At 67.9% G+C, this 113,438-nt stretch carries 104 protein-coding genes, 1 other RNA gene and 2 pseudogenes (2 of these 107 cut by a window edge); 52 read left to right on the top strand and 55 right to left on the bottom strand.

Translation table 11 applies throughout. From position 1 onward, the window contains the following. From ACW173_RS10165 to ACW173_RS10125, 9 genes are all read right to left on the bottom strand, one after another. On the bottom strand, window positions 1–2,631 hold the 5' portion of the coding sequence (locus tag ACW173_RS10165) for a 2-oxoglutarate dehydrogenase E1 component (protein WP_492085074.1). Its footprint begins 333 nt before the window's first position; the window shows 2,631 of its 2,964 coding nt (coding positions 1–2,631); the start codon lies at window positions 2,629–2,631; the stop codon falls past the left edge of the window. A gap of 177 nt (window positions 2,632–2,808) precedes the next feature. Further along, window positions 2,809–3,693: a succinate--CoA ligase subunit alpha gene (sucD, locus tag ACW173_RS10160; RefSeq protein ID WP_492085073.1), complete on the bottom strand. Its 885-nt coding sequence runs from the start codon at window positions 3,691–3,693 to the stop codon at window positions 2,809–2,811. Next, window positions 3,694–4,893 carry an ADP-forming succinate--CoA ligase subunit beta gene (sucC, locus tag ACW173_RS10155; protein WP_492085071.1) on the bottom strand — a complete coding sequence of 400 codons (1,200 nt, stop codon included), beginning with the start codon at window positions 4,891–4,893 and terminating at the stop codon, window positions 3,694–3,696. A gap of 258 nt (window positions 4,894–5,151) precedes the next feature. Further along, complete coding sequence (locus tag ACW173_RS10150) at window positions 5,152–5,838, bottom strand: hypothetical protein (protein WP_492085069.1); 687 nt, start codon at window positions 5,836–5,838, stop codon at window positions 5,152–5,154. A 57-nt stretch (window positions 5,839–5,895) separates the two neighbouring features. Next, window positions 5,896–9,264, bottom strand: coding sequence for a glycosyltransferase (locus ACW173_RS10145; protein WP_492085067.1), 3,369 nt, complete (start codon window positions 9,262–9,264; stop codon window positions 5,896–5,898). 75 nt (window positions 9,265–9,339) lie between these two features. Continuing rightward, complete coding sequence (locus ACW173_RS10140) at window positions 9,340–10,632, bottom strand: spinster family MFS transporter (protein WP_492085065.1); 1,293 nt, start codon at window positions 10,630–10,632, stop codon at window positions 9,340–9,342. Between the two features lie 84 nt (window positions 10,633–10,716). After that, window positions 10,717–12,957 carry a TonB-dependent receptor gene (locus ACW173_RS10135; protein ID WP_492085064.1) on the bottom strand — a complete coding sequence of 747 codons (2,241 nt, stop codon included), beginning with the start codon at window positions 12,955–12,957 and terminating at the stop codon, window positions 10,717–10,719. 201 nt (window positions 12,958–13,158) lie between these two features. After that, window positions 13,159–13,866, bottom strand: coding sequence for a TetR/AcrR family transcriptional regulator (locus tag ACW173_RS10130; RefSeq protein WP_492085062.1), 708 nt, complete (start codon window positions 13,864–13,866; stop codon window positions 13,159–13,161). Between the two features lie 76 nt (window positions 13,867–13,942). Then, window positions 13,943–14,446 carry a DUF2306 domain-containing protein gene (locus ACW173_RS10125; RefSeq protein ID WP_492085060.1) on the bottom strand — a complete coding sequence of 168 codons (504 nt, stop codon included), beginning with the start codon at window positions 14,444–14,446 and terminating at the stop codon, window positions 13,943–13,945. Between the two features lie 59 nt (window positions 14,447–14,505). Here ACW173_RS10125 and ACW173_RS10120 point away from each other — a divergent pair, with 59 nt between their 5' ends. Continuing rightward, window positions 14,506–15,333 (top strand): LytTR family DNA-binding domain-containing protein, encoded by an 828-nt coding sequence (locus ACW173_RS10120; protein WP_492085059.1) that lies wholly within the window; start codon window positions 14,506–14,508, stop codon window positions 15,331–15,333. Here the strand turns inward: ACW173_RS10120 and ACW173_RS10115 are convergent, their stop codons facing one another. The 5 genes from ACW173_RS10115 to ACW173_RS10095 form a co-directional block, all read right to left on the bottom strand. Further along, complete coding sequence (locus tag ACW173_RS10115; protein ID WP_492085058.1) at window positions 15,334–17,505, bottom strand: hypothetical protein; 2,172 nt, start codon at window positions 17,503–17,505, stop codon at window positions 15,334–15,336. Between the two features lie 113 nt (window positions 17,506–17,618). Continuing rightward, window positions 17,619–19,028 carry an efflux transporter outer membrane subunit gene (locus tag ACW173_RS10110; RefSeq protein WP_492085056.1) on the bottom strand — a complete coding sequence of 470 codons (1,410 nt, stop codon included), beginning with the start codon at window positions 19,026–19,028 and terminating at the stop codon, window positions 17,619–17,621. Beyond that, complete coding sequence (locus ACW173_RS10105) at window positions 19,028–22,213, bottom strand: efflux RND transporter permease subunit (RefSeq protein WP_492085054.1); 3,186 nt, start codon at window positions 22,211–22,213, stop codon at window positions 19,028–19,030. Before ACW173_RS10105 ends, ACW173_RS10110 begins: the two co-directional genes overlap by 1 nt. Before the next feature lie 150 nt (window positions 22,214–22,363). After that, window positions 22,364–23,536, bottom strand: a complete 1,173-nt coding sequence (locus ACW173_RS10100; RefSeq protein WP_492085052.1) for an efflux RND transporter periplasmic adaptor subunit — start codon at window positions 23,534–23,536, stop codon at window positions 22,364–22,366. A gap of 53 nt (window positions 23,537–23,589) precedes the next feature. Then, window positions 23,590–23,766, bottom strand: a complete 177-nt coding sequence (locus ACW173_RS10095; RefSeq protein ID WP_492085050.1) for a hypothetical protein — start codon at window positions 23,764–23,766, stop codon at window positions 23,590–23,592. 168 nt (window positions 23,767–23,934) lie between these two features. Between ACW173_RS10095 and ACW173_RS10090 the strand changes: the two genes are divergently transcribed. After that, window positions 23,935–24,579, top strand: a complete 645-nt coding sequence (locus tag ACW173_RS10090; protein ID WP_492085049.1) for a TetR/AcrR family transcriptional regulator — start codon at window positions 23,935–23,937, stop codon at window positions 24,577–24,579. A gap of 4 nt (window positions 24,580–24,583) precedes the next feature. Here ACW173_RS10090 and ACW173_RS10085 read toward each other — a convergent pair whose 3' ends face one another. After that, window positions 24,584–25,321 carry a helix-turn-helix transcriptional regulator gene (locus tag ACW173_RS10085; RefSeq protein ID WP_492085047.1) on the bottom strand — a complete coding sequence of 246 codons (738 nt, stop codon included), beginning with the start codon at window positions 25,319–25,321 and terminating at the stop codon, window positions 24,584–24,586. A 107-nt stretch (window positions 25,322–25,428) separates the two neighbouring features. Here ACW173_RS10085 and ACW173_RS10080 point away from each other — a divergent pair, with 107 nt between their 5' ends. Both ACW173_RS10080 and ACW173_RS10075 read left to right on the top strand, forming a co-directional pair. Then, window positions 25,429–26,613 (top strand): acyl-CoA dehydrogenase family protein, encoded by a 1,185-nt coding sequence (locus ACW173_RS10080; RefSeq protein WP_492085046.1) that lies wholly within the window; start codon window positions 25,429–25,431, stop codon window positions 26,611–26,613. Between the two features lie 122 nt (window positions 26,614–26,735). Further along, complete coding sequence (locus tag ACW173_RS10075; RefSeq protein ID WP_492085044.1) at window positions 26,736–29,180, top strand: TonB-dependent receptor; 2,445 nt, start codon at window positions 26,736–26,738, stop codon at window positions 29,178–29,180. A 56-nt stretch (window positions 29,181–29,236) separates the two neighbouring features. Here the strand turns inward: ACW173_RS10075 and modB are convergent, their stop codons facing one another. Continuing rightward, window positions 29,237–29,911 carry a molybdate ABC transporter permease subunit gene (gene modB, locus ACW173_RS10070; protein WP_492085042.1) on the bottom strand — a complete coding sequence of 225 codons (675 nt, stop codon included), beginning with the start codon at window positions 29,909–29,911 and terminating at the stop codon, window positions 29,237–29,239. Window positions 29,912–29,913: 2 nt separating this feature from the next. After that, a pseudogene (modA, locus tag ACW173_RS10065) lies at window positions 29,914–30,676 on the bottom strand (molybdate ABC transporter substrate-binding protein). 63 nt (window positions 30,677–30,739) lie between these two features. Here modA and ACW173_RS10060 point away from each other — a divergent pair. Continuing rightward, a complete protein-coding gene (locus ACW173_RS10060; protein ID WP_492085040.1) occupies window positions 30,740–31,510 on the top strand; it encodes a TOBE domain-containing protein in 771 nt (256 codons plus the stop codon). Here the strand turns inward: ACW173_RS10060 and ACW173_RS10055 are convergent. Next, window positions 31,507–31,956, bottom strand: a complete 450-nt coding sequence (locus tag ACW173_RS10055) for a MarR family winged helix-turn-helix transcriptional regulator (RefSeq protein WP_492085039.1) — start codon at window positions 31,954–31,956, stop codon at window positions 31,507–31,509. The two genes, ACW173_RS10060 and ACW173_RS10055, sit on opposite strands and share 4 nt — an antisense overlap. Window positions 31,957–32,055: 99 nt before the next feature. Here ACW173_RS10055 and ACW173_RS10050 point away from each other — a divergent pair, with 99 nt between their 5' ends. Beyond that, window positions 32,056–33,516 (top strand): FAD-dependent oxidoreductase, encoded by a 1,461-nt coding sequence (locus ACW173_RS10050; protein ID WP_492085037.1) that lies wholly within the window; start codon window positions 32,056–32,058, stop codon window positions 33,514–33,516. Between the two features lie 76 nt (window positions 33,517–33,592). Here the strand turns inward: ACW173_RS10050 and ACW173_RS10045 are convergent, their stop codons facing one another. Continuing rightward, complete coding sequence (locus ACW173_RS10045; protein WP_492085035.1) at window positions 33,593–34,021, bottom strand: MarR family winged helix-turn-helix transcriptional regulator; 429 nt, start codon at window positions 34,019–34,021, stop codon at window positions 33,593–33,595. An 80-nt stretch (window positions 34,022–34,101) separates the two neighbouring features. Between ACW173_RS10045 and ACW173_RS10040 the strand changes: the two genes are divergently transcribed. Beyond that, window positions 34,102–34,848, top strand: a complete 747-nt coding sequence (locus ACW173_RS10040) for a DUF899 domain-containing protein (protein WP_492085034.1) — start codon at window positions 34,102–34,104, stop codon at window positions 34,846–34,848. Continuing rightward, window positions 34,848–35,663 (top strand): VOC family protein, encoded by an 816-nt coding sequence (locus ACW173_RS10035; protein WP_492085033.1) that lies wholly within the window; start codon window positions 34,848–34,850, stop codon window positions 35,661–35,663. Before ACW173_RS10040 ends, ACW173_RS10035 begins: the two co-directional genes overlap by 1 nt. Here the strand turns inward: ACW173_RS10035 and ACW173_RS10030 are convergent. Beyond that, on the bottom strand, window positions 35,660–36,205 hold the full coding sequence (locus ACW173_RS10030) for a GNAT family N-acetyltransferase (RefSeq protein ID WP_492085032.1): 546 nt from the start codon (window positions 36,203–36,205) through the stop codon (window positions 35,660–35,662). The genes ACW173_RS10035 and ACW173_RS10030 overlap by 4 nt on opposite strands. 12 nt (window positions 36,206–36,217) lie before the next feature. Continuing rightward, on the bottom strand, window positions 36,218–36,895 hold the full coding sequence (gene mtgA, locus ACW173_RS10025; protein ID WP_492085030.1) for a monofunctional biosynthetic peptidoglycan transglycosylase: 678 nt from the start codon (window positions 36,893–36,895) through the stop codon (window positions 36,218–36,220). 107 nt (window positions 36,896–37,002) lie between these two features. Here mtgA and ACW173_RS10020 point away from each other — a divergent pair, with 107 nt between their 5' ends. Next, window positions 37,003–37,665 (top strand): nitroreductase, encoded by a 663-nt coding sequence (locus ACW173_RS10020; RefSeq protein ID WP_492085028.1) that lies wholly within the window; start codon window positions 37,003–37,005, stop codon window positions 37,663–37,665. On the opposite strand, the gene ACW173_RS10015 is transcribed toward ACW173_RS10020, so the two are convergent. Beyond that, window positions 37,662–38,681 carry a WD40 repeat domain-containing protein gene (locus ACW173_RS10015; protein WP_492085026.1) on the bottom strand — a complete coding sequence of 340 codons (1,020 nt, stop codon included), beginning with the start codon at window positions 38,679–38,681 and terminating at the stop codon, window positions 37,662–37,664. The genes ACW173_RS10020 and ACW173_RS10015 overlap by 4 nt on opposite strands. A 262-nt stretch (window positions 38,682–38,943) precedes the next feature. Between ACW173_RS10015 and ACW173_RS10010 the strand changes: the two genes are divergently transcribed. Beyond that, window positions 38,944–39,393 carry a biopolymer transporter ExbD gene (locus tag ACW173_RS10010; protein WP_492085025.1) on the top strand — a complete coding sequence of 150 codons (450 nt, stop codon included), beginning with the start codon at window positions 38,944–38,946 and terminating at the stop codon, window positions 39,391–39,393. Window positions 39,394–39,639: 246 nt separating this feature from the next. Here the strand turns inward: ACW173_RS10010 and ACW173_RS10005 are convergent, their stop codons facing one another. Then, a complete protein-coding gene (locus tag ACW173_RS10005) occupies window positions 39,640–40,767 on the bottom strand; it encodes a CobW family GTP-binding protein (protein WP_492085024.1) in 1,128 nt (375 codons plus the stop codon). A gap of 41 nt (window positions 40,768–40,808) precedes the next feature. Continuing rightward, window positions 40,809–41,438, bottom strand: a complete 630-nt coding sequence (locus ACW173_RS10000) for a hypothetical protein (RefSeq protein ID WP_492085022.1) — start codon at window positions 41,436–41,438, stop codon at window positions 40,809–40,811. 203 nt (window positions 41,439–41,641) lie between these two features. Here ACW173_RS10000 and rplU point away from each other — a divergent pair, with 203 nt between their 5' ends. From rplU to ACW173_RS09985, 3 genes are all read left to right on the top strand, one after another. Next, window positions 41,642–42,211, top strand: a complete 570-nt coding sequence (rplU, locus tag ACW173_RS09995) for a 50S ribosomal protein L21 (RefSeq protein WP_492085020.1) — start codon at window positions 41,642–41,644, stop codon at window positions 42,209–42,211. A 31-nt stretch (window positions 42,212–42,242) separates the two neighbouring features. Beyond that, window positions 42,243–42,512, top strand: coding sequence for a 50S ribosomal protein L27 (rpmA, locus tag ACW173_RS09990; RefSeq protein ID WP_096052697.1), 270 nt, complete (start codon window positions 42,243–42,245; stop codon window positions 42,510–42,512). A 206-nt stretch (window positions 42,513–42,718) separates the two neighbouring features. Further along, window positions 42,719–43,252, top strand: a complete 534-nt coding sequence (locus ACW173_RS09985) for a GNAT family N-acetyltransferase (RefSeq protein WP_492085018.1) — start codon at window positions 42,719–42,721, stop codon at window positions 43,250–43,252. 14 nt (window positions 43,253–43,266) lie between these two features. Here the strand turns inward: ACW173_RS09985 and ACW173_RS09980 are convergent, their stop codons facing one another. Beyond that, window positions 43,267–44,193 carry a hypothetical protein gene (locus ACW173_RS09980; protein WP_492085970.1) on the bottom strand — a complete coding sequence of 309 codons (927 nt, stop codon included), beginning with the start codon at window positions 44,191–44,193 and terminating at the stop codon, window positions 43,267–43,269. 249 nt (window positions 44,194–44,442) lie between these two features. Between ACW173_RS09980 and obgE the strand changes: the two genes are divergently transcribed. From obgE to ACW173_RS09935, 9 genes are all read left to right on the top strand, one after another. Then, window positions 44,443–45,507: a GTPase ObgE gene (gene obgE, locus ACW173_RS09975; protein WP_492085016.1), complete on the top strand. Its 1,065-nt coding sequence runs from the start codon at window positions 44,443–44,445 to the stop codon at window positions 45,505–45,507. Beyond that, window positions 45,504–46,634: a glutamate 5-kinase gene (proB, locus tag ACW173_RS09970; RefSeq protein WP_492085015.1), complete on the top strand. Its 1,131-nt coding sequence runs from the start codon at window positions 45,504–45,506 to the stop codon at window positions 46,632–46,634. Before obgE ends, proB begins: the two co-directional genes overlap by 4 nt. Window positions 46,635–46,649: 15 nt before the next feature. Further along, window positions 46,650–48,179 (top strand): UbiD family decarboxylase, encoded by a 1,530-nt coding sequence (locus ACW173_RS09965; protein WP_492085013.1) that lies wholly within the window; start codon window positions 46,650–46,652, stop codon window positions 48,177–48,179. Between the two features lie 27 nt (window positions 48,180–48,206). Further along, complete coding sequence (locus tag ACW173_RS09960; protein ID WP_492085011.1) at window positions 48,207–48,773, top strand: hypothetical protein; 567 nt, start codon at window positions 48,207–48,209, stop codon at window positions 48,771–48,773. A gap of 39 nt (window positions 48,774–48,812) precedes the next feature. Beyond that, complete coding sequence (locus ACW173_RS09955; RefSeq protein ID WP_492085009.1) at window positions 48,813–50,660, top strand: M14 family metallopeptidase; 1,848 nt, start codon at window positions 48,813–48,815, stop codon at window positions 50,658–50,660. Window positions 50,661–50,749: 89 nt separating this feature from the next. Next, complete coding sequence (locus tag ACW173_RS09950; RefSeq protein WP_492085008.1) at window positions 50,750–51,151, top strand: MAPEG family protein; 402 nt, start codon at window positions 50,750–50,752, stop codon at window positions 51,149–51,151. Window positions 51,152–51,189: 38 nt separating this feature from the next. Next, a complete protein-coding gene (locus ACW173_RS09945; RefSeq protein ID WP_492085007.1) occupies window positions 51,190–52,521 on the top strand; it encodes a TldD/PmbA family protein in 1,332 nt (443 codons plus the stop codon). Then, a complete protein-coding gene (locus ACW173_RS09940; RefSeq protein WP_492085005.1) occupies window positions 52,518–53,297 on the top strand; it encodes a 3'(2'),5'-bisphosphate nucleotidase CysQ in 780 nt (259 codons plus the stop codon). The genes ACW173_RS09945 and ACW173_RS09940 overlap by 4 nt, the downstream gene beginning before the upstream one ends. A 20-nt stretch (window positions 53,298–53,317) precedes the next feature. Continuing rightward, window positions 53,318–53,554 (top strand): DUF4170 domain-containing protein, encoded by a 237-nt coding sequence (locus ACW173_RS09935; RefSeq protein ID WP_492085003.1) that lies wholly within the window; start codon window positions 53,318–53,320, stop codon window positions 53,552–53,554. 124 nt (window positions 53,555–53,678) lie between these two features. Here the strand turns inward: ACW173_RS09935 and ACW173_RS09930 are convergent, their stop codons facing one another. Continuing rightward, a complete protein-coding gene (locus tag ACW173_RS09930) occupies window positions 53,679–54,344 on the bottom strand; it encodes a fused DSP-PTPase phosphatase/NAD kinase-like protein (protein ID WP_492085002.1) in 666 nt (221 codons plus the stop codon). 143 nt (window positions 54,345–54,487) lie between these two features. Here ACW173_RS09930 and ACW173_RS09925 point away from each other — a divergent pair, with 143 nt between their 5' ends. Genes ACW173_RS09925 through lpxK form a run of 5 tightly spaced genes read left to right on the top strand, consistent with a single transcriptional unit; the run spans window position 54,488 to window position 60,304 of the window. Further along, window positions 54,488–56,308, top strand: coding sequence for an ABC transporter ATP-binding protein (locus ACW173_RS09925; RefSeq protein ID WP_492085000.1), 1,821 nt, complete (start codon window positions 54,488–54,490; stop codon window positions 56,306–56,308). Continuing rightward, entirely contained in the window at window positions 56,305–57,006 is a 702-nt protein-coding gene (locus tag ACW173_RS09920) for a lysophospholipid acyltransferase family protein (RefSeq protein ID WP_492084998.1), read from the top strand. Before ACW173_RS09925 ends, ACW173_RS09920 begins: the two co-directional genes overlap by 4 nt. A gap of 30 nt (window positions 57,007–57,036) precedes the next feature. Further along, entirely contained in the window at window positions 57,037–58,056 is a 1,020-nt protein-coding gene (locus tag ACW173_RS09915) for a cation diffusion facilitator family transporter (protein ID WP_492084997.1), read from the top strand. Beyond that, window positions 58,026–59,300, top strand: a complete 1,275-nt coding sequence (locus ACW173_RS09910) for a 3-deoxy-D-manno-octulosonic acid transferase (RefSeq protein WP_492085969.1) — start codon at window positions 58,026–58,028, stop codon at window positions 59,298–59,300. Before ACW173_RS09915 ends, ACW173_RS09910 begins: the two co-directional genes overlap by 31 nt. Continuing rightward, entirely contained in the window at window positions 59,297–60,304 is a 1,008-nt protein-coding gene (gene lpxK / locus ACW173_RS09905) for a tetraacyldisaccharide 4'-kinase (protein WP_492084996.1), read from the top strand. Before ACW173_RS09910 ends, lpxK begins: the two co-directional genes overlap by 4 nt. Before the next feature lie 134 nt (window positions 60,305–60,438). On the opposite strand, the gene ACW173_RS09900 is transcribed toward lpxK, so the two are convergent. The 3 genes from ACW173_RS09900 to purD all read right to left on the bottom strand — a co-directional run bounded on the left by ACW173_RS09900 (window position 60,439) and on the right by purD (window position 64,160). Beyond that, entirely contained in the window at window positions 60,439–61,725 is a 1,287-nt protein-coding gene (locus ACW173_RS09900) for a metal-dependent hydrolase family protein (RefSeq protein WP_492084995.1), read from the bottom strand. 5 nt (window positions 61,726–61,730) lie between these two features. Next, window positions 61,731–62,813, bottom strand: a complete 1,083-nt coding sequence (locus ACW173_RS09895) for a phosphotransferase family protein (protein ID WP_492084993.1) — start codon at window positions 62,811–62,813, stop codon at window positions 61,731–61,733. Window positions 62,814–62,879: 66 nt separating this feature from the next. Next, window positions 62,880–64,160, bottom strand: a complete 1,281-nt coding sequence (gene purD, locus ACW173_RS09890) for a phosphoribosylamine--glycine ligase (protein ID WP_492084991.1) — start codon at window positions 64,158–64,160, stop codon at window positions 62,880–62,882. Window positions 64,161–64,272: 112 nt separating this feature from the next. On the opposite strand from purD, the gene ACW173_RS09885 reads away from it, so the two are divergent. Continuing rightward, window positions 64,273–64,944 carry a DUF2306 domain-containing protein gene (locus ACW173_RS09885; RefSeq protein ID WP_492084990.1) on the top strand — a complete coding sequence of 224 codons (672 nt, stop codon included), beginning with the start codon at window positions 64,273–64,275 and terminating at the stop codon, window positions 64,942–64,944. Continuing rightward, window positions 64,941–65,768 carry a LytTR family DNA-binding domain-containing protein gene (locus ACW173_RS09880; RefSeq protein WP_492084988.1) on the top strand — a complete coding sequence of 276 codons (828 nt, stop codon included), beginning with the start codon at window positions 64,941–64,943 and terminating at the stop codon, window positions 65,766–65,768. Before ACW173_RS09885 ends, ACW173_RS09880 begins: the two co-directional genes overlap by 4 nt. Window positions 65,769–66,022: 254 nt before the next feature. Here ACW173_RS09880 and phoB read toward each other — a convergent pair whose 3' ends face one another. Genes phoB through pstC form a run of 5 tightly spaced genes read right to left on the bottom strand, consistent with a single transcriptional unit; the run spans window position 66,023 to window position 71,065 of the window. Further along, window positions 66,023–66,715 carry a phosphate regulon transcriptional regulator PhoB gene (gene phoB / locus ACW173_RS09875; protein WP_492084986.1) on the bottom strand — a complete coding sequence of 231 codons (693 nt, stop codon included), beginning with the start codon at window positions 66,713–66,715 and terminating at the stop codon, window positions 66,023–66,025. 19 nt (window positions 66,716–66,734) lie between these two features. Further along, on the bottom strand, window positions 66,735–67,427 hold the full coding sequence (gene phoU, locus ACW173_RS09870) for a phosphate signaling complex protein PhoU (RefSeq protein WP_492084984.1): 693 nt from the start codon (window positions 67,425–67,427) through the stop codon (window positions 66,735–66,737). Between the two features lie 15 nt (window positions 67,428–67,442). Further along, window positions 67,443–68,285 (bottom strand): phosphate ABC transporter ATP-binding protein PstB, encoded by an 843-nt coding sequence (gene pstB, locus ACW173_RS09865; RefSeq protein WP_492084982.1) that lies wholly within the window; start codon window positions 68,283–68,285, stop codon window positions 67,443–67,445. Between the two features lie 58 nt (window positions 68,286–68,343). After that, complete coding sequence (gene pstA, locus ACW173_RS09860; protein WP_492084980.1) at window positions 68,344–69,639, bottom strand: phosphate ABC transporter permease PstA; 1,296 nt, start codon at window positions 69,637–69,639, stop codon at window positions 68,344–68,346. Beyond that, window positions 69,632–71,065: a phosphate ABC transporter permease subunit PstC gene (gene pstC, locus ACW173_RS09855; RefSeq protein WP_492084978.1), complete on the bottom strand. Its 1,434-nt coding sequence runs from the start codon at window positions 71,063–71,065 to the stop codon at window positions 69,632–69,634. Before pstC ends, pstA begins: the two co-directional genes overlap by 8 nt. A gap of 415 nt (window positions 71,066–71,480) precedes the next feature. On the opposite strand from pstC, the gene ACW173_RS09850 reads away from it, so the two are divergent. Then, window positions 71,481–73,241 (top strand): methyl-accepting chemotaxis protein, encoded by a 1,761-nt coding sequence (locus ACW173_RS09850; protein WP_492084976.1) that lies wholly within the window; start codon window positions 71,481–71,483, stop codon window positions 73,239–73,241. 4 nt (window positions 73,242–73,245) lie between these two features. Here the strand turns inward: ACW173_RS09850 and ACW173_RS09845 are convergent, their stop codons facing one another. Continuing rightward, window positions 73,246–74,658 (bottom strand): sensor histidine kinase, encoded by a 1,413-nt coding sequence (locus tag ACW173_RS09845; protein ID WP_492084975.1) that lies wholly within the window; start codon window positions 74,656–74,658, stop codon window positions 73,246–73,248. A 163-nt stretch (window positions 74,659–74,821) separates the two neighbouring features. Between ACW173_RS09845 and ACW173_RS09840 the strand changes: the two genes are divergently transcribed. From ACW173_RS09840 to ACW173_RS09795, 10 genes are all read left to right on the top strand, one after another. Continuing rightward, entirely contained in the window at window positions 74,822–78,079 is a 3,258-nt protein-coding gene (locus tag ACW173_RS09840; protein WP_492084973.1) for an autotransporter outer membrane beta-barrel domain-containing protein, read from the top strand. Between the two features lie 274 nt (window positions 78,080–78,353). Continuing rightward, complete coding sequence (locus ACW173_RS09835; RefSeq protein WP_492084971.1) at window positions 78,354–79,814, top strand: OprO/OprP family phosphate-selective porin; 1,461 nt, start codon at window positions 78,354–78,356, stop codon at window positions 79,812–79,814. Between the two features lie 117 nt (window positions 79,815–79,931). Continuing rightward, window positions 79,932–80,993: a sulfate ABC transporter substrate-binding protein gene (locus ACW173_RS09830; RefSeq protein WP_492084969.1), complete on the top strand. Its 1,062-nt coding sequence runs from the start codon at window positions 79,932–79,934 to the stop codon at window positions 80,991–80,993. A gap of 170 nt (window positions 80,994–81,163) precedes the next feature. After that, on the top strand, window positions 81,164–82,270 hold the full coding sequence (gene lovK / locus ACW173_RS09825) for a photosensory histidine protein kinase LovK (protein WP_492084968.1): 1,107 nt from the start codon (window positions 81,164–81,166) through the stop codon (window positions 82,268–82,270). Between the two features lie 18 nt (window positions 82,271–82,288). Further along, complete coding sequence (locus ACW173_RS09820; protein WP_492084966.1) at window positions 82,289–82,756, top strand: response regulator; 468 nt, start codon at window positions 82,289–82,291, stop codon at window positions 82,754–82,756. Beyond that, window positions 82,757–83,029, top strand: coding sequence for a SemiSWEET family sugar transporter (locus ACW173_RS09815; RefSeq protein ID WP_492084965.1), 273 nt, complete (start codon window positions 82,757–82,759; stop codon window positions 83,027–83,029). An 86-nt stretch (window positions 83,030–83,115) separates the two neighbouring features. Beyond that, on the top strand, window positions 83,116–84,030 hold the full coding sequence (argB, locus tag ACW173_RS09810; protein WP_492084963.1) for an acetylglutamate kinase: 915 nt from the start codon (window positions 83,116–83,118) through the stop codon (window positions 84,028–84,030). Beyond that, on the top strand, window positions 84,027–84,692 hold the full coding sequence (locus ACW173_RS09805) for a pyrimidine 5'-nucleotidase (RefSeq protein ID WP_492084961.1): 666 nt from the start codon (window positions 84,027–84,029) through the stop codon (window positions 84,690–84,692). The genes argB and ACW173_RS09805 overlap by 4 nt, the downstream gene beginning before the upstream one ends. Continuing rightward, on the top strand, window positions 84,689–85,534 hold the full coding sequence (gene dapD, locus ACW173_RS09800; protein ID WP_492084960.1) for a 2,3,4,5-tetrahydropyridine-2,6-dicarboxylate N-succinyltransferase: 846 nt from the start codon (window positions 84,689–84,691) through the stop codon (window positions 85,532–85,534). The genes ACW173_RS09805 and dapD overlap by 4 nt, the downstream gene beginning before the upstream one ends. Window positions 85,535–85,585: 51 nt before the next feature. Then, window positions 85,586–86,026 (top strand): DUF805 domain-containing protein, encoded by a 441-nt coding sequence (locus ACW173_RS09795; RefSeq protein WP_492084958.1) that lies wholly within the window; start codon window positions 85,586–85,588, stop codon window positions 86,024–86,026. Here the strand turns inward: ACW173_RS09795 and ACW173_RS09790 are convergent. Then, a complete protein-coding gene (locus ACW173_RS09790) occupies window positions 86,023–86,379 on the bottom strand; it encodes a cell surface protein (RefSeq protein ID WP_492084956.1) in 357 nt (118 codons plus the stop codon). The genes ACW173_RS09795 and ACW173_RS09790 overlap by 4 nt on opposite strands. Before the next feature lie 101 nt (window positions 86,380–86,480). Between ACW173_RS09790 and fmt the strand changes: the two genes are divergently transcribed. Then, window positions 86,481–87,407: a methionyl-tRNA formyltransferase gene (gene fmt, locus ACW173_RS09785; RefSeq protein WP_492084955.1), complete on the top strand. Its 927-nt coding sequence runs from the start codon at window positions 86,481–86,483 to the stop codon at window positions 87,405–87,407. After that, window positions 87,407–88,150, top strand: coding sequence for a tRNA pseudouridine(38-40) synthase TruA (gene truA, locus ACW173_RS09780; protein WP_492084953.1), 744 nt, complete (start codon window positions 87,407–87,409; stop codon window positions 88,148–88,150). Before fmt ends, truA begins: the two co-directional genes overlap by 1 nt. On the opposite strand, the gene ACW173_RS09775 is transcribed toward truA, so the two are convergent. Genes ACW173_RS09775 through dapE form a run of 3 tightly spaced genes read right to left on the bottom strand, consistent with a single transcriptional unit; the run spans window position 88,147 to window position 90,862 of the window. Further along, on the bottom strand, window positions 88,147–88,725 hold the full coding sequence (locus ACW173_RS09775; RefSeq protein WP_492084951.1) for an NAD(P)H-dependent oxidoreductase: 579 nt from the start codon (window positions 88,723–88,725) through the stop codon (window positions 88,147–88,149). The two genes, truA and ACW173_RS09775, sit on opposite strands and share 4 nt — an antisense overlap. A 51-nt stretch (window positions 88,726–88,776) precedes the next feature. Then, complete coding sequence (locus ACW173_RS09770) at window positions 88,777–89,697, bottom strand: glutaminase (RefSeq protein WP_492084950.1); 921 nt, start codon at window positions 89,695–89,697, stop codon at window positions 88,777–88,779. Window positions 89,698–89,713: 16 nt separating this feature from the next. Then, the gene (gene dapE, locus ACW173_RS09765) at window positions 89,714–90,862 is read right to left on the bottom strand and encodes a succinyl-diaminopimelate desuccinylase (protein WP_492084948.1); all 1,149 of its coding nucleotides are present in this window, start codon (window positions 90,860–90,862) and stop codon (window positions 89,714–89,716) included. 107 nt (window positions 90,863–90,969) lie between these two features. Between dapE and ACW173_RS09760 the strand changes: the two genes are divergently transcribed. Together ACW173_RS09760 and ACW173_RS09755 are read left to right on the top strand one after the other, a co-directional pair. Then, window positions 90,970–92,595: a peroxidase family protein gene (locus ACW173_RS09760; protein ID WP_492084947.1), complete on the top strand. Its 1,626-nt coding sequence runs from the start codon at window positions 90,970–90,972 to the stop codon at window positions 92,593–92,595. A 55-nt stretch (window positions 92,596–92,650) separates the two neighbouring features. Then, window positions 92,651–93,130 carry a cupin domain-containing protein gene (locus ACW173_RS09755; protein WP_492084945.1) on the top strand — a complete coding sequence of 160 codons (480 nt, stop codon included), beginning with the start codon at window positions 92,651–92,653 and terminating at the stop codon, window positions 93,128–93,130. Between the two features lie 80 nt (window positions 93,131–93,210). Here the strand turns inward: ACW173_RS09755 and ACW173_RS09750 are convergent, their stop codons facing one another. From ACW173_RS09750 to ffs, 8 genes are all read right to left on the bottom strand, one after another. Further along, window positions 93,211–94,095: an AraC family transcriptional regulator gene (locus ACW173_RS09750; protein ID WP_492084944.1), complete on the bottom strand. Its 885-nt coding sequence runs from the start codon at window positions 94,093–94,095 to the stop codon at window positions 93,211–93,213. A 97-nt stretch (window positions 94,096–94,192) separates the two neighbouring features. Further along, a complete protein-coding gene (def, locus tag ACW173_RS09745; protein ID WP_492084942.1) occupies window positions 94,193–94,714 on the bottom strand; it encodes a peptide deformylase in 522 nt (173 codons plus the stop codon). Between the two features lie 8 nt (window positions 94,715–94,722). Then, on the bottom strand, window positions 94,723–96,021 hold the full coding sequence (locus ACW173_RS09740) for a DNA recombination protein RmuC (RefSeq protein WP_492084940.1): 1,299 nt from the start codon (window positions 96,019–96,021) through the stop codon (window positions 94,723–94,725). A gap of 67 nt (window positions 96,022–96,088) precedes the next feature. After that, a complete protein-coding gene (locus tag ACW173_RS09735; RefSeq protein WP_492084938.1) occupies window positions 96,089–96,241 on the bottom strand; it encodes a hypothetical protein in 153 nt (50 codons plus the stop codon). 112 nt (window positions 96,242–96,353) lie between these two features. Next, window positions 96,354–96,956, bottom strand: coding sequence for a recombination mediator RecR (gene recR, locus ACW173_RS09730; RefSeq protein WP_492084936.1), 603 nt, complete (start codon window positions 96,954–96,956; stop codon window positions 96,354–96,356). A 36-nt stretch (window positions 96,957–96,992) separates the two neighbouring features. Further along, on the bottom strand, window positions 96,993–97,322 hold the full coding sequence (locus ACW173_RS09725) for a YbaB/EbfC family nucleoid-associated protein (RefSeq protein WP_492084935.1): 330 nt from the start codon (window positions 97,320–97,322) through the stop codon (window positions 96,993–96,995). A gap of 30 nt (window positions 97,323–97,352) precedes the next feature. Beyond that, on the bottom strand, window positions 97,353–99,182 hold the full coding sequence (locus ACW173_RS09720; RefSeq protein WP_492084933.1) for a DNA polymerase III subunit gamma/tau: 1,830 nt from the start codon (window positions 99,180–99,182) through the stop codon (window positions 97,353–97,355). A gap of 88 nt (window positions 99,183–99,270) precedes the next feature. Continuing rightward, window positions 99,271–99,368, bottom strand: an RNA gene (gene ffs, locus ACW173_RS09715) — signal recognition particle sRNA small type. 93 nt (window positions 99,369–99,461) lie between these two features. Between ffs and nudC the strand changes: the two genes are divergently transcribed. Continuing rightward, window positions 99,462–100,400 carry an NAD(+) diphosphatase gene (nudC, locus tag ACW173_RS09710; protein WP_492084931.1) on the top strand — a complete coding sequence of 313 codons (939 nt, stop codon included), beginning with the start codon at window positions 99,462–99,464 and terminating at the stop codon, window positions 100,398–100,400. A 127-nt stretch (window positions 100,401–100,527) separates the two neighbouring features. On the opposite strand, the gene ACW173_RS09705 is transcribed toward nudC, so the two are convergent. Further along, complete coding sequence (locus ACW173_RS09705; RefSeq protein WP_492084930.1) at window positions 100,528–101,982, bottom strand: AMP nucleosidase; 1,455 nt, start codon at window positions 101,980–101,982, stop codon at window positions 100,528–100,530. 324 nt (window positions 101,983–102,306) lie between these two features. On the opposite strand from ACW173_RS09705, the gene ACW173_RS09700 reads away from it, so the two are divergent. Both ACW173_RS09700 and ACW173_RS09695 read left to right on the top strand, forming a co-directional pair. Next, window positions 102,307–103,566 (top strand): dicarboxylate/amino acid:cation symporter, encoded by a 1,260-nt coding sequence (locus ACW173_RS09700; protein ID WP_492084928.1) that lies wholly within the window; start codon window positions 102,307–102,309, stop codon window positions 103,564–103,566. A 149-nt stretch (window positions 103,567–103,715) separates the two neighbouring features. Then, the gene (locus ACW173_RS09695) at window positions 103,716–104,132 is read left to right on the top strand and encodes a DUF6491 family protein (protein ID WP_492084926.1); all 417 of its coding nucleotides are present in this window, start codon (window positions 103,716–103,718) and stop codon (window positions 104,130–104,132) included. Window positions 104,133–104,192: 60 nt separating this feature from the next. Here the strand turns inward: ACW173_RS09695 and ACW173_RS09690 are convergent, their stop codons facing one another. From ACW173_RS09690 to ACW173_RS09680, 3 genes are all read right to left on the bottom strand, one after another. Then, the gene (locus tag ACW173_RS09690) at window positions 104,193–105,065 is read right to left on the bottom strand and encodes a 2-dehydropantoate 2-reductase (RefSeq protein WP_492084924.1); all 873 of its coding nucleotides are present in this window, start codon (window positions 105,063–105,065) and stop codon (window positions 104,193–104,195) included. 52 nt (window positions 105,066–105,117) lie between these two features. Beyond that, window positions 105,118–105,780, bottom strand: coding sequence for a hypothetical protein (locus ACW173_RS09685; RefSeq protein WP_492084923.1), 663 nt, complete (start codon window positions 105,778–105,780; stop codon window positions 105,118–105,120). A gap of 173 nt (window positions 105,781–105,953) precedes the next feature. Next, window positions 105,954–106,994 carry a ribonucleotide-diphosphate reductase subunit beta gene (locus tag ACW173_RS09680; RefSeq protein ID WP_492084921.1) on the bottom strand — a complete coding sequence of 347 codons (1,041 nt, stop codon included), beginning with the start codon at window positions 106,992–106,994 and terminating at the stop codon, window positions 105,954–105,956. A 138-nt stretch (window positions 106,995–107,132) separates the two neighbouring features. On the opposite strand from ACW173_RS09680, the gene ACW173_RS09675 reads away from it, so the two are divergent. Next, a complete protein-coding gene (locus tag ACW173_RS09675; protein WP_492084919.1) occupies window positions 107,133–107,801 on the top strand; it encodes a glutathione S-transferase family protein in 669 nt (222 codons plus the stop codon). Between the two features lie 102 nt (window positions 107,802–107,903). Continuing rightward, a complete protein-coding gene (locus tag ACW173_RS09670; protein ID WP_492084918.1) occupies window positions 107,904–108,389 on the top strand; it encodes a hypothetical protein in 486 nt (161 codons plus the stop codon). 128 nt (window positions 108,390–108,517) lie between these two features. On the opposite strand, the gene ACW173_RS09665 is transcribed toward ACW173_RS09670, so the two are convergent. Next, on the bottom strand, window positions 108,518–108,619 hold the full coding sequence (locus ACW173_RS09665; RefSeq protein ID WP_492085967.1) for a hypothetical protein: 102 nt from the start codon (window positions 108,617–108,619) through the stop codon (window positions 108,518–108,520). 53 nt (window positions 108,620–108,672) lie between these two features. Beyond that, window positions 108,673–108,759: pseudogene (locus ACW173_RS09660) on the bottom strand (hypothetical protein); the annotation flags it as partial. Window positions 108,760–109,073: 314 nt separating this feature from the next. Between ACW173_RS09660 and ACW173_RS09655 the strand changes: the two are divergent. Next, window positions 109,074–110,120 carry an aspartate-semialdehyde dehydrogenase gene (locus tag ACW173_RS09655; protein ID WP_492084916.1) on the top strand — a complete coding sequence of 349 codons (1,047 nt, stop codon included), beginning with the start codon at window positions 109,074–109,076 and terminating at the stop codon, window positions 110,118–110,120. A gap of 20 nt (window positions 110,121–110,140) precedes the next feature. Here ACW173_RS09655 and ACW173_RS09650 read toward each other — a convergent pair whose 3' ends face one another. Next, the gene (locus tag ACW173_RS09650) at window positions 110,141–111,067 is read right to left on the bottom strand and encodes a LysR family transcriptional regulator (protein ID WP_492084914.1); all 927 of its coding nucleotides are present in this window, start codon (window positions 111,065–111,067) and stop codon (window positions 110,141–110,143) included. 98 nt (window positions 111,068–111,165) lie between these two features. Between ACW173_RS09650 and ACW173_RS09645 the strand changes: the two genes are divergently transcribed. Together ACW173_RS09645 and ACW173_RS09640 are read left to right on the top strand one after the other, a co-directional pair. Then, the gene (locus ACW173_RS09645; RefSeq protein WP_492084912.1) at window positions 111,166–112,329 is read left to right on the top strand and encodes an MFS transporter; all 1,164 of its coding nucleotides are present in this window, start codon (window positions 111,166–111,168) and stop codon (window positions 112,327–112,329) included. A gap of 11 nt (window positions 112,330–112,340) precedes the next feature. After that, a complete protein-coding gene (locus tag ACW173_RS09640; protein ID WP_492084910.1) occupies window positions 112,341–113,354 on the top strand; it encodes an aldo/keto reductase in 1,014 nt (337 codons plus the stop codon). Here ACW173_RS09640 and ACW173_RS09635 read toward each other — a convergent pair. Next, on the bottom strand, window positions 113,351–113,438 hold the 3' end of the coding sequence (locus tag ACW173_RS09635) for a cupin-like domain-containing protein (RefSeq protein WP_492084909.1). It continues 941 nt past the right edge of the window; the window shows 88 of its 1,029 coding nt (coding positions 942–1,029); its start codon lies beyond the right edge, outside the window; the stop codon is at window positions 113,351–113,353. The genes ACW173_RS09640 and ACW173_RS09635 overlap by 4 nt on opposite strands.

Genomic DNA, 113,438 nt, shown 5'->3' with positions numbered 1-113,438 from the left:
GACCTTGCCCGAGCAGACGATGACGCGCTTGATCTGGTCGTCGCTCTTCAGCGTGACGCCGCCGACGTCGCAACCAGCCTCGGCGCCGTCCACCATCACGCGGTGGAAGGTCGAGCCTTCGGTGAAGTCGGCCAGGTTCGAGACGGCGCGCTTGTGGCGCAGCAGGCTCTTGGGGGCCATCACGATCAGCGGCTTGCGGAACTCGCGGTTCATCTGGCGACGCAGGGCGTGGAAGTAGTTGGCCGGCGTCGTGCAGTTGACGACCTGCATGTTGTCTTCGGCGCACGACTGCAGGAAGCGCTCGAGGCGCGCCGAGCTGTGCTCGGGACCCTGGCCTTCGTAGCCGTGCGGCAGCAGCATCACCAGGCCGCTCATCCGCAGCCACTTGCGCTCGCCCGAGCTGATGAACTGGTCGATCACCACCTGGGCGCCGTTCACGAAGTCGCCGAACTGGCCTTCCCACAGGGTCAGGGTGTTCGGGTCGGCCAGCGAGAAGCCGTATTCGAAGCCCAGCACCGCCTCTTCCGACAGGGCCGAGTCGATCACTTCATAGTGGGCCTGGCCGGGACGGATGTTGTTCAGCGGCGTGTAGTGCTCTTCGGTCGTCTGGTCGATGACGTCCGAGTGGCGCTGGGTGAAGGTGCCGCGCACCGAGTCCTGGCCCGACAGACGGACCGGATAGCCCTCGTCGAGCAGGGTGGCGAACGCCAGGTGCTCGCCGGTGCCCCAGTCGATGCCCTCGCCCTTCTCGATCGCTTCACGGCGATTGTCGATGGCGCGCTTGACGGTCTTGTGGGCGTTGATGCGGTCCGGGATCGTGGTGATCTGGCGGCCGATCTCCAGCAGGCGGGTCTTGGGGAAGGCGGTCTTGCCGCGACGCTCTTCGTCGCCCGGCAGGGTCAGGCCGGCCCACTTGCCGTCCAGCCAATCGGCCTTGTTGGCCTTGTAGCTCTTGCCGGCGTCGAATTCCTTGTCGAGGAAGGTCTCGAACTCGGTGACCCAGCCGTCGGACTCGGCCTGGGTGATCACGCCCTCGCCGATCAGGCGGTTGGCGTACAGTTCGCGGGTCGGCGGATGACCCTTGATCTTCGCGTACATCAGCGGCGACGTCATGGTCGGATCGTCGCCTTCGTTGTGACCGAAGCGACGGTAGCAGACCATGTCGATGACCACGTCCTTGCCGAACTTCTGGCGGTACTCGGTCGAGACCTTGGCGGCGAAGACAACGGCTTCCGGATCGTCGCCGTTCACGTGGAAGATCGGGGCCTCGACCATCAGGGCCATGTCGCTGGGGTACGGCGACGAGCGCGAGTAGCGCGGGCTGGTCGTGAAGCCGATCTGGTTGTTGACGATGAAGTGGATGGTGCCGCCCGTGCGGTAGCCCTTCAGGCCCGACAGGGTGAAGCACTCGGCCACCACGCCCTGGCCGGCGAAGGCCGCGTCGCCGTGCAGCAGCAGCGGCAGCACGTGGCCGCGACCGGCGTCCGGCGTCTCGCGCAGCAGGAAGGCCTGCTTGGCGCGGGCCTTGCCGATCACGACCGGGTTGACGATTTCCAGGTGCGACGGGTTGGCGGTCAGCGACAGGTGGACCTTGTTGTCGTCGAACTCACGGTCCGACGAAGCGCCCATGTGATACTTCACGTCGCCCGAACCCTCGACGTCCGAGGGGACCGACGAGCCGCCTTGGAACTCGTGGAAGATCACGTGGTAGGGCTTGCCCATCACGGCGGCCAGCACGTTCAGGCGACCGCGGTGCGGCATGCCCAGGACGATGTCCTTCACGCCCAGCGCGCCGCCGCGCTTGATGATCTGCTCCATGGCCGGGACCATGGCCTCGCCGCCGTCCAGGCCGAAACGCTTGGTGCCGGGGAAACGCTTGTGCAGGAAGCGTTCGAAGCCCTCGGCCTCGATCAGCTTCTTCAGGATGGCGACCTTGCCCTCCTTGGAGAACACGATCTCCTTGTCGCGCCCCTCGATGCGTTCCTGCAGCCAGGCCTTCTCGGCCGGGTCGGAGATGTGCATGTACTGGATGCCGACGTTGTCGCAGTAGGTGCGGCGCACGATCGACAGGATCTCGCGGATCGACGCGGTTTCCAGGCCCAGCACGAAGTCCAGGAAAATGGGACGGTCGTAATCGGCGTCCGAGAAGCCGTAGGTGGCCGGGTCCAGTTCCGGGGCCGGCTTCGGCGGCTCCAGGCCCAGCGGGTCGAGGTTGGCGGCCAGGTGGCCACGCATCCGGTAGGCCCGGATCATCATGATGGCGCGCAGACTGTCCAGCGTGGCGGCGCGGACGGCTTCGGCGGAAGCGCCGGGGGCCTTGCCCTCGACGGCCTTGGCGATCTTGGCCTCGACGGCGGGGGCGACGCTGGCCCACTGGCCATCCAGAGCCGACAGCCAGTCGGGACGGACCGACGGCACTTTCTTGGGCGTCCAGGCCGGATCCCGCGCGGCGCGCTTAACCTGGTCGGCCTGTTCCTGCAGGCTGGCGAAGAAGGCATTCCACGAAGGATCGACCGATCCAGGGCTCTCCGCCCACTGGGCGTAGAGGTCTTCCACGAACGCCGCGTTGGCGCCGTAGAGGAAGCTGGTCTCGGTCAAGACCTGATTGATGATGCCTGCGTCGTCCGCCATCTTCTTCGCCTTAGATCCGCTGCCTTTACGGGAGCGCTACCGCAAGCCCGTAAATATAGTCTCTCAATCACCCGGGCGCCCGTCGTGTTGGCGGGGCCCAGGTGATTTTTTCGGATCGTCGACTGGCGGTCGCAAAAAACCTGGGCCCCGCGCGAGGCGGGGTTTCGGTATCTTCTTCTAGCCCTTCAGGACTTCAAGCAGGGTCTCGCCCAGCTTGGCCGGCGACGGCGAGACGCGGATGCCCGCCTCTTCCATCGCCGCGATCTTGTCCTCGGCGCCGCCCTTGCCGCCCGACACGATGGCGCCGGCGTGGCCCATGTGACGACCGGGAGGAGCCGTGCGGCCGGCGATGAAGCCGACCATGGGCTTCTTGCGGCCACGCTTGGCTTCGTCCTTCAGGAACTGCGCGGCTTCTTCTTCGGCCGAGCCGCCGATTTCACCGATCATGACGATCGACTTGGTGGCTTCGTCGGCCAGGAACAGTTCCAGCACGTCGATGAACTCGGTGCCCTTGACCGGGTCGCCGCCGATGCCGACGGCCGTGGTCTGGCCCAGACCAGCGTTCGTGGTTTGGAACACCGCTTCATAGGTCAGGGTGCCCGAACGCGACACGACGCCGACCGAGCCTTCCGAGAAGATGCCGCCCGGCATGATGCCGATCTTGCACTGGTTGGGCGTCAGGACGCCCGGGCAGTTCGGGCCGATCAGGCGCGAACGCGAACCGGCCAGGGCCTTCTTCACCTTGACCATGTCCAGCACCGGAATGCCTTCGGTGATGCAGATGATCAGCGGGATCTCGGCTTCGATGGCTTCCAGGATCGAGTCGGCCGCGAAGGGCGGCGGGACGTAGATCACCGAGGCGTCGGCGCCGGTGTGGTCCTTGGCTTCGGCGACGGTGTCGAACACCGGCAGGCCGATGTGGGTTTGACCGCCCTTGCCGGGCGTGACGCCGCCGACCATCCGCGTGCCGTACGCGATGGCTTGTTCGGTGTGGAAAGTGCCCTGAGCGCCGGTGATGCCCTGGCAGATGACCTTGGTTTGCGAACCGATCAGAACCGACATTTAGCGGGCGCCCTTCACAGCGGCGACGATCTTCTCGGCGCCGTCAGACAGATCGTTGGCGGCGATGACGTTCAGGCCGCTTTCCGAGATGATTTTCTTGCCGAGTTCGACGTTGGTGCCTTCCAGACGGACGACCAGCGGAACCTGGAGACCGACTTCCTTCACGGCGGCGATGACGCCTTCCGCGATGATGTCGCAGCGCATGATGCCGCCGAAGATGTTGACCAGGATGCCCTTCACGGCCGGATCGGCGGTGATGATCTTGAAGGCCGCGGTGACCTTCTCCTTCGAAGCGCCGCCGCCGACATCCAGGAAGTTGGCCGGCTCGGCGCCGTACAGCTTGATGATGTCCATGGTCGCCATGGCCAGGCCGGCGCCGTTGACCATGCAGCCGATTTCGCCGTCCAGGGCGATATAGGCCAGGTCGTACTTCGAGGCTTCGATTTCCTTGGGGTCTTCTTCGCTCTCGTCGCGCAGTTCCTTGATGTCCGGATGACGGAACAGCGAGTTGCCGTCGAACGACAGCTTGGCGTCCAGGACCTTCAGGTGATCGTCAGCGGTGACGATCAGCGGGTTGATCTCCAGCATGGCCATGTCCTTGGCCATGAACGCCGTATAGAGCTGGTTCAGCAGCGAGGCGGCTTCCTTGGCGAGACCGCCGGTCAGGCCCAGAGCCTTGGCCAGGGCGCGCGCGTGGGTCGGCCACACGCCGGTCGCCGGGTCGATGGTGAAGGTGTGGATCTTCTCGGGCGTCGAGTGGGCGACGTCCTCGATGTCCATGCCGCCTTCGGTCGAAGCGACCACCGAGACCTTGCTCGAGGCGCGGTCAACGAGAAGCGACAGGTAGAATTCCTTGGCGATCGCAGCGCCTTCCTCGATGTAGAGGCGGTTGACCTGCTTGCCCTTGGGGCCCGTCTGGTGGGTCACCAGCACGCGGCCGAGCATTTCCTCGGCGTTGGCGCGGACCTCTTCGACCGACTTGACGACGCGGACGCCGCCCTTGGCGTCGGGGCCAAGGCCCTCGAACTTGCCCTTGCCACGGCCACCGGCGTGGATCTGGCTCTTCACGACGAAGACCGGCGTGCCCAGCTTTTCGGCGGCGGCGGCGGCTTCATCCGGCGTGAAGGCGGCGAAGCCGCGCGGCACGGGAGCGCCGAACTCGGCGAGTACGGCTTTGGCTTGATGTTCGTGGATGTTCATGTGGGCCCGGTCTCGACGACGGCTTTCTGAAATGTGGCCGGGTTATAGGAGCGCTATTTCGCAGGCGCAACCGCGTGACGACGATAAGGTGAAGGCTTGCGCGCTTATCTTATCGGATAGGACAGCGTCGCCACCGGTTTGGGCGGCCCTGGCAAGGGAAGCCCTTGACCCGACGAAACTGTTACCGGTCACAATTTTATGTCGAACAACAACTGTCCACCGGTGTCAGAGCGACTGTTCCAGTTGTCGGCCGCTATGTCAGCGTTGTCGGCCCGGGTCCTTGAAGAAGATCAGGATCAGTGACAGCACCGCGACCGCGTCACGATCCTTCGAACCCTTGGGCGGCAGGTAGGCGGTCGGCTGCATGGCGGCCAGGTCCACGCCGCCGATGTCGACCCCGTCGCGGCTGAACATGTAGCCGATCGTCGCCCCGCCGCCGATCGGCATGCCGCCGACCTGCTCGGTGCGGGCCCGTACGCTGACGCCCCCGAAGCGCAGCTCCGCCGCGCGCTGGGGCTGCTGCAGGTTTTTTAGCAAGCCGCCGCCCTTGGACTGGGCCAGGGCGAAGGAGGCGTCCGAGCCCGCGCCGGGACCGCTGATCGTGCAGAAGAACCGCAGTTTGTCGCGATCGAAGGTGATCCAGCCCAGGCCCAGGCGGCTCTGGCCGCCGCCGCAGACGACCTCGACCGGACCCAGGCCCGGCCCGTTGACCGTCATCTCGACGCTGGCCTTGCCGCCCTCGAAGACGCCGGTGACCGAGCTCTTGCTGCTCTTGACCGTGGCGTTGCCGTCGTACTCGCCCAGCTGGAAGCCGGGCCGAAACAGGCTCGGCCCCTTCTTGCCCGACAGCTTGACCTTCTCGGTCCCGGCGGGCGCGGCGGCCTGGGCCGGGACGGTCGCCACAAGACCGATGGCCAGAGACAGCGCGATGGTGACGGATTTCATGACAGGCCCCACGTCGACTAGGCGACACGGCGCAGCTTGCCACAGACCGGCGTTATCTCAACCCTTCGACGATACGGAGGCCGACCCCCGACGCTCCAGACGGCCCCAGCCGACCCGGCCGCCCCGGATGGCGGTGACCACCGACTTGACCACGACATAGTACATCAGCTGGCGATAGCCGAACCGCTGGACGGGCAGGAACGGCAGGTCGGCCCACGGCGCGCGCCTCTCCAGGACCATGCCCAGGGCGCCGGCCGACAGGTCCACGGCGATGAAGATCGCCCAATAGGCCAGGCCCAGCAGCATATCGTCGGGCCGCCACTCCACCGGGTGCGCCACCGCGCCATAGAGGCCCGCGACCAGGCTCCAGACCACCGCCAGGTCGACCAGCGGCGCGGCCACCGCCAGGATGATCTGGAACAGCCAGATCTGCGGCAGGGCGACAAAGCCCAGCACCGGGGTCTTGACGCTGAACATCGCCTCGCGGTGCTTCCACACGCACTGCAGCGTCCCGAACGACCAGCGGAAGCGCTGCTTCAGCAGACCGCCGACCGTGTCGGGGGCCTCGGTATAGGCGCGGGCCTCGGGGTCGAAAGCCACCTTCCAGCCGGCGCGCTGGCAGGCGATGGTCAGATCCTGGTCCTCGGCCAGGGTGTCGGCCGGATAGCCGCCCAGCGCGTCCAGCACGCTCTTGCGCCACGCGCCCACCGCGCCCGGCACCACGGTGACCGCGCCCAGGGCCGACAGCGCCCGACGCTCCAGGTTCTGGGCGGTGACGTACTCAAGCGCCTGCCAGCGGGTGACGATGTTCAGGCGGTTGCCGACGATGGCGTTGCCGGCCACGGCCCCGACGTCCGGATCCTGGAACCAGCGGGCCAGGCGGCCGATGGTCTCGGGCGGGAACAGGGTGTCGGCGTCCAGGGCCACCACGAACTCGCCCTTGGCCACGGCCAGGCCGCGATTGACCGCCCTAGCCTTGCCGCCGTTCTCGAAGCTCAGCAGCGTCACGCGCGGATCATCGGCGAAATGATCACGCACCTCGTCGGCCGTGCGATCCTTCGAGCCGTCGTCCAGGACCAGCACTTCGAGGTTCTTCCAGTCGCTCTCCAGGATCCGCGCGATCGAGGCGGCGATCACCTTCTCCTCGTTGAAGCAGGGGATCAGCACCGAGACGAGCGGACCGTTGTCGCTGTCCAGGTCGGCGGGCTCCTCATGGGTCCAGAAGCGGTGGACCAAGGCCAGGCTGGCCAGGAACACCAGCCGCGCGACGCCCAGGAAGATCGCCGTCACGAACAGGAAGGTCATCGCGGCTTGCGTCCAGCGGAAGAAGTCGAAGCCGATCCGGTCGACGGCCAGGTCGACGGCGTCGCGCGAGGTCGGCGGCATCACCTGTTGCGGGGTCATGCCGGTCAGCTCGCCGACCGTGACCAGCCGATAGCCCCGCGCCCGGATCTGGTCGATCAGCTCGGGCAGGGCCGCGACGGTGCGGCCGCGGTCGCCGCCGGCGTCGTGAAGCAGCACCACCTGGCCGGGATTGTTGCCCGGGTTGTCCAGACGATCCAGGACCCGGTCGATGATCTGTTGCTTGGTCGGCTTCTGCCAGTCGTCGGGATCGATGCGCAGGCCCACGGTCATGTAGCCCAGCGTCTGGGCGATCACGAGCGGCGCCACCTCGTGCGGGGTCGAGGGCTCGGCGTCGCCGAAGAACGGCGGGCGGAACAGGCGCATCGAGCGGCCGGTGATCACCTCGAACAGGCGCTGGGTCGCGTTCAGTTCGACCTGCACCTGGGCCAGGGGCGTCTCGGCGATGTTGGGGTGGGTCCAGCTGTGGCCGCCGACATCGTGGCCCTCGTCCACCTCGCGCCGCACCAGGTCGGGGCGGCGCTGCATGTTCTGGCCGATGACGAAGAAGGTGGCCGAGGCTTTCTTCTCTTTCAGGATGTCCAGGATCTTCGGCGTCCAGCGGCCGTCGGGGCCGTCGTCGAAGGTCAGGGCGACCAGGCCCTTCTTCTGGCCGTAGCGCTCGATCACGTAGCCGCTGGGAATGACGTCATAGGTCTCGCCCGAAACGAGGCCGGTGTCGGGATCGAACTCCAGCGAACGCTTGCCGGGCGTCGGCAGCTGGGCGATGCGCAGCACCTCGCCGCCGCCGTCGAAGTCGACGCCCTGCCCGTTGGCCAGAGTCGTAAGCCCGGCCGCCGAAGCCTGGCCGTACGACTTGCCCAGCACCGACCAGACGCCCGGATCCTCCATGCCCATCCGCCATAGGCCATAGCCGCGCGGCTTCCAGGGGTCGGAGACCTTGACCTCGTTGAACAGGGTGACCGCGTCCATGAACCAGACGATGTGGTCGTCGCCATTGTCGTCCGTGTACTGAAATGTTGGGTTCAGGGCGTCGTCGTCCATGCGGATGGTCGCGCCGGCGTCCTGGGCGTTGCGCATGGCCTCGTGGAAGGTGGTGGGGGCGCCGGACGCCCGCGAGCCGTCCTTGTTCAGCGTCCAGTCATAGCCATAGCCGCCCAGGGCCAGCACCGCGCGGTTCGGATCCAGATGGGCGAGGCGCTTTTCCAGCTCGGTCTCGTACCAGTCCTGGCCGGCGTTGGGCCCCGGATCGCCCAGGGCGTAGTGCTGGTCGTAGGCCATCAGCACCAGGGTGTCGGACGCCTGCTGCAGGCGCGCCAGCGGCCAGCCCTCGCCGTCGAACGGGGCGGTGACCCAGACCTCGCGGCCGGCGTCCTTCAGGGCCGCGCGGGCCTCGTCCAGGAACTTCGGATAGGCCGCCAGGCCCTTGGCCGACAGCGCCTCGAAGTCGAAGACATAACCGCCATAGCCGCGCTGGGCGGCCAGGGCCACGAGGTTGGAGATCAGCTTGGCGCGGGCCAGCGGATTGGCCAGCAGGGCGTCGGCCAGCGGCCCGTCGAACGCGGCGTTGGCCGAGTTGTGGACCAGCGGCAGCACGGCCGGATGGTTGGCGGCGGCGGCGATCCGCGCCACGCCTTCCGGATCGTCGGTGACGTCGATGTCGCCCCGCGAGCCGTTGATCGCCACCCACTGCGGCGAGACCACGTCCAGCTTGTCGATGTTGCGGCGCAGCGACTCGCGGCTGTCCTCGTCCCACGACACATAGAAACCGACCGACAGCGGCCGCGCCGCGGCGTCGTTGGCGGCCCCGCCCTTGGGCCTGGGGACACGGCGCCAGGCCTTGGCCGAGGCCTTGAGCTTGTGCGCCGTCTCCTGGTGCAGCGACGTCAGGACGCGCGGGTCCTTCAGCGGCGCGTCGGGCAGATGCGGGGCGAAGGCCAGGGTGGCGGCGAAGCCGGCCACGATCGCGGCGATGGCCGAGATGACGATCCCGAGCGCCAGCTTGGCCCGCCGCTCACGCTTGCCCGTGGGGTCGTGAAAGATGGGGCGGTCGTCGGGGGTCATGGCGGCGCTCACGATTTGCGCGGCAGATGATCCCCGATCTTGGCCGAAGCGTGGCGGCGGAAACCCGCTTCGCCGCTACTCCACCCAGTCCTTCTTAAGCCGCGTCGAGGCCAGGATCAGCAAGGCCGCCGCGCCGATATAGAAGGCCAGGCCCCAGTAGATGGCGTAGCGCATCGACTCCGCGCCATGGATCGGGGCCAGCTTGTCGGAGACGAAGCCGAAGAACCAGTAGCCGACGGCGATGCCCAGCAGGTTGTTGATCAGCAGGAACAGGGCCGAGGTCGTGCTGCGCATGGCGGCCGGCGCCAGGTGCTGGACGGCGGTGACCACCGGACCCAGCCACGCCAGGTTCAGGCCCGTCGGGATCAGGAACAGCACGAAGGCCACCGGCAGGGCCTTGGCGTTCATGGCCGCGAAGAAGCACGGCAGGGCGATCAGGAAGCAGATGGCCGGGGCCAGGGCGTAGGCGCCCTTCGACTTGCCGCCGAACCGGTCGCCCAGCCAGCCGCCCAGCCAGATGCCGGCCACCCCGCCGAAGAAGGCGATGGCGCTGTAGTAGATCGAGGTCTCGACCAGGGTCAGGTGCAGGCTGCGGATGAAGAACGACGGCAGCCAGAAGGCCACGCCATAGCCGCAGACCGACGAGCAGGCCGCGCCGAAGGCCAGCAGCCAGAACGACGGCTTGGGCAGGACGGTCGCCAGCACGGCGCCGAAAGCCGGAGGCTTTCCAGCATCAGAAGAAACGACATCGAAGCCGCCGCGCGGCGGGTCCTTGACCACCAGCTTGAACAGCGGGGCCAGCAGCACGCCGGCCAAGCCCACGGCGATGAAGGCCATGCGCCAGTCGATATAGGCCGCGATCAGCCCACCGAAGAGCACACCCAGGGCCGAGCCCAGCGGGATGCCGAACGAATAGGCCGCCAGGGCGCGGGCCCGCTGGCTCTTAGGGAAATAGTCCGAGATCAGGGAATAGGCGGGCGGCACCCCGCCGGCCTCGCCGACGCCCACGCCCATCCGGCACAGGAACAGCGACCAGAAGCCCCCGGCGAAACCGCAGGCGACGGTGAAGCCGCTCCACACGGTCAGGGCGGCGGTCATGATCCAGGTGCGGCTGAAGCGGTCGGCCAGCCAGGCGATCGGCACGCCCAGGGTCGTGTACAGCGCCGCGAACGCCAGGCCGCCCATCAGACCCAGCTGGGTGTCGGTGAGATGCAGCTCGTTCTTGATCGGCTCCTTGAGGATGCCGAGGATCTGCCGGTCCAGGAAGTTGAAGGTGTAGGCCAGGATCAACATGGCCAGGACCACGTAGCGATAACTGGCGGGCCTCTCCGCCCCTTGGGCCGTCGCCTGGTTCGCGTTCTCGCTCATCACCTGCCCCGTACGCTACAGCTACATAAAGAAAGGGCGGGGCCTGTTGCAGCAAGCCCCGCCCTAGACCTTCGTCCAGATTATTTAGAACGCCACCTCGAGCGAGGCGGCCACGGTGCGCGGCGGGCCGTAGAAGCCGATCACCGAGTTGTTGTAGGTGGCCCCGGCGAAGTTGTAGCCGCCGGTGCGGTACTTCTCGTTCGTCAGGTTCTTGCCGGTCAGGGCCAGCTTGTAGCGGCCGCCCGGGGCGGTCCAGATCGCCGTCAGGTCCACCAGGGTGAAGGCCTTCTGGTCCAGGGCCGGCAGGGGCTGTTCGAACTGCTGGTAGGCGTCGCGATAGCTGACCATCGGTGTGATGGCCAGGTCGCCGCCCGCCAGCTCGCCGCGCCAGGTCAGGCTGACATTGCCCGTCCATTCCGGCGTGTTCTGGAAGCCGTACAGGTCGGCGACGTTGATCACCTGGCCCGTCGTCAGCACCGTCGACGGATTCAGCGGGTCGGGCGCGCCGGCCGGCACGAAGCGGCTGAAGGTGTCGTACTTGGCGTGGATGTAGCCCAGGGCGACATTGGCCGAGAGGTTGCGGGTCAGCTTGCCGTTGGCCTCGAACTCGAAGCCGTACAGGGTCGAGGCGCCGGCGTTGTCGACCGAGCTGGCGATGCCCGAGGGCACGACAACCTGCGTGGTGACCTGCTGGTCGGTATATTTCGACAGGAAGGCCGCCGACGAGAACGAGACCCGGCGTTCGAACAGATAGCCCTTCAGGCCGGCCTCGTAGGTCTTCACGACCTCGGGCTTGTAGCCGTTGACCGTCTGCGGGGTGATGGCCGCGTCACCGCGCATGTCCCAGCCGCCCGACTTGTAGCCCTTCGAGAACGAGGCATAGGTCGTCAGGTCGTCGTTCAGGTCATACGAGACCGAAATCCGCGGGGTGAACTGCGAGAAGGTCTTCTCGGCGTTGTAGTTGGTGCGCGTCTGCAGGATCGGACGCGGGGTTCCGCCCTGGAACGGCGACGGCGTCGCGCCCAGATAGAACAGGCGGAAGACATTGGCGCGCTTGTGGTCGCGGGTGGCGCGGGCGCCCAGCGAGACCTTGAGGCGATCGGTCAGGTTGGCGCTGAAGTCGAAGAACGCCGCGAAGCTCTGGGTGCTGACCTTGCCGCCGTCGGCGATCGACAGGTTGAGGTTGCCGGCGATGGTGTCGAACTCGCCCGAGGCCTGGCTATTCATGTAGTACAGGCCAAAGACGCCCTGGACGTTCTCGTCCGAATAGACGGCCTGCAGCTCCTGCGAGAACGAGCGATCGTCATAGGTGGCCGGAATGTCCAGCGTCGGCAGCGGCGTGCCGTCGAAGTCGATCAGCGTATCGGTGTGGCCCTTGCGATTGGCGGTGATCGACTTCAGCGTGACCGCGTCGGTGACGTTATACTCGGCCGTCAGCGACAGGCCCTCGGTCTCGACATGGTTCTTGTCGCCCAGGCCGGCCTGGGTGTCATAGGTGTCGAGGATCGGATAGGCGCCAACGGTCGGCAGGGTCTCGCGGTGACCGTGGCGCGGGTTGGAGTCGTCCTCGACCTTGTCGTAGGCCAGGCGGAAGAACAGGTCTTCGGTCGGCTTCCACTCGGCGCTCAGGCGATAGGCCTCGACATCCTTGTCGTAGTGCTCGGCGCCGGTGGTCAGGTTCTTGCCGTAGCCGTCGCGCTTGTAGAGGGCGTAGGCGCCACCCACCGACAGCCCGCCGCCGACCGGCGTCTGGCCCGTGACCATCAGGTCGGTCTGGTTGTAGCTGCCGTACGTCCCGCGGATCTTGCCGCCGGCCTCGTCGCCCAGGCGCCGGGTCACGTACTTGATGGCGCCGCCGATGGTGTTGCGGCCATACAGCGTGCCTTGCGGGCCGCGCAGCACTTCGATGCGCTCGATGTCGAAGATGTCCAGCACCGCGCCTTGCGGGCGATAGATGTAGACGTCGTCGACATACAGGCCGACGCCGGGCTCGAAGCCCCACAACGGATCCTGCTGACCCACGCCGCGGATATAGCTGATCAGGGTCGAGTTCGAGCCGCGGGCGGTCTGAACCGTGATGTTCGGGGTGGTCTGGGACAGGACGGTGATGTCCGTGCCGCCCGAGCGCTCCAGCTTCTCGGCCGAGAAGGCCGAGACGGCGACCGGGACGTCCTTCAGGCTTTCCTCGCGACGACGGGCGGTGACGACCACCTCCTCGACGCTCGCGGTATTGTCACCCGCCGGCGCTTCCTGCGCCGACGCGACACCAGCGATCGTGCTCCACGCCGCGCCAGCCAGCAGCGCGGCTTTCCACATCGAAGTCATGGGTTTCCCCTCCCTTGCGTTCCACCCGTCCCGGGCCGGATCCGTCTGTCGCGGACGCGTGCTGGGACTTTCGCCAATTCATCGAACAGCGAATTGCGGACACAATCACCCGAACCGGCGCTGGACGCCAGAACTTTTTCATCAGGTGGTGAAAAAGGATCGGGGACGGATGAAGCTCCCCCGCCGGCGGAGGGGATCTTATTATCGCGCCTTGGCGATCACCGCCTCGAAGCCCGCCGCGCAGTACGAGAACAGCCGCTGGCGGACCGCTTCCAGGTCGCTGGAATGGCACTCGCCTTCGGACAGCGAGTCGATCCGTCCAGTCTCGGACAGCGACAACATCATCGATCCCGTCAGGAACTGATAGCACCAGTAGAGGTCGCGGTACTCGGCGTGGGGACGCAGGCTCTTCAGGGTCTCGACCAGTTGATGGACCACGGGATCGAAGAACCGGGTCATGGTCTCGCCGCCCCAGGCGGGCGTGTTGTTCACCTGGGCGACCAGGGCGAAGTAGCTCTTCCAGCCCGCGCCCCCGTCCTGGGAGATGCGCAGCAACGGGTCGATGAAGGCCTCGATCACGCCCTCGACCGTCATGCTGGCGGCGTCGTGCGCCTTCACATAGGCGTTCATCGAAGCCTCGCGGGCCTGGTTCAGGATCTCGGCCCGGCGCAGGAACACCGCGTCGAACAGCTCGCGCTTGGCGCCGAAATAGTAGTGGATCAGGGCGGTGTCGACGCCGGCCTCGGCCGCCACCTGGCGGGTCGTGACCCCGTGGAAGCCGTGGCGCGCGAACAGGCCCTCGGCCGCGTCGAGGATGGTTTCCTTCAGGTCCAGGCCCTTGGCCTTGGACGGACGGCCCCGCCCGCCCGCGCGGGCCCCGGACTTGGGTGAGGGCTTGGCTGCGGTCATGAAGTGGGGTCCGCCCTGATTGCGCTCCGTCCTCGGATAGGCGCAACGCGGCGGCGCTGGCAAGACCGCTGTTCGCTCAGCCCATGAACACGGTCCACATCAGGCGGCCAGGGATGAAGGTGAAGAGGCCCGCCAGAAGCAGCCCGCCGACGAACATGCCGGTCATGGCGCGGCGATGGGCGGCGACCTTGCCGCGTCGGATGGCGTAGACCGCGCCAGGCAGGGCCACGATCGTCCAGCCGGACAGCAAGTGGATGAAGCTGAAGTGGCCGTGGTTCATGCCGCGAATGAACAATGAGCTGACCGCCGTGATTCCCATCGCGATCACCCAGGTCCAGCCCAGGGCCTTGTGCAGGCCCGTGCCCTTGACCCTCGTCATCAGCACGATCCCGATGGCCAAGGCCGTCAGAGCCGCGGTCAGGTGGACCTGGACGATCGTCGGCGCCGCGGCGATGCGCGAGACGTCCGGCGCGTGCGGCTTCAGCGAGACCACGGCGGCGATGATCACCACGGCGCCCACGCCCAGAAGGGCGTTGCGGACGCCGCCCGCCCGCGAATTTGACTTGCCGTACGCGGCCATCTGCCTTCACTCCGGTTCGTGGCGGGCCAGAGCGCCTCGCCGTCGGGAACCTGAGTGGAGTGGGCGGGTCCGTGCCTCAATCGTCGTTGCGCCAGTCGCCGACTTCGTTTCGCGAACGGCTGGCCGACGCCGTTCACGCTTCGCGAACGGTCATGACCGCCCGGGAGAGCCTGAGGGGCTTCGCGGTGTCGGCGGTGGCCGGGGTTTTCCTGGCGCTGCTAGGCGCGTTCGGCACCGACGCCGTGCCGTTCGGGACCCGGGTCGCCTACTGGACCGGGCTGTGCTTGGCGGGCGCGATCGTCGGCACGGCGGTCAGCCAGCTGATCGGCCGCGAGGGCCGGGCCGACGAGAGGCCCTGGCTGTACGGCGCCCTGACCGTCGTGGGCGTCACCCTGCCCTTCACCCTGGTGGTCTGGCTGGTCAGCGACCTGACCTTCTATGGCCAGTTGAAGCCGGGCGGTTTCCTGAACTACCTGCTGCCGGTGTTCATCGTCACCATGGCGATGACGGGCTTGAACTTCCTGGTCCAGCGCACGCCGCCCGAGACCCACGCCGCCCCCGCCGGGGGGCCGCCGTCCCGCTTCCTGGACCGCCTGCCGCCCAAGCTGCGCGGCGGCGAGCTATGGGCCGTGGAGGCGCAGGACCACTATCTGCGCCTGCACACCTCGCGCGGCCAGGACCTGATCCTGATGCGACTGTCCGACGCCGTGGCGGAACTCGAGGGCATCGAAGGCGCCCAGACCCACCGCTCGTGGTGGGTGGCCAAGGCGGCTGTCGAGGACGCCCGGCGCGGCGACGGCCGGGCGACCCTGACGCTGAAGAACGGCGTCGAGGTCCCCGTCAGCCGCGCCTATGCCAAGGCCTTGCGCGAGACCGGCTGGTACTGATCACCCGTAGTGGATGTCGAAGCTCCCCGCGCCGGTCCCGACGGTCAGGCCGGTGACGCCGGTCAGCTTGATCAGGCCATCGCCGTTGTTCACGGCCACGGTGGCGTCCTGGTGGTAGATGTAGGTGTCGCCGTTGAACTCGAAGACCCCCGTGGCGTTGGCCGCCACCTGGCCCGAGATATTGACCAGCGCCTGTTCCAGCGTGTTCGCCGAACCGGCGCTGAGGCCCGTGATCACGGCCGGGATCTCGACGCCCAGGTTCACGTGGTCCACGCCCTTGGCGAAGTCGGTGACCGTCGAAAAAGTCGTGACCTTGCTGTTTTCGATGCCCAGGTTCGCGAAACGCGGCGCGGCCGAACCATCCTGGTACAGCTTGAAGACGTCGGACCCGCCGCCGAGGGTGATGGTCGACGTGGCCTGACCGCGCAGGTCGACGGCGACGCTGTCATTGGCGCCCGACAGCACCACGGTGGTCGCGCGGCTGTCGGCGCCGACCGAACCGATCCCGGTGACGTCGATGCCCGCAGAGCCGGAGGCGTCCAGATTATAGGTCCTGAAGTTGGCGTCGGCCAGATTGCTGACGAAGCCGGCGGTCAGACGGCCCGCGCCGGTGACGACGACTGCGCCTTGGGCGCCGAGTGCTGTCTGCGAGTTGATCGTGCCCAGCACGCTGTCGCTCTGGACGTGCAGCGTCAGCGCGCCGTCATTGTTCGAAACCAGCAGGTTGGTGGGCGTGGCGTTGTTGCTTGTAACGCTGTTCAGATAGGCGTGGACGCCCTTCACCCCGACGTGGGTGGAAGACATGCCGGTGATCACGAGCTCGTCGTGATAGGCCGCCGTCAGCGTCCCGCCGGTGACCCCATCCATCTTGAGCGCCACGCCCTCGGCGATGTCGGCGATCTTCACCGCGTTAGACGATGACCGCAGGGTGATGTCCTGCAGGCCGGTATAACCGGTCACCGCCAGCGGCACTATCGTCGTGCCCGTGGTCGGGACAGTGAACGACAGCTTGAAGTTCTGGAGCACCAGGTGCTCGACATTGGTGATCTTGGTCTTGTCGAAGAAGTCGGTGTCGGCGCCCATCACCAGGGTGTCGTCGCCCGCGCCGCCGTCGACGATCGCGCCGTTGATCATCTTGCCGACCGTGATGATGTCGTTGCCCGCGCCGCCGCTGATCTTGCCGTTTGGCGCGCCGCCCAGGACCTCGACCGCCGCGTTCAGCTGACCGACCGAGATCGTGTCATTGCCGTCGCCGCCGTCGACATAGCCGCCGACCGCCCCCGAGAACGTGATGGTGTCGTGGCCGCCGCCGGTGGCGATGGTCTGCGAGGCGTTGCTGTCGGTCCCGGTGACCGTGTCGTTATTGGCCGTCGACCGCAGGCCGGCGGTCGCCGCGTCGGGCGTGACGCTCTGGCTGGTGGTCACCGCGATGGTCGCGCCGGTCACATAGGTCGGCTGCTGGCCGTAGGTCCCCAGCAGGTCGGTGAAGAACACCGCCTGGCCGTCATTGGCCAGATCGGCCAGGAAGGCGTCGTTGGCCTTGGCGTACGAGCCGATGTCTTCCTTCGCCGCCGCCGAGAGCAACCAGCCGACCATGGCGGCCTTGGCGCCGATGCCGCCGGCGCCGTCACCGCCGTACGCGGCGAAGTACTCGGCGCGGGTGTAGGTCCCGCCAAGACCGTTGGGCACCTGGCTGTTCAGCAGTTCGTCGACCTTGGCCGCGCTCGGCGTGAAGCCGAAGATCTCGGCATAGGCCTTGGTCGTGGCGTCGGTCAGGCTGAGACCGCCATAGGCCGCCCCGAACCGCGCCGCGCCCTCACCGTTCTTGCCGAGGTTGACCGCGAAGTTGATGTAGCGGTTGTCGGAATTGAAGCTCTGGTAGTAGGCCGAGTTGAGGTTGTTGGCGTTGCCGCCGGTCGGCGAGACCAGGTAGTCCAGCCCGCCCTGCTTGGGCGTGTAGCCGGCGAAGAAGGCGTAGGACAGCGTCGCCACCGAGGTCGAGGTCGCGACCATCTTGCCGATCTCGGCCCGCGCGTCGGTCAGGCTGATCGTCGCGGCGTCGACTTGGTCGGCCAGGGTCTGCAGCGTGGCGAGATCCGGCGTCGAGATGTTGGAGAACTTGACGCGCGAGACGTCCGCATAGGCGGTCTGGAGAACTTGAAGCGTGGCCATAACTCAACCTCCGGCATGTTCGCGCCATAGGTATAGAATTTGCTGTATAGCGCAAGCTCGGCCGTAAAGTTTTTTCGACACCCGGCCGCCGAAGCGGCCGGGTTCGAGACGGATCAGGCTTTCCAGCCGCCGCCAAGGGCCTTGTAGATGGCCACGACGTCGGTGTTGACGCCGGTCTCGGCGACGCTGAGGGCGTCTTCCGCCGCGAGCAGGGTGCGCTCGGCGTCCAGCAGGACGAGGAAGTCGATACCGCCTTCCTTGTACTGGATCCGGGCCAGCTCGGCCGCGCGGCGCGAGGCGCCCGCCTGGTCGGTCAGGCTCTTTAGCTGGGCCTGCTGCTGGCTGTAGGACACGAGAGCGTTCTCCAGGTCCTCCAGCGCGCGCAGCACGGTCTGATCGTAATTGGCCAGAGCCCCCTCGTCGCGGGCCTTGGCCGCCCGCAGGCGAGCATGGGCGCTGCCCAGATCAAGAGCCGGCCAGCTGACGCTGGGGGCCACCGACCAGGCTTGGCTGGCGGCGTTGCCGAAGCCCGTCGAGGTCCCCGACAGGAAGCCGACGAAGCCGGTCACCGACACGCGCGGGAAAAGATCGGCCGTCGCCACCCCCACCCGAGCGGTCGAGGCCGCCAGGCGACGCTCGGCCGCCTGCACGTCCGGACGGCGGCGCAGCAGGTCGCCGGCCTGGCCGATCGGCAGGGCTGTGACCAGCGGCCGGGTGTCCTCCGCCCGCGGGACCAGCAAGGCGTCCAGCGCGCCGGGGCGTTGGCCGGTCAGCACGGCCAGACGATAGTTGGCGCGTTTCTCGGCCGTGATCAGGCCCGGGATCGCCGCCTCGGTGGCGTTGAGACGCGCCTGGGCCGAGGCCACGTCGATCGGGCTGCCCGCCCCGGCGTCGAACCGCACCTTGGTCAGGCGGACGGTCTCGCGCTGGGTCTCGAGGTTGCGGTTGGCGACCTTCAGGCGAGCCTGGGCGCCGCGCAGTTCGAGATAATTTCGAGCAACCTCGGCCGCGACCGTGACCTGAGCGTCGCGCAGTTCGGCCTGGGCCGCGCCGGCTTCGGCGCCAGCCGCTTCCACGCCGCGCCGCACGCGGCCGAACAGGTCGATCTCCCAGCCGGCGTCGAAGCCGGCCTGGTAGCTCTGGTTCTCGACCCGCTCGGAGCTGAAGCCCGGCTGCTGTTGCTTGCTCTTGGCGTAGGTCCCGTCGGCCGTGACGTGCGGCAGCAGGTCCAGCTTCTGTTCGGAGAACAGGGCCCGGGCCTCGCCGACGCGGGCGACGGCGATCTTCAGGTCGAGGTTGGCGGCCAAGGCCTGGCCGACCAGTTGGTCCAGCACCGGATCGCCAAAGGCCTTCCACCATTCGGCTTCGGGATTGGCGGCGGTGAAGACGGCCGGGTCGGCGTTCTGGAAGGCCGCCGGCGGGGTCGCCGGCGCCTTGTAGTTCGGGCCCACCGCGCAGGCGGCGGCCGTCAGGGAGACGCCGGCGATCAGCGCGGCGCGCAGGGTGTTAGCGAGGACGGACATCAGTGAGCCTCCACGGCCGGAGCCGTCGAATTGGCCAGCGCCGCCTTGGCCGCGGCCCGGCGGGCCGTGTTGCGACGGATGACGTAGTAGAAGATCGGGGTCAGGATCAGGCCGAAGACCGTGACGCCAAGCATGCCGGAGAACACCGCCACGCCCATCGCCTTGCGCATCTCCGAACCGGCGCCGTGCGAGACGACCAGCGGCCACACGCCCATGATGAAGGCGATCGAGGTCATCAGGATCGGCCGCAGGCGCAGGCGACAGGCTTCCAGCACCGCTTGCAGCGGCGTGTCGCCATGTTCCTCGCGCTCCTTGGCGAATTCGACGATCAGGATGGCGTTCTTACAGGCCAGCCCCACCAGCACGATCAGCCCGATCTGGGTGAAGATGTTGTTGTCGCCATGGGTCAGCAGGACGCCGGCCAGGGCGGACAGCAGGGTCATCGGCACGATCAGGATGACGACCAGCGGCAGGCTCCAGCTTTCGTACTGGGCGACCAGCACGAGGAAGGCCAGCAGCACGCACAGCGGGAAGATGTAGACCGCCGAATTGCCGGCCAGGATCTGCTGGTAGGTCAGCTCGGTCCACTCGTAGCCCATGCCGTTGGGCAGTTCCTTCTTGGCCAGGTCTTCCAGCGCCTTCTGGGCCTGACCCGAGGAGTAGCCAGGCGCGGGGCCGCCATTGATCTCGGCCGTGAGCACGCCGTTGTAGTGGCTCTCGCGATCGGGACCGGTGGCCTCCTTGAAGCTGACGAAGCTGCCCAGCGGGATCATCTGGCCAGAGCCATTGCGGGTCTGCAGGCGCAGCATCTGCTCGGGCTGCAGGCGGAAGCTCTGATCGGCCTGGACATTGACCTCGTAGGTGCGGCCAAAGCGGTTGAAGTCGTTGACGTACAGCGAGCCCAGATAGACCTGCATGGTCTCGAAAAGATCGGTCAGCGACACGCCCGAGGCCCGGGCCTTTTCGCGGTCGATATTGGCCTCGATCTTCGGAACGCTGACCTGGTAGGTCGAGAACACCCCGACCAGGGCCGGATCCTTGCGCGCCTTGTCGATCAGGTTCTGGGTCTGCTTGTTCAGCTCGTCAGGACCCAGGCCCGCCTTGTCGACGATCTGCATGCGGAAGCCGCCGATCGTGCCCAGGCCCTGCACCGAAGGCGGCGGGAAGACCGCGATCTGGGCGTCGGGGATGGCGCCGAACTTGGCGTTCAGCTCGCCGACGATGGCGTTGGCCGACATCGTCTTGCCGGTGCGCTCCTTGAAGTCGGCCAGCGGGAAGAACACCGCGCCGGAGTTGGGGCTGTTGATGAAGCCGTTGGCCGACAAGCCGGGGAAGGCCACCGAGTGTTTGATGCCCGGCACCTTCATGGCGATGTCGCCCATCTGACGGATGACGGCTTCGGTGCGGTCCAGCGAGGCGGCGTCGGGCAGTTGCACGACGGCGACGACATAGGCCTTGTCCTGTTGCGGCACGAAGCCGCCCGGGGTCTTGGCGAAGGCGCCGAAGGTCAGCAGCAGCAGCACGCCATAGACGATCAGGCCGGCGGTCGACTTGCCCAGGCTCTTGGCCACGCCGTTGACGTAGCCGTTCGAAGCCTTGGCGAAGAAGCGGTTGAACGGGTTGAACACCCAGCCCAGCGCGGCGTCGATCAGCTTCTGGAAGCGGTCCTTGGGGGCGTCGTGGCTCTTGAGGAGCACGGCGGCCAGGGCCGGCGACAGGGTCAGCGAGTTGAAGGCCGAGATCACCGTCGAGATGGCGATGGTCAGGGCGAACTGACGGTAGAACTGGCCCGACAGGCCGGTGATGAAGGCGGTCGGGATGAACACCGCGCACAGCACCAGGGCCGTGGAGATGATCGGTCCGGTGACCTCGCTCATGGCCTTGCGGGTGGCCGCGGCCGGTTCGAGGCCGTTGGAGATGTTCCGCTCGACGTTCTCGACCACGACGATGGCGTCATCGACGACGATGCCGATGGCCAGGACGAGGCCGAACAGCGTCAGGGCGTTGAGGCCGAAGCCCAGCATCAGCAGGACGGCGAAGGTGCCGACCAGCGAGACGGGCACGGCGATCAGCGGAATGACCGAGGCGCGCCAGCCCTGCAGGAACAGCACCACCACCAGCACGACCAGGATGATGGCCTCGATCAGGGTGTGGACCACCGAGTCGATGCTCTCCTGCACGAAGGCGGTCGTGTCGTAGATGATCTCGTAGTCGACGCCTTCGGGGAAATCCTTCTTCAGCTCCTTCATCGTCTTCTTGATGTCGGCGGCCATCTGCAGGGCGTTCGAACCGGGACGCTGGAAGATCGGCATGGCGACGGCCGACTTGTTGTCTAGCAAGCTGCGCAGGGCGTAGTTGTTGGCGCCCAGCTCAACGCGGGCCACCTCGCCCAGGCGGGTGATCTCGCCATTCTCACCCGAGCGGATGATCACGTCGCGGAACTGTTCCTCGTCGGTCAGACGGCCAGGCGCGTTGATCGACAGCTGGAAGTCGGCGCCCGTGTTGGTGGGCGGCGCGCCGAGCTGGCCGGCGGCCACCTGGACGTTCTGCTCGCGCAGCGCCTTGACCACGTCGCCGGCCGTCATGTTCAGCGAGGCCAGCTTTTCCGGATCCAGCCACACGCGCATCGAGTAGCTGCCCGCGCCGAAGATCTGCACGTCGCCCACGCCGTCGACACGCTTCAGGCGGTCGCGAACGTTCAGCTGCGCGTAGTTGCTCAGATAGAGCATGTCGTAGCGGTTGTTGGGCGAGATCATGTGCACGACCAGGGTCAGGTCGGGCGAGGCCTTGTCGGTGGTCACGCCGATGCGCTGCACCTCCTGGGGCAGCTTCGGCAGAGCCTGGGCGACGCGGTTCTGCACCTGCACCTGGGCCTTATCGAGATCGGTCCCGAGGGCGAAGGTGACGGTCAGGATCATCGCGCCGTCGGAGGCCGATTGCGATGACTGGTAGATCATGCCCTCGACGCCGTTGATCGCCTGCTCCAGCGGAGCGGCGACGGTCTGGCCGATGACGGAAGGGTTGGCGCCCGGATAGGCCGCGCGCACGACCACGGTCGGCGGCACCACTTCGGGATATTCGCTGATCGGCAGCTGGGGCAGGGCCACCAAGCCGGCGATGAAGATGATGATGGAGAGCACGGCCGCGAAGCGCGGTCGGCTCACGAAGAATTTCGAGAAGTTCATGACGGTCGATCCGGGGGAGGAGCCGATGGGGTACGCGTCGGGCGCGAACGGCCCCTCCCCGCCATCCAGCGAGTGACAGGAACCGCGAAAACCCTGGAAAAAGACGCCCGACTCGTCATGCGAGCCGGGCGTTACGCTTCAGGTACGAACTTAGTTCTGGCCGGCGGCGCGGACCGCGAGCTGGCCGCCGCCGACTTCCAGCTGCGACAGGTCGGCGAGGTCGGTCTTGACCTTGACCGGAGCGACGGTGTCGCCCGGCTTGACCTTCTGCAGGCCGCCGACGACCACGCGATCGCCAGGCTTCAAGCCCGAGCGGATGATGCGCAGGTTGCCGGCCAGAGGACCGACCTCGACCGGGCGGTATTCGGCCTTGTTGGCGCCGTTCACGACCACGACGAAGCGCTTGCCCAGGTCGGTCGCGATGGCGCGATCGGGGGCGAGGGCGACGGTCTGGCTCTCGGCGCTGACCAGGCGGATCCGCGCGAACAGACCCGGGGTGAAGCGACCATCGGCGTTCGCGAAGATCGCCCGGCCGTTGATGGTGCCGCTCTTGGCGTCCAGGGCGTTGTCGATGAACGAAAGCTTGCCGACGTGCGGATAACCGTCCTCGGTGATCAGGCCCATATAGACTGGGCTGCCCTTGCCGCGTTCGGCCGAGGCGTATTTCAGGAAGGTCTGCTCGTCGGCGTTGAACTCGGCGTAGATCGGGGTGTCGGACACCACGGTCGTGAGCAAGGACGCCTGGGTGACCAGGTTGCCGCGGGTGATGATGGTCTTGGAGATCCGGCCGTCGATCGGCGAGGTCACCCGGGTCCATTCCAGGTTCAGGCGGGCGGTTTGGAAGGCGGCTTGCGCGGCCGACAGATTGGCTTGCGCCGCCTTTTCCTCGGCCGAGAGGCGATCGAATTCGCTCTGGGCCAGGGCGTTCTGCTCGATCAGGCGACGGCCGCGTTCGCGGTTGACGACGGCCAGATCCAGCTGGGCCTTGGCGCGGGCCACCTCGGCCTGGGCGCGATTGGCCTCGGCCTGGTACGGGCGCGGGTCGATCTGGAAGAGCACCTGGCCCTTGGAGACCCGCGCGCCCTCGGCGAACTGGGCGCCGTCGATATAGCCCGAGACGCGCGGACGGATCTCGACGGTGTCGACCGGCTCGAGGCGGCCGGTGAAGTCGTCCCATTGGCGCAGGGACTTGAAGGCGACGTCGGCGACGGTGACTTGGACCGGCGGCGGAGCGGCCTCCTGCTTGGCTTGAGCCGAGCAGGCGGCCAGCACGGCCACGGCGGCGAGGCCGGCGAAGGACGTGATGACGGGTTGAATAAGCATGGGGGAAAGCCCTGTCGGACAGTGAAGCGGGGAGGTGGAAACGGTGTTTTCTGTCATTCCCAGACGGGCCGCCGAGCGGAGCGTCGGGTGTCGTGGCCAAGGGTCCGGACGGTGGACCAGCCCTGGGCGGGCTCGGACTTGGACTTGAAGAGCCCCATCAAACCCTGGCCAAAAACGGGGGCCCGCTTGGCCTGGGCGGCGGCGTCGTAAACGTTTGTTTGCGGTGGCATTGGCGCACGCTCCTTTTTTGGGGTTTAAGGGAGGAAATGTCGCAAGGGCTGTTACTTGACCCGGGCGACCGGAAGGACGATTTAGTGATGTGACGAGACCGTTCGGTATCATCGACAAGCCGAGAGATACTGACCGGTAACTCGCACGTCAAGGAGAGGTCTGCCAAAATGGCGACAAGAAATTCTGGGGACGCTGTCGGGGGCGACACGGAAACGGCCGAGGGGATCTCCCCTGGCGCGCCCGTGTCCAAGCGTCCCGCGCGGGACCGGATCTTCGAGACCGCCCGCGAGCTGTTCTATCAGCACGGCATCCGCGCCGTCGGCGTCGAGACGATCGCGTCCGAGGCCGACGCCACCAAGATGACGCTCTATCGGAACTTCCCGTCCAAGGACGAGCTGGTCGCCGAGGTCCTGCGCGAGCAGGAGCGCGAGTACTGGGCCTGGTGGGAAAGCGTGACGGCCTGCTGCTGCGCCGAACCCCGCGCCCAGCTGGAGGCGATCTTCGACGCCTTCGAGACCAAGGCCTGCAACGCCGACGTCCTGGGCTGCCCGCTGTCGAACGCCGCCATCGAGCTGCACGAGGAGAACCACCCGGCCCAGGTGGTCTCGGTCAACTACAAGAAAGAGCTGTACCGCCGGATCAACGCCCTGACCCGCGCCGCCGGCGCCAAGGACGACGACTTGGCCGACTCCCTGATGTTGCTGATGGAAGGCGCCTCGGGGGCCCGCGTGACGCTCGGCGCCGGCGGTCCGGTGAAGGCGGTGGCGCGCTCGGCCAAGGCGTTGATCAAGTTCCATCTGGACGGCTGCTAGCCGCCTACGGAGCCGCCCCGATATAGCCCAGGCCCGCCGCGCGGTGGATGGCCTGGGCTCTGCCGGCCACCCGCAGCTTCAGCGCCGCGTTCTGGACGTGGAACCGCACGGTCGGTCCCGAGATCCCGATGATCTGGGCGATATCGGCGTCGGTCTTGCCGGCCGCCGCCCACTTCAGGCACTGGATCTCGCGCTTGGTCAGCCGCACGGGCGGGGCGTCGTCGCCCAGGCCGTCGCGATAGGCGCAGACCAGCCGCAGCGCCGCGCCATGCAGTTCGTCGGTCCGCGCCTCGTATAGCGCCGGCAGGTCCGCGACGGGCTCCGACGAAGCCCACACCACCGCCCCGATGACGCCGCCGGTCAGATAGGTTGGGGCGATGATCGCCGCCTGGACGCCGAACGCCAGGGCGGCCTCGGCCACCTCGATCGCCTCCAGCCGGGGCAGCGGTCGCCAGCTGGAAAACCGGCCCTCGTGGAAAAAGAACGGCTCGGCCGTGTAGCGCGCGGCCAGGATGAACGGCGCCCGCAGGGCGAAGGCCCGGTCGCGCCAGTAGCGCAGCGAGCTGTCCAGCCACTCGAAAGTCGTCTCGGCCAGCGGCTTGCCGTCGGCGCCCAGCATCGGCTCGGGACTGGAGATGTCGGCGCTGGCGGCGACGTAGGGCAGGCCGATCTCGCGGCCCAGGTCGCGGACTCGCTCGGCCAGGGCCGTGACCCGCCCGAGACGCTCGCCGTCGTCCACCATCTGGTCGGCCTTCCCTATCGGTTCCGATAGCTTGCGCGCCGCCCTCCCCGTTTCGCAAGTTTCCCTGACGACGCCCAGCGAGGCGATGCCGACGGAAGGATGCGCGGGTGGATCTGGAGCTGTCGACCGACGACCTGGCCTTTCGTGACGAGGTCCGCGCGTTCCTCGACGCCAAGCTGACGCCCGAACTTCGGGAAGCGGGCCGGCGGATGACGTCGGTCTTCTGCGACAAGGTCCACAGCCTGGCCTGGCAACGCATCCTGCACGCTCGGGGCTGGGCCGCGCCCAGCTGGCCGGTGGAGTATGGCGGTCCCGGCTGGAGCGAGATCCAGCGCCACGTCTTCCAGGCCGAGTGCGCCCGCGCCGGGGCGCCGAACCTGGCGCCGATGGGCCCGCGGATGGTCGCGCCAGCGATCATGGCGTTCGGTACGCCCGTGCAGAAGGCCCGCTACCTGCCGCGTATCCTGTCGGGCGAGGACTACTGGTGCCAGGGCTATTCCGAGCCGGGCTCGGGCTCGGACCTCGCCAGTCTCCAGATGCGCGCCACGCCAGATGGCGACGATTACGTCCTGAACGGCTCCAAGATCTGGACCACCCACGCCCACTGGGCGACCCACATGTTCTGCCTGGTCCGCACCTCGACCGAGGGCAAGCCGCAGGCCGGCATCACCTTCCTGCTGGTCGAGATGGACCGCCCGGGCGTCCGCGTCGACCCGATCGTCACCCTGGCCGGCGAGCACGAGGTCAACCAGGTGTTCTTCGACGATGTCCGCACGCCCCGGGCCGACCGGTTGGGCGCGGAGAACCAGGGCTGGACCGTCGCCAAGCACCTGCTGGAATTCGAGCGCGGCGGCGGCTATGCGGCCGGCCTGCACGCGGGCCTCGAACGCCTGCGGAGCCTGGCCGACGCCGAAGACCTGCTGGACGACCCGCACTACCGCCGCCGCCTGGCCGCGGCCGAGATCGACGCCCTGGCCATCGACATGACCGAGCGCCGCGTGCTGAGCGCCCTGGCCACCGGCGGCAAACCGGGTCCCGCCTCCTCGATCCTGAAGACCCAAGGCTCGGAGCTATTGCAGCGTGTGGACGAACTGGGCGTCGACGCCCTCGCGACCTATATCGCCCCACACCAGCCCAGGGCCCGCGAGGCCGGCTCCAACGAGACCCCTGTCGGTCCCGAGCACGGCCTGACGACCATGGCCCGCTACCTAAACAATCGCGCCGCCTCGATCTATGGCGGCTCCAACGAGATTCAGCGCGACATCATCGCCAAGTTGGTCCTGGGCCTATAGCCGAGGGTTGTAACGGCGCCTCACCTATCGATTCCGATAGCTTGTTACGCGAGAGGCCCAACCGCACGCTCCCGTTCAGAGCCACGCCCAATGCAGGCATGGCCGCAAGGGAGGTAAGACGGATGCCAGGACCCACGCGCCTGACCATGAGCGTGTCGGCGCTCGCCCTGCTGATGGCGGTCCCCGCCATGGCCCAGAATACTGGGGCCCAGACCACGCCGCGGAAGCCGGAAGAGAGCCTGACGATCGACACCCTGGTGGTCACGGCCCAGCGCCGCGAGGAGACCGCCAACAGCGTCGGCATGCCGATCCAGGCCTTCAGCGGCGAGGCCCTGCAGCAGTTGCGGGTCACCGATCCCAAGGACCTGACCACCGTCGCCCCCAGCTTCACGGTCAGCCAAAGCTACCAGGGCGTGCCGACCTATACGCTGCGCGGCATCGGCTTCAACACCATCAACCTGTCGGCCACCTCGACCGTCGGCACCTATTGGGACGAGGTCGCCTACGCCTATCCGTTCATGAACACCGGACCGGTGTTCGACCTGGAGCGGGTCGAGGTGCTCAAAGGGCCGCAAGGCACCCTCTACGGCCGCAACACCACGGCCGGCCTGATCGACTTCGTGACCAACAAGCCCACCGAAGAGTTCGAGGGTTCGCTGACCGCCGAGGCCGGCAACTACAAGACCTACAATCTCGAGGGCTATGTCAGCGGCGCCTTCGGTCCGCGCGTCCAAGGCCGCGCGGCCTTCCGCAGCGAGACCAGCGACAAGGGCTGGCAGGTCAGCAACAGCCGTGGGGAACGCCTGGGCAAGGTCCGCCGCGACGGCTGGCGCCTGTCCCTGGCCATGCAGCCGACCGATACGGTCGAGGTCGAGGCCTCGTACTCCGGTTGGCGCAACACGTCCGACACGGTGGCCGCCCAGGGCGTCGGATTCACGCCGGCGACCGCCGCCAGCCCGTTCAACGCGCCGGGCCTGGTCAGCTACATCGCCGCGAACAAGCCGACCAAGGCCAGCCAGGCCGACTGGGCGCCGCTCAGCACCCGCGGCGCCGATATCGGCGTCGGCCTGGGCATCAAGGATCCCCTGCGCGAGAACGACCAGTTCCACGCCGGCAAGCTCAAGGTCTCGTGGGACGTGGCCGACAAGGCTCGCCTGGTCTCGCTGACCAGCTTCAACCGCCTGGAGCGAAAGGCGGTCTTCGACTGGAGCGGCGCACCCTATGAGATCCTCATCCAGAAGGCCCACGGCGACATCAAGTCGTTCGCCGAGGAGCTGCACCTGGAGGGCGTCACCGACCAGGGCTCGTGGCTGGTCGGCGGCTACATCGCCCGCGACAAAATCTATGACAGCAACCGCACCCTGCTGGGCCAGAACGCCAATGTCGGCACGATCCGCTATGTCGGCTCGACCCTCTTGGCCACGCCGTTCAACAGCTTCGGCTACACGCCCCTGCAGATGAGCCAGGCGTTCCGCACCTATGAGGACGTCGGCAATATCGAGACCAAGACCTGGAGCCTCTTCGCCAACGCCGACCACCGCCTGACCGACACGCTGAAGCTGACGCTGGGCGTCCGCTACAGCCAGGACCGCCAAGACTATGTCGGCTGTTCGCGAGACGCCGGCGGCTCGATGCTGGTCAATGTCAACGTCGTCAACCGGGCGCTGTTCGCCGCCGCCTACGGCCTGGTCGCCCCGATCACCCAGGGCGGCTGCAACACCTTCGACCCGGCCACCAAGAGCTTCGGCTTCGTGAAGTCCAAGCTGGACGAGGACAACATCGCCTGGCGCGCGGCGCTGGACTGGCAGGCCGCCGAGGACGTGCTGGTCTACGGCTCGATCTCGCGCGGGGCCAAGGCCGGGGCGACGCCGATCAACGCCGCCAACATCTCGACCCAGAATGCGCCGGCGACGCAGGAACTGCTGACCGCCTACGAGGTGGGGGTGAAGGCCGGACTGTTGGACCGCCGGGTCCAGGCCAATCTCAGCGCCTTCTATTACGACTACACCGACAAGCAGCTGTCGGTGTACTTCGCCGACCCGATCTATACGGCCCTGTCGCGCTTGGCCAATGTCCCGAACGGCGAAGCCTATGGCGTCGACGGCGACATCACCTGGCGCGCCAGCCGCTCGCTGACCCTGATCGCCTCGGCGACGCTGCTGCATACCGAGGTGAAGGGCTATACCGGCATCAACGCCGCCGGGCGGTCGCAGAGCTTCGATGGTCGGCCGTTCCTGTACAGCCCCAAGTTCCAGGGCGGGCTGACGGCGTTGTTCAAGCAGCCGGTCGGCGACAGCCTGGAGCTGAACGCGGCTCTGAACGGCCGCTGGCAGGACAAGTCCTATGCCGACCTGGAGGGCAATCCGCTGTTCGTGATCGACGGCTACGGCATGCTGAACGCCAGCATCGGCATCGGCGCGCCGGACAAGGGCTGGGACCTGTCGATCTGGGGCCGCAACATCACCAACGAGTATTATTGGAGCGCCGTCAGCAGCAACGCCAATGTGGTGGTCCGTTTCCCCGGCAAACCCACGACCTATGGCGCGTCGCTCACCTGGAAGTTCTGAGCACCTTCCTATCTCGGTTACCTGTGGAGCGCGGCGGTCCCCGTCGCGCTCCTTCTTTACGTCCGAGTCCGCGGCAGGATCTTCGAGCGGGCCTCCAGGCCCAGCAGCGCGAACAGCACCACGAAGGCGAAGACCAGCAGCAGCAGCGACAGGCGATGCGCCTCGCCCCACTCCAGCCCCTCGACCAGGCGGTAGATCTCGGTCGACAACACCGTGGTCTCGCCCGGGATATTGCCGCCCAGCATCATCACCACCCCGAACTCGCCGACCGTGTGGGCGAAGGTCAGGATGGCGGCGGCGACATATCCTGGCAGGGCCAGAGGCAGGGCCACCCGCCAGAAGCTCTGCCAGCGCGAGGCGCCCAGGCAGGACGCCGCCTCCAGCGGCTCGTCGCCGATGGCCAGGAAGGCGTTGCGCAGCGGCTGCACGGCGAACGGCAGGGAGTAGATCAGCGAGCCGATGACGAGGCCCTCGAACGTGAAGGCCAGGGTCCGGACACCAAACGGCTGCAAGAGCGCCATCAGCGGGCTGTTTGGCCCCAGGGCGATCAGCAGATAGAAGCCCAGCACCGTCGGCGGCAACACGATCGGCAGGGCGACCAGGGCCGTCACCGGCGTACGCAGGCTCGAGCGGCCCCGCGCCAGCCACCAGGACAGAGGCGTGGCCAGGACCAGCAGCAAGATCGTCGTGACCCCCGCCAGCTTGCCCGTCAGCCACAGAACCTCGGCCATGCCTAGCGGACCTCGTAGCCGTATCGCTTGATGATCGCCTTGGCCTCGCCGCTTTTCAGGAACGTCAGGAAAGCCTTGGCCGCCTCGCTGTCGGCGCCGGTCTTCAGCAGCACCGCCTGCTGGTCGATCGGGCCATGGTCGGCGGCCGGCACGACCCAGCGCGAGCCGCCCCGCTCTGTGATCACCTGCGACAGCGCCACGAAACCCAGCTCGGCCGCGCCGGTCTGGACGTACTGGAAGGCTTGGGTGATCGACGAACCCTGGACGATCTTCGGCTTCAGGGCGTCGTACAGCTTCAGCTTGGTCAGGGTCTCGACCGCCGCCTGGCCGTAGGGCGCGGCCTTGGGGTCGGCGATCGACAGCTTCTCGAACTTGCCCTTGGAGAGCACCGCGCCCCCCTTGGTATTTGGGCCGTCCACCAGGCCCGGGGTCTTGCTGTAGAGCACCAGTCGCCCGGTGGCGTAGGTGAAGCGCGAACCCGGCACGGACAGGCCCTCGGCCTCGGCCTTCCGCGGCCGCTCGGCGTCGGCCGACAGGAACACCTCGTACGGCGCGCCATTGGCGATCTGGGTATAGAACTGGCCCGACGAGCCGAAGCTCAAGCGCGCGTCATGACCGGTCTTGACCTTGAACCTGGCCGCGATCTCCTTCGCCGCCTCGGTGAAGTTCGCCGCCACGGCCACCTTGGTCTCGCCGGCGAAGGCGGTCCCCCCCCAGCGCCATGGACAGCAACGCGGCGATCAGCATCGGACGACGGGCGATCATCTGGTAGTCCTGGCAGGCGGTTATGCAGTTGGACTACATAACGACGAAATCGAAGGTCGACCAGTGAGCAGCGAAACGGACTTCAGCGCGTCCCTGATCCTCAAGCGCGGCGGCTTGGCGCGCGTGGGCCTCGAACGCATCGCCCTGCTGGAAGCCGTCGCCCGCCTGGGCTCGATCAGCGCCGCCGCCAAGCAAGCCGGCCTCTCGTACAAGGGCGCCTGGGACGGGGTGCAGGCCCTGAACAACCTGTTCGACGCGCCCCTGGTCAGCGCCGCGCCGGGCGGCAAGAGCGGTGGCGCGGCGCGGGTCACGCCGCGAGGGCAGGCGGTGATCCGCGCCTTCCGCGCCGCCGAGCGCGAGGTCGCGGCGGCCTTTTCGCGGCTGGAGGCCGATCTGTCCGGCGACGCAGAACTGCTGTGGAGCCTGGGCCTGCGCACCAGCGCCCGCAACGCTCTGCGTGGTGTGGTCTCAGGCGTAGAGGGCGACGGCGTCACGACCATGGTGACCCTGTCGCTGGGCGAAGGCCTTGCCCTCCGCGCCTCGATCACCCGCCGCAGCGCCGAGGATCTGGACCTCACCGTCGAGCGCCCGGCCATCGCCCTGATCAAATCCAGCTTTGTACGGATCAACGAAGGCGAAGGCGACAATCGCCTCTCCGGCGAGATCGTCGACCGCGAGGCCGGCGAGATCTCGGCCGAGCTCACGATCGCCTTGGCGGCGGGCAAGAGCCTGGTGGCGACGCTGAAGCCGAGCGACAGCGCCTGGGCCTTGCCGGTCGGCGCGAAGGTCGAGGCGCGGATCGCGGCGTCCGACGTGATCCTGGCGGTGGACTAGGTCTTCAGCGCCGCGTTCGCGCCATCGACGAACTTGCGTAGCAGACGCGCGAGGTCCTTGAGTTCCTGGTCGCTCCACTGGGCCATCATCGGGCCGACCAGGCGCTGGCGGGCCGCGTCGAGCCTGTCGACCAGATCCTGGCCCTTCTCCGTCACCACCGCCTCGCGGACGCGCTTGTCGGCCGCGCCGGGGCGACGCTCGACCAGACCCAGGCTCTCCAGCTTGGCGACCTGGCGGCTGACCACCGAGTGATCACGGCCGGCCAGGTCGGCCAGCTCGACCACGCCTATGGGCCCCTTTCGTCCGATGCGCCCCAGCAAAGGAAACAGCGCCCGGTCCAGCGACACCCCCGCTTCACGCAGCAGCATGTCGTCGGCCTGGGACCGGTTCAGAAAGCCGGCGAGGTCCATCATCGCCGTATGAATGTCGCGGAGCTCAGGGTTCATCCGTGCATTTTGCACGTTTCTTATTGACGTCGTCCAGCCTCAAGTTTATGTGCTTTTTGCACGTAATTGTGTGCATAAGGCACGCGAAAGGAGATGCGGATGACCCTCCCCCAATCCACGTCCGAAACGACCGACATCCTGATCGCCGGCGCGGGTCCCGCCGGCCTGACCCTGGCCATCGACCTGGCTCGCCGGGGCGTGGCTTTCCGCCTGATCGACAAGGCGCGATGCCCGTTCCAGGGCTCGCGCGGCAAGGGGATCCAGCCCCGTAGCCTGGAAGTGTTCGAAGACCTGGACGTCCTGGAGCCGATGCTGGCCACGGGCGGCCCCTATCCGCCGGTGCGGACCTACGCTCCGGACGGCGGCTTCGAGGAGACGGCGATCGGCGAAGGCGCGACGCCGTCTCCGGCCGAACCCTACGCCACGCCGTTGATGCTGCCGCAGTTCCTGACCGAGACCATCCTGCGCCAGCGCCTGGCCGAGTTGGGTTATGCGCCGGAATATGCCGCCGAACTGACGGGGATCGACCAGGACGCGGAGGGTGTGGACGCCAACCTGGCCGACGGCCGTATGATCCGCGCCCGCTGGCTGGTCGGGACCGACGGCGGTCGTAGCTTCGTGCGCCGTGCGTTGGACATCGGCTTCCCTGGCAAGACGATGCCGGGCCAAGCCATGGTCGCCGACACAAAGCTGACGGGCCTATCCCGCGACGCCTGGCACGTGTTCGGATCCCGAGAGACGGCCCAGGTCTCGTTCTGCCCGCTGGCCGGGACCGACCTCTTCCAGATTCAGGGTCACGCGCCGCGGGCTGGCGAGACGGGCTTGACCGTCGAAGGCCTCAACGGCTTGATCCGTGAACGGACGGGTCGCGACGACATCGTGGTCCACGACGTGTTCTGGGCCTCGGTCTATGGCCTCAACGCCCGCCTCGCCGACCGCTACCGGGTCGGGCGCGTGTTGCTGGCGGGCGACGCGGCCCACATTCACCCCCCGACCGGCGGCCAGGGCCTGAACACCAGCATCCAGGACGCCTACAACCTCGGCTGGAAACTGGCCGCCGTGCTGAACGGCGCGCCGGAAGGTTTGATTGATAGTTATGAGGCCGAGCGCCGTCCGATCGCCGCCGGCGTGCTGGGCCTCTCCACCGACCTGCTGGCCAAGGCGATGACCCGCGAAGGCATGAAGCGCGGCCGCGAGGCCCGGCAGTTGGATCTCGGCTACCAGGACTCCCCCCTGTCGCTGGACCTGGGCGTTGCGGCCAAGATCGCGCCAGGCGACCGCGCGCCGGACGCGCCATGCCACGACCGCGACGGCCAGCCGGTCCGGGTGTTCGACCTGCTGCGCGGCCCGCGCTGGACCGTGCTGGGCGCCACGACCCTCGCGTCCCGTCCGGGCCTCATCGTCGCGGATCCCGTCGACACGGACGGCTGGTTCGCCGACGCCTACGGCTTGCCGCGCGGCGGCTTCGCGCTGGTCCGGCCGGACGGTCATGTCGCCACGGTCGGCCGGACCGGCGATGAGGCGGCTGTCGAAGCCTATCTGGCCGAGGTCGGTTGCTAGACGACAAAATGCTCCAGGCTTTTGATTTAGAGCCCTTTCTATCCGACTGATCGTTTCGATCAGGTCGGAAAGCGCTCTAGGCCAGCGCCTTGAGGCCGGCGCGCAGGGCGTTCCCGCCGCCATCAAGGTCTTCGTCGAGCTGGCCGTGCTCGCGCGTCCAGATCGGCATCGCCTGGGCCAGCACCGCCCGGCCGGCTTCGGTCAGGCTGAGCACTCGAGCGCGGCGGTCCTTGGGGTCGGGGGCGATGATCAACAGGCCGCGTCGCAACAGCGGTTTCAGCGCCGCCGTCAGGGTGGTGCGGTCCATGGCCAGGAGGTTCGCCACCCCGCCCATCCCCGCCGGCTCGGGCCGGTTCAGCGACATCAGGAGCGAGAACTGGCCGTTGGTCAGCCCCACCGGCCGCAGGGCTTCGTCGAAGCGACGGGCCAGGGCGCGGGCGGCGCGCTGGATGTGCAGGCACAGGCAAGTGTCGCGGACGTGGATCGTGGTTTCGAAGGGAATCACGGCCGGCTTTGACATGCTGAATTTATGTTGATATCAACGTTATTAGTCAAGCCAAAACCGTTCAGTTCGCGGAGGATGTGATGTCGCACGCCCCTGAAAAGCACGCGGTCGTGTCCCGCGAAGACTGGCTGGAGGCGCGTCGCGCCCTGCTGGCCAAGGAGAAGGCTCACACCCGCGCGCTGGACGCCCTGAACGCCGAGCGCCTGGCCCTACCTTGGGTCAAGCTGGACAAGGACTATGTCTTCGACACCGAGACGGGGAAGAAGACCTTGGCCCAGCTGTTCGACGGCCGCGGCCAGCTGATGGTCTACCACTTCATGTTCGGGCCGGAATGGGAGGCGGGCTGTCCCGGCTGCTCGTTCCTGGCCGATCACCTGGACGGGACCCTGCCGCACCTCAACAATCACGACGTCACGCTGGTCGCCGCCTCGCGCGCGCCGCTGGACAAGATCGCCGCCTACAAGCGCCGCATGGGCTGGCGGTTTCCGTGGGTGTCGGCGTTCGAGAGCGACTTCAACCACGACTTCCGCGTCTCGTTCACGCCAGAGGCGCTGGCCGGCGAGACGGTGAATTACGGCTATGTCGACATCCCCGTCGCCCAGGCCAATGACGAGCTGCCGGGTCTGTCGGCCTTCTATCGCGACGAGATCGGCCAGGTGTTCCACACCTATTCGACCTATGCCCGCGGGGCCGAGGACCTGCTCAGCACGATGATGATCCTCGACCGCGCCCCGCTGGGCCGCAACGAGGAGGGCGACATGGACTTTATCCGTCGCCACGACGAGTACGAGACCGCGCCTAAAGCCGGCTGCTGCAGCGCCGCCTGATGATCCGATCCTGGAGCGCCTTCGTCGAGGCGCTGTCGCCCTTGAAGGAGCCCCCGATGGCCAACGACTTCTGCTGGTTCGAGCTGGTCACCACCGACGCCAAGGCGGCCGGGGACTTCTACAAGGCCGTCATCGGCTGGACGACCGAGATGTCGTCGGGACCGGCGGGTCCGTACACGATCTTCAAGGCGCCCAATGGGGCTTCGAACGATATCCATGTCGGCGGCATGCTGGAGATGCGGGGCATGACGCCCGGCTGGCTGGGCTATATCGCGGTCGACGACGTGGACGCGTTCGCCAAGAAGGTCGAAGCCGCCGGCGGCCAGGTCCACAAGGCTCCGCAGGACATCCCCGACGTCGGCCGCTTCGCCGTGGTCGCCGATCCGCAGGGCGCGATGTTCGTGCTGTTCAAGGACACCTCGGCCAGCCCGCCGCCACGCCCCGCGCCGATGTCGCCCGGCTCGCTGGGCTGGGCCGAGCTGCACGCCGCCGACTGGGAAAAGGCCTTCGACGTCTATTCGGGCCTGTTCGGATGGAAGAAGCACGACGCCGTGGATATGGGCGAGATGGGCGTCTACCAGACTGTCGGCCTCGACCAGGCGTTCGCCGGCCTGTTCACCGATCCCGACCTGACTTCGGGCCCCTACTGGCTCTATTACTTCAGCGTCGACGGCGTGGACTCCGCCGTCGAGCGGGTGAAGGCCAACGGCGGCGAGATTCTGATCGGCCCGATGGAGGTCCCCGGCGGCGCCTTCGTGGTCAACGCCAAGGATCCGCAAGGCGGCTCCTTTGCCTTCTCGGGCATGCGCGGCTAGCGGCGGCGCGACCGCCATTGATCGACCGTCTGCCCCCAGAGCTCGACCTTGCTGGCTTCGTGAGGCGGCGGCAGCTTGCCCGGTCCGCGATTGGTCGCGCCCAGGCGGATGGCGACCTGCCGCGAGGGGACGTTCTCGGGGTCGATGCAGTGGATGATGTCGGTCCAGCCCAGGCGGTCGAAGGCCCAGTCCATGGTCGCCGTCGCGGCCTCGACCGCATAGCCTCGCCCTTGCGCCGACGGCAACAGGCCCCAGCCGATCTCGTCCCCCGGCCAGCCGTCGGGCCGCCAGGGACCGATGCGGCCGATCCAGGCCCCGCTGGACTTCTCGATCACCGAGAACATGCCGAAACCGTGCAGGGCCCAGGATCCGGCCATCGAGGCCATGCCTCGCCAGACCAGGGCGCGCGGCTGGACGCCACCGATGAAGCGGGCGGCCTCGGGGTCGGCCATCAGGGTCGCCCAGGCGTCCAGATCGACATCGGCCGGCGGCCGCAGGATCAGGCGTTCGGTCTCCAGCGTGGGTCCGGGCGCGACGGCCATGCTTTCCGCTCCCTAGTCGACGCACTCGGCCAGGCCCGTGCGGCGCACCGCCCCCGAGGCCTTGCCGATCTTCTTGCTGCGCTTGGCGACGTACTTGCCCGGCTTGATCACCTTCCACTTCAGGGGGCTGGGCAGGATGGCCGCCAGGCGCGAGGCCTGGGCCTGGCTCAGGGCGTCGGCCCCGACGCCGAAATAACGCTGGGCGGCGGCCTCGGCGCCATAGATGCCCGAGCCGTATTCGATGGAGTTCAGATAGACCTCCATGATCCGCTTCTTGCCCCAAAAGGTCTCGATCAGCACCGTGAACCAGGCCTCAAGCCCCTTGCGGACATAGGAGCGCCCCGGCCACAGGAAGACGTTCTTGGCCGTCTGCTGACTGATCGTCGAGCCGCCGCGGATCTTCTTGCCGGCCTCGTTGTTGGCATAGGCCTTCTGCAGGGCGTTGAAGTCGAAGCCGTGGTGCTCGCAGAACCGGGCGTCCTCGGCCGCGATCAGGGCGCGCGGCAGGGTTGGCGCGACCTTGTCAATGGAGCGCCAGCGATGGTCCAGGCCCCGCCCCTCCACCGCCCGGATCACCATCAGCGGCGTCACCGGCGGCGGGATGAAACGATAGAGGATCACCGTCACCACCGGCCCGGCCACCAGCACGATGAACAGAGCCAGCGCGATATTCCGCAGAAGCCGCCGCACGAATGAGTCCCCGAAATCCTAGTTGTCTTTACCCGACGGACGGATGCTAACCAGACGCAGCGCCGCTGTCGCGATGCATAAATGCACAGGGTTTAAGGGAGCCTTCGATGGACGTGATCGACGCCGTCAACCGCCGCATGTCGGTGCGCGCCTTCAAGCCCGATCCGGTCGACGCCGCCCTGGTCCGCGAGCTGCTGGAAGCCGCCGCCCGCGCCCCGTCCGGCGGGAACCTTCAGCCCTGGCGCGTGCAAGTCGTGGCCGGCGAGCCGTTGGAAAAACTGAAGGCGACCATGCTGGCCCGCGTCGCCGCGCCCGATCCCACCGAGTACGACGTCTATCCGGCCAACCTGTGGGAGCCGCTGCGCAGCCGCCGCTTCCAGGTGGGCGAGGACCTGTACGGCGCGCTGGGCATTCCTCGCGAGGACAAGATCGCGCGCCTGCGGTGGTTTTCCACCAACGGCCAGGGCTTCGGGGCGCCGGTGCAGCTGTTCTTCTCGATCGATCGCCGCTGCGGCCCGCCGCAGTGGAGCGACGTCGGCATGCTGATGCAGACCTTCATGCTGCTGGCGATCGAGCGCGGCCTGGACACCTGCCCGCAGGAGTTCTGGTCGCACTACAACAAGATCGTCGACGACCATGTCGGCCTGCCCGAGGGGCACATGCTGTTTTCCGGCATGGCTCTCGGCTATCGCGACGAGGCCGCGCCGGTGAACAACTTCCGCTCGCAGCGCGCGCCATTCGACGAGTGGGGGGAGTTGAAGGGCTTCTAGCCGGCGAACTCGCGCGGGCCGCTGATGTCCGGGATCGCGATGACGCCGGCCTCGCCGCTTTCGTCGCCCCAGGCCAGCCATTTGCCGTCGGCGCTGGTCGACAGGGCGCTGATCGCGGCGCCCTTTTCGGCCTTCACCGTCTCGATGCGGCCGTTGCGCATGTGCGCGGCCCAGATCTTGCCGTTGTCCTGGGCGGCGAAGCACACCGGATGGGCGTCGATCCCGGCCACGCGGACGACCATCGAATCACGGGAGAAGCCGATCTCGGCGGCTTCCTTGCCCATCGGGCCATTGGCGCCGGCGAACGGCCAGATCACCGCGCCCGAGGCGCCAGCCGTGGCCAGCAGGGCGCCCTTGTCGAAGAAGGCCACGCTCTTGATCTTGGACGGGTAGCCGCCCATCCGCATGTCCTTGCCGTCCGACAGGCGCCAGCCGTGCAGCTGGTTCTCCTGCATCGACGAGATCAGGAACTTGCCGTCCGGGCTGAAGGTCGCGGCGATGTGACTGCCGGCCCACTTGAGCAGGCTGGGCTTCTGGTCGGCGATGCGGGCGTACCAGAGATAGGCCCCGCCGTAGGTGGCGCTGGCCAGGCGGCGGCCCTTGGGCTCGAAGGCCAGGCCCGACACCGTCTTCTCGTGGGCGAAGGTCCGGACGAAGGCCGGGTCCGCGGCGTCGCGGACATGGACCTCCTTGCCGGCGGTGAAGGCGATCAGGCCCGAGGCGGCGCTGGTCGCCACATGCTCGATCCATTTGTTCTTCACCTCGGCGACGAGCGTGGCGACCACCTCGCTCTTGTCGATTCGGCTCCAGACGACCCTGCCGTCGTCGCCGCCGGTGACGATGCCGACACCGCTGGGATGCACCGCGGCGGCCAGAACGGCGCCGTCATGGGCCTCGACCGTGACGAATCCCTCCTCGGTCTGGAGGCGGACGGTGCCGTCGCCCAGGGCGAACATGGCGCGGCCGGAGCGGTCGAACAGGGCGTCGGTGACGAAGGCGTCGAAAGAAAAGATCATGCGCGGCAGATAAGGCAGGAGGGCCGCGACGGCCAGACTCTTTCAGAAAGCCCGCCCGGCTGGTGTGTTTCGCGTCGCGCGCGAACCCGTGCGCGACAAGGCGCCTGTTCGAACGGCGTTCGGCAAAAAAGACTCGAAAAGGGGTTGCCATCGCGGCGCGTCGTCGGGCTTTACTTCCGCGCCCGTCTGCGCCAGACGTGGCTAGGTAACGACATTTCAGGCGCGCCCCGAGCGGCGCGACCTTCTGGGAGACAGTCAGGCTATGGCGGCTAAACTTGCTGGCGGCGGCGGTGGCCGTTATTCGCTGGGCCAGAATTCCGAAATCAACGTCACGCCCTTCGTGGACATCCTGCTGGTTCTGCTGATCATCTTCATGGTCGCCGTTCCCATGGCCGTGACCTCCATCAAGATCGATCTGCCGCCGGCCTCGCCGCCGCCGCCGAACGCTCCGAAGCCGAAGGAACCGGTCTTCATCTCGATCCAAAAGTCGGGCGCGATCTTCATCGCCGAGAAGCAGACCAGCCTCGACAACCTCGAGGGTGACCTGAACGCCAAGTTCGCCGCGACCGGCCAAGCCGGCCCGAAGGACGATCAACGCGTCATGATCCGCGCCGACGCCGACGTCCTGTACGCCGACTTCATGGGCGTGCTGAACCAACTGCAGACCGCGGGCTGGTTCAAGGTCGGCCTGATCAACGAAGACCTGCACTAAGGTCCTCGGCGACAGCCAAGAACACGAAAGCCCCGGAACGAAAGTTCCGGGGCTTTTTGTTTGTCTGGAGTTTTCCTTCTCCCCTTGCGGGAGGAGGTGTCGACACAGTCGACGGATGAGGGGTCGCGCAAACGGAAACGCCGCGACGGCGGTAAGGCCAGTCGCGGCGGATATTGTCCACAACCCCTCACCCGACCCGCTCCGCGGGCCACCCTCTCCCGCAAGGGGAGAGGGATACATTGGTGACTAAGCCGCCGTCGCCTCGAAGCCGGCGCGCAGTTCGGCTTCGTCCAGGTCGCGGCCGATGAACACCATGCGGCTGTAGCGCTTGTCCTGCTCGGTCCATTCGCGCTGGAAGTCGCCTTCCAGGATCATGTGCACCGCCTGGAAGACGAGACGCTTGTTCTCGCCCTTCACGTCGATGATGCCCTTGGCGCGCAGGATGTCGGGACCGCGCTTGGCCAGCAGGTCGTTGAGCCAGGCGGTGATCTTCTGGCCGTCGACCGGCTTGTCCAGGGTCAGGGAGACGCCCTTGACGCCATCGTCGTGGATCGCGCTGGCGTGGCCATGGTCGTGACCGTGATCATGGTGGTGATGGTCATGACCGCAGTGCTCATCGTGCACATGGTCGTGGTCATGATGGTGATGGTCGTGGCCGCAGTGCTCGTCATGCACGTGGCCGGCCTCGCCATGGGCCGGGTTCAGGAAGTGCGGCTCCAGCTCGGTGATCCGCTCCAGGTCGAAGCTGTGCTTGCCCAGGATGGCGTCCAGCGGAACGTTCGAGCGCTGGGCGCGGTGAATCGGGGCAAGCGGGTTGATGCGGCGGATGCGGGCCTCGACGTGGCGCAGGTCGTCTTCCGAAACGAGATCCGTCTTGTTCAGCACGATCTGGTCGGCGAAGGCGATCTGCTCGACGGCTTCCTTGCTGTCGCCCAGGCGCAGCATGATGTGCTTGGCGTCGACCACGGCGGTGACCGAATCGAGGGCCGTGCGGGCCTTGACGTCGTCGTCGACGAAGAAGGTCTGGGCCACCGGGCCCGGATCGGCCAGGCCGGTCGTTTCCACGATGATGGCGTCGAAACCGCCCTTCCTCTTCATCAGGCCCTGCAGAACCCGGATCAGGTCGCCGCGCACCGTGCAGCAGACGCAGCCGTTGTTCATCTCGAACACTTCTTCATCCGCGCCGACCACCAGGTCGTTGTCGATGCCGACCTCGCCGAACTCGTTGACGATCACGGCGTAGCGCTTGCCGTGCTCCTCGGTGAGGATGCGGTTGAGCAGCGTGGTCTTGCCGGCGCCGAGATAGCCGGTCAGCACGGTGACGGGGATCTTGCCATTTCCAGCAAGGGGAGCAGCGGGAGAAGCTTGGGTCATGGGCGCTATTTAGGAGGCCAGGACGCCGAGCGAAAGCCGGTTCAGGTTTTGAAGAACGCCACGGCGACGCCGACCAGGATCAGGGCCGCGCCCAGGATGGTCTCCTCGTAGCGCTCGACCCACTGCAGCCCCAGGCGCTTGAAGCCCGCCAGCGACAGGCTGGTGAAGATCAGCATGCCGGCCGAGGTGGCGGCCATCAGCACCGCGCTCAGCACCACGAACGCCTGCCAGCCGTGCTGCATGCCAGCCAGATAATAGGGCAGGAACGCCTCGCAGGGCGACAGGGTCAGCAGGGTGACCAGGGCGACGATCGCCGCCCGGTCCGAGGCGTAGATCCGCCGGCCCGCTTCCGGGACCGCGTGGTTGTGCCGCCCGCGCGCTATATAGAAGAGTCCCACGGCGACCATCATCCCGCCGACCACCCAGTGGAACAGGCCGCCCAGCTTGGGCTCCAGCGCCAGGCCCGCGACCACCAGGCCAAGGCCCAGGGCGATGGTCAGGCCCACATGGCCCAGGCCCGCCAACAGGGTCACGCCCAGGGTGCGGCCGGTCGACCATTTCTGGGCCCGGCCGACCAGCACGAACGGCAGCCAATGCGTCGGCAGGGCCGCGTGCAGGAAGGCCACGGCGAAGCCCGTGGCGGCGATCGAGGCGAAGAAGGTCGAGTTCACGCATCGGCATATAGCGTGTTATAAAGTAACACACCAGGGGGTTCCGGCGATCTTGTCGCGTTTCCTTCGCAACGGCCGGGGAATCCTTGGGGACGGCGTTGACTCTCGGTCCCGCGGCTGTATAAGTCGCGCCCTCTTCGCCCGCCGGGTTTCCGAGCGGGCGATCCCTATTTTGCGAACGCACGTTTTTAAGGCGCTAACCTATGTACGCGGTGATCAAAACCGGCGGCAAGCAGTACCGGGTTCAAGCCGGCGACCTGCTGGTTGTCGAAAAGCTCGAAGGTGAACCCGGCGCTGCCGTGGCCTTCGGTGAAGTCCTGATGCTTGGCGAAGGCGAGGCCGTGACGGTCGGCGCCCCCACCGTGGACGGCGCTGTCGTCTCCGGGACCCTGCTCGAAACCCGCAAGGGCGAGAAGGTGAAGATCTTCAAGAAGATCCGTCGCCAGGGCTATCGCCGCACCCGCGGCCACCGCCAGTTCGAATCCGTCGTGCGCGTCACGTCGGTCGTCGGCGCTGGCCTGGAAGCCAAGTGGGAAGGCGCGATCGACCTGACCCCGAAGGTCATCCTGAACGCCCGCGCCCGTGGCCTCGGCGACGCCGCCGTTCCGGCGACGATCCCGACCGCTTCGGAAGCCGCTCCGGCCGCTCCGAAGAAGGCCGCCAAGGCTCCGAAGGCTGCTGACGCCGCCGTCGAGCCGGCCGCCGAAGCCGCCCCGAAGAAGAAGGCCGCCCCTAAGAAGGCCGCCGCCACCACGGAGGAAGGCGAAGCCTAAGGGCGACGCCTTCTTAAGGTAGGAGAGCAAGATGGCTCACAAGAAATCAGGCGGCTCGTCCAGCAACGGTCGCGACTCAGAGTCGAAGCGCCTTGGCGTGAAGAAGTTCGGCGGCGAGAAGGTTCTCGCCGGCAACATCCTCGTGCGTCAGCGCGGCACGAAGTTCTATCCGGGCACGAATGTCGGCATCGGCAAGGACCACACCCTCTTCGCGCTCGTCCAAGGCGCCGTGGGTTTCGTGACCAAGAAGCATAACCGTACGTACGTGACGGTGACTCCGGCCGCCCAACCGGCCGAGTAAGCACGAACCAGAGTTTCTTCGGATCGTGCTTCTGACTCAGAAGACGATCCGGACAGACGATCTCTAGCGGGGAGTCCGGAACGCCGGGCTCCCCGCTTTTGTTTTGTCTCGCCGCCAGCGGAAATCGGAAGCTGAAAACTTAGAGCTTCGCCATGGCGGCGTCACGGTCTCCAGCCAAGAGAGGCCGGAAACTCTGGGAGGCGCCGATGTGCGTCATCGAAGAAAGACCCGTCATCGACACCCAGCGGCTGACGCTGCGTGTCCCGGTCAAGGCCGACGTCGAGCGCGTGGCGGCATACTGCGCCGATCACGACGTCGCGCGCATGACCACGCGCATGCCCTGGCCCTATACCCGCGCCCATGCCGAGGACTTCATAGCTCGCTGCGGCGTGCAGGATCGCTCTCGCGACAACACCTTCGCCATCCATCTCGCTGACCAGGGCATGATCGGGACGCTGGGCATGTTCACCACCGCCGATGGCGAGATCGAGCTGGGTTACTGGATCGGCCGTCCCTACTGGGGTCGCGGCTACGCCACGGAAGCGACCCGGGCCGCGCTGGACTGGGCGCGAGGGCGCTGGAAGAAGCGCTACGTCACCGCCGGCCACTTCGCCGACAACGACGCCTCGGGCCGGGTGCTGGTCAAGGCCGGCTTCCTGTACACTGGCGTCGTCGAGCACAAGCCGTCGATCGCGCGCGGCGAACCGGCGGCGACGCGGATGATGGTCTGGCTGGCTTAATGCGATAGAGCGCCCTAAGCCGCCCGGTGCGTGTGGATCACCTTCTGCGGGCCTTCGCGGAAACGCTTTTCAGCCGTGGTGATCCGCTCGCACAGGGCGTCCAGATCGCTCAGCAGCGAATAGGTGGCGTAGATGGGGATCTCCATCAGCGCCACCTGCGCGCGCGGCATGAACTCGGTGTACTTTTTCCACGAGACATGGGCGTCGCGCGCGCTCATCGCGCGCTGGCCCAATGGATTCCACAGATCCAGGTCCATCAGTTCGTCGCGACACTGCTTCATGACCGGCAGGGCGATGTAGAGGAACAGGAACGTCGGGGTGGCGGCGCGGGCGAACTGCGGCTGCACCTGCAGGTGCCAGATGCGGTAGGCCTCGAAGAAGCCGGCCTTGCGGACCGGATCCGGCGGCAACCAGGTGGCTTGATCGTTGATCAGGTCGTTGGCGGCGCTGGACCGCTTGACCAGTTCGTCGGCGCTGGTGCCGGCGGGCATGGTCTTGGACAGGGCGGTGACCGGAATGGCCAGGCGCTTGGCGACCTCGGTGTAGGAAACCTGGCGACCGGCCATGGGCGTGAACTGGCCATACGACGGCGCGTTCGGCGCGCTGGCGCGCTTCTGGGCGGCCATCTGGTGCATGACCAGCTGTTCCTCGCGCTGCTTTTCGGCGCGCAGGCGATCGAATTCGATTTCGTGGGCGGCCTGTTCCTCGGCGGTCATCCACTTGGCGCGGCCGGGACCATAGGTGCGCTCGTAGCGATTCAGCAGGACCAGGCTGTGGTCCGCCGAAGGCTTGAGACCGACCTCGGCGACGAACGTCTTGAATTCGCGCCACTGCGGCGCGATGCCGGTGCCCCGCCCGATCAAGATGTTGCGGTGGACCGAGGCCTCGACGCTATACTTACGGTGAAGCTCCTGCGTCGACAAATCGCGCAGGTCCTTCATCAGTATCGCGTTGCTGTCTTCTACCGTAGCCAAGGTCAGCCTCCCACTCCGCCGAGAGAAACGACGGTTACGCTGCCAAGACACTTTGTCGCACTTCGTGGTTTAACATTTCGTCACGACGACGAACAGCGGCCAGGCTTTTTTACGCGGCCAAGCGTCACAGTTCGAAAGGTCGGTCCGGATGCCGTGACGTAAGTCCCGCCGCCATTTTGGCTCGACGCGCGGGACGCCTTGGGACTAAAGAGCGCCATGAAATTCTTGGACCAATGCAAGATCTATATCCGCTCCGGCAACGGCGGCGGCGGATCGGTGTCGTTCCGCCGCGAGAAGTACATCGAGTACGGCGGCCCGGACGGCGGCGACGGCGGTCGCGGCGGCGACGTTTGGATCGAGGCCGTCGAGGGCCTCAACACCCTGATCGACTATCGTTACCAGCAACATTTCAAGGCTGGCACGGGCGTCCACGGCATGGGCCGCGCGCGTCACGGCGCCGCCGGCGAGGACGTGCTGCTGAAGGTGCCGGTGGGCACCGAGATCCTAGAGGAGGACAAGGAGACCCTGATCGCCGACCTGGACCACGCGGGCGCGCGCCTGCTGCTGGCCAAGGGCGGCAATGGCGGCTGGGGTAACCTGCACTTCAAGGGCCCGGTCAACCAGGCCCCGAAATACGCCAATCCCGGCCAGGAAGGCGAAGAGCGCTGGATCTGGATGCGGCTGAAGCTGATCGCCGATGTCGGCCTGGTGGGTCTGCCCAACGCGGGCAAGTCCACCTTCCTGGCCGCCGCCAGCGCCGCCAAGCCGAAGATCGCCGACTATCCCTTCACCACCCTGACCCCCAACCTGGGCGTCGTGGATCTGTCGACCAGCGAGCGCTTCGTGCTGGCCGACATCCCCGGCCTGATCGAGGGCGCGTCGGAAGGCGCTGGGCTCGGCACCCGCTTCCTGGGCCACGTCGAGCGTTCGGCCACCCTGATCCACCTGATCGACGCCACGCAGGACGACATCGCCGGCGCCTATGAGACGATCCGGGGCGAGCTGGAGGCCTATGGCGAGGACCTGGCCGACAAGGCCGAGATCCTGGCCCTGAACAAGATCGACGCCCTCGATGAGGAGACCCTCGCCGAGAAGATCGCCGAGCTGGAAGCCGTGTCCGGCATCAAGCCGCGCCTGGTGTCCGGCGTCTCGGGCCAGGGCGTCACCGAACTGCTGCGCGCCGCCTATCGCCAGGTGCGCATCCGCAAGGGCGATCTCGAGGAAGAGATCGACGACGACGAGGACCACATCGACGAGACCCCCGGGGGCTGGACGCCGTGAGCCAGGCCGCGGAGGCCTTCGCCGGGGCCCGTCGCATCGTGTTCAAGGTCGGCTCGGCCCTGCTGGTCGACGCCGAGACGGGCCGCGCCAACCGCGCCTGGCTGGAAACCTTCTGCGCCGACGCCGCCGCCCTGCGCGCCGCCGGCAAGCAGGTGCTGGTGGTCTCGTCGGGCGCGGTGGCCTTGGGCCGCCGCCGCCTGGGCCTGGTCGGCCGCAAGACCACCCTGCCGGAGAAGCAGGCCGCCGCGGCCGCCGGCCAGAGCCTGCTCATGCATGCCTGGGAAGAGGCCTTCGAGCCGCACGGGATCGGCGTCGCGCAGATCCTGCTGACCCGCGACGACACCGAGACGCGCCGCCGCTGGCTGAACGCCCGCGCCACCACCGAGACCCTGATGGGCCTGGGCGTGGTGCCCGTGGTCAACGAGAACGACACGGTCGTCACCGAAGAGATCCGCTACGGCGACAACGACCGCCTGGCCGCGCGCGTGGCCCAGATGGCCGGCGCCGACCTGCTGGTGCTGCTGTCGGACATCGACGGTCTCTACACCGCCGACCCGCGCAAGAACCCCGGCGCTCAGCACATCCCGCTAGTGAGCGAGATCACCAACGAGATCGCCGGCATGGCCGAGGGCGCCAACGCCGCGACGGGCGTCGGCACTGGCGGCATGGCCACCAAGATCGCCGCCGCCCGCATCGCCCGCGCCGCCGGCTGCGCCACCCTGATCACCCTGGGCTCGCGCCCGCGTCCGCTGGCCGCCATCGCCGACGGCGAGAAGGCGACCCTGATCGAGGCCGGCGCCTCGCCCGCCGCCGCCTACAAGGCCTGGATCGCCGGCTCGCTGGCCCCGCAGGGCTGGGTGACGGTCGACGCCGGCGCCGCCAAGGCGCTCGAGGCCGGCAAGAGCCTGTTGTCCGCTGGCGTCCGCGCCATCGAGGGACCGTTCGAGAAGGGCGACGCCGTGCGCGTGCGCGACGAAACGGGCCGCGAGGTGGCCCGTGGCCTCGTCCGCTACGACAGCGCCGACGCCCACCGCATCGCCGGCCTCCGCTCCGACGCCATCGAGGCCGAGCTGGGCTTCACCGAAGGCCCGATGATCCACGCCGACGACCTGGCCGTCGCGAACTAGTTCCGAGAGTCCCTCATGGCCTACCGTTCCTTGCGCGAATTCATCGACGTTCTGGAGGCCAAGGGCGAGCTGGTGCGCGTCACCGAGCCGGTCTCCAGCGTGCTGGAGATGACCGAGATCCAGACGCGCCTGCTGGCGACCGGCGGCCCGGCGGTGCTGTTCGAGCACGTCCTGCTGCCGGACGGGTCGCGCTCGTCGATGCCGGCCCTGGCCAACCTGTTCGGCACCGTCAAGCGCGTGGCCATGGGCGTCACCCTGGGCGGCGAACCGCGCGAGACCGCGGGCGAGCTGCGCGAGGTCGGCGAGTTGCTGGCCTTCCTGCGCCAACCCCAGCCGCCGAAGGGCCTGAAGGACGCCATCGACATGCTGCCCCTGGCCAAGACGGTCATGAGCATGCGCCCCGGCACGGTGAAGAAGGCTCCGGTGCAGGAGGTCGTCCTGACCGGCGACCAGATCGACCTGACCAAGCTGCCGGTCCAGACCTGTTGGCCGGGCGAGCCGGCCCCGCTGATCACCTGGCCGCTGGTCGTCACCAAGGGTCCGGGCAAGGACCGCGAGGACGACTTCAACCTCGGCATCTACCGCATGCAGGTGCTGGGCAAGGACCGCTGCATCATGCGCTGGCTGGCCCATCGCGGCGGCGCCCAGCACTACGCCCGCCACAAGAAGGCGGGGAACAAGGATCCCCTGCCCGCCTGCGCCGTGCTGGGCGCGGATCCCGGCACCATCCTGGCGGCCGTGACGCCGGTGCCGGACACGCTCAGCGAATACCAGTTCGCCGGCCTGCTGCGCGGCGCCAAGGTCGATCTCGTGCCCGCCAAGACCGTGCCGCTGATGGTGCCCGCCCACGCCGAGATCGTCATCGAGGGCCACGTCCTGCTCGACGAGCACGCCGACGAAGGCCCCTACGGCGACCACACCGGCTACTACAACAGCGTCGAGAAGTTCCCGGTCTTCCAGGTGACGGCGATCACCATGCGCAAGGATCCGATCTACCTGACCACCTTCACCGGCCGGCCGCCGGACGAGCCCTCGGTGCTGGGCGAGGCGCTGAACGAGGTGTTCATCCCGCTGATCCGCCAGCAGTTCCCCGAGATCGTCGACTTCTGGCTGCCGCCCGAGGGCTGCAGCTACCGCATCGCCGTCGTGTCGATGAAGAAGGCCTATCCCGGCCACGCCAAGCGCGTGATGCTGGGCGTCTGGAGCTATCTGCGCCAGTTCATGTACACCAAGTGGGTGATCGTCGTGGACCACGACATCAACGCCCGCGACTGGAAGGACGTGATGTGGGCGATCAGCACCAAGATGGATCCCGCCCGGGACATCACGGTGATCGAGCACACCCCGATCGACTATCTCGACTTCGCCAGCCCCGAGAGCGGCCTGGGCTCCAAGATCGGTCTGGACGCCACCGACAAGTGGCCGCCCGAGACCAAGCGCGAGTGGGGCGAGGAGATCCGCATGGACCCGTCGGTGATCGACGCCGTCAGCGAGAAGTGGGTGCGCCTCGGCTTGCCGGGCGACGGGACGCCGATCTGGAAGTAAGGTCGCCGAGTCAACGCCGGGGGGCCAATGGACGCGATCGAGATCTTCTTCGCCGCCTATGGGGTGCTGCTGGCCCTCGCCGTCGCCAAGCTGCTGTCAGGCGCCGCACGGTTGATCCGCGGCCGCGCCATGATCCGCATCGGCTGGGCCACGCCGCTGCTGATGCTCCTGCTGCTGCTCGACATCTGCAGCTTCATCAATAGCGCCTCGCGCCTGATGGGCCTGGCCGACCTCAGCCTGCGCATCGTCACGGTCGGGATCGTCGCGTCGGGACTGTACTATCTGGTCGCCGCCCTGGCCGCGCCCGACGACCTCGCCGACTGGCCCGACCTCGACGCCTACTACGACCGGCACAAACACCTCGTGCTCGGCGGTATGACCTTGGCCAGCCTGATCGGCTTCGAGCTCAGCGCGGTGCTTGTCAAGGGTTTCACCGAAACCCTGCAGGCGCGCTGGATGGGGCTGCAGGCCACGCTGCTGGCGACGTTCTACCTGCTGGTGATCACGCTGTTCATCATCCGCAACCGGGCGGTCAACATCGTCCTGCTGGCCATGCTGAACGCGATCTTCCTGGTGGTGATGTTCACCTTCTAAGGCTTGCCAGGACGCGGCTTACCGGCGACGACAGCGGCCATGCGTCGTTCGTTGCTCATCGCTGCCTCCGCCCTGCTTGTTTTGGGAGCCCCCGCCATGGCCCAGACCTCCTCCCCGAAGGACCCCTCCTCAAAGGCCCCTTGGGATCAGGCCTTCCTGCCGCCGGCGCCGCACTGGCAGGGGGCCAGCCAGGCCCTGATCCGCGACAAGTCCGATCCGTGGGTGACGCCGTTCGAGGCCGACGCCGAGCACGACTTCTCGCCGACCTATGTCGACACCCGCGCCTGGTTCGATCGGCTGGACAAGGCGTCCGGGCTGATCCGTGTCGAGGACTTCGGCGTCTCGCCGCAGGGCCGCGAAATCTTCGCGGTGATCGCGTCCAAGGACGGCGACAAGCTGGATCCTAGGAAGCCTCTGCTGCTGGTCCAGTGCGGCATCCACCCTGGCGAGATCGACGGCAAGGACGCCGGCATGATGCTGCTGCGGGACATGGCTTTCCATGGCAAGGACGGCTTGCTGGACCAGGTCAACCTCGTCCTGATCCCGATCCTGTCGGTCGACGGCCACGAGCGCTCGGGTCCCTATTCGCGCCCCAACCAACGCGGGCCGCGCATCCAGGGCTGGCGCAACACCGCCACCAACCAGAATCTCAACCGCGACTTCATGAAGCTGGACCAGCCGGAGATGCAGGCCCTCAAGCGCCTGCAGGCCAAGTACAAGGCCGATCTCTATGTCGACGTCCACGTGACCGACGGCATGGACTACCAGTACGACGTCACCTACGGCTTCAACGGCGAGAACGGCGTCTGGAACCGCTCGCCGGCCATCGCCAAGTGGCTGGATGGCGTCCTCAAGCCGACCATGAACAACAGCCTGGAGGCCGAGGGCCACATCCCCGGCGAGCTGGTGTTCGGTGTCGACGAGCACAATCCCAAGGCCGGCTTCAGCGACGGCGGTCTGGGCGAGCGCTTCTCGAACGGCTGGGGCGCGGCGGCCCACGTCCCGACCATCCTGATCGAGAACCATAGCCTCAAGCCCCACGCCCAGCGCGTGCTCGGGACCTATGTGTTCATCGAGACAGCCTTGAAGCTGCTGGCCGACAAGGGCGGCGACCTGCGGGCGGCCATCGCCGCCGACAGCGCCCTGCGCCCAACCGAAGTGCTGGCCAACTTCGTCTCGGACGACAAACCCGCCTATGTCCGCGAATTCAAGGGCATCCGCTACGAGACCTATGACAGCCCCGCCTCCGGCCGGCGGGAAGTGCGCTGGCTGGGCGAGGCCGATCCGGAACCGTGGAAGGTCCCCTTCTACGGCTCACACTCCACCCTGAGCCTGAAGCGCCCGGCAGCCTACTACGTCCCCAGCTACCGCGCCGACCTGATCGAGCGGTTGAAGCTGCACGGCGTGACCTTGGAGACCCTGCCGGCCGACAGGAGCGTGGACGTCGAGATGATCCGCCTTGTCGATCCCAAGCTGGCGACCCGCGCCAACGAGGGCCACGTCCAGATCAGCGTCGACAAGGTCACGACCGAGGCCCGCGCCTGGACGTTCCCCAAGGGCTCGGTTCGCGTGCCGACCGACCAGCCGCTGGGCGACCTGGTCGTGCTGCTGCTGGAACCGCGGTCCAGCGAGAGCTTCTTCGCCTGGGGCATGGTCCCCGAGGTGCTGAGCCGGGTCGAATATATCGAGCCCTACGCCATCGCCCCGCTGGCCGAGAAGATGCTGGCGGCCGATCCCGCGCTGAAGGCCGAGTTCGAGGCCAAGCTGGCCGCCGAGCCCAAGTTCGCGGCCGATCCCGACGCCCGCCTGGCCTGGTTCTACAAGCGCACGCCCTTCTACGACGACCACCACTTACTTTACCCTATCGCGCGCGAAATCGCGCGATAGGCGGGTCGGGTTGCCGACCATGGCCAGAAGGCCTCATATGACCGCCTTGAACGCTCGGGGGCGGGCGTGTGCGTACTAGGGTTTGACTGATGGATACGATCGTTTCCGGCCATGCGGCGGCGCTGTGGGCCGGCCTGCACCTTTTCCTGCTGCTGATCCTGTCGCTGCTGGTCGTGCGCCTGCGTCAAAAGCACAAAGTGGCCCTGGGCGACGAAGGCATTCCGGAGCTGGCCCGCGCCATCCGCGCCTTCGGCAACGCCACCGAGTACGTCCCGACTGGCGTCGCCGCCCTGGCCGTGCTGGCCGTGGCCGGCGCCTCGCCGCTCGCCATCCACGTGGTGGGCTTCGTGCTGTTCGCCGGCCGGGTGATCCACGCCGTGGGGCTGTCCAACAGCGGCGGCGCGTCGGTCGCGCGCTCGATCGGCATGGTCGCCACCTGGCTGGCCTACATCTTCGCGGGCGTAGCGCTGCTGCTGTCGGCCATCGGGTAGCGCTTGCCCCTGCGGGGGGGGCTCGTCCATAAGACCGCATGGACGATAATCTGCTGCATGACGTGGTCGCCGCCGCGCGCAAGGCCGGGGCCGACGCGGCCGAAGCTGTCTTCGCCGAGCGCCAATCCCTCTCGGTCTCGGTCCGCCTGGGCGAGCTGGAAGAGGTCGAGCGCGAGGAAGCGCGGGACCTGGGCCTGCGCGTCTTTATCGGGGCCCGCAGCGCCACCGTCTCCGGCTCCGACGTCTCGGCCGAGGCCCGCGCCAAGCTGATCGAACGCGCCGTCGCCATGGCCCGCCTGGCGCCGGAAGATCCTTATGCCAGCCTGGCCCAGCACGATCGCCTGGCCAAGGGGCCGTTCCCCGACCTCGACCTGATCGACGCCTACGAGCCGACGGCCGAGGCCCTGGAGACCCAGGCCCGCCTCGCCGAAGAGCATGCCCGCGCGGTCCAGGGCGTCACCAACACCGACGGCGGCTCGGCCAGTTGGAGCTCGTCGAGCTGGTCGCTGGTCACCACCGCCGGCTTCCACGGGACCCACGCGGCCACCAGCCACTCGGTCTCGGCCTCGGCCATCGCCGGCGAGGGCGCGGGCATGGAGCGTGGCGGCGAAGGCCGTTCGACCCGTCATTTCGGCGACCTGCCGGCCGCCGGTGACATCGGCATGGAGGCCGGCCGCCAGGCGGTGGCGCGCCTCAACCCGCGCAAGATCGCCTCGACCACCGCCCCGGTGATCTTCGAGAACCGCCTGGCCATGAGCCTGATCGGCCCGCTGCTGGGCGCGATCTCGGGTCCGTCGATCGCGCGGGGAACCTCGTTCCTGAAGGACAAGCTGGGCCAGCGGATCTTCGGCCTTGGCGTCAACCTGACCGAGGATCCCTATCGCGTGCGCGGCCTGGGATCGGCGCCGTTCGACGACGAGGGCGTGGTCACCGAAGTCCGCTCGCTGATCGACGACGGCGTGCTCACCACCTGGCTCCTGAACACCAGCTCGGCCAAGCAACTGGGCCTGACCACCACCGGCCACGCCTCGCGCGGCCTGGCCGGTCCATCGGGCGTCTCGACCCACAACCTGACGCTCCAGCCAGGCGCGACGGACCTGGCGGGCCTGATGAAGGACGCCGGCGCGGGCCTCCTGGTCACCTCGATGTTCGGCCCCTCGCTGAACGGCAACACCGGCGACTGGTCGGTGGGCTGCTCGGGCGTGTGGTTCGAGAACGGCGAGAGCACCGGCCCGGTCACCGAGATCACCGTGGCCGGCAACCTGATCGACATCTACGCCCGCCTGGTCCCCGGCTCGGACCTGCAGTTCCGGGGCGCCAGCAACAGTCCGTCGATCCTGGTCGACGCCTTGGCGATCGCGGGCAAATGAACGACCTGGACCTGATCCTTCAAGCCGCCCGGGAGGCCGGCGAGCTCGCGCTCTCGGCTCGTGAGAGCGGCCTGAAGATCTGGTCCAAGGAGGGCGGCTCGCCGGTCACCGACGCCGACCTGGCCGTCGACACCCTGCTGAAGACCGAGCTGGGCGCCGAGCGCCCCGACTATGGCTGGCTGTCGGAAGAGACGGCCGACGATCCGGCGCGGCTGACCACCCGCCGCCAGTTCGTGGTCGACCCGATCGACGGCACCGCGGCCTTCATGAAGAACAAGCCGTGGTTCGCGGTCTCGATCGCCGTGGTCGAGAACGGCCAGCCGGTCGCCGGCGTCGTCCACGCCCCAGCCCTGAACGAAACCTACGCCGCCACGATCGACGGCCCGGCGACGCTGAACGGCCAGCCGATCGCGCCCAGCGCGACCAGCGAGCTGTTCGGCGCGGCCATGCTGGGCGACGCCAAGATGTTCGCCCACCCGGCCTGGCGCGAACCCTGGCCCGAGATGCGGATCGAAAGCCGCAACTCCATCGCCTATCGCATGTGCCTGGTGGCCGCCGGCGCCTTCGACGCCGCCGTCGCCCTGTCGCCCAAGAGCGAGTGGGACCTGGCCGCCGCCGACCTGATCTGCCGCCGGGTCGGCGCCGCCGTCAGCGATCACAAAGGTCGCGATTTCACCTATAATCGCCCCGTTCCGCTGGTTCCGAGCCTGGTTTGCGCCAATATGGCGCTGGCGCCATTGATCCTGTCACGCGTCGGGCATATCGAGCTGCCATAAACATAATTCCTCGCAGGAACATGCTTCAAATGGTCGATAAGCAGCTTCTTCATATCGTGGTCGGTGGCGAACTGAAGGATGTCGCCGGCATTGAATTCCGCGACCTCGGCAAGGTCGAGTTCGTCGGCGCCTATCCCAGCTACGAAGACGCCCACAAGGCCTGGAAGGCGAAAGCCCAGGCGACCGTGGACAACGCGCACGCGCGGTACTTCATCATCCACGCGCACAAGCTGCTGGACCCCTCGACCGAGGGCTGAGGGTCCGAGCGTCTCCTCCCCCTTGGGGGAGGTGGTCCGGAGGATCGGAGGGGGCAGCTCGGCATAGGTCGGCGACGCCCCCTCGGTCGGCTTCGCCGACAGCTCCCCCAGCGGGGGAGCGGATTTACTCCCGCCGCAGGATCTTGTCGGTCAGCACCTTCCCCAGCATCCCGGCCCGGAAGGTCTTCTTCATCGCGACGGGATCGTAGTCGTCGCTCTCGACCCACTCGCTGAACGTCAGCCCCTTGGGTTCGCCGACTTCCAGATATTGCTCGAACACGTAGTCCAGCACGCCGGTATTGCCGTGCTTGATGTGCAGATAGCGCGGCCCCAGCTGCCGCATCGCCTCGCGGATCGGCAGGCCCAGGCGATAGTGAGCGTAGAAGACGCTCATGATCCCCGCCCGGTCCGCGCCCGACTTGCAGTGCATCAGGGCCGGATACTCGATCGTCTCGAACAGCTCTTTCGCCCCCCGCACCCGCTCGCGGATCGGGACCTCGCGCGAGGTGATGGTGAAGTCGACGAAGTTCAGGCCCAGACGCTCGCAGGCGTCCTTCTCCAGCGCGTAGAAGCTGCCATCGAAGCCGCCGCGCAGGTTCACGATCGTCTTGACGCCCTGCTTCTTCCACCAGGCCAGCTGGAACGGCCAGGGCTGGTTGGCGCGGACCATCTCGGGGCTGATCCAGTGGGCGTTCGAGAAGCCCAGGCGCAGATAGGCGTGGTCGTTCCACAGATAGTGGAGATAGGTCTTGAACCGGCCCCAGGGCGTGGCGAGGTCGAACTTGGCCAAGAGGGCGCTTTCCTTCGGGATTTCGCCGCCTAGGTAAGGGTATCGGCCTCGAAAGGCAAAACCGCCCTCATGGTGTCGCTTTTACAGGCGAGTGCGTCCCGCAAGTCATTGACAGCCCCGCGTTGAAATCCGACCCCTCCCGCATGACCTCGCCGGACAACCAGCCCTCGAACCGCGCCCTGATGGGCCGGATGTGGCGCGAGTTCCTCAAGCCCCGGTGGAAGGGCTTCCTGGTCTCGATGATCAGCGCGGTGATCGTCGCCCGCCTGACCGTGATGCTGGGCGAGTATGTCGAGCCGGCCGTCGACAAGCTGATCGTCCATCCCCAGCCCGGCGCCCTGATCTGGGTGCCCGTGACCATCGCGGCCCTGGCCGTGGCGCGTGGGGTCTTCCAGGTCATCCAGGCCAGCCTGATCAACCGCATCGGCAATGGCGTCGTCGGCGACATGCAGACCCGCCTGTTCGGCCGCCTGATCCGGGCCGACCTGGCCCGCCTGCGCGGCGCGCATTCCGGGTCCTACGTGGCGTCCGTGCTCTACGACGCCGGCCTGATCCGCGAGGCGGCGACCACCGGCGTGATCAACTATGTCCGCGAGGCCCTGACCGTCGCCATCACCCTGTGGGCCTTGCTGCGGAGCGACCCGATCCTGGCGGCCGGCGTACTGGTCATCGTCCCCGGCGTCAGCGGCATCATCCGCAACTTTTCCAAGCGCACGACCAAGGCCGCCAAGGGCGCCATGGGCGAGACCTCCAACCTCTCCACGGCGATCATGGAGAGCCTGGACGGGGTCAAGATCGTCAAGATGGAGAACCGCGAGGCCTATGAGGAAGGCCGCGTCGCCGCCGTGGTCGACCGCCGTCAGCGCCACCTGATCAAGGGCAGCAACGCCCGCGCCATGGCCGCGCCCGCCACCGAGCTGTTCTCGCAGCTCGTGATCGCCGCGGTGTTCGCCTATGCCGGCTGGCGCGCCCTGACCGGGACCCTGGTCGTCGGTCCCCTGACCCTGCCGCCGATCACCGCCGGCGGTTTCCTCAAGTTCGTCATCCTGCTGGGCATCGCCGCCCAGTCCCTGCGCCAGGTCGCCAACCTGCAGACCGTGTTCGCCGAGGGCCTGACCGCCGCCCGTCGCCTGTTCGACGCCCTGGACGTCGCGCCGACCATCGTCGATCCCGCCGACGCCAAGGCCTTGCCGGCTGGCGACAGCACCATCGCGCTCGCCGACGTCACCTTCTCGTACGGGACCGAGATTCCGGCCCTGTCGGAGGTCTCGATCACCGCGCGCAAGGGCGAGACCGTGGCTCTGGTCGGCCCCTCGGGCGGCGGCAAGAGCTCGATCCTGAACCTGATCCCGCGTTTCTACGACGTGACGGCCGGCGCGGTGACCATCGACGGCCATGACGTGCGTTCCGTGAGCCTGGCCTCCCTGCGCGACCGCATCGCCTTGGTCACCCAGGAGCCGTTCCTGTTCGACGACAGCATCCGCGCCAACATCGCCTATGCCCGCCCCGGCGCCAGCCAGCTGGAGATCGAGGCCGCCGCGCGTCAGGCCGCCGCCCACGACTTCATCCTGGAGCTGCCCGAGGGCTATGACACCGCCGTCGGCGAGGCCGGCGCGCGCCTGTCGGGCGGCCAGCGCCAACGCATCGCCATCGCCCGCGCCTTCCTCAAGGACGCCCCGATCCTGCTGCTGGACGAGGCCACCAGCGCGCTCGACACCGAGAGCGAGGCCCAGGTGCAGGCGGCGCTGGAACGGCTGATGGCCGGCCGCACCACGATCCTGATCGCCCATCGCCTGTCGACCGTGAAGAACGCCGACCGCATCTACGTCATCGAGAAGGGCCGCGTCGTCGAGACCGGGACCCATGCCGAGCTGGCCCGCGCCGGCGGCCTTTATGCGCGCCTGGCCAAGGCCCAGGACCTGGATCACACGCCCCAAAGCCCAGTCGGGGAGACGTCTGCTTGAGGCCTTTGCGTTCGCCGTTCGTGATCTGGCTGCTGTCCTCGATCTTCGCCGGCTATTCCAAGCTGGTGTTCCGCACCCTGCGCATGACCGTCGAAGGCGCCGAGCAGGCTGAACAGGTCTGGGCCCAGGGCCGCGAGACCGGCGCCGGCGCGATCCTGTGCTTCTGGCACTCGCGCATCCCGATGTCGCCGCTCAGCTGGCCGCAGGATCTCAGCCAACGCCAGGACATGCGCGCCCTGATCTCGCGCTCCAACGACGGCGAGTTCATCGCCCGCACGGTCGAGAAGCTGGGCTTCCCGGCCATCCGCGGCTCGTCGGCCAAGAAGACGGACCTGGCCAAGAACAAGAACGGCGAGCAGGCCTTCCGCGACATGGTCAAGTGGGTCAAGGACGGCGGCGGCATCGCCATCACGCCCGACGGCCCGCGTGGCCCCGCCGAGCATATGGAGAAGGGCACGCCGTCGCTGGCCCGCCTTACCGGCGCCCCGGTGATCTTCGTGGGCCTGGCCGCCAAGCCCAGCATCCGCCTGGGCTCGTGGGACAACACCATGATCCCCTTGCCCTTCGCCAAGGCCGCCATGGTCTGGGACGGCCCGGCAGGCGCCGGACGCGGCGACGACCCCGACCAACTGGTCGAGGCCTGGGCCGACCGCCTCTCGGCCGTCACGCGCCGGGCCGAACAACTGGTCGAAGATTGATCCGACCCGCCCTTGGTGGGATGTAGGGCCATGCCGCACGATCATTCCGGACACGACCACGCCTCTCACGATGAAAAGGGGCACAAGCACGATCATGATCACCACGATCATGACCATGCGCATGGTCATGGCCACCATCACGGACATGGCCACCACGGCCACAGCCACGCGCCAAAGGACTTCGGCCGCGCCTTCGCGATCGGGGTGGCGCTGAACCTGGGCTTCGTGCTGGTCGAGGCCGGGGCCGGGCTGATCACCCATTCGCTGGCCCTGCTAGCCGACGCCGGCCACAACCTGTCGGACGTTCTGGGCCTGCTGCTGGCCTGGGGCGCGGCCGTGCTGGCCAAGCGCGCGCCCAGCGCCCGCCGCACCTATGGCCTGCGCAAGGGCACCATCCTGGCCTCGCTGGGCAACGCCGCCCTGCTGCTGCTGGCCGTCGGCGCCATCGGCTGGGAAGCCATCCGCCGCTTCGCCACGCCCGAACCGATCCAGACCGGCCCGGTGATGATCGTCGCCGCCATCGGCATCGCCATCAACACCGCCACGGCCCTGATGTTCATGAAGGGCGCCGAGGACGACCTGAATGTCCGCGGGGCCTTCCTGCACATGGCCGCCGACGCTGGCGTCTCGGCCGGGGTGGTGGTCGCGGCCCTGGCCATGGGTCTGACCGGCTGGCTGTGGCTGGATCCACTGGTCAGCCTGGCCATCGTCGTCGTCATCGTGCTGGGCACCTGGGGCCTGCTGCGCGACTCGCTGGACATGGCCCTGGACGCCGCTCCGCGCGGCATCGATCCGGGCAAGGTCCGCGAATGGCTGGCCGCGAGGCCAGGCGTCAGCGAGGTCCACGACCTGCACATCTGGGCCATGAGCACGACCGAAACGGCGCTTACGGCTCACGTCGTCCGTCCGCTGGACGGGGACCACGACCAGTTCCTGCACGACGCCTGCGCGGAGCTGGCCAGCCGCTTCAAGATCGGCCACGTCACCATCCAGGTCGAGACCACCAGCGGCGCCCACAACTGCTCCCTGGCCCCCGAAGGCGTCGTGTGATCCGCCCCGGCGCCCTGAACCTCTACCGGGCCGCCACGGGCCTGCTCGAACCCATCGCCCCCGCGCTGCTGGCCGGCCGCGCCCGCAGAGGCAAGGAGGACCCGGCGCGGATCGCCGAACGCCTGGCCAGGGCCAAGACCGTTCGACCCGACGGCCCGCTGGTCTGGCTGCATGGCGCCAGCGTCGGCGAGAGCCTGTCGATCCTGCCGCTGGTCGAGCGCCTGCAAACCGAGCGACCCGAGGTCACGGTGCTGGTGACCTCGGGCACCACCACCTCGGCCGCCCTGCTGGCCAAGCGCCTGCCGGCCGGCGCGATCCACCAGTACATCCCGGTCGACGCCCCGGGCGCGGCGCGGCGCTTCATCGCCCGCTGGAAGCCCAGTCTGGCCGTCTTTGTCGAGAGCGAGCTGTGGCCCAACCTCCTGCTGGAAGCCAAGGCCGCCGGGACGCGCCTGGCGCTGGTCTCGGCCAAGCTGTCGGACCGCAGCTTCGCCAGCTGGCGGAGACGCCCCGACGCCGCGCGGCAGCTGCTGTCCGGCTTCGACCTGATCCTGGCCCAGGACAAGAGGGCGCATGAGCGCTTCCAGGCTCTGGGCGGCAAGGTCGCCGGCGAAGCCGACCTGAAGTTCGGCGCCGCGCCGCTGCCGGTCGACGAGACCGCTTTGGACGCCGAGCGCGCCCGCCTTCCCCGCCCACTCTTGCTGATCGCTAGCACCCATCCGGGCGAGGACGAGATCGCCCTGGACGCCATCGCCGCCCTGCCTGATCGCCCGCCAGTGGTCCTGGCCCCGCGCCACGTCGAGCGCGGCCCAGCGATAGCCGAACTGGCCAAGGCGCGAGGGCTCTCGGCAACGCTGCGCAGCCGGTCGCGACACCCCGCCGACATCCTCGTCGCCGACACCCTGGGCGAGATGGGCCTGTGGTTCCGCCTGGCCGGGACCTCGGTCATCGCCGGCAGCCTGGTCCCCGACATCGGCGGCCACAATCCGCTGGAGGCCGCGCGGCTGGACTGCCCCGCCATCAGCGGCCCGTTCGTCGAGAACTGGGCCTCGGCCTTCACGGGCCTGGAGGCCGTCGACGGCGTGGTCATGACAACGCCTGGAGGCCTGCGCGACACGATCGCCGCCGACCTCACCGAACCGGCCGCCGCCCAAGCCCGCGCCGCTCGCGCCCGCGCCTATGTCGACACCCGCGATAGCGAGGCCCGCGCCGGGCTCTCCCGCATCCTCGAGCTGGTCCCATGAAACTCGGCACGCCGCGCTGGTGGTACGTGAAGCACGGCGGTCCCGCCCCGCTGACCCGCGCGCTGCTGACCCCGCTGTCGTGGATCTGGGCCGACGCCACCCGCCGCCGGATCGCCCGCGCCACGCCGGCCATCGTCGGGGCGCCGGTGATCTGCGTCGGCAACGTCACCATGGGCGGCGCGGGCAAGACCCCGATCGTCCGCGAACTGCTGCTGACCCTGACGCGCCGGGGCGTCAATGCTCACGGCCTGTCGCGTGGCTATGGCGGCCGGCGGAAGGGTCCGACCCAGGTCGACACCAGCCGCCACACGGCCAAGGACGTCGGCGACGAGCCGCTGATGCTGGCCCAGGACTTCCCGATGTGGGTCGCCGTCGACCGGGTCGCGGGGGCCAAGGCCGCCGTCCGCCGCGGCGCCCAGGCGGTCGTCATGGACGACGGCCACCAGAACCCGACGGTCAAGAAGGCCCTGTCCCTGGTCGTGGTCGACGGCGAGACGCGCGATGGCGAGTGGCCGTTCGGCGACGGCCGCGTCTTCCCCGCCGGTCCGATGCGCGAGCCCCTGAAGGTGGGCCTGTCGCGCGCCGACGCGGTGATCGTGCTGCTGCCGGTCGACATGGCGCAGCCCGACTTCGACCTGCTGGTCGAGTTCGGCGACATGCCCGTGCTGGTCGCCAGGCTCGAGGCCGCCGCCCCCGTGCCGAAGGGCCCGCAGGTCGGTTTCGCCGGCATCGGCAAGCCCTGGAAGGTGGAAAAGGCCCTGACCGCCGCCGGCTGCCAGCTGGTCGACTTCGCCCCCTTCCCCGACCACGGCGAATATGACGAGGCGACGCTGAAGATGCTGGCCGACCGCGCCAAGGTCTATGACGCCGGCCTGGTCACCACCGAAAAGGACTGGGTCCGCTTGCCGGCCAAGTGGCGCGAGAAGGTCACCCCCTGGCCCGTCCGCGCCCGCTTCGACGACGAGGCGGCGCTGGAGCAGCTGCTGGCGAAGGTGGGGCTGTAGCGCGGCGATCCTTCTTCCCCCTTCGGGGGAGGAGCGCCGAAGGCGCGGAGGGGGCCAGTCAGTGATTTCGCACCCTACTTGCCCCCACCTGACCGCTTCGCGGTCGTCCGCCCCCGGAGGGGGCGGAAGATGCCCTACTTGTAGACCACCCCGCCCTTGATCACCGAGGTCACGCGCTGCAGCTCGGTGACGTCCTTCAGCGGGTCGCCCTTCACCGCGATCAGGTCCGCCGACTTGCCGGCCGCCAGGCCGCCGATCTCGCTCGACAGCGAGAAGTGGTCGGCCGCATTGACCGTCGCCGTCTGGATCGCCTCCAGCGGCGTCAGGCCGGCCTTGACCAGCAGCGCGAACTCGCCGGCGTTGTCGCCATGGGCCGAGACCCCGGTGTCGGTGCCGAACGCGATCTTCACCCCGCCTTCGTGGGCGCGGCGGGCCATGGCCAGCATCTTGGGGCCGGCGTCCAGAGCCTTGGCGGTCTGGGCCGGAGTCAGGAAGTTGTTCGGCCCCGAGGCGACCCGGTAGACGAAATCCCCGGCCATCAGCGTCGGGACCAGATAGGCGCCGTTCTTCTTGAAGGCGGCGACGCTGTCGGCGTCCAGATAGGTGCCGTGCTCGATCGAGTCGCCGCCGGCCTTGAGGAAGCTGTTGATCCCGTCGACGCCGTGGGCGTGGGCGGTGACCTTGCGGCCCATGCGGTGGGCGGTCTCGACGATGGCGACGAGCTCGGCGTCCGAGAACTGCTGGTTCAGGCCGGCGGCGGTGTTGGAGAGCACACCCCCGGTGGCGGTGATCTTGATGATGTCGGCGCCCAGCCAGACCTGCTCGCGCACGGCGCGGCGGCAGTCGTCGGCGCCCGAGCACACCGAGGTCGGTCGCAGCACATGCATGACCTCCTCGCTATAGCCGTTGACGTCGCCATGGCCGCCATGGACCGATACGGCGGAGCCGGCGGCGAGGACACGCGGGCCGGGCACGTCGCCGCGCTTGATGCCCTCGCGCAGGGCGAAGATCGCCTTGTTGTCGGCGCCCAGGTCCGCGACCGTGGTGAAGCCGGCCATCAGGGTCTTGCGGGCGAAGCCGGCCCCGACCAGGGCGTCGTCAGCGGCCGAGCGGGTCACCGCCTGCAGCCGGCCGTTCGGGTTCTGCTCGCCGGTCAGGTGGACGTGGCTGTCGATCAGGCCCGGCAGGACGAAGCTGTCCTTCAGATCCACCACCTTGCCGCCGGGCTCGGAGACATAGCCGTCGACGATGCGCGTGACCTTGCCGTTCTCGAGCACCAGGGTCTTGGCCGTCTCGACCTTGCCCGTGGCCGGATCGGCCAGCAGGCGGCCGGCCTGGACAAACACCGTTTCGGCGCGGGCGACGCCACCCAGCGTCCCGGCCAGGGCCAGGGCGCAGACGCCCGACAGCAGTTTCCGCATGTAGCTTACGCCCCCGCCTTTTGCGCGAAGGCCCAGGCTCCCTTGGCCAGGACCGGTACGCGCGCCTCCATCAGCTGCGCATGGGCGCTGGCGGCGGTGCCGTCACGGACGCGGCCGACGATGCCCTGGCAGATGCCGGCCAGTCTGAAGAGGTTGTAGCTGAAATACCAGTCCAGCTCGGGCAGGCCGTCGCGGCCGGTGGCCTTGCAGTAGCGCTCGACCGCCTGCGGGATGGTCGGCACGCCATAGGCCTCCAGATCCTTGATCTCGGCCAGCCCCCCGCGCTGGTCGGACGGCATCACCCAGTTCATCAGGAAGTAGCTGAAGTCGGCCAGCGGATTGCCCAGGGTCGACAGCTCCCAGTCCAGCACCGCGACGACCTTGGGCTCGGTCGCGTGCAGGATCATGTTGTCCAGGCGGTAGTCGCCATGGACGATCGAGGTCTTGTCGTCGACCGGGCAGCTCTTGGGCAGCCAGTCCATCAGGAGATCCATCTCCGCGATCGGCTTGGTCTCGGACGCCTTGTACTGCTTGGTCCAGCGGTCGATCTGGCGGGCGAAATAGTTGCCGGGCTTGCCGTAGTCGGCCAGGCCCACGGCCGCGTAGTCGACATTGTGCAGGGCCGCCAGGGTGTCGATCTGGGCCTCGTAGATCGCCCGGCGCTCGGCCGGCTGGTAGTCGGGCAAGGTGCCGTCCCACAGGATCCGGCCTTCCACATTGTCCATGACGTAGAAGATCGTGCCGATGACGTCCTCGTCCATGCATAGGGCATAGGCCTTGGCGACCGGGAAACCGGCCTTGTTCAGGCCCGAGATCACCTTGAACTCGCGGTCGACCGCGTGGGCGGATGGCAGCAGCTTGCCTGGCGGCTTACGGCGCAGGACGTACTTCTTGGCCGGCGTGACCAGCTGATAGGTGGGGTTCGACTGGCCGCCCTTGAACTGGCGCACCTCAAGCGGACCGGCATAACCCTCGACATTGGCCTCGAGCCACGTCGCCAGCTTGGCTTCGTCGATCGCATGGCGCGGGTCGACCGGCTTGGTGCCCGAGTTCAGGTCCTGGGCGGACTGTTCGGCGGCTTCGGCCATGGCGCGTCTACTCCCCAACGCTTGTTTGAAAGGGAGTTTAGAGGGTGGGACGCGGGTGGCAAGCTCTTAGGTTTTCAGCGCCCGCCAGCCGATGTCGCCGCGATAGAAGCCGCCTTCCAGCGAGATCGTCCCCAGTGCGGCGTAGGCCACGTCGCGAGCCTCGTGCAGGGTCGCGCCCAGGGCGCAGACGTTCAGCACCCGGCCGCCGGAGGCGCGCAGGTTTCCCTCGGCGTCGCGGGTCGTGCCGGCGTGGAAGACCACCGCTTCGTCGCCGAAGTCGACCTCGGCGTCCTGGATCAGGCCACCGGTCTTGGGGGCGTCGGGATAACCCTCGGCGGCCAGGACCACGCAGATCGCCGCCTCCTCGCGCCACTTGGGCGGTTCAGCCGAGGCCAGCTGACCTCGCGCGGCGGCCAACAGGATCGGGACGATGTCGCTTTCCAGGCGCAGCATCAGGGTCTGGCACTCGGGATCGCCGAAGCGGGCGTTGTATTCCACGAGCTTGGGACCCGTCGGGGTCAGCATCAGGCCGGCATAAAGCACGCCGACATACGGATTGCCCTCGGCCGCCATGCCCTCGACGGTCGGGACGATAAGTTCGCGCCACGCCTGGTCGATCAGGGCGTCGGTCAGGACGGGCGGCGGGGAGTAGGTGCCCATGCCGCCGGTGTTGGGGCCTTCGTCGCCGTCATAGGCGCGCTTGTGGTCCTGGGCCGCGCCGAACAGCACGGCGGTCTTGCCGTCGGACAGGGCGAACAGCGAGGCCTCCTCGCCGTGCATGAATTCCTCGATCACCACCCGCGCGCCGGCCGAGCCGAAGCGCCCGCCCAGCATGTCGACGACGGCGGCGTCGGCCTCCCCGCGCGTCGCGGCGATGACCACGCCCTTGCCGGCCGCCAGGCCGTCGGCCTTGATCACGAACGGGGCTTCCAGGGTGTCGAGGAAGGCGCCGGCCGAGGCCGCATCGGTGAACACGCCATAGGCCGCGGTCGGCAGGCCGTGGCGCTGACAGAAGTCCTTGGTGAAGGCCTTGGAGGTCTCCAGCTGGGCCGCGCGTTGACTGCCGCCGAAGCAGGGGATGCCGGCCTCGGCGAGCTTGTCGGCCAAGCCGACTTCCAGCGCCGATTCCGGACCGACCACCACCAGGTCCGCGCCGATTTCCTGAGCCAGGGCCACCAGCGCGTCGGCGTCGGTCACCTTGACCGCGCGCAGCTCGGCGACGGCTTCGATGCCAGGATTGCCGGGGGCGGCGACGAGGCGGCCGCACAGGGGCGACTGGGCGATCTTCCAGGCCAGGGCGTGCTCGCGCCCGCCGGACCCGACGAGGAGGATGGTCAGCTTTTCCATGAGCGCGGGGTGTGGCGCGCGCGCGCCCCCGGGTCAAGCGGTTCGCCCCCGCTGGCCGTCATTCGCCCCTTGGCGATGGCGACGTCGACGAGAGCTGGCCAAGGCTCGAGCCATGGAAAAGCTGTTCTCCCCCGTCCTGGCCCTGCACGTCGCCTGTGGCTTCGCCCTGGTCGCCGCCGGCTTGCCGCCAATCCTCACCCGCAAGGGCTCGCGCGCCCATCGCTGGTCGGGGCGGACCTTCGTAGCGCTGATGAGCGTGCTGCTGGCCGCCGCCTGGATCATGACGGCCTTGCGCTTCAGCGCCTATTTCGCGGCCCTGTCGGCGACGGCGACCTTGACGGTCTTTTCCGGGACGCGGGTCCTGCGTCGCAAGCGGCCGGACCTGGATCCCCGCCAGCGGGCGACGGCGCTGGACTGGGGCGTCACCCTGGCCGCCATCGCGGTCGGCGCGTGGGTGCTGTTCCTGGTCGCGACCGGCCAGACCGGCCGCAACGGCGCGGTGTCCATGGCCCTGGTCTATGGCGCCTTCACCCTGGGCGGCTGGGACCTGTGGCGGTTCGCGCGGCCCACCGACTGGCCGTTCTCGCCGGACCTCTGGACGTACGAGCATCTTGTGAAGATGCTGAGCGCCTACGGGGCGGTGATGAGCGCCTTCTCGGGCAACTTCCTGACCTTCCTGCCCACGCCATGGAGCCAGCTCTGGCCGACCCTGCTGTTCCAACCGATGGCGGTGATCTGGATCGTCGTGCTGGCCACGCGGCGGCGGCGCTTGTCGCCCGCTTGAGGCGCGCGCCGACCGCCGCCTGGGTCTGGGCGTTCGCCGCCTATAGCTGGCTGGCGACCACGGTCAGCGCGGCCTGGTTCGCGCGGCGGTTCGCGGCCGAGCGCGGGGTCGTGCTGGATGTGTCGACTTCGCTGGCCTGGCAAGGCGCGGTCTATGCCGCCTGGCTGCCGGCCGCGGGCCTGGTGTGGCTGATCCTGCGACGGTTCGGAGCGGGGCCGCGCGGCCTACTGGCGAGCAGCCTGGCCGGGGTCCTCGCCGTGCCGCTGGAGGCTTTGGCGTCCAGCCTGATCGACCAGACCTTCATCGGCGGGACCGATCTGGCCGGGCGGGTCGTGGGCCGAATTCCGGTCTGCATCCTGCTCTACACCGCCATCGTCGCCGTCGGCCTGGCCGCCGCCCACCATCGCCGCGCCGCCGAGGCCCGCGCCCGCAACGCCCTGTTGGAAACCGCGCTCGCCGAAGCCCGCGCTGTCGCCGCGCCGCCCCGGCGGCTGATGGTCATGGCGGGCTCGCGCCGCGTTCCGGTCGAGGCCTCGGCGGTCGAGTGGTTCGGCGCGGCCGACAACTACGTGGTCGTCCACTGGTCCAATCTTGAGGGAACTGGCCGCGAAGGCCTGCTGCGCGTCACCCTGCAGAGCCTGGAAACCCAGCTGGATCCTCGCCTCTTCGCCCGCGTCCACCGCTCGACCCTGGTCAACCTGGCCCATGTCCGCGAAGCCCAACCGCTGTCGGACGGCTCGTGGCGGCTGATCCTGGCCAGCGGGGCCGAGGTGGTGACCAGCCGCACCTATCGCGAGGACGTGCTGCGCCGCCTGGGCCGCTGACGGCGCGTCCTATCGTCTCGCTCGCCTTCGAAGTGCTTGCCGGCGTCGCTGGACGAAGCACTATGCTCTTTTGAGTTCACGCATCCATTCAAGGCCTTAAGGCCACAGCGCCGTAGGAAAGCCGACGCCACGCATGGCCGCCGACCTCGCCGCGCATGCGGACGAGGAACGGGAGCGATCCGCGAGACCGTAAAACGCGCGGAGCCGAAGTCCCCGCCCTTCGACAGGCTCAGGGCGAGGACGGACCCGGCGGCTTAAGCCGCGTCCAGATCCAGCGAGTACCCCGCCGAACGCACCGTGCGGATGGGGTCGCCATCCGACGAACCGTTCAGGGCCTTGCGCAGGCGGCCGATGTGGACGTCGACGGTGCGAGCCTCGACATAGACGTCCGAGCCCCAGACGGCGTCCAGCAGCTGTTCGCGGCTGAACACCCGGCCCGGGTGCTGCATCAGATAGTCCAGCAGGCGGAACTCGGTCGGGCCCAGGTGGATCTCCTTGCCCCCTCGCTTAACGCGATGGGCCACCCGGTCGATGATGATGTCGCCGACCGTGATGCGGTCATCGGCGAGGCCCGGGCGGATCCGGCGCAGCACCGCGCGGACGCGGGCGGTCAGCTCGACCATCGAGAAGGGCTTCACGACATAGTCGTCGGCGCCGGTGTCGAGGCCGCGGATACGATCCGTCTCCTCGCCTCGCGCCGTCAACATGATGATCGGCACGTTGCGAGTCTCGGCCCGGCCGCGCAGGCGGCGGCAGACCTCGATGCCCGAGACCTTCGGCAGCATCCAGTCGAGGATGACCAGGTCCGGGGCCCGCTCGTTGGCCATGATCAGGGCCTCTTCACCGTCGCCGGCGACGCCGACGCGGTAGCCCTCTTTGTCGAGGTTGTAGTGCAACAGGGTGGCGAGGGCGTCTTCGTCTTCCACCACCAGAACGTAGGGAGTCACTTCGGTTCGCCTCTATCGATTACTGCGCTACGACGTCGAGCTTGGGGCGCTGGGACACCAGCTCGTCGCCGGTCAGCTCGAAGTGGATGATCTCGGCGATGTTGGTGGCGTGGTCGCCGATCCGCTCAAGGTTCTTGGCCACGAACAACAGATGGGCGCAGGCGTTGATCGTGCGTGGATCGCCCATCATGTAGGTCAGCAGCTCGCGGAAGATCGAATTGTAGTGCTCGTCGACTTCCTCGTCGCGGCTCCACACGCCGATGGCGCGCTGCAGGTCCTTGGTCGTGTAGGCGTCCAGAACGTCCTTCAGGCGGCTCTGCACCAGCTTGCCCATCCGCTCGATCGAGCGGGTCAAGGCGGTCATCGGATCGGCTTCCGTGAGGATCAGCGCGCGCTTGCCGATGTTCTTGGCCATGTCGCCGCAGCGTTCCAGGCTCATCGAGATCTTCAGGGCGGCCACGGCGTGGCGCAGGTCCACGGCCATCGGCTGGCGCAAGGCGATCAGGCGGAAGGCCTTGCGTTCGATCTCGCCCTGCAGGGCGTCCAGGCGCTCGTCGCCGGCCACCACGGCCTGGGCCAGCGGCGCGTCGCGGCGGGCGATGGCGGCGATGCAATCGGCCACTTGGCTCTCGGCGATGCCGCCCATGCGGGTGACTTCGGCGGTCAGGTGAGCCAGCTCCTCGCCGTACGACTTGACGGTATGTTCGGTCATCTCGTGATCCTCCGCTTAGCCGAAGCGGCCGGTGATGTAGTCTTGAGTGCGGCTGTCGCGAGGATTGGTGAACATCTCCTCGGTCGGGCCGCTCTCGACCAGCTTGCCCAGGTGGAAGAAGGCCGTGCGTTGCGAGACGCGAGCGGCCTGGGCCATCGAGTGGGTGACGATGACGATGCAGAACTGGGTCCGCAGCTCGTCGATCAGCTCCTCGATCTTGGCGGTGGCGATCGGGTCCAGGGCCGAGCAGGGCTCGTCCATCAGGATCACTTCCGGCGACACGGCGATCGCGCGGGCGATCACCAGGCGCTGCTGCTGGCCGCCCGACAGGCCGGTGCCCGGCTGATGCAGGCGGTCGGCGACTTCGTTCCAGAGGCCGGCCTTCTTCAGGCTGCTCTCGACGACGGCTTCCAGGTCGGCCTTCGACGAGGCCAGGCCGTGGATGCGCGGGCCGTAGGCGACGTTCTCGAAGATGGTCTTCGGGAAGGGGTTCGGCTTCTGGAACACCATGCCGACCCGCGAGCGCAGGACCACCGGGTCGACGCTCTTGAGATTGACGTCGTTGCCGTCGATCTCGATCGAGCCTTCGACGCGGGCCGAGGGGATCGTGTCGTTCATGCGGTTGATGCAGCGCAGGAAGGTCGACTTGCCGCAGCCCGACGGGCCGATGAAGGCGGTGACCGACTTGGCCGGGATGTCGATGTTGACATCGAACAGCGCCTGCTTGTCGCCGTAGAAGACCTTGACGTCGCGCGCCTTGATCTTGGCCTCGCCGACCGCCGCGGAGGCGTGGGCGTGGGGGACGGTGGTTTGGACCACCGGCGTGCGGGCGGTGTCGTCGGGGCTTTGGACGGTCATGGCGTGTCCACGGAGAAGGGGCGAAGCGTTGGGGTTCAGGATCCGGGTCATGTGAAACCTACCAGCGGCGTTCGAAGCGGCGGCGCAGGATCACGGCCGCGGCATTCATGACGATCATGAAGACGAGCAGGACGATAATGGCGGCGGCGGTGCGCTCGTGAAAGGCCCGCTCGGAAGCGTTCTCCCAGATGAACACCTGGACCGGCAGGACGGTGGCCGCGCCGGTGAAGCCCTCCGGCACGCCGGGCACGAACGAGACCATGCCGATCATCAGCAGGGGGGCCGTCTCGCCCAGGGCGTGGGCCAGCGACAGGATGGCGCCGGTCATCACGCCGGGCATGGCCAGCGGCAGAACGTGGTGGAAGACTGTCTGGGTCTTCGAGGCGCCGACGCCCAGGGCGGCTTCCCGGATCGACGGCGGCACGGCCTTCAGAGCCGAACGGGTGGCGATGATGACGGTCGGCAGGGCCATCAGCGCCAGCACCAGGCCGCCGATCAGCGGCGAGCTGCGCGGCACGTTCAGCCAGTTGATGAAGAGCGCCAGGCCCAGCAGGCCGTAGACGATCGACGGCACCGCCGCCAGGTTGTTGATGTTGACCTCGATGATATCCGTCCAGCGGTTCTTCGGGGCGAATTCTTCCAGATAGGTCGCGGCCAGCACGCCGACGGGCACCGCGATCAGGGCGGTGATGATCAGCATCATGGCCGAGCCGACCACCGCGCCCAGCACGCCGGCCTGTTCGGGCTCGGTCGAGTCGGAATTGGTGAAGAAGGCGAAGTTGAAGCCCGACTTGATCGCGCCGGTCTTTTCAAGCTTGTCCAGCCAGTCCAACTGCTGGTTGTCCAGCTTGCGGTCGCCCTCGGCGATCGCGCGCTTGATTTCGCCCTTGAAGTAGAGGTCGGCGTCGGCCTTCAGCGGGCCGTGGATCTCGATCGTCTTGCCGATCAGCGACTGGTCGGCCTTCAGCTTGTTCAGGATCTGAAACCCGAAGTCGCGCGACACCAGGTCCTGAACCTTGGTCGAGGTGGAGCCCAGGTCATCGTCCTGCAGGTTCAACTTCTTCATCACCGCCTCGGCGACGATGTAGTCATAGTTGACCCCGGACAGGTCGGACGTGTCGATGCGATCCGGGTTCAGATAAACCGGCACGCTGAGCGTGTGGCTTTCGAACGTCGTGTAGCCTTGGCTCACGATCCGGCCGACCAGCACGACGAGGAACACCAGCGCGACGACGATCGCCGCGACGCCCTGGGCCTTGAACCGGCGTTCGGCGGCATGGCGCTTTTTCAGGCGGGCGGCGGCGGCCGTCAGGGCTTGGCGCGGGGCGGCCGCGCCGAGAGTGGCGTCAGTCATATTGTTCCCGGTACTTCTGGACGATGCGCAGGGCGACGATGTTCAGCGTCAGGGTCACCACGAACAGGGTGAGGCCCAGGCCGAAGGCCGACAGCGTCTTGGGGCTGTCGAACTCCTGGTCGCCGGTGAGCAAGGTGACGATCTGGACGGTGACGGTGGTCACGGTATCGAGCGGGTTGGCGGTCAGCTTGGCCTGCAGGCCGGCGGCCATGGTCACGATCATGGTCTCGCCGACGGCGCGGGACACGGCTAGCAGCATGGCGGCCATGATGCCCGGCAAGGCCGCCGGCAGAACGACCTTCTTGACCGTCTCCGACTTGGTGGCGCCCATGGCGTAGCTGCCGTCGCGGAGCGATTGCGGCACGGCGTTGATGATGTCGTCCGACAGCGAGGAGACGAACGGGATCAGCATGATGCCCATCACCACCCCGGCCACCAGGGCCATCTGGTTCTGGACCTCCATCAGATAGGTGGCCAGCGGGCTGGCCGGCAGGGCCGCGCCGATGGCGTTGAAGCCGGCGCGGAACAGGGGGCCCACGGTCAGGGCGGCGAAGAAGCCGTAGACCACGGTCGGCACGCCGGCCAGGATCTCCAGCAGGGGCTTCACCACGCCGCGGACGGTCCGATTGGCGTATTCCGACAGGTAGATCGCCGAATAGAGGCCGACAGGCGCGGCGACCAGCATGGCGATCAACATGATCAGGAAGGTGCCGGCGAACAGCGGCACGGCTCCGAAGGCGCCGGCCGAGGCGACCTGGTCGGCGCGCATGGCGATCTGCGGGCTCCATTCGGTGCCGAACAGGAACGCGATCGGATTGACGCTCTGGAAGAAGCGCCAGCTTTCCCAGACCAGCGAGAGCACGATGCCCAGTGTTGTCAGCACGGCCGCGACCGAGCAGCCGATCAGCAGGACGCCGACCCAGCCCTCGACCCGGTTGCGGGCGCGGAATTCAGTGGAGATACGCGGAAAGGCCAGCAGGAACCCGGCCAGCGCCAGCACACCGGCGCCGGCCAGCATGCCAATGTTCATCACCGTCTCGATGCGGCGAGCCTCCGCCACCTTGGCGTCGAGGGCGACCTTTATGTCGCCTTCGTAGGTCACCTCGGACGGGGCCTGCTTCGAGGCGATCGCGTGGGCGTCGCTATAGAAGACAGCCTGGCGGTCCGGTTCCAGCGCCTGGACGGCGGCGGGGCGGCCGGACTGCAGGATCGCGTCCTCGACGCGACCGCCGAAGGAGGCGCCCAGGAGCAGCAGCAGGGCGGCGGGCACGCCAGCCCAAAGAGCCGCGTAGGTTCCGTAGTAATCCGGCAGCGAGTGGAGAACGCGGGAACGCCCTCCGGCGGAGGCCACGGCGCGGCGACGGCCGGCGGCGAAAGCCACGCCGGAGAACAGCGCCAGGACGATAAGCGAGAGCCAGGTCAGCATGCGTGAGGCTAATCTTGCGCGAAGTGTGTCGAAGGCCCCGCAGGATCGCGCGCCTTCCCCCGCCCCGATCTATGCCGGGTCGGCGCTGTGCTTATGCGACGAATTGATGACAGTTTGACGACAGCGCCCGACGCCCCCGCGACGCTCGCCGCGTTGTCGGCGCCGGACGATATGCCGCGGCGGTGATCCGCGCCGACTACCCAATCCGAGGGTCGAAATTGCGACGTTATTTCAACGCTCTATTCCATAAAATAATATCGTGAGCGATTTTATCGCCCAAAATGGGTTCAAAATGGCGGCGCGTTCCAGGGCGAGTTCAGGACTTATTGACGTGGCCAGTCGCCATAGTCGCCCGCGTGTCAGTGGCGCCTTTGGGGGCGCCTTCGGGGGCGCGTATAGGAGTGATGTCGGCATCATGTTCAAACGTTCGCACGTCCGCGCGGTCGACACCCTGGCCGCCCTGGATCGGTCACTGGCGACGATCGAGTTCGACCCGAGCGGCAAGATCCTGTCGGCCAACGCCAACTTCTGCGCGGCCTTGGGCTATCGGCTGGACGAGATCGTCGGCCAGCATCACCGCATGTTCGTCGAGCCGGCCCACGCCGCCAGCGAGGAGTATGCGGCTTTCTGGCGGAAGCTGGGCCGGGGCGAGTTCGACGCCCGAGATTATCTGCGCCTGGGCAAGGGCGGCGTCGAGATCTGGATCCAGGCCTCGTACAATCCGATCCGCGACGGCCGCGGCCGCGTCGCCCGTATCGTCAAGATCGCCACGGTGATCACCGAGGAGAAGCGCAAGAGCGCCGAGGAACGCGGCAAGATGGAAGCCATCGGCCGCGCCCAGGCGGTGATCGAGTTCACGCCCGACGGCCAGATCATCACCGCCAACGACAACTTCCTGGGCGCGCTGGGCTATGCTCTGTCCGAGATCCAGGGCAAGCACCACCGGATGTTCGTCGAGCCGGGCTACGCCGGCTCGCCTGACTACGCCGCATTCTGGCGCAAGCTGAACGCCGGCGAGTTCGTGGCCGCGGAGTTCAAGCGCGTGGGCAAGGGCGGCAAGGAGGTCTGGATCCAGGCCTCGTACAATCCGATCTTCGATCACAAGCGCAACATCACCAAGATCGTGAAGTTCGCCACCGTCATCACCGGGCGGGTGCATGCGGTGAACGAGATCGCCACCGGCCTGGAGCACCTGGCCCACAACGACCTGACCTACCGAATCGAGCGGCCGATCGATCCGCGGTTCAGCAAGGTCCGCGAAGACTTCAACACCGCCATGGCGGTGTTGGACGAGGCCATGGGTGTGGTCGCCCACGCGACCCAGAGCGTCGGGGCCGGCGCCCAGGAGATCTCCACCGCCTCGGAAGACCTGGCCCAGCGCACCGAGCAACAAGCCGCCAACCTGGAAAAGACCGCCTCGGCCCTGGACGAGATCACCGCCACGGTCAGCCGCAGCGCCGACGGCGCCAAACAGGCGTCGCAGGCGGCGACCGCCGCTCGCGCCGACGCCGCCCGCTCGGGCGAGATCGTGGGCGACGCCGTTGCGGCCATGGGCGAGATCGAGGCCAGCTCGACCAAGATCACCAGCATCATCGGCGTCATCGACGAGATCGCCTTCCAGACCAACTTGCTGGCCCTGAACGCCGGCGTTGAAGCCGCGCGGGCGGGCGAAGCGGGCCGCGGCTTCGCGGTCGTGGCGTCCGAAGTGCGGGCCCTGGCCCAGCGCTCGGCCGAGGCGGCCAAGGAGATCAAGGCCCTGATCGCCAACAGCACCGCCCAGGTCGCGCGCGGCGTCCGCCTGGTCGGCGACACCGGCGAGGCCCTGTCGACCATCGTGGAGAAGGTCAGCCAGATCGACGGGCTGATCTCCGAGATCGCCGAGTCCTCGCGCGAGCAGTCCGTCGGACTTTCGGAGGTGAACACGGCCGTCAACCGGATGGACCAGGTCACGCAAAGCAACGCGGCCATGGTCGAGGAGGCCAATGCCGCGTCCGCCAGCCTGAAGCAGGAATCCGCCGAACTCACGGCGCTGGTCAGCCGGTTCGCGACCACCGCGACGGTACGGCAGGCGGCGCCGGTCGAGCGCCGCTCCGCGCCCCGTCAGGCGCGCGTCGCGCCGCGACGGCCCGGTTCGGCCGCCGTTGCGGTCAAATCGGACACGTGGACCGAATTCTAAGGTTTCAGGCCTCCGCCGTCGCCGCCGGTGTCGTTACGGGGGTCGCTCCGGCCTTGGCCATGGGCAGATAGACGCCGAAGGTCGCGCCTTCGCCGTGGATGCTCTCGACCGTCAGCCCGCCGCGGTGGCGGTTCATGATGTGCTTGACGATGGCCAGGCCCAGGCCCGTGCCCGAGCGGTCGCCGCTTTTCTGGCCCTCGACCCTGTAGAAGCGCTCGGTCAGGCGCGGCAGATGCTCGCGCGCCAGGCCCGGCCCCTTGTCGGTGACTCGCATCACGGCGTAGCGCTCTTCCGGATCGTGGTCGGGCGTCAACAGCGACATGCGCGCGGCGGCCGGGTCGCGGCCGAGGGCGGCGGCCTCGGCGCCCAGGCCCGGAAAGATCTCGACTCGCACCGTCTCGCCCTTGGGCGTGTACTTGATGGCGTTGTCGATCAGGTTCTGGATCACCTGGATGATCTGGTCACGATCGCCATCGACCACGGCCCCGCCGCGCGGCGGCAGCACCGGATCGAAGGTCACGCCCTTGTCGCGCGCCTGCGGGGCCAAGGCGTCGATCACGTCGACGGCGGCCATGGCCAGGTCGACCCGGCCGGCCGGAGCGATGTGCTCGTTCAGCTCGATGCGCGACAGACTCATCAGGTCGTCGATCAGGCGCGACATCCGCTCGGCCTGGGCCAGCATGATGGCCAGGAACTTGTCGCGGGCGCCCGGATCGTCCTTGGCATGACCACGCAGGGTCTCGATGAAGCCCGACAGCGAGGCCAGCGGCGTGCGCAGCTCATGACTCGCATTGGCGAGAAAGTCGGCGCGGGTGCGCTCGCTGCGGCGGGCGTCGGTCTCGTCGCGCAGGGCCAGCAGGGCCAGGCGCGAGCGGCCGGCGCTTTCCTTCAGCGGCCGGGCATGGGCTAGCCAGGCGCGGCCTTGGGTTCCGCCGGTCTCGAACTCGACCACACCCTCGACATTGCCGAACAAGGCCTCATCCACCGCCTCCAGCACGCGTGGATTGCGCACGGCGGTGACCAGGAGCGCGCCCTGATGCTGGATCTTGAAGAGGTCGCGGGCCGCGGCGTTGGCGAATAGGAAGCGGCGGCCGGTCAGGTCGTCGGCCTCCTCCGCGGCGATGACCATCAGGGGATCGGGCAGCCTGTCGAGAATCGCCCCGAAAGGCGGGACTTCCGCGACGGCGGCCACGGGAACAAGGCCGCCGGGCGCTGGAATCGGGACCGTGGCGGCCGCGCGGCGCGACAACCACCAGGCCGCGCCGCCCGTCGCCAGGGCCGCGACCACCGCCGGAACGGGTTGCGCCACGCCGACCACGGCCAGGCCCAGGATCACGCCAGGCCCAATCATGGAAGGCCAGAATGCGTTCGCGCGGCGGCTTTCAGGACCATCCGGGGGCGTGTTCGCCAGCGGCATGTGGAGGCTCACCGATTCAAGCGAGAGGCGATTCGTCGATCCAGATATGGCGCCCCGCCAAGCCATGCGATAGACGGATGACGTTTCAGTACGTGTCACGAGCGATATGCACCGCATTTTCGCCGCAACGTGACCCGAATTAGGTGCGCCGGTTTCCGTTGGGGTGTCATTCGTAATGCAGCGCAAGGTCCTGGTCGCGACGGTCGCGGCCGCTCCTCTCTTGGCCATGGGTTTCGCCGCGATGGCGGAAACCTCGGTCTCCACCGCGCGTACGACGCCCATCGCCACGAGCACGGCGACGGGTTCGGCGGCGGACGACATCAAGATCACCACCGATGGCTCGATCAAGCCGACGACATCGGGGGCCATCGTCACGATCGACAGCAACAACACGGTCACCAACCAGGGGACCATTTCGACGACCGGGGTGAACGACGGCGTCGGCGTGCTGATCATCGGCGGCAAGACCGGCGGCCTGGCCAACACCGGCACGATCTCGCTGCTGGAGGACTACACCCCGACCGACAGCGACTCGGATGGTGACCTGGACGGCGTGTTCGCGCAGGGCGCCAACCGCTTTGGCGTCCGCCTGACCAATGCCGGGACCTTCACCGGCAATATCGAGAACAGTGTCGGCGGCACGATCACGATCGAGGGCGCCAATTCGGCCGGCATGCTGCTCGAAGGCCCGGTCGTCGGTAACGTCACCAATCTGGGCACCATCAGCGTCGTCGGCGACAACGCCTATGGCGTGCGGATCGCCGCGCCGGTCACCGGCAAGGTGACCATGGGCGGCTCGATCAACGCCCAGGGCCAGGGCGCGGTCGCCCAGGCCATCGATTCGACCGTCAATGGCGCCCTGGTGCTGCAAGGCACGGCGACCGCTACCGGCTATCGCTACACCACGCGCCCGACCACGGTCGACGCGCTGAACAAGCTGGACGCCGACGACCTGCTGCAAGGCGGCCCGGCCGTCCGCGTGGCCGGCGACGTGACCGGCGGCGTGCTGCTGCAAGGCGCCAACTACTCGACCAAGGTCGGCGCCGACGGCAACACCGTCACCAGCACGACCACGTCCAGCACCTCTGGCACGTCCAGCATCAGCGTCTACGGCGGGGCCCCGGCCCTGCAGATCGGCTCGGCCAGCCAGAACGTGACCCTGGGCGCGGTCGGCGGCGCCGACAACGCCTACGGTCTGGTGGCCAAGGGCTCGATCGGCGCCTCGGGCGTCTATAACGGCGTGGCGGCCACGGCCATCTCGGTCGGCGCCGGCGGTGGTCGCACGACGACCCTGACGGGCGGCCTGCGCAACGACGGCCAGATCCAGGCCAGCAGCTTCGAGGCCGACTCCACGGGCATCGCCCTGAACACCGGCGCGGTCGTCAACGAGATCCTCAACCGCGGCGCCATCGCTTCGAGCTCGGCGTCCTACGCCGGCTCGGGCGTCACCGCGGCGGCCCGCGGCATCGTGCTGGGCGCCGGCTCGACCACCACCAGCGTCCGCAACACCGGCGCCATCACCGTCGGCCGCACGGGCGAGACCGGCGACGCCGTGGCGATCCTCGACCAGGCCGGTACGCTCAAGACGATCACCAACACCGGCTCGATCCGCGCGGTCGTCACCGCGCCGACCTTCAAGGCCGACGGCACGGCCGCGACCGTCACCGCCGCCGGCCAGGCGATCGCCCTGGACCTGCGGGCCAACAATTCGGGCGTGACCTTCACCCAGTCGGGTCCGGCGGACTACAGCTCGACCAGCACCTGGCCGAGCACGGACACCGTGGCCAGCGCCGACACCACCACCGTGACGATCGCCCCCAGCACCATCGGCGACGTCCTGTTCGGCGGCGGTGACGACACCCTGAACCTGTGGAGCGGCACCCTGCTGGGCAACATGTCGTTCGGCGCGGGCCAGGACCGCCTGTCGATCGACGGCGGCGCCGTGGCGCTGGGCAAGCTGAGCGACAGCGACGGCAGGCTCGACATCGCCGTGGCCAATGGCAGCCTGGGCATCGTCAACACCGACACGATCAATGTCTCCAGTCTGAACCTGGGCAGCAAGGCCAAGCTCCTGTTCTCGGCCGATCCGGCCGCTGGCCAGAACACCAAGCTGGTCGTCTCGGGCGCCACCAACATCGCCACCGGCGCCGAGCTGGGCATCCGCCTGGCCAACCTGGTCAAGGCGCCGACCACCTTCACGGTGATCCAGGGCAGCAACATCAATGTCGGCACGATCGGCAACGGCCTCCTGGCCGAGTCGCCGTACCTGTACGTGGCCACCAGCCGCGCCGACGCCAACAACGTCTATATCGACGTGCGCCGCCGTTCGGCCGCCGAGATCGGCTTCAACCGCGCCGAGACCTCGGCCTACGACGCCGTGTTCGCCGCCCTGGGCGCCAATACCGACGTGGCCACCCAGTTCCTGGGCCAGAACACCCGCGACGGTTTCCGCGATCTCTACGACCAGATGCTGCCCGACCAGGGCGAGGGCCTGTTCGCCGCCCTGCAATCGGTCAACCAGCAGATCTCGCAGGCCACCATGTTCCGCCCCGATCCGGGCGATCGTTATGGTCCCGACAGCATCTGGGTCCAGGAAATCAACTCGCTGACCCGTCGCGACACCGACCAGACCCTGGGTTCGGACACGCAGGCCTTCGGCTTCGTCGGCGGCTATGAGGCCATGGGCGACGCCGGCGGCGCGCTGGGCCTGACCCTGGCCTATGTCAGCGTCGAGGAACACGACACCGTCGCCAAGGTCGGCGAGCAGACCACGGCCTCGTTCGTCCAGACCGGCGCCTACTGGCGTCGTTCGGTCGGCGGCTGGCGCTTCAACACCGGCGGCGGCCTGGGCTACGGCTTCTTCCAAGGCGACCGGCGCTTCATCGCGCCGGACAACAACGCCGATGGCCTGGCCGACCTCGTCCTGCAGAACACCGCCGACTGGAAGGGCCTGACCGCCAACGCCTATGCGGGCGTCGCCTACGAACAGAAGTTCGGCCGCTTCTTCGCCCGTCCCGAAGGCCGCCTGGACTATGTGTGGCTGCGTGAAGGCAAGCGCACCGAGACGGGCGGCGGCGACGGCTTCGACCTGACCGTCAACAAGCGCACCTCCGACAACCTCAGCGGCGAGCTGGGCGTGGTGTTCGGCGCCGACTTCGGCAAGAACGTCTGGTGGCGTCCGGAAGTGCGGGTCGGCTATCGCCAGACCCTGGCCGGCGCGACCGGCGACACGATCGCGCGCTTCAAGGGCGGCAACCCGTTCACCCTGGCGGCGCTGAACGACAAGGACGGCGCCCTGACCGCGGGCTTCGCCCTGCGCGCCGGCACGCCGATGTCCTACCTGGCCCTGGAAGGCGGCGTCGAAGCCACCAAGAAGCAGAAGCGCTACAACCTGCGCCTCGCCGGACGTGCGATGTTCTGACGCACGCCAGAAAGGCCCGTTCGGGCCCAAACTTGAGCATTCGAGCATGGAGAGCCGCCCCGGGAGACCAGGGCGGCTTTTTCCATACACGGATGCTTAATCGTTCAAGTGTCTGATTTGGCGGAAGTTTCGCAGCGTTTTTCGCGACATTTCGCCGCGCCTGCAGAAAAACTCATGGCCGGTTTTCCTAATCTCGATTTGGCAGCTAGGGATAATCGCTTTCCCTAGCTCGGCAGGTTCGGCTCCGCCTAGCGTCGCCGAAAGGGGAATACATATGAGCAGAACCAAACTCGCCTTCCGCGCCGCGCTGATCGCCGGCGTGTCGCTGCTGGCCACGGCCGGCTCCGCGTCGGCTCAGACGGCGCCCAGCTCGCCGGAAGAGGCCGCCGCCCGCATCGCCGCGCTGGAGGCTCAGCTCCAGACGCTGCAACAACAGGTGGCCGACCTGAAGGCCGCCACCGCCGCCAGCCTGAAGGATGTTCGCGCGGCTCAGAGCGCCAACACCGTCAGCATCGCCGGCGGCCGGCCCACCATCGCCTCGGGCGACGGCGCCTACAGCGCCACCCTGCACGGGGTGATGCAACTGGACGCCGCCCAATATTTCCAGGACAAGGGCCTCCCCGCCGCGCTGGGCAACGCCCGCGACCTAAACAACGGCACCAACTTCCGCCGCGCCCGCCTGGGCGTCGACGGCAAGTTCGCCAGGAATTTCGAATACTCGGTCCTGTTGGATTTCGGCGGCGCGGGCACGGACGGCGCCGGCCAGCTGCAGGAGCTGTTCGTCCAGTACAACTACGCGCCCTTCAAGATCCGGGTCGGCACATACGCCCCGAACCTTGGCCTGGAAGACGCGGCCTCGACCAACGGCTCGCTGTTCCCCGAACGCCCGTCAGCGGCGGAGGCCGCTCGTGGCCTGGCCGGCGCCGACCGCCGCATCGCCCTGCAGGGCCAGGTCATCCAGGAGCGTTGGCTGCTGTCGGGCGCGGTCACCGGCGCCAAGGCCGGCGACGGCCAGACCTTCGACGAGCAACTGGGCTATCTGGGCCGCTTCGCCTTCATTCCGGCCAAGGGGCCGGACTGGCGGATCCATGTCGGCGCGAACGCCAGCGTGGTGGCCACCCCAGCCCAGTCCGCGGCCCTGACCGGCGCCTACGCCGTGACCATCCAGGACCGTCCGGAACTACGCGTCGACGGCCAGCAGTTGGTCACCACCGGCGCGATCAACGCCAAGGGCGCGCGTCATTACGGCCTGGAACTGGCGGCCCAGAAGAAGGGCCTGCTGATCCAGGGCGAGTATTTCGACTACAAGATCGACCGCCGCGACGCGGCCGCTGGCGTCAGCGACCCGAAGTTCACCGGCTGGTACGTGGAAGGCGGCTGGGTGCTGACGGGCGAAGCTCGCAAGTACAACCCCAACACCTTCGCCTTCGACGCCCCCTCGATCGCCAACCCCTTCGATCCGAAGGCCGGCAAGTGGGGCGCCTGGGAACTGGCTGGCCGCTACTCGGTGCTGGACCTGAACCACCACGAGAACGCGACCCTGGCCGGCGACCGCGTGCGCGGCGGCGAGCAGACCATCTGGACCGTCGGCATGAACTGGTTCCCGAACTCGTTGACCAAGTTCTCGCTGGACTACCTGGACGTCGACATCGACCGCAAGGATCCGGCCGGCGGCCTGCTGCCGCTAAGCCAGAGCTACCAGGCCGTCAACTTCCGCAGCCAGTTCGCGTTCTAACCTCGCGGAGCCGCCCGCTTCATCCATTGAAGCGTCGAGGCGGGCGGCCCACCTCTTTCCCGATATCCCCGCGCCGCGCGCGTCGCCTCGAAAAGACCCTCCAGAAAGGACCGTCCCATGAGTGACATCATCAAGGCTACGACCCGTCGCGGAATGCTGGCCGGCGTCGGCGCGGGCGCGGCGGGGCTTGTGACGGGGATGGCGACGGGCGGCGTTCCTGGCCTGGCCAACGCCCAGGCCCGCAAAGCCATCACCCTGCTCAATGTCAGCTATGACCCGACGCGCGAGCTCTACAAGGACGTCAACGCCGCCTACGCCAAGTACTGGAAAGACCGGGTCGGCCAGACCCTGGTGATCAACCAGAGCCACGGCGGCTCGGGCAAACAGGCCCGCTCGGTGATCGACGGCCTGCAGGCCGACGTCGTCACCCTCGCCCTGGCCTATGACATCGACGAGATCGCCGCCCGAGCCAAGCTGCTGCCGGCCAACTGGCAGTCGCGCCTGCCGCAGAACTCGACACCCTACACCTCGACCATCGTGTTCCTGGTCCGCAAGGGTAACCCCTGGAAGATCAAGGACTGGGGCGACCTGGTGAAGCCGGGCATCGACGTGATCACGCCAAACCCGAAGACCTCGGGCGGCGCCCGTTGGAACTACCTGGCCGCCTGGGCCTGGGCTCTGAAACAGCCGGGCGGCAACCCCGCCAAGGCCGAGGCCTTCGTGAAGACCCTGTTCGAGCACGTCCCCGTGCTGGACACCGGGGCCCGCGGCGCCACCACCAGCTTCACCCAGCGTGGCCTCGGCGACGTGCTGCTGGCCTGGGAGAACGAGGCCTACCTCGCCCAGGACGAACTGCCGGGCAAGTTCGACATCGTCTATCCCAGCCTGTCGATCCTGGCCGAGCCGCCGGTGGCGATCGTCGACAAGAACGTCGATCGCCACAAGACCCGCACGATCGCCGAAGGCTATCTGAACTTCCTGTACAGCCCGCTGGCCCAGGAGCTGATCGCCAAGAACTACTACCGCCCGCGCAACGCGGACGTGGCCAACAAGTACTCGGCCCGCTTCAAGAAGATCCCGCTGGTGACGATCGACGACACGTTTGGCGGCTGGAAAAAGGCCCAGGCCACGCACTTCAGCGACGGCGGCGTGTTCGACAAGATCTACCAGCCGAAGTGACGCCTTCCTGACAACCTCCGCCCCGCGAAGCACGAGCGGGTGATCGGCCAGGCGGAAGTCCCAGGGCTTCCGCCGTTGCCGTTTTACTTTCCAGTCCCACGCTATGTTGGGAACCCGACAACTTCGGGTACGTTCAGCGTCCACGGGGTGGTGGGAGCTTGACCGCAGGCATGAACGACTATTCGGAATCGCGACGCGCCGGGGACCGTTTGGCCGCCGGTCACGGCGTGGACGACCCCTTCGCTGCCGCGATCCGCGCCACCAGGATGGCGATGATCGTCACCGACGGGACCCAGGCCGACAATCCGATCATCTTCGCCAACGACGCGTTTCTGAAGCTGACGGGCTATGCGCGCGACGAGGTGATCGGCCGCAATTGCCGTTTCCTGCAGGGCCCCGAGACCGATCCCAAGGCCGTGGACGCCTTGCGTGCGGCGATCGCCGCCGGCGAGGACATCGCCATCGATATCCTGAACTACAGGAAGGACGGCACGACCTTCTGGAACGCCCTCTATCTCTCGCCCGTCCGCAATGACGCCGGCCAGATCGTCTATTTCTTCGGCTCGCAGCTGGACAGCACCGACAAAAAGGCCATCGAGCTTCAGGTCCGCGACCACAGCGACGGCCTGCAGCAGATCGTCGACGCGCGCACCCGCGAACTGACCAACGCCCTGGAACAGAAGACCGCCCTGCTCCACGAGGTGGACCACCGGGTGAAGAACAACCTGCAGCTTATCTCCAGCCTGTTGCTGCTACAGAACCGCCGCGTGGCCGATCCGGCCCTGAAGGCGTCGCTGAGGGGCATGCTGGGCCGCGTCAACGCCATCGCCACGGTCCACCGCCGACTGTTCCAGAGCGAGGACGTCGAGCGCTTCGATGTGTCGGCCTTCATTCGCGACATGGTCGCCGACCTGATGGGCTCGGCCCAACGCGACGATATTCGCATTGAGCTGGACCTCGAGCGCGTCGAGATTCCCGCGTCCAAGGCCGCGCCGTTCGCCCTGGTGGTCAATGAGCTGCTGACCAATGCTCTGCGCCACGGCTTCCCGGAAGGTCGCGGCGGCCGAATCTTCGTCGGGGTTCGCCGCGAGGAAGGGAATTTCCGGATCGAAATCGCCGATGACGGCGTTGGCTTTGAACAGGACGCCAAACCATCGGGGTTCGGTCTGACGATCGTTCAGCTGCTCTGTCAGCAGTTGAAGGCCAAAAGTGAGACGACCGATGCGGAACCTGGCGTCCGTGTTGTCGTTCTGCTGCCCGTGAACGGGGCGCACTAGGAAGGTTGAGTTAGCTTGATGAGCGGTCGTGCGCTCGATGTGCTGATAGTCGAGGATGAGATGCTTCTGGCCATCGAGCTGGAACACCTCGTCGAGGAAGTGGGCTGCCACTCGCTCGGCTGCGCGATGAGTTCGGACGAGGCCGTGGATCTCGCCGAAAAATTCCATCCGGACCTGGCCCTGGTCGATGTCCACCTCAGCGACGGCCCGACCGGCGTCGATGTGGCCCGCAAGATCTCGGAGGATTGCGGTGGCGTTGCGTTGTTCATGACCGCCAACGTCAAGCGCCTCCCGGAAGACTTCGCCGGAGCCTGCGGCGTGATTGGCAAGCCCTATTCAGAGCACGGCGTGAAGACCGCCCTCTCGTATCTGCGGTTCTGCCTGCAGCAGGGCCATGTGCCCGGCCCCGTGCCGGTCGGACTGACCCTGGCGCCGGCCTATGCCGCGCTGTGGGGCCTGGACAGCGTTATGCACAAGACGGCTTAGATGGCGGTTCCGCCGATCGCCGCCGTGGTCGGCGCCGCCGCCGCCCTGCTCTCGATCACCAGCTTCGCCCCCCAGATCCTCAAGATCTGGAAGGAGAAGGACGCCTCGTCCGTCTCGCTGCGCACCTACATCGTCACCGTCACCGGGTTCGCCTGCTGGATCGTCTACGGCGTCTTGATCAAGGCCTGGCCGGTGATCGCGTCCAACCTCGCTTGCCTGCTGATGTCGGGCGCGGTGCTGGCCATGAAATGGCGGTTCGACCGGAAGGCCTGACGACCGCTTCGAAGGCCCTTTTTAGTGACAGGGGGGGCGGGGTCCGCTATCGAGGCGCCGCCTATTTCTATCGAGGACAGCCGCCGTTGACCGAAGCCGCCGAGGAAGCCGGCTGGGCCACCGCCAAGACCCTGGCCGAGGCCCTGCCCTACATCCAGATCTACGACCGCGAGACGGTCGTGATCAAATACGGCGGCCACGCCATGGGCCAGGAAGAAGTCGCCAAGGTCTTCGCCGCCGACGCCGTGCTGCTGAAGCTGCTGGGCGTCCATCCGGTGGTCGTGCATGGCGGCGGTCCGCAGATCAGCCGCATGCTGGACAAGGCCGGCGTCAAGTCGACCTTCGTGGACGGTCTGCGCGTCACCGACGAGGCGACCATGGAAGTGGCCGAGATGGTCCTGTCGGGCGCCATCAACAAGGAAATCGCCAGCTGGATCACCCAGGCCGGCGCCGAGGCCGACGTGCGCGGCGTGGGCCTGTCTGGCAAGGACGCCCGTCTGATCACCGCCGAGAAGGTGACCCGGACCAAGAAGGATCCAGACAGCAACATCGAACAGGCCGTCGACCTGGGCTTCGTGGGCGAGCCGACCAAGGTCGATCCGCACATCATCCAGACCCTGCTGGCGTCGGAAACCGACTACATCCCGGTGATCGCGCCGATCGGCGTCTCGGCCGGCGGCGAGACCTTCAACATCAACGCCGACACCGTGGCGGGCGCGCTCGCTGGCGCCCTCAAGGCCAAGCGGATGCTGATGCTGACCGACATCAAGGGCGTGCTCGACGGCAACGGCGAGCTGATCCGCGAGATGACCGTCGCCCAGGCCCGCGAGCTGATCGAGACGGGCGTGGCCACCGGCGGCATGATCCCCAAGCTGGAAAACGCCATCCACGCCATCGAGTCCGGCGTCGAGGCCGTGGTCATCCTGGACGGCCGCCGGCCGCACGCGATGCTGGTCGAGCTGTTCAGCGAACACGGCGCGGGCACGCTCATCTCGCAATGAGCGCGGACCTTTCCCACGTCGATACCTGGCTGTTCGACCTCGACAACACCCTGTACCCGCTGGAAAGCGAGTTCATGGGCCTGATCGAGGTCAAGATGACCGACTTCGTCGAGCGCTTGACGGGACTCCCCCGTGAAGAGGCCCGCGCGCTGCAGAAGCGGTATTTCACCGAGCACGGCACCACGCTGTCGGGGCTGATGATGAACCACGGCCTGGAGCCCAAGGCGTTCCTGGACGAGGTGCATGACGTGTCGATGGACCAGCTGATCCCCAGTCCCGAGCTGCGCGAAGCGATCTCGCGCCTGCCCGGTCGCCGGCTGATCTTCACCAACGGCTCGATCGGCCACGCCGAACGGGTCCTGGCCCACCTGAACCTGCGCGACCTGTTCTCAGAGATCTTCGCCATCGAGACGGCGGATTACATTCCCAAGCCCTCGCTGAGCACCTTCGACAAGATCAGCAAGCTGCACGCCATCGACCCGCCGATGACCGCCTTTTTCGAAGACAGCGAAAAGAACCTCGTCCCAGCCGCGCGACTGGGCATGACCACCATTCTGGTCGGCCCACACGCCAAGGACTCGACCTCCGAACACGTCCATTTTCGCACCAACGACCTGCCCGGGTTCCTGAACTCGGCCCGCCTGCAAGGAAGCCCGTCATGACCGCCGTCTCCCTGTCCGACCTGCAAACCGAGGTCGAAGCCGCCTGGGAAGCCCGCGCCGACGTTTCGGCCGCCACCACCGGCCCGATCCGCACCGCCGTGGAAGAATCCCTGCTGCTGCTCGACAGCGGCAAGGCCCGCGTCTCGGAGAAGGTCGACGGCGAGTGGATCACCCACCAGTGGCTGAAGAAGGCCGTGCTGCTGTCGTTCCGCCTGAACCCCAACACCGTCATGCGCGCCGGCACGCTCGGCGGCGGCGTCGGTCCTTGGTGGGACAAGGTTCCAAACAAGTTCGACGGCTGGGACGCCCCGCAGTTCGAGGCCGGCGGCTTCCGGGCGGTCCCGGGCGCGATCGTCCGTCGCGGCGCCCACATTGGAAAGAACGTCATCCTGATGCCGTCGTTCGTGAACATCGGCGGCTATGTCGACGAAGGCACGATGGTCGACACCTGGGTCACGGTCGGCTCGTGCGCCCAGATCGGCAAGAACGTCCACCTGTCGGGCGGCGTCGGCATCGGCGGCGTGCTGGAGCCCCTGCAGGCCAATCCGACCATCATCGAGGACAACTGCTTCATCGGCGCCCGCTCGGAAGTCGTCGAGGGCGTGGTCGTCGGCGAAGGCTCGGTGCTGTCGATGGGCGTGTTCATCAGCGCCTCGACCAAGATCGTCGACCGCAAGACCGGCCAGATCCACATCGGCAAGGTGCCGCCCTACAGCGTCGTGGTGCCGGGCAACCTGCCCGACCCCAACGGCGGCCCGGGCCTCTACTGCGCGGTGATCGTCAAGACAGTGGACGCGCAAACGCGCTCTAAGACGAGCATCAACGACCTGCTGCGGGACTAGTCTCCGCGCAAGCGCCACCTTAAGGTTGTCCCCGTTCTACGGGGACGACCGATGGGTTCTTTGAATAGCTATTTCACGCTCAGCGGCCGGCTGACGCCATTGCAGTACTGGCGGATCCAGCTGCGCTTGGCGCTGGTGACCGCCGCAGTCGTCATCGTGACCTGTTTTGCGACCATCGCCGGCGGCTGGCTGGGCGCGGTCCCCCTGCTCTTCGTGATCCCTGTTGTCCTGGCCGGCTTCGTCGCCGGCCTGCGACGGCTGCACGACCGAGGCAAGGGCGCCGTCTGGCTGGCGATCTTCACGTTCGGCCCGCTGGCCCTGGTCGCGCCGAGCCGACTGCTGGACCGCAGCGCCTCGACCGGCCTGCTGCTGGGCGCGCTGCTGCTGGCCCTCGCCAGTATCGTCCTGGCGATCTGGGGCTGGATCGAGATCGGCTTTCTGCGCCAGAAGGGCCCGAACCGCTACGGGCCGGACCCCAAAACCGCCGCTTAGTGCGTCGCTTCGTTCAGCTGCTTCTTGCTCTCGGCCGCGCCCTTCTTGGCGTCCTGCTTGAGTTCCGAGCCAGCCTCCTTCGCCTCCTCGCCGGCCTTCGCGCCCAGCTCGCCAGCCTTGTCGGCGGCGTCCCCGGCGGCTTCCTTCAGCTCGCCCGCGGTCTCCTTGGTGCTTTCCTTGATCGCCGTGCCGGCTTCCTTGACGTCCGGGTCGTTGGCGATGGACTTGGCGGCGTCCTTGATGTCGGAGGCCGCGGCTTGCGCGCCTTCCTTCACTTCGGTGGCGTGTTCCTGCGAGCAGGCGCCGAGCGTGAGGGCCACGGCGCAGCTGGCGATGAACAGGATCGAACGCATGGTCGTGCTCCTTCGGAATAAGTCGGCTGGATAACGGAAGGCCACGGCCTAGGTTCCGACTCCTCTTTGCGTCCGGGCGCGCGGGCGTCTAAACCCCCGCCATGCGCATCGCCTTCCTCGGCACTCCCGACTTCGCCGTGACCTGCCTGGCCGAACTGGTCGCCTCGGGCCACGAGATCGCCTGTGTCTACTCCCAGCCGCCGGCCCCGCGCGGGCGCGGCCAGGAGCTGAAGCCCTCGCCGGTCCACGCCTTCGCCGAAGGGCTGGGCCTGCCGGTTCGCACGCCGGTCTCGATGAAGACCCCCGAGGAGATCGAGGCCTTCCAGGCGCTGGACCTCGACGCCGCCGTCGTGGTCGCCTTCGGCCAGATCCTGGTCAAGGCCGTGCTCGACGCGCCGCGGTATGGATGCTTCAACCTCCACGCCTCGCTGCTGCCGCGTTGGCGCGGCGCGGCCCCGATCCAGCGCGCGATCATGGCCGGCGATCCGGTCACCGGCGTCCAGGTCATGCGGATGAGCGAGGGTCTGGACGAGGGTCCGATCCTGATGTCGCAGCAGGTGGTCATCGAGGACGACGACACCGTCGCCTCCCTGCACGACAAGCTGGCCGCCACCGGCGCGCGGCTGCTGCCCGTGGCCCTGGCCGCCATCGAGCGCGGCGGCGCCCGCGAGACGCCCCAGGCCGAGGAGGGCGTCACCTACGCCAAGAAGATCAAGTCAGCCGAGGCCCGTATCGACTGGACGCGCCCGGCCGCCGAGGTCGACGCCCACATCCGCGGCCTCTCGCCCTACCCCGGCGCCTGGTTCGAGGCGCCGTCGGACAAAGGGCCGGTCCGCGTGAAGGCCCTGCTGTCGCGCGTCGAAACCGCTTCTGGCGCCGCCGGGACCGCGCTGGACGACAGCCTGCTGATCGCCTGCGGCGAAGGCTCCATCCGGCTCCTGAAAGCCCAGCGCGAGGGCAAGGGCGTCCAGGACGCCGAGGCCTTCACGCGCGGCTTCCCGGTCGCGGCCGGGACCGTGCTGGCCTGATGCCCCGCTACCGCCTCCTCGTCGAGTATGACGGCCGGCCCTATTCGGGCTTCCAGGCGCAAGCCGTGCTGCCGTCGGTGCAGGGCGCGATCGAGACGGCAGTGACGGCCTTCAGCGGCGAGACCGTACGTATCGCCGCCGCCGGCCGCACCGACACCGGCGTGCACGCCACCGGCCAGGTCGTCCATGTCGACCTTGCGAAGGACTGGCCGGCCCAGACCGTGCTGAACGCCCTCAATGCCCACCTGACCCGCGAGGCCGTTTCGATCCTGTCGGCGGAAGTGGCCGAGGGCGACTGGCACGCGCGGTTCTCGGCCAATGAGCGCCGCTACCTCTACCGCATCCTCAACCGCCGCGCTCCGCCGGCCCTGGACAAGGGCAAGGTCTGGCACGTGAAGAAGGAGCTGGACGCGGAAGCCATGAACACGGCCGCGCAAGTTCTGATCGGCCTGCACGACTTCACGACCTTCCGCGACATGCACTGCCAGGCCAAGAGCCCAGTGAAGACCCTGGACGTCGCCCGTGTGCGCCGGGTCGGCGAAGAGATCCACCTCGACTTCGAGGCTCGGTCCTTCCTGCACCGACAGGTCCGTTCGATGACCGGCACCCTGGCCGAGGTCGGCGCCGGCCGCTGGACGCCGGACGATGTCAAGGCGGCGCTGGAGGCCAAGGACCGCCGTGAGTGCGGGCCCGTGGCGCCGGCCGATGGGCTCTATCTGGTCGGCGTCGGTTACGGCGACTAGGCCGCCTTCGCCCCCAGCTTGCGCATCTTCGACAGCCACTGGCCGCGACCACGCGGACCCATGCCCTCGACCGCGCCAACGACGCTGTGGCGGATCGGCCCGTAGCCGCTGAGCCACAGCACGCCCTTCTCCAGGGCCTTCAGGCCATGGCCGCCGAACAGCAGCCAGAACACCGGGCCGGGCATACCCATGGTCACGACCAGCCGTGCGCTGCGCCCCTTCAGCTTGCTGGTCCAGCCGCGCTCGTGGACCGTGAAGCCGAAGCCGCCGCGATAGACCTGCTCCAGCAGCGCCTTGGTCCTGGCTGGGACGCCGCCCAGCCACAGCGGGAAGACCAGGACCAGATGCTCGGCGCGGACCATGGCGGCCTGCACCGCCTGCAACCCCTCCGACGGCGGCGTGGCGAAGGCCTCGGCGGTCTCCAGCAGCGGGGCGTCGATCAGCCCCACGTCCAGGCGGCGGACCTCGTGGCCGGCCGCTTGCGCCCCGGCGGCGTAGGCGTCGCACAGGGCGGCGCAGAACCGCCCGGCGCGGGGATCAGGATGACCGTTGAGGATCAGGATGCGCTTGCTCATGGCGTCAGCTTGGCCGACCACCGTTACGCCGCCTTGACCGGCGTCAACCCTCTACAGCACCGAGCAGTTGGTGATCTGGCTGAACGCTTCCAGCGCCGCCGTGCCGACCACGCTCGTGCCGAACCGGTCCAGCTCCGGCGACCACACCGCCACCGTCGCCTTGCCCGGGACGACCGCGACGATCCCCCCGCCGACGCCGCTCTTGCTGGGCAGACCCACGCGATAGGCGAAGTTGCCGACGCTGTCGTAGATCCCGCAGGTCAGCAGCAGCGAGTTCAGCCGTCGCGTCAGGCGCTCGGGGAACACCGTCTCTTGCGCCACCGGCGAGAAGCCGCCCGCCGCCAGGGGCAGGAAGGCGCGGGCCAGCTGGCGGCAGCTCATGGTCAGGGCGCATTGGCGGCAATAGGCGGCCACGACGCTTTCGGGCTCGTGGGTCAGCGTGCCCTTTCCGCGCATCAGGCTGGCGATGGCGCGGTTCTGCCAGGCGTTGGCCAGCTCGGACGCCGCCACGGTCGGGTCGATCTCCAGGCGCTCGTCGCAGAGAAAGCCGGCGAAGTCGCGGACCAGGGCCGCCGGGTCCCTCGTCACGTCCATCAGGATGTCGGTGATCGCCAGAGCGCCGGCGTTGATGAACGGATTGCGCGGCACGCCCTGCTCGGCTTCCAGCAGCGACAGGTGGTTGAACGGCGTGCCCGATGGCTCCTTGCCCACCCGGGTCCAGGTCTCGTCGCCCAGACGGTTCAAAGCGAGCCCAAGCGCGAAGACCTTGGTGATGCTCTGGACCGAGAAACCCTCGTCGGCGTCGCCGATCACGTGCTCGCCGCCGTCGACCGTACGCACGGCCATGCCGAACTTACCGCCCGGCACATTGGCCAATTCCGGGATGTAGTCGGCGGTGCGGCCCTTGCCGAAGTGCGGCTTCACCAGCACCGCCACCTCGGCCAGCACGTCGGGGATCGAGAGCGCCTTCATGTCGACGCTCCGGGTCTTACGCGAACGCCGCGAAGTAGCGGTTGATCAGCGCCTCGTAGGCGTCGGCCAGATAGCGGATCTCCTCGACCGGCACGCGCTCGTCGACCTGGTGCATGGTGGAGCCGACCAGGCCGAACTCGACCACCGGGCACAGGCTGCGGATGAAGCGGGCGTCGCTGGTGCCGCCGGTCGTCGACAGCTCCGGCACGCGGCCCGTGGCGTCGCCGACGGCGGCCACGATAACGTCGGTGAAGGCCCCCGGCTCGGTCAGGAAGGCCTCGCCGCTGATCTTGCACAGCGCCTCGACCCGGCCGGAGAAACCTTCAGCGGCCTCGCGGCACTCGCTCTCGATCCAGGCGGCCAGGTCCTTGCCCTGGTGGGCCGGGTTGAAGCGGATGTTCACGCGGGCCTTGGCCGAGGCCGGGATGACGTTGGTGGCGGTGTTGCCGACATCGACCGTGGTCACCTCCAGGTTCGACGGCTGGAAGCCGGTATAACCCTCGTCCAGGATCCGGCTCTGCAGGCGCGAGAGGATGTCGACCAGCACCGGGATCGGATTGGCGGCGCGATGCGGATAGGCCACGTGGCCTTGCTTCCCGTCGACCGCGATCCAGGCGTTGATGCTGCCGCGCCGGCCGATCTTGACCATGTCGCCCAACAGGTTCGCCGAGGTAGGCTCGCCGACGATGCAGTGGTCGATGATCTCGCCCTCGGCGGCCAGCGCCTCGACGACCTTGACGGTGCCGTCCTCGGCCACGCCCTCCTCGTCGCCGGTGATCAGGAAGCTGATCGAGCCGGCGTGCTCGGGGATCTTGGCGACGGCGGCGACGAAGGCGGCGATGGCGGACTTCATGTCGACCGCGCCCCGGCCGTACAGCACCCCGTCCTTGATCTCGGCCTCGAAAGGCCCGGCGCTCCAGGCGGCGTCATCGCCGACCGGCACCACGTCGGTGTGGCCCGCGAAGCAGAGGTTCGGCCGCGCCGCGCCGCGCCGGGCGTAGAGGTTCTCGATCTCGCCGAACTTCATGCGGCGGCAGTTGAAGCCCAGGGCCTCCAGCTGGCGCTGCAGCGTGTCCATCGCACCGGCGTCGGCGGGGGTCACCGACGGACGGCGGATCAGGGCCTGGGCGAGCGCGACGGGGTCAATGGAAACGGCGTTGGTCATGGCCCTGCCTTTAGGCCTGGCCTAAGCGCGACGCAAACTTGATCCTTCGAAAATTCTCGCGAAAGCTGTACTGTGGATAAATTCAATCGGCTTGGGGGAGGTTCGATATGTTCGCCACGATCGTCGCTGTGCTGGAACCGTTCATCGCCTGGCTGACCGAACGCTGGCCCGCCTTCCACCGCTGGGTCAGCGGCCTGCTGATCAACGGCATCGTGAGCCAGACACGGCCGCGGCCGCACCCCTGGAGCACCAAGACCCCCTACATCAGTTGGGCGGCCCTGACCGACCGCACCTACAGCGCCCGTCAGCTGCCGGCGAGGGATCTCGCTCCCCGGTATGATGAGAAGACAACGGCGGCCATGTTCGCGCGCCCCACCGGGACCCCGCAGGTCTCGTGCGCCAAGTCGACCATGCTGTTCCCGTGCTTCGCCCAGTATCTGACCGATGGCTTCATCCGTACCTGGGTGTTCGCCATGGAGGAGCGGCGCGACCGTAACACCTCCAACCACGAGATCGATCTCTGCACGCTCTATGGCCGCCTCGAGAAACAGACGGACGCCCTGCGCCTGAAGTCAGCCGATCAGCGCGGCCGGCTGAAGTCGCGGTGGATCAACGGCGAAGAATATCCGCCGGCGCTCTATGACGCCGCCGGGAAGGTGCTGGCCGAGTTCGTCGACCTGGATCCGCCGCTGGGCGTCCTGGATGAAACCATTCCTGCGGACCCCGTGAAGGGCGCGCCCGAGCGTAAGGCCACTCCGCTCGCCATCAAGCGCCAGCTCTTCGCCCTGGGCGGCGACCGCGCCAACTCCACGGTCGGCACCATGATGATGGGAACCCTGCTGCTGCGCGAACACAACCGGCTGGCGGGGGTGATGGCGGGGGCCCACCCTGACTGGGACGACGACCGGGTGTTCGAGACCGCCCGCAACGTGGTGATCGTGCTCTACATCAAGCTGGTGGTCGAGGAGTACATCAACCACATCTCGCCCTCGCGCATCCGCCTCCTGGCCTATCCCAACGACGGTTGGAAGCGGCCGTGGAACAAGCCCAACTGGATCACCGCCGAGTTCAGCCTGCTCTACCGCTGGCACTCGCTGGTCTCCGAGGACATCACCTGGGCCGGCCAGGCGGCCAAGACCGAGCATCTTCAGTTCGGCGGCGACCAGCTGACCGGTCACGGCCTGGCCAACGCCTTTGTCTGGATGAGCGCCCAGCCCGCCGCGCTGCTGGGCGCCCGTAATACCGCCAACTATCTGCAGATCGTCGAGCAGAAGGCTATCCGGCAGGCTCGCGACAACCAGGTCGACTCCTACAACGCCTATCGTGTGGCGAACGGCCTGAAGCCGGTGACGACCTTCGAAGAGATCAGCACCCGCCCCGGCGTCGCCGATCAGCTCAAGACGCTGTACGGCCATGTCGACAAGGTGGAGCTCTATGTCGGTCTGTTCGCCGAGGATACGGCCGCCAACTCGCCGCTGCCGCCGTTGATCCTGCGCATGGTGGCCATCGACGCCTTCTCCCAGGCCCTGACCAATCCTCTGCTGTCCCAGAACGTCTGGGGGGACGAGGCCAACCGGAAGGCCGCCTTCACGGCCGAGGGCATAGCGGCGATCGAGTCGACCCGGACCCTTCGCGACCTCCTGGTCCGCAACGGCGCCGATCCCGGCGTGGCCTTCGTGGGCATGACCCGTCCCGAGTGGAAACGAAACGCCAAGGTGCAGCGGGTCGGCTGACCCGGTTGAGGTGGGCGGCGGGCGTGCTTAACTGCGCGGGCGGAGGAGACGCCCCTTGCCCAAGATCGACCAGACCACGGCCCCCACGCGGATCGGCACGGCCTATCCCGCGCCGTTCAACGAACCCTGCCTGCGCCGCCATCGCACCAAGCTGGGCGACGCTGTGGGCCTCGACCAGTTCGGCGTCAACCTGCTGCGCTTGCCGCCCGGCCAGTGGTCCAGCCAGCGCCACTGGCACACGGCCGAGGACGAGTTCACCTGGGTGGTCGAGGGCGAGGTCGTGCTGGTCGACAATGACGGCGAGACGGTCCTGAGGGCCGGCGAGTGCGCGGGCTTCAAGGCCGGGGTGGCCAATGGCCACCACTTCCAGAACCGCTCTGGGCATCAGGCGCTGCTGCTGGAGATCGGCTCGCGAAGACCGGACCAGGACGGCTGCGACTACCCCGACATCGACCTGGTTTTGCGCGACGGCGAGGACGTCTACCGACACCGCGACGGGACGCCGTACGAGACCGATGAAGGTCGCAAGCGCTAGGCTTTCAGTTCGGCTAGCAGCCCGTCATGGACCGCCAGGACGGCCGAGCGGCGGGCCGACGCCCGCCGCGCGGCCCGACGTTATTTCAGCGGCAGGAACAGCTCGACGACCACCTCGTGCACCGGCGCGTTCGCGGGGAACGAAAAGTGTCGTTGGCAATAGATCGGGAAGTCGCGGACCTCCTCGCCGCTGGCGGGCAGCCAGTCGCGATAGAGGTAAAGCGCGGCGGGCTCCAGGTTATGGGTATCGTGGGCGACCCGCAGCACGGCGCAACGGCCGCCGGGGATCACGCCAGCCTTCATCCGCGCGTCGTCCGGATCGATCGGCAGGTCGGTCCCGATACACAGGTCCATGCTGTACGCGGCGGCGTCCTCGGGGATCCGCTCGGACCGGAAGATGTTGAAGGTCGCGCTGGTCCGCGGCGACAGGCCGGCGGCTTTGCGCCAGGCGATGAACCGCTCGATGGTGGCGGGAAGGGTCGCCCGGTCGCCCCGGTGCTCCATGATCGCCACCGGCGTTGGGGGGACTTCGCGGATCGTCACGTCGGCGGGTTCGTAGGTAATCTGCATGAGCTTGCTTCTCGCATTGTCCAAAGGCCCGAAGGCCGCGAGCCACGGCGCCCAGTCGGGCGATTTGCGGAACGATGACGGCGACTGCCCGAACCGCCGCCGAAAGGCGCGCGCGAAGGCGTCCGGCGCGTCGTAGCCGGCCTCCAGCGCGATCTCGGTGACGCTCTGGGCGTCGTTCGCGGCAAGGCGGCGCGACGCGCGTTTCAGGCGGGCCAGCTGGACATACCGATGCACGGACAACCCGAAGGTCGCCATGAACTGCCGGTGGAAATGGAACTTGGAGAAGGCGGCCACTCGGCTCACCGTTTCCAGGTCCAGATCGCCGTCCAAGTGCTGGTCGACATGGTCCAGCACCCGCCGCATCCGGGCGTTGTAGTTTTGAAGCGCCGCCTTCATCGTCCCCCGTCTCCGTGGCGGGGCCAGTTAGCCGCTCGCCGCGGGATCGTGCTCGACCGATCTTGCGGTTATAGGCCCACGGGGGGAGCCTTCCGCCCTAAGCCGCGCGGCGGGCCTTCTTGACCTTGGTGATGGCGCGGTCACGACGCAGGCGCGACAGGTGGTCGATGAAGAGGACGCCTTCCAGGTGGTCCATCTCGTGCTGGATACAGACGGCGAACAGGCCCTCGGCTTCCTCGACGACGGTCTCGCCCTGATAGTTCATGTAGCGGATCGTGACCTTCGACGGGCGCTCGACCTCGTCGAAATATTCCGGCACCGACAGACAGCCTTCCTCGTAGCCGAGGGTCTCTTCCGAGGTCGACAGGATCTCGGGATTGACGAAGTAGCGCGGGGCCGGCTCCTCGCCCTCGCGGGCCAGGTCCATCGTGATGACGCGCACGGGCTCGCCGATCTGCACGGCGGCCAGGCCGATGCCGGGGGCGTCGTACATGGTCTCCAGCATGTCATCCATCAGCGCGCGCAGCTCGTCGGTGACGGTCTCCACCGGGGTGGAGATCTTCTTCAGCGTCGCCAGGTCGGCGGCGTTATCGACGGTGAGGATGCGACGGATAGCCATGGTACTCGTCAGGTAGGCGTCTCATTTCCGAGCGTCAAGGTGGGAGATTGCCCCATCCCTGTTTGGGCGGCGAGCTTGGTGAGAGGGCGAACGCCCTGCTCCACGGGCGCGGGTTCGGCGATTTCCTTGCCCTCGTGGTCGACCGACAACTCCTCGAAACGGCGGGCCTGGGTCAGGACTTGGCTCTCCAGCGAGCCGACGAACTGGTTGTACTTGCCCACCGCGCTCTCCAGCGCCTTGCCCATGGCGCCGGCGTGGGCCCCCATGACCGAGACGCGTTTGTAGAGCTCGCGCCCGACCTCGACGATGCGGGCGGCGTTCTTGGCCTGGTCCTCGGCGCGCCAGCCGTAGGCGACGGCCTTGCAGAGAGCGAACAGGGTGGTGGGCGTCACCAACACGACGCGGCGCTCCATGGCCTCGGTCATCAGGTCGGGCAGACGGTCCAGGGCGGCGGCCAGGAAGCCGTCGCCAGGCACGAACATAGCCACGAAGTCGGGTGAGCCGACGCTGGAGAACTGGTCCCAATAGGCCTTGGACGACAGGCCCTGCATGTGACCGCGCACGCTGGCGGCGTGGCGGACCATGGCCGCCTCGCGCAACGCGTCGTCCGTCGCCTCCTGCGCTTCAAGGAAGGCGTTCAGCGAGCACTTGGCGTCGATCACGAACACGCCCCCGCCCGGCAGGGTGACCTTGACGTCAGGCCGGCGGCGGCCCTCCTCGGTGTCGACGCTGAACTGCTCTTGGAAATCGAAGCGGCTGTTGAGGCCGGCGGCCTCGAGAACGTTACGGAGTGTCTGCTCGCCCCAACGGCCCTGCACCCCGGCCCCGCGACGCAGGGCGGCCGACAGCTTGCGGGCCTCGGCCTGGGTGGCGGTCGAGGCTTCCAGCAGGGCGGCGATCTGGGCCTTGAGGCCGCCGGTCTCCTCGGCGCGGGCCTTCTCGACGGCGGTGACCTGAGCCTCGAACTTGGCGAGCGTCTCGGCCACCGGCTTCAGCTGGGCCTCGAGGCGGGCCTGGGCCAGGTTGTCCCGGCTCTTGGCGTTTTCGTCGGCGCGCTTGATCAGTTGCTCGGCGATAGCGTTGGCGCTCTGGGCGGCCTGGGCCTTGATCAATTCGATCTGGGTGGCGGTCTGGTCTTCCAGCAGGCGGGTGCGTTCCTCGGCCTGGGCGACCTTCTCGTTCAGCATCCAGGCCTGGGCCTCGGCGCGGGCGGCGCGGCGCTGGCTGGCTACCGCCCAAAGAGCGCAGGCGGCGGCCGCGAGGGCGAAGACGATCGTAAGGATCAAGAACGGGTCGGAGAAGTTCATGCTCCGTTCCTACCGGGAGTCGGTCAAGAACGGAAGACGGCCGGGCTCGACGCCCGGCCGTTGTTGATCAATCGTCGCCGTCGGCGAGGTCGGCGATCATGCCGCTGATCGGTTCGCCGCCGAAACCGGTGACGTTGTGGCCACGGTCGACCACGCCGACCTTGGCCGGGTGCGGAGCTTCGGTTTCGACCTCTGGGGTCTGATCCTCAGGAGCGCTCATGGAGATGTCCTCACGCTGACGTCGGACGATGATCGCCGACGTGACCGCTTGAGCTTGCCACCGCTTTCGCGGTCTTGTCAGGGCGCGATTGCTACGGTTCGGAGATTTTCCGTCACGCCGGCCGCCGCGCGCGTAAAGCCTGGGCGATGGTGCCGTCGTCCAGCCAGTCGAGGTCGCCGCCGACCGGGACGCCGCGGGCAAGCATGGTCACCGGGACATTGGTGCGGGTCAGGCGATCGGCGATGTAGTGGGCGGTCGTCTGGCCGTCGACCGTGGCCGGCAGGGCCAGGATCACCTCGGAGACCTCGCCGTCGGCCACGCGGGCCGCCAGCTCGCCAATGCGCAGGGATTCAGGGCCCACGCCGTCCAGCGCCGACAACAGCCCGCCCAGCACGTGGTAGCGGCCCTTGAACGAGCCGCCGCGCTCCATCGCCCAGACCGACCCGACCTCCTCGACCACACACAGCAGCCGCCCGTCGCGGGTGGGGTCGGCGCAGATCGAGCAGGGATCGGTGACGTCCAGCGAGCCGCAGGTCGAGCAGGCGCGGACCTTGGCCTGCGCTTCGGCCATGGCGAGCGCGAGCGGCGCCAGCAGCGTGTCGCGTTTCTTCAGCAGGGCCAGAGCCGCCCTCCGGCCCGAACGCGGTCCCAGACCCGGAAGCTTCGACAGCAGGGCGATCAGGCGCTCGATCTCGGGTCCGGCGGAGGCTCCCACGCTTTTCCTTTCATCCCCTTCAACGGAAAGGGTGGCCTAGAACTTCATGCCCGGCATGCCGCCCATCAGGCCCGCCATCGGACCGGCGGCCTCCTGCATCATCTGGGCCTGCTTGGTGTCGAGCTTCTTCTTGGCGTCGGCGTGGGCGGCGATGATCAGATCGGCGATCACCTCGCCCTCGCCCGGCTGGACCAGGCTTTCGTCCATCAGCACCCGGACGAGTTCGCCGGTGCCCATCAGGGTGACCGTGACCATACCGCCGCCCGACGTGCCGTCGACGGTGCTGACGGCCAGCTGCGCTTGGGCGTCGGCCAGTTTCTGTTGCATGGCCTGGGCCTGCTTCATCAGGCCGCCGAGATCTTTCATCTTAGAACTCCAACTTCAAAACGTGGGCGCTCAGCCCTCTTCCTCATCCGGCTCCAGAGGCGCCGCCTCGGGGGTGAGAAGCTTGCGGATCTCGACGATCTCGGCGCCGGGGAAGGCCGACAGCACCGAGGACACGAAGGGATCCTTCTTGATCTCCTCCAGCGCCTCGCGCTCCTCGCGCTTCTGGCGCTCCATCAGGCTCTCGGCCCCGCCGCCGCCTTCGGCCGCCACCAGCCAGGGCTGGCCGGTGGCCTCCTTCAGGAAGCGGACAAGGCGGCCGGCCAGGTTGCCGGGCGCGCCAGGGGCGGCCTCGAAGGTGATGGCGCCAGGCCGGAAGCTGATCGGGCGGATATATTGCTCGGCGTCCAGGCGCAGACCGATGTCTCGCTTGGCCGCGATCAGGGCCATGACGTCGTCGAACGAGGCCACCACGGGCATGGCTTGGGCGCCCGGCGCGGCCATGGTCATTGGCGCGTGGGCGGTCGCGCCGCCGGCCCCCGAACCACCGCCGACAGAGACGCCGCCGCCCGGGCCACCACCGCCGATCGGCGAACCGTCGCGCAGGGCCTTCAGGGCTTCTTCGGGACCCGGCAGGTCGGCGGCGTAGCACAGGCGGATCAGGGCCATTTCGGCCGCGGCCATGGCGTCGGGGGCGCGGCGCACCTCCTCGTGGGCCTTCAGCAGCATCTGCCACAGGCGCGACAGCGTGCCGGCCGAGGTGTGGGCCCCGATCGCCGCCAGGCGCGCGGCCTGCTCCTTGGGCATCGACAGGGCGTCGGGCCCCAAGGCCTTTGACACCGCCGAGCCGTGACAGTGATCGAGGACATCCAGCATGATCACCGTCGGGTCGGCCCCGAAGCCCCACAGGGCGCGGAAGCCATCCAGGGCGTCCTTGGTCTTGCCGGCCATGACGTTTTCGAACAGGGCGATGGTCTGGCCGCGGTCGGCCAGGCCCAGCATGTCGCGCACGACGGCCGAAGTGACGGTCGCCCCGCGATCGGTCTGGACGATCGCTTGATCAAGAAGCGACAGGCCGTCACGCACCGAACCCTCGGCCGCGCGGGCGATCAGGGCCAGGGCGTCCATCTCGATCCGCGCGCCCTCCTTGGCCGAGATCTTGTCGAAGTGCTTGACCAGCACATCCGGCTCGACCCGGCGCAGGTCGAAGCGCTGGGTGCGCGACAGGATCGTCACCGGCACCTTGCGGATCTCGGTGGTGGCGAAGATGAACTTGGCGTGCGGCGGCGGCTCTTCCAGCGTCTTCAGCAGCGCGTTGAACGCCGCCGTCGACAGCATGTGCACTTCGTCGATGATGTAGACTTTATAGCGGGCTTCGACCGGAGCGTAGCGCACCCCGTCCAGCAGCTCGCGCATCTCGTCGACCTTGGTGCGGCTGGCGGCGTCCAGCTCCAGCACGTCCATGTGCCGGCCTTCGATGATGGCGCGGCAGTGGTAGCCCTCGGTGGTCAGGTCGACCGAGGGCCCCTTGACGGTGTCGGTCTCGTAGTTGAGCGCCCGGGCCAGCAGGCGCGCGGTCGTGGTCTTGCCCACCCCGCGGACGCCGGTGAGCATGAAGGCGTGGGCGATACGGCCGGTGGAGAAGGCGTTGGCCAGGGTGCGGACCATGGCCTCCTGGCCAATCAGGTCCTCGAAGGTGCGCGGGCGGTACTTGCGCGCCAGCACCGTATAGGCGTCGCCGGTCTCGGGCGGCGGGTCCTGGACCACGGGGCGCGCTTCTTCAGCGGCGGCCACGGGTGCGGGCGCCTCGCCAAAGATATCGGCGGTGTTCTCGTCGCGTTCAGCGGGCGCCTCGTCCCACGGCGGCGTGGAATCAGGCGAGAGGTCGTCGTGGTCGGCCATGCGTCCGAGTGTAGTGGCGCGGAGCGCACAGAAAAAGCCTCGCCCCGACCGGAGCGCGCATCCGCTGACGAATTTTAGGGGAAAGAGAGGGTGGAGACCGGACAGCGACCCAGAGGTGATCTCGTTGTGGCTGCTGCCTCTCGGCCCTGACCAGGTTGGCGAGGCTTCCGTCCGCGCCGATCTCCGAGGCCTATATCGCGACTCATCGCGGCGGATGCAAGGCGCATGACGCACATGCGACGTCGTGACGAGCGTTCACGCTCGCGCTAGAGAGTCCGCATGCCTCTGTCGATCATCACCAACACCTTCGCCGGCAACCCCCTGAACCGCGCCAGCGAGCGACGAGGGGACGAATCCTGGCTGGCCGAAAAGCTGGCTGACGCCGAATCCCTGGCCGTGGCGTTGTGGAACGGCAAGCCGCTGGTCGAGGACATCCTGGACGAGGAGGGCCAGCCCGCCGGCGTCCAGATCGCCTATCTGCGCGCCGATCTGGCCCAGGATCTGGCCGGCGGCAACGAGCGGCTGCTGTTCATGGGCCTGTGGAAGGATATCGCGGTCTTCGCCGTCGACGTCGAGGGCGGGGCCGATCCGGCCGAGGGGCCGTTGAAGGGCCTGGGCCGCTTCGAGGAGCTGCGCGGCGTCGCCTCGACCATGCCGCCGGCCGACGCCGGCATCCTGGCGACGGCCAAGTCGATGTTCGAATGGCGCCGCCGCCACCGCTGGTGCGCGGCCTGCGGCCAGAAGTCCGAGGTGAGCGACGGCGGCTGGAAACGCATCTGCCCGTCCTGCGAGACCGAGCACTTCCCGCGCACCGATCCGGTGGTGATCATGCTGGCCGTCCACGAGGGCAAGTGCCTGCTGGGCCGCCAGGCGGCCTGGCCAGCCGGCATGTTCTCGGCCCTGGCCGGCTTCCTCGAACCCGGCGAGACCATCGAGGAGGCGTGCGCCCGCGAGCTGAAGGAAGAGGCTGGCCTAACCGCGACGGCTGTCCGCTACCATTCCAGCCAGCCCTGGCCGTGGCCGTCATCCCTGATGATGGGCCTGATCGCCGAGGTCGACAGCGCCGACGCGGCCCCGGACCAGACCGAGCTGGAAGAGGTCCGCTGGTTCGACAAGGACGAGGCGACCCAGCTGATCAAGGGCGAGCTGGAGGGCGTGTTCTGCCCGCCGTCGCTAGCGATCGCGCACCAGCTGATCAAGGCCTGGGCGGAGGAGTAGGCGACGACCTGCCCCTCCGAGCCTACGGCCCTCCTCCCCCAGAGGGGGAAGAAGGATCACCTTCCGCCCCCGCTGGGGGCGGACGACCTGCGCGGCAGGTCAGGTGGGGGCCTACTGAGCCAGCCGGTTATCTAAACGGCGGCTCGTCGAACGCCCGCAGTTTCCGCGAGTGCAGGTTCGGGCCTTCGGCATGCAGCAGCTTGCAGGCCATGATTCCGATCTGCAGGTGCTGGCTGATCGCGCGTTCGTAGAAGGCGTTGGCCTGGCCGGGCAGCTTGATCTCGCCGTGCAGCGGCTTGTCCGACACGCAGAGCAGCGTCCCGTAGGGCACGCGGAAGCGATAACCCTGGGCCGAGATCGTCGCCGACTCCATGTCGATCGCCACGGCGCGGCTCTGGTTGAAGCGCAGGGCCGAGAGGCTGTGGCGCAGCTCCCAATTGCGGTCGTCGGTGGTTACGACGGTGCCAGTGCGCAGGCGCTTCTTCAACTGGTCGCCGCTGTCGCCGCTGATCGCCTTGGCCGCGTCGTAGAGCGCGCGCTGGACCTCGGCGATCGACGGCACCGGGATCTCGGGCGGCAGCACGGCGTCCAACACGTGATCGTCGCGCAGATAGGCGTGGGCCAGCACGTAGTCGCCGATGGTCTGGGTGTCGCGCAGGCCGCCGCAGTGGCCGATCATCAGCCAGGCCTGAGGACGCAGCACCGCCAGGTGGTCGCAGATCGTCTTGGCGTTGGACGGGCCGACGCCGATGTTTAGCAGGGTCACGCCCGAGCCGCCCGGCGCCATCAGGTGGTAGGCCGGCATCTGGTGCTTGCGCCAGGTGGATTCCGCCACCGCCAGTTCCGGATTGGCCGTGTTGGCGGTGATGGTCAGCCCGCCCGAGCACGACAGGGCCGTGTAGGGGCTGTCGGGCGCCTTCAGCTGCTCGATGCCCCACCGAACGAACTCGTCGACATAACGATGGTAGTTCGTGAACAGGATGAACTGCTGCACGTCCTCGGCCGGGGCGCCGGTGTAGTGCTTCAGGCGCGCCAGCGAGAAGTCGGTGCGCAGGCCGTCGAACAGCGACAGCGGGCGCGTCTCCTCCAGGGCCGGGTTCCAGACCCCGTCGGCGATCTCGTCGCCGATGAAGGCCAGGTCCGTGGTCGGGAAGAAGCGGGCGATGTCCTCGCTGCGCACGTCGGCCTGGTTCAGGTCGATCGTGGCGTCCAGAACGTAGGGATAAGGGATCTCCTGGCGCGAACGCTCGACCTCGATCTCGACCTCGAAGTCGTCCATCAAGAGGCTCAGCTGTTCAACCAGATAGTCCTTGAACTGGGCCGGCTTGGTCACGGTCGTGGAATAGACGCCCGGACGGCTGACACGGGCGTACGAACGGGCCAGCTTGGGCGGCAGGGCCTCGGGATCGTAGGTCAGACGCAGCTCGGGATAGGCGAACGTCCCGTCGAACCGCGTCTGCGGATCGGGGCGGGTTCCATTTTCGAGATAGGCGCGCAGGGCGGTCCGCAGAGCGTCGACGGCGCGTTCGTATTCGTCATTGAGCCGCTCAACGACGGCGATTGCTTTTTCTTGGTTTGACATGGCGCCTTATAACGACGTTTCGCGACATTGGCGAGACGTCGGCCCCGCCAAAAGGGAATGATTTATTACTTATTCAAGGTGAGGAAGCCGCTCGGCCTTCCGTCTCTACAGACTGAGCCTGTTTATCCGGCTTGGCCCGGGCCAACCCGGGTCGCGCCAGCTCTAGGGCATGGACGAACCCGCTCGGGTCGGCCACAAGGGCTGAAATGCTCAAGGAAGGAGCGAATGGCGGCGCGGGCGTTCTCGTGCGTCGTTCCTTCCGACAACCAGAATACGCCGTCGACGCCCGCCAATGACCTTGGTGGGGGGCGCCAGGGGGACTGAATGAACAAACGCTTCGCCTTTCTGATCGTCGGGGCCATGGTCCTGGGCGTCGCCACGGGTTGGGCCTGTAACCAGTTTCTGGACCCGGCGCAGGCCGCCGAGGCCTCCAAGTGGTTCAAGCTGGGCACCGACCTCTTCCTGCGCCTGATCAAGATGATCATCGCCCCGCTGGTGCTGACCACCCTGATCGCCGGCATCGCCCACATGGAGGACGCCGCCTCGGTCGGCCGGATCGGCGTAAAGACCATGGGCTGGTTCATCAGCGCCTCGGCCGTGTCGCTGCTGCTGGGCCTGCTGATGGTCCACCTGCTGCAGCCAGGCGCGGGCCTCGTCTTGACCGACGCCGCCTCGACCGCCGCCGCGCCGGCCGCCTCGACGGAAGGCTTCACGCTTCAGACCTTCATCACCCACCTGGTGCCGACCTCGATCTTCGACGCCCTGGCCAAGAACGAGATCCTGCAGATCGTCGTCTTCAGCCTGTTCGTCGGCACGGCCGTGGCCTCGCTGGACAACAAGGCCCCGCAGATCATGGAGCTGGCCGAGCAAGGCGCCCAGATCATGCTGAAGGTCACCAGCTTCGTGATGAAGCTGGCGCCGCTGGCGATCTTCTGCGCCCTGGCCTCGTCCATCGCCACGCAAGGCATCTCGATGCTGGCCGTCTACGGCAAGTTCGTGCTGGGTTTCTACGCCACCATGGGCGTGCTGTGGGCGCTGCTGTTCGTCGCCGCCTTCCTGGTGATCGGCAAGCGCGTGTTCCCGCTGTTTGGCGTGATCCGCGAGCCGGCCCTGCTGGCCTTCTCGACCGCCTCGTCGGAAGCCGCCTATCCGCGCATCCTGGACGGCCTGCCCAAGATCGGCGTGCGCCGCCGCATCGTCTCGTTCGTGCTGCCTCTGGGCTACTCGTTCAACCTCGACGGCTCGATGCTGTACTGCACCTTCGCCACCATGTTCATCCTGCAGGCGCACGGCGTGCACCTGTCGATCCAGCAGCAGATCTTCATGCTGGCCCTGCTGATGGTGACCTCGAAGGGCATCGCCGGCATCCCGCGCGCCTCGCTGGTGGTGATCATGGCCACCCTCACCCACTTCGGCATGCCCGACGCCTGGATCGCCCTGGTCCTGGGCGTCGATCACCTGCTGGACATGGGCCGCAGCGCCACCAACGTCGTCGGCAACAGCGTCGCCGCCGCGGTGGTCGCCAAGTGGGAGGGCGAGCTGGACGACATCCAGCCCGACGAGGCCGAGCCAGCCAAGGCCTAAAACCTTCCCCGGCAGGCTTTTCGATGCGGCCCGCTTCCTCTGGAGGCGGGCCGTTTTCATGTACAGTTTCAAATGTACAGTAAAAACTTGACTTCGCCCAGGAGAGGCCCAATCTCTTGAACCGAGGGACCTTTTAGGACGACCACGCCATGAGCAAGCTCACCCGTATCACGCGCGCCGCGCTGATCGGGCTCGCCGTCGCTGGATTTGGCGCCTCGGCCGCTTCGGCGGCCCAAGGCGACACCAAGCCAGCCAAGCCGCCCCGCCAATGCTTCTATCTGTCCGACTGGCGCGGCTGGACCGCGCCGGACAAGAACACCCTGTATCTGAAGGTCCGCAATCGCGAGGTCTATCGGGTCGACCTGTCGTACGGCTCCAACCAGCTGACCTGGCCGGGCAGCCACCTGGTTTCGGTGGTGCGCGGCACCGACAGCATCTGCCAGCCGCTGGACCTGGACCTGCGTGTGTCGGACGGCATGGGCTTCGCCATACCGATCCGCGCCAAGAGCATCACCAAGCTGACGCCGGAAGAGATCAAGGCGATCCCGAAAAAGTACCAGCCGTAAGCTGGACCACGCCTTCGGAAACCAGAACCGGCCGCGCCTTACAGCGCGGCCGTTTTCGTGTCAGGACGCCGCCGCGTTCAGCAGGGCCACGATCATGGTGTTGGCGGGGGTGGCGATCCCGTGCGCCGCGCCCTTGCGGACAATGACGCCGTTGCGGGCGTCCAGCTCCATCGGCCGGCCAGCGGCCCGGTCGGCGTGCAGGGAGTTCATCGACTCCGGCGCCTGGCCGCGATAGCCGGCGACCACCGCGTCCGGCAGGTCGTCGGACAGATCCGCGCCCTCGGCGCGCCCCACCGCCACGCATTCCCGCACCAGGGCCCGCATGACCTCGGCGGCGCCCTCGTTCTGAGCGACGACGGCCGTCTTCAGGGTCAGGGCGTTGACCGCGCCGGCGCAGTTGAGGGCCAGCTTCTTCCAGGCCTCGGTGACGAAGTCGTCGACCACGTCGATCTGGATGGGCGTATGGGCGAACAGGGCCGCGAAAGCCTGGCCAGCGTCACCCGCCGGGACCTTGATCCAGCCATTGCGCCGCTGCAGCATCCGCCCCGGCGCCGAGCGCTCGGCCGGGATGTCGACCACCGCCGGGAGCAGGTTCTCGGCCACGACCTTGCCCGCGAACGGGACGGTGTGCTCGACGCCGTTGCGCAGGATGGCCACGCGGGTCTCCGGCCCGACCAGCGCCGCCAGCCAGGCCATCGTGCCGTCGGTGTCGTAGGTCTTGGTGGCGACCAGGACCCAGTCGACGGCGAGGAGCCCCTCGGGCGACGTCGCCACGCGCGGGCTGGCGCTGATCGGCCCCTCGGGGGTCTCGATCGCCAGGGTCTCGAACGGCGTGCGGACGCAGACCGTCACCGCATGGTCGGGATTCTGGGCCAGCCAGGCGGCCGTCGTGCCGCCCACGGCGCCCGGGCCGATCACCGCGATGCTGGTCATGCTGAAGCTCCATACGACGCAGGCCTCTGATAGGGCTGGATCACGACGGGTTCTAGCGCTTTCGGACACTGGCCTCGGGCGTGACGAAGCTGCCCTGCAGGGGGATGGAGCACGGCGTCCGCCCCAGGCGCAGCTCGCCTTGCCGATCCTTCGACTTTCGCCCGCCGCCGAACTTGACCGAGCAGTTGAGCAGACGGAAATAGGCCGCGCCGCCCGGGGTCACGGCGCCCGGCTGCCGATCGCCATAGGACCGGCCCGACGGCCCCGCCGCCGCCAGTTCGTCGTAATAGGCGCGCTTGCCCGGGTCCATCGGCGCGTCGTAGCTGGGTGTCCCGGGCGTCAGGCGACCCAGCTTCTCGGCGCAGGCCTCGCGCGCTTCCCGCGTCACCGCCCGTGAGCAGCCGGCGCTGGCCCGCAAGGCGGCGCGCAGAGTGTCGGGGACAGCCGAGCTGGCCGGCGCGGGAATCGTGGCGACACCGGCGGGCGCCGCGAGAGGGGCCACGGGCGCGACCGTGGAAGGCGCGGGCAGGGCCACGCGCCGCGTAGGCCGAGACGTCGAGGGCCTCGCCAGCGCTGGGTCAGGCGCTATCGGCTGAAACAGCTCCACCGACATCAGCGACAGATCCGGCCCGGTCGCGAAAAAGGTCGGCTCGGTGGGCAAGGCCAGCCAGACCAGCACGGCCGTGTGCAGCGCCAGCGAAACCGCCGCGATCAAGACCCGCCGCCGCCGTCGAAAGACCCCCATCGCCCCCGCCCCAACCCGAGGCCGCGATAACGTCGTTCAGTTGTGTCCGAAGCGGGGCCGCGCCAAGGCGACGATCAGGCGCCTGAAAACGACGAAGGGCGAGACCTCGCGGCCCCGCCCCTCACCACGCCCCTCGTGGAGGCTTATTGCGCCGGCGTCAGGTCCGAGCGCTTCTTCATCATCTCGTCGAAACTGGTCCAGACGCCTTCCGAACCGTGCCACTGACCCTTGGTCGCGGCCTTCGAGTACTCGGTCGCGCGAGCCTCGAAGAAGTTGGCGTGCTCCACGCCCGACAGCAGCGATTGCAGCCAGGGCAGCGGGTTTTCCTTCACGCCGTACACTTCCGGCAGGTGCAGCTGGCGCAGGCGCCAGTCGGCGATGAAGCGGATGTACTGCTTGATGTCGTCGGGCGTCATGCCCTGGATGTCACCGGCCTCGAAGGCCAGGTCGATGAAGTTGTCCTCCATGCCGACCACGGTCTTGCAGCAGTCGACGATGTCGTCGGCCACGGCCTTGGTCACCGCGCCCGTCTCCTTGTTGAAGGCGTGGTAAAGCTTGATGATGCCGTCGCAGTGCAGGCTCTCGTCGCGGATCGACCACGAGACGATCTGGCCCATGCCCTTCATCTTGTTGAAGCGCGGGAAGTTCATCAGCATGGCGAACGAGGCGAACAGCTGCAGGCCTTCGGTGAAGCCGCCGAACATCGCCAGGGTGCGGCAGATGTCGGCGTTCGAGTCGACGCCGAAGGTCTGCATGTAGTCGTGCTTGGCCTTCATGGCCTCGTATTCCATGAACGCCGAGAACTCGGTCTCGGGCATGCCGATGGTCTCGAGCAGCAGGGCGTAGGCCGCGATATGGATCGTCTCCATGTTCGCGAACGAGGCCAGCATCATCTTCACTTCGGTCGGTTTGAACACCCGGCCGTAGCGCTCCATGTAGTTGTCCTGCACCTCGACGTCCGACTGCGTGAAGAAGCGGAAGATCTGCGTCAGCAGGTTCCGTTCCTTGTCGTTCAGCTTGACGGCCCAGTCCTTGAGGTCCTCGCCCAGCGGCACCTCTTCCGGCATCCAGTGGACCTGCTGCTGCTTCTTCCAGAAGTCGTAGGCCCACGGATAGCGGAACGGCTTGTAGCCGCCCGAGGGGGTCATCAGGCCGGGCAGGATGAGCGACGACGGAGCGGACATGCGGAGCCTCGGAGCAGAATCGTCGAACAGACGCTAAGTTGACTCACCCTATCAAAGCGACGGCTGCCATCTAGTGGTCGTGACGTCGCACCCACACAAGATGTTGTGAGTAGGGTGTGGATAATTCGGGAGTCGATGATGACCGCCTACCGTCTGTTCAGCGCTCTGGGCTCGGGCGGCGTGCCCGTCGAAGCCGCTATGTCCTTGATCGGCCTGCCCTATGAGATCGTCGAGGCCCCCACCTGGGAGGGCGAAGCCGAACAGGCCAAGGTCGCCACGGTCAACCCGCTGAAACAGATCCCGGCCCTGGTCACCCCCGACGGCGAGACCATCACCGAGAGCGCGGCCATCCTGATCTGGCTGGCGGACAAGTTTCCGGAAGCGCGCCTGGGACCGACGATCGACGACCCGATGCGGGCTCGGTTCCTGCGCTGGATGACCTTCATCCCGGCCTCGATCTATTCGCTGTTCTGGGTGCGGGATGATCCGTCGCGCCTGGGCGGGTCCGATCCCAAGGTCGGGGCGCGGATCAAAGCCGCCACCGCGGAACGGATCATCGACTGCTGGGCGATGATGGAGAGCCAGCTGACGCCGGGGCGGTATCTGCTGGGCGACGAGCTTACGGTGCTGGACCTCTACGTCACGGTCGTCAGCCGCTGGGGCCCTCGGCGGGTGCGGTTCTACGACGTGGCGCCGAGGATGGCGGAGGTCGTGCGGCGCGTCGACGCTGACCCGCGCCTGACGGAGTTCTGGGAGAAGCGGTTCCCGTTCTTCGACGGGTGGGAAAGGCTGGGGCAGCAGGGATAGCCGCTTCCATTGGCCACAACAGGATAGTTGTCCTGGTTAGTCGCGCGTCTTCACGACTCGGGTTCTAATTCGAGCTTCTAGCCTCGGGGACGGACGATATCGATGGATTGGGGCAGCGTGCCCGACTGGCTTGGCGTCGTCATCGGCCTGGTTAGCCTAGCCGCAGGTGGTAGTGCCGTTGCTTCGTGGGCCGCCAAGCGCGATCCAGAACAGAAAAGGCTATTCGTAACAGCGGAGCGCATCCCTGGGCTGAAGGGCATTATGCGGGTCAAGGTTCGCTACATTGCCGACGATCTGGACGCTCCGGTATGGGTGCAGGTTTCCAGCAGTCAGGTTTATGTGATCCCTGAAAGGGCGCTCGCAGATCCAGTTTCCGATACGAATCTCAAGAACGTCCTGAAGCAGCAGTACGATCGTTTGTCGCTGCAACTTCGACATTCCGGCGGATCTGAGTCGCGCGAGTTTACTGGTTCGTTCCTCGCTCCATGGTACGGATTTTCACACGCACCTAAGCTGTCGTTCGAGTTCCAACAGCCGAAGGGACACCCTCGTCTACGAGCGACCAAGCGCCTTGGTCCGGTTAAGTAAGGCGGCAACGGCTAAGACGCTCTGCAAATCGCGTTGGTTTTGAACGTCTACCTCGGCCGCCACTTGACGCCCGACCACCGGTCGGTGCGATCCTTAAATCTCTTGGAGGCTGCAGCGTGCAGGGCTGATCAGGTCAGTCCGCCGACACCGCCTCCGGCGGCCGCGCGCGGCGGCGCGGAGCGTCGTCCTTGAGTGACCTGATCAGCCCTGCGATCGTCTCGCCGTGAGATGTAAGGAGGGCTCCTTCTCCGGGGAGAAGGATTTCCACCCAACGCAAACTACACCCGCCATCCCGCGCTTCATGCGCGGGCCCCATCCGTCCGCCGCACGAGCGGAGCAGGAACGGCCCCTCACATGAAGGCTGAACCATGGGTCCCGCGCATAAAGCGCGGGATGACGAAATTGGGGTATGACCTTGCCAATACCAGGCCCCCGCGTCGCCCCCGCGCATCATTCTTCCCCCCTAGCTCTTTACCCAGCCCAGCTTCGCCGCTAGAAGCACCCCCGATGCAATTCGCCGTGACCCCAATTATTACCCGCAAAACGACCCGCTTCGGTGGGGCGGCGGGTATGCGCGCGATCTAAGCGGCATCCTCGAACCAGCCCCGCCGATGGCGCGGGGCGGCTCTCTCTCAACGAGATCTGACAGCTCCCCGCGCTCCTAGTCACCAGGAGACGCCTTTCATGAGCTTCAAGTTTTCCCGATCCAATCCGCCGCGCGTCGGCGTCGTCGGCGCCACCGGTCTGGTCGGCGGCATGATGCGCGAGCTGCTGGCCGAGCGGGACTTCCCGCTTAGCGAGCTGCGCCTGTTCGCCTCGGCCCGCTCGGCCGGGACCAAGGTCGACTTCAAGGGGACCGCGGTCGTCGTCGAGGACGCTTCCACCGCCGACTTCGCCGGGCTGGACATCGTGTTCTTCTCGGCCGGCGGCGACACCTCGCGCGAACTGGCGCCCAAGGCCGCCGCGGCCGGGGCCGTGGTGATCGACAACAGCTCGGCCTGGCGCTCGGACCCGGACGTGCCGCTGGTGGTGGCCGAGGTCAATCCGCATGCGCTGGCGAACATCCCCAAGGGCATCGTCGCCAACCCCAACTGCACCACCATGGCCGCCATGCCGGTGCTCAAGCCCCTGCACGATCGCGCTGGATTGAAGCGCCTGACCGTCAGCACCTACCAGGCCGCCTCGGGCGGCGGGGTCGAGGGCATCCAGGTGCTGTCCGAGCAGCTGCGCGCCGGCGCGACCGGCGACCTGGACGGCCTGGCGATGTCGCCCGACGCCGCCCCGCTGCCGGAAGCCCGCAAGTGGGCCGTGCCGCTGGCCTACAATGTCGTGCCGCTGAACTACGTCGTGGGCGAGGACGGCTATACGGAGGAAGAGCTGAAGCTGCGCGACGAGAGCCGCAAGATCCTGGAGCTCCCCGGCCTGCCGGTCAGCGGCACCTGCGTGCGGGTGCCGGTGTTCACCGGCCACTCGCTGTCGATCAACGCCGAGTTCGAGCGCCCGCTGTCGGTGGCCGAGGCCACGGCGCTGCTGGGCGCCGCGCCGGGCGTGGTGGTCGAGGCCGTGCCGAACCCGCTGGCCGCCACCGGCCAGGACCCGGTGTTCGTCGGCCGCATCCGTCCGGACCCGACCGTCGAGCATGGCCTGGCCCTGTTCGTGGTCGGCGACAACCTGCGTAAGGGCGCGGCGCTGAACGCGGTGCAGATCGCCGAAGTGATGCTGGACGCCTAGGGTCCGCAAGGGGCGGGCGGCTAGACCGCTCGCCCCATCGGCCAATCGACATCGACCTCCGCCGCCAGGAAGTCGATGAAGGCCCGCACCCGCGCGGGCAGCGGGCCGGCGTGGCCGACATAGACGGCGCTGACCGTCTCCAGCTCGCCGGAATTGAAGTCGTCCAGCACTGGAACCAGTCTGCCGGCCCGGATGTGGTCGACGATGTGGAAGATGCCCAGCTTGGTGATCCCCTGCCCGGCCAGGGCCAGGTGGGTGGCGCTCTCGCCGTCGCCGACCAGCGACCGGCCGTGAGCCGGATAGCACACCCGCTCGCCGCCGATCAGAAACGGCCACTCGTCGCACTGGCGCGAGAAGTTGAAGGTGATCAGGTCGTGGTCGGCCAGCTCATCCGGATGCCGAGGAGTCCCCCGCCGCGCCAGATAGGCGGGCGAGGCGACCAGGACCGTGCGGCTGTCGCCCAGCTTCCTGGCCACCAGCTGCGAGGGCCGCATCGGCCCCACCCGGATCGCCACCTCGGCGCGCTCGTCCAGCAGGTCGATCACCTGGTCGGTCAGGGTCACGTCGACCTGGACCTCGGGGTAGAGCGCCGAGAACTTCGGGACCAGGGGAAACAGGTGATGCAGACCGAACGGCACGTTGGCGTTGATCCGCAGCCGGCCGCGCGGCACGGCGCAAGCGGCGACCGAACGCTCGGCCTCGTCCAGGTCGGCCAGCACCCGCAGGGACCGCTCGTGAAAGGTCAGGCCCTCGGCCGTCAGCTGCAGCTTACGCGTCGAGCGCACCACCAGGCGCGAGCCCAGGCGGGCCTCCAGCCGCGCCACCAGCTTGCTGACCGCCGACGGGGTCATCGACATCGCCTTGGCGGCGGACGTGAAGCCGCCCTCCTCGACGACGCGCGCGAAGACTTCCATCTCCCCCGACCGGTTGATGTCCGAGCGCGCCATCATGCCCTCAAGTCACAAGTGAAGTTCCTGACCGCAATCTAATTCATCGAACGGAAAGGCGCCATCTGAGGGTCCGAACCAAACCGGAGCCGGCTGTCATGCCCCTCGCCCTCTATGCCCTGACCGTCGGCGCCTTCGGCATCGGCGTCACCGAGTTCATCATCATGGGCCTGCTGATGCAGGTCTCCGCCGATCTCGGCGTCTCGATCCCCGCCGCCGGCCTCTTGATGACCGGTTACGCCCTGGGCGTCTTCGTCGGCGCGCCCATCCTGACCTTGGCCACCCGCCGCCTACCCCGCAAGACCACCCTGCTCGTGCTGATGGCGATCTTCACCCTGGGCAACATCCTGGCCGCCATCGCCCCGACCTATGGGATCCTGATGGGCGCGCGCCTGGTCACGGCCTTGGCGCACGGCACCTTCTTCGGCGTCGGTTCGCTGGTCGCCGTCTCCCTCGTCCCGCCCGAGCGCAAGGCCTCGGCCATCGCCATCATGTTCACCGGCCTGACCATCGCCACCCTGCTGGGCGTGCCGTTCGGCGCCTGGCTGGGCCTGGCCTTCGGCTGGCGGATGGCCTTCTGGGCCGTGGCCGGCGTCGGCGCCCTGGCCTTCGTCGTCCTGGCCGCCCTGGTCCCCGCCGCCCAGGAGAAGGTCGAACCCGCGCCCCTGCGCGAGGAGTTCGCCGTCCTGGCCCGTCCGCAGGTGCAGCTGGGTCTGGCCATGACCGTGCTGGGCTTCGGCGGCGTGTTCGCGGTGTTCACCTATATCCAGCCGATCCTGATGGAGCTGGCCGGGTTCTCGAAAGAGGCCGTCTCGCCGATCCTGCTGGTGTTCGGCGCGGGCCTGGTGGCCGGCAACCTGGTCGGCGGCCGCTGGGCCGACAAGGGGCTGAACGCGGCCCTGGTCGGGACCCTGGTGGCGCTGACCCTGGTCATGGGCGGTTCGGCCCTCGCCTTCCACAGCCAGATGGGCGCGGTGATCGCCGCCTTCCTGCTGGGCGCGGCCGCCTTCGCCACCGTCGCGCCCTTGCAGATGCGCGTGCTGAGCCAGGCCGGCGGCGCGGGCCAGGGTCTGGCGTCCAGCCTGAACATCGCCGCCTTCAACCTCGGCAACGCCTTCGGCGCCTGGCTGGGCGGGGTGGTGATCGCCCACGGCCCCGGCCTCTCGGCCGTGCCCCTGATCGCCGCCGCCGTGCCGCTGTCGGCCCTGGTCCTGGCCTTCTTCAGCCTGTCGCTCGAACGCCGCGCGCCCGCCCTCGCTTAGGAGAAACCCCGATGGAATATCGCACGCTGGGCCGTTCTGGTCTGAAGGTCCCCGCCCTGTCGTTCGGGGCCGGCACGTTCGGCGGCCAGGGCCCGCTGTTCTCGGCCTGGGGCGACACCGACGTCGCCGGCGCTCGCCGCATCGTCGACATCGCGCTCGAGGCCGGCATGACCCTGTTCGACAGCGCCGACGTCTATTCGAACGGCGCGTCCGAGGAGATCCTGGGCGCCGCCCTCGAAGGCCGCCGCGACCAGGCGCTGATCTCGACTAAGCTGGGTCTCAACGGCGGGACTTCGCGCCATCGCCTGATCCCCGGTGTCGAGGCCGCCCTGAAGCGCCTGAAGACCGACCGTATCGACCTCCTGCAACTGCACGCCTTCGACGGGACGACGCCGGTCGAGGAGACGCTGTCGGCGCTCGACGACCTCGTCCGCGCCGGCAAGGTTCTGTACGTCGGCGCCTCGAACTTCTCCGGCTGGGAGCTGATGAAGTCCCTGGCCGCCGCCGACCGTGACGGCCGGCCGCGCTATGTCGCCCACCAGGCCTACTATTCGCTGGTCGGCCGCGACTACGAGTGGGAGCTGATGCCGCTGGGGGCCGACCAGGGCGTCGGGGCCATGGTCTGGAGCCCGCTGGGCTGGGGCCGCCTGACGGGCAAGATCCGTCGCGGCCAGCCGTTGCCCGAGACCAGCCGCCTGCACGACACCGCCGACGCCGGCCCGCCGGTGGACAATGAGCGCCTCTACCGCGTGGTCGACGCCTTGGACGCGGTCGCCGCCGAGACCGAGAAGACCGTGCCCCAAGTGGCCATCAACTGGCTGCTCCAGCGCCCCACGGTGTCCAGCGTCATCATCGGCGCCCGCACCGAGGACCAACTGCGCCAGAACCTGGGCGCGGTCGGCTGGAACCTGACGCCGGAGCAAGTCGCGCGCCTGGATGCGGCCAGCGCCGTGACCCCGGCCTATCCCTACTATCCGTACTGGCGCGAGGGCGGCTTCAAGCAGCTCAATCCGCCGCTGGTTTAGTCCCTGCCCAGCACCCGGCGCAGGAAGGCGGTCATCTCGGCCTCGCGCCGGGCGTCGGGCTTGGCTTCCAGCACCCCGCGCCGC

This window comes from Caulobacter sp. ALps2 (assembly GCF_058681635.1).
Note: the sequence above shows the minus strand (reverse complement) of the source record. Positions and strands in the feature narration are given on the sequence as shown.

Coding starts and splice junctions, on each gene's coding strand:
- ACW173_RS09750 (WP_492084944.1), bottom strand. CDS start 94,095: ATGAAGGCGGCGCTTCAAAACTACAACGCCCGGATGCGGCGGGTGCTG.
- ACW173_RS10050 (WP_492085037.1), top strand. CDS start 32,056: ATGACCCTCCCCCAATCCACGTCCGAAACGACCGACATCCTGATCGCC.
- sucC (WP_492085071.1), bottom strand. CDS start 4,893: ATGAACATCCACGAACATCAAGCCAAAGCCGTACTCGCCGAGTTCGGC.
- rpmA (WP_096052697.1), top strand. CDS start 42,243: ATGGCTCACAAGAAATCAGGCGGCTCGTCCAGCAACGGTCGCGACTCA.
- ACW173_RS09700 (WP_492084928.1), top strand. CDS start 102,307: ATGAACAAACGCTTCGCCTTTCTGATCGTCGGGGCCATGGTCCTGGGC.
- nudC (WP_492084931.1), top strand. CDS start 99,462: ATGCCTCTGTCGATCATCACCAACACCTTCGCCGGCAACCCCCTGAAC.
- ACW173_RS09680 (WP_492084921.1), bottom strand. CDS start 106,994: ATGTCCGCTCCGTCGTCGCTCATCCTGCCCGGCCTGATGACCCCCTCG.
- ACW173_RS10125 (WP_492085060.1), bottom strand. CDS start 14,446: ATGGCCGCGTACGGCAAGTCAAATTCGCGGGCGGGCGGCGTCCGCAAC.
- ACW173_RS10150 (WP_492085069.1), bottom strand. CDS start 5,838: ATGAAATCCGTCACCATCGCGCTGTCTCTGGCCATCGGTCTTGTGGCG.
- ACW173_RS10030 (WP_492085032.1), bottom strand. CDS start 36,205: ATGGCCGTCGCGCCCGGACCCACGCTGGAGACCGAACGCCTGATCCTG.
- ACW173_RS09950 (WP_492085008.1), top strand. CDS start 50,750: ATGGATACGATCGTTTCCGGCCATGCGGCGGCGCTGTGGGCCGGCCTG.
- rplU (WP_492085020.1), top strand. CDS start 41,642: ATGTACGCGGTGATCAAAACCGGCGGCAAGCAGTACCGGGTTCAAGCC.
- ACW173_RS09695 (WP_492084926.1), top strand. CDS start 103,716: ATGAGCAAGCTCACCCGTATCACGCGCGCCGCGCTGATCGGGCTCGCC.
- ACW173_RS09965 (WP_492085013.1), top strand. CDS start 46,650: ATGGCCTACCGTTCCTTGCGCGAATTCATCGACGTTCTGGAGGCCAAG.
- ACW173_RS10105 (WP_492085054.1), bottom strand. CDS start 22,213: ATGAACTTCTCGAAATTCTTCGTGAGCCGACCGCGCTTCGCGGCCGTG.
- ACW173_RS09705 (WP_492084930.1), bottom strand. CDS start 101,982: ATGTCAAACCAAGAAAAAGCAATCGCCGTCGTTGAGCGGCTCAATGAC.
- ACW173_RS09830 (WP_492084969.1), top strand. CDS start 79,932: ATGAGTGACATCATCAAGGCTACGACCCGTCGCGGAATGCTGGCCGGC.
- ACW173_RS10110 (WP_492085056.1), bottom strand. CDS start 19,028: ATGTCCGTCCTCGCTAACACCCTGCGCGCCGCGCTGATCGCCGGCGTC.
- ACW173_RS09885 (WP_492084990.1), top strand. CDS start 64,273: ATGGAAAAGCTGTTCTCCCCCGTCCTGGCCCTGCACGTCGCCTGTGGC.
- ACW173_RS09815 (WP_492084965.1), top strand. CDS start 82,757: ATGGCGGTTCCGCCGATCGCCGCCGTGGTCGGCGCCGCCGCCGCCCTG.
- ACW173_RS10095 (WP_492085050.1), bottom strand. CDS start 23,766: ATGCCACCGCAAACAAACGTTTACGACGCCGCCGCCCAGGCCAAGCGG.
- ACW173_RS09740 (WP_492084940.1), bottom strand. CDS start 96,021: ATGAACTTCTCCGACCCGTTCTTGATCCTTACGATCGTCTTCGCCCTC.
- ACW173_RS10040 (WP_492085034.1), top strand. CDS start 34,102: ATGTCGCACGCCCCTGAAAAGCACGCGGTCGTGTCCCGCGAAGACTGG.
- ACW173_RS09720 (WP_492084933.1), bottom strand. CDS start 99,182: ATGGCCGACCACGACGACCTCTCGCCTGATTCCACGCCGCCGTGGGAC.
- ACW173_RS09940 (WP_492085005.1), top strand. CDS start 52,518: ATGAACGACCTGGACCTGATCCTTCAAGCCGCCCGGGAGGCCGGCGAG.
- sucD (WP_492085073.1), bottom strand. CDS start 3,693: ATGTCGGTTCTGATCGGTTCGCAAACCAAGGTCATCTGCCAGGGCATC.
- ACW173_RS10005 (WP_492085024.1), bottom strand. CDS start 40,767: ATGACCCAAGCTTCTCCCGCTGCTCCCCTTGCTGGAAATGGCAAGATC.
- ACW173_RS09845 (WP_492084975.1), bottom strand. CDS start 74,658: ATGCCGCTGGCGAACACGCCCCCGGATGGTCCTGAAAGCCGCCGCGCG.
- pstC (WP_492084978.1), bottom strand. CDS start 71,065: ATGCTGACCTGGCTCTCGCTTATCGTCCTGGCGCTGTTCTCCGGCGTG.
- ACW173_RS09670 (WP_492084918.1), top strand. CDS start 107,904: ATGGATTGGGGCAGCGTGCCCGACTGGCTTGGCGTCGTCATCGGCCTG.
- ACW173_RS09640 (WP_492084910.1), top strand. CDS start 112,341: ATGGAATATCGCACGCTGGGCCGTTCTGGTCTGAAGGTCCCCGCCCTG.
- ACW173_RS10010 (WP_492085025.1), top strand. CDS start 38,944: ATGGCGGCTAAACTTGCTGGCGGCGGCGGTGGCCGTTATTCGCTGGGC.
- lpxK (WP_492084996.1), top strand. CDS start 59,297: ATGAAACTCGGCACGCCGCGCTGGTGGTACGTGAAGCACGGCGGTCCC.
- fmt (WP_492084955.1), top strand. CDS start 86,481: ATGCGCATCGCCTTCCTCGGCACTCCCGACTTCGCCGTGACCTGCCTG.
- ACW173_RS09935 (WP_492085003.1), top strand. CDS start 53,318: ATGCTTCAAATGGTCGATAAGCAGCTTCTTCATATCGTGGTCGGTGGC.
- pstB (WP_492084982.1), bottom strand. CDS start 68,285: ATGACCGTCCAAAGCCCCGACGACACCGCCCGCACGCCGGTGGTCCAA.
- ACW173_RS10135 (WP_492085064.1), bottom strand. CDS start 12,957: ATGACTTCGATGTGGAAAGCCGCGCTGCTGGCTGGCGCGGCGTGGAGC.
- dapE (WP_492084948.1), bottom strand. CDS start 90,862: ATGACCAACGCCGTTTCCATTGACCCCGTCGCGCTCGCCCAGGCCCTG.
- ACW173_RS09915 (WP_492084997.1), top strand. CDS start 57,037: ATGCCGCACGATCATTCCGGACACGACCACGCCTCTCACGATGAAAAG.
- ACW173_RS09835 (WP_492084971.1), top strand. CDS start 78,354: ATGAGCAGAACCAAACTCGCCTTCCGCGCCGCGCTGATCGCCGGCGTG.
- ACW173_RS09675 (WP_492084919.1), top strand. CDS start 107,133: ATGACCGCCTACCGTCTGTTCAGCGCTCTGGGCTCGGGCGGCGTGCCC.
- lovK (WP_492084968.1), top strand. CDS start 81,164: ATGAACGACTATTCGGAATCGCGACGCGCCGGGGACCGTTTGGCCGCC.
- ACW173_RS10100 (WP_492085052.1), bottom strand. CDS start 23,536: ATGCTTATTCAACCCGTCATCACGTCCTTCGCCGGCCTCGCCGCCGTG.
- truA (WP_492084953.1), top strand. CDS start 87,407: ATGCCCCGCTACCGCCTCCTCGTCGAGTATGACGGCCGGCCCTATTCG.
- ACW173_RS09820 (WP_492084966.1), top strand. CDS start 82,289: ATGAGCGGTCGTGCGCTCGATGTGCTGATAGTCGAGGATGAGATGCTT.
- ACW173_RS09900 (WP_492084995.1), bottom strand. CDS start 61,725: ATGCGGAAACTGCTGTCGGGCGTCTGCGCCCTGGCCCTGGCCGGGACG.
- ACW173_RS10020 (WP_492085028.1), top strand. CDS start 37,003: ATGGACGTGATCGACGCCGTCAACCGCCGCATGTCGGTGCGCGCCTTC.
- modB (WP_492085042.1), bottom strand. CDS start 29,911: ATGGCCGAGGTTCTGTGGCTGACGGGCAAGCTGGCGGGGGTCACGACG.
- ACW173_RS10035 (WP_492085033.1), top strand. CDS start 34,848: ATGATCCGATCCTGGAGCGCCTTCGTCGAGGCGCTGTCGCCCTTGAAG.
- ACW173_RS10090 (WP_492085049.1), top strand. CDS start 23,935: ATGGCGACAAGAAATTCTGGGGACGCTGTCGGGGGCGACACGGAAACG.
- purD (WP_492084991.1), bottom strand. CDS start 64,160: ATGGAAAAGCTGACCATCCTCCTCGTCGGGTCCGGCGGGCGCGAGCAC.
- ACW173_RS10140 (WP_492085065.1), bottom strand. CDS start 10,632: ATGAGCGAGAACGCGAACCAGGCGACGGCCCAAGGGGCGGAGAGGCCC.
- obgE (WP_492085016.1), top strand. CDS start 44,443: ATGAAATTCTTGGACCAATGCAAGATCTATATCCGCTCCGGCAACGGC.
- ACW173_RS09955 (WP_492085009.1), top strand. CDS start 48,813: ATGCGTCGTTCGTTGCTCATCGCTGCCTCCGCCCTGCTTGTTTTGGGA.
- ACW173_RS09925 (WP_492085000.1), top strand. CDS start 54,488: ATGACCTCGCCGGACAACCAGCCCTCGAACCGCGCCCTGATGGGCCGG.
- ACW173_RS09655 (WP_492084916.1), top strand. CDS start 109,074: ATGAGCTTCAAGTTTTCCCGATCCAATCCGCCGCGCGTCGGCGTCGTC.
- ACW173_RS09895 (WP_492084993.1), bottom strand. CDS start 62,813: ATGGCCGAAGCCGCCGAACAGTCCGCCCAGGACCTGAACTCGGGCACC.
- ACW173_RS09980 (WP_492085970.1), bottom strand. CDS start 44,193: ATGAAGGACCTGCGCGATTTGTCGACGCAGGAGCTTCACCGTAAGTAT.
- ACW173_RS09960 (WP_492085011.1), top strand. CDS start 48,207: ATGGACGCGATCGAGATCTTCTTCGCCGCCTATGGGGTGCTGCTGGCC.
- ACW173_RS09775 (WP_492084951.1), bottom strand. CDS start 88,725: ATGAGCAAGCGCATCCTGATCCTCAACGGTCATCCTGATCCCCGCGCC.
- ACW173_RS09945 (WP_492085007.1), top strand. CDS start 51,190: ATGGACGATAATCTGCTGCATGACGTGGTCGCCGCCGCGCGCAAGGCC.
- ACW173_RS10055 (WP_492085039.1), bottom strand. CDS start 31,956: ATGAACCCTGAGCTCCGCGACATTCATACGGCGATGATGGACCTCGCC.
- ACW173_RS09795 (WP_492084958.1), top strand. CDS start 85,586: ATGGGTTCTTTGAATAGCTATTTCACGCTCAGCGGCCGGCTGACGCCA.
- pstA (WP_492084980.1), bottom strand. CDS start 69,639: ATGACTGACGCCACTCTCGGCGCGGCCGCCCCGCGCCAAGCCCTGACG.
- phoU (WP_492084984.1), bottom strand. CDS start 67,427: ATGACCGAACATACCGTCAAGTCGTACGGCGAGGAGCTGGCTCACCTG.
- ACW173_RS09725 (WP_492084935.1), bottom strand. CDS start 97,322: ATGAAAGATCTCGGCGGCCTGATGAAGCAGGCCCAGGCCATGCAACAG.
- ACW173_RS09690 (WP_492084924.1), bottom strand. CDS start 105,065: ATGACCAGCATCGCGGTGATCGGCCCGGGCGCCGTGGGCGGCACGACG.
- ACW173_RS10075 (WP_492085044.1), top strand. CDS start 26,736: ATGCCAGGACCCACGCGCCTGACCATGAGCGTGTCGGCGCTCGCCCTG.
- def (WP_492084942.1), bottom strand. CDS start 94,714: ATGGCTATCCGTCGCATCCTCACCGTCGATAACGCCGCCGACCTGGCG.
- ACW173_RS10115 (WP_492085058.1), bottom strand. CDS start 17,505: ATGGCCACGCTTCAAGTTCTCCAGACCGCCTATGCGGACGTCTCGCGC.
- dapD (WP_492084960.1), top strand. CDS start 84,689: ATGACCGCCGTCTCCCTGTCCGACCTGCAAACCGAGGTCGAAGCCGCC.
- ACW173_RS09645 (WP_492084912.1), top strand. CDS start 111,166: ATGCCCCTCGCCCTCTATGCCCTGACCGTCGGCGCCTTCGGCATCGGC.
- ACW173_RS09790 (WP_492084956.1), bottom strand. CDS start 86,379: ATGCGTTCGATCCTGTTCATCGCCAGCTGCGCCGTGGCCCTCACGCTC.
- ACW173_RS10130 (WP_492085062.1), bottom strand. CDS start 13,866: ATGACCGCAGCCAAGCCCTCACCCAAGTCCGGGGCCCGCGCGGGCGGG.
- ACW173_RS09650 (WP_492084914.1), bottom strand. CDS start 111,067: ATGGCGCGCTCGGACATCAACCGGTCGGGGGAGATGGAAGTCTTCGCG.
- ACW173_RS10015 (WP_492085026.1), bottom strand. CDS start 38,681: ATGATCTTTTCTTTCGACGCCTTCGTCACCGACGCCCTGTTCGACCGC.
- ACW173_RS09735 (WP_492084938.1), bottom strand. CDS start 96,241: ATGAGCGCTCCTGAGGATCAGACCCCAGAGGTCGAAACCGAAGCTCCG.
- ACW173_RS09850 (WP_492084976.1), top strand. CDS start 71,481: ATGTTCAAACGTTCGCACGTCCGCGCGGTCGACACCCTGGCCGCCCTG.
- ACW173_RS09770 (WP_492084950.1), bottom strand. CDS start 89,697: ATGAAGGCGCTCTCGATCCCCGACGTGCTGGCCGAGGTGGCGGTGCTG.
- ACW173_RS09805 (WP_492084961.1), top strand. CDS start 84,027: ATGAGCGCGGACCTTTCCCACGTCGATACCTGGCTGTTCGACCTCGAC.
- ACW173_RS10085 (WP_492085047.1), bottom strand. CDS start 25,321: ATGGTGGACGACGGCGAGCGTCTCGGGCGGGTCACGGCCCTGGCCGAG.
- ACW173_RS09985 (WP_492085018.1), top strand. CDS start 42,719: ATGTGCGTCATCGAAGAAAGACCCGTCATCGACACCCAGCGGCTGACG.
- ACW173_RS09760 (WP_492084947.1), top strand. CDS start 90,970: ATGTTCGCCACGATCGTCGCTGTGCTGGAACCGTTCATCGCCTGGCTG.
- ACW173_RS10145 (WP_492085067.1), bottom strand. CDS start 9,264: ATGACCCCCGACGACCGCCCCATCTTTCACGACCCCACGGGCAAGCGT.